The sequence below is a fragment of the Asticcacaulis sp. SL142 genome, assembly GCF_026625745.1.
In the GTDB taxonomy this organism is placed as follows: Bacteria; Pseudomonadota; Alphaproteobacteria; order Caulobacterales; family Caulobacteraceae; genus Asticcacaulis.
The window spans coordinates 3,146,328-3,250,000 of sequence record NZ_CP113061.1 but is presented as its reverse complement, the minus strand read 5'-3'; the positions used below and the strand labels follow the sequence as shown (position 1 = coordinate 3,250,000).

Sequence of the window (103,673 nt, the reverse complement as noted above, 5' to 3'; positions counted from 1 at the left end):
GCTACCAGACGCAATTCATGCAAACCGAAATTGGCCATAACGCGCGCGACCGCCCCGATATTGTCGGCCAGTTGCGGTCGATCGAGGATCACACACGGCGGGGTCAGGTTAGGGTCGCGCTCAGGCGCCGGACGTTTGTCTTTCATGAGGGGGCTTCCAAAAGGCGATCGCAGTCTTGGTGACAAGACGCGACGAACAAGGCGCGCTTATAGGGCAAGCGTTTATTGTAAAAAAGCCCCAACCGTTCTGGCTAACATCTATAAGTCTCCTGCGGTGCGAACGAACTTAATCGCATCCAGTCCTGAATAGAGGCCGCCAGAGCATCATCACCGGACAACGTACATCTCGCCCCGCTTGATAGACTCTGACATGGGCGCAAAGCCCATGTATATGCGGGTCAAGGTTTTCAATTCGCTCTCGACAAACAGATCGACCTCAAACCCCGGATCCGTGACACACAGATCAACCTCACAGCCCGGTCTGGCGATCAGCCAGTAATTGCGGTGTTCAGGCTTTTGTTCGGGAAAGATAAACTGCACCACAGAGCGGCGATCCGGAAAGCGACGCAAATCGATCTTGCGCCGGACGTTCCACATCAAAAGCCGACTATCGAGTTTTTGCAGAGTAACGGCGGAATCTATATTTTCATGGGCCCACTGCCCAAGGGCATGGACGATCGGCTCAAGTTTACGCGCCATGTCCGTAGGTATGTAATTGACCTGCCCGGTCGTGACATCGTGATGACGCGCGATAAGCCCGCTGCCCTGCATGTCCTTCAGTCTTCGCGACAACAGTGTCGGCACATACCGGGCACGCCGCGCCCGATATCGTTAAAGCGCGTAGACCCCGACCACATTTCACACAGGATAAGCAAGGTCCAGCGCGGCTCAAGCAACTCGCAGGCCTTAGCTACGGGACAGAACTGGTTGTAACCCGCCTCAGACATGGCGCGCCCTCTTGCTGTGAATTCACTAAGCTTAGCACGAAACCCTGATCGCCTTCGCTATAGTTTCTACACTGGCCCGCATCGCGCGGTTGTCTCCATCTGTGTGCGCGTCACTAATCCTGACGCTCTGAACACAACGCATGCAACACAAAGGAAACTGCCATGCCCCTCGTTACTATAGACGTCATCAAGGACGTTTTTACCCCGGCACAAAAGCAGGCCATGATTACTGAGGTTACCAACGCCATGATCCGCGTCGAAGGCGAAGCCCTGCGCGGCGTTACCTGGGTCAAGATTAATGAAATCAATAGCGGCGACTGGGCCATCGGCGGCCAGCCCCTGACGGCCAGAGATGTGCAAAAGCTGGCCGAGGCCTAGGACTTCCCGGCGGGCGGTCGTTAGACGGATATCACTCAAGCGGCGACCGCCCCAACGTGCTTCGCCTTCCGATAGTGAAGTCAAAACTTGATTATTGGCCCACCGCATGATACTCAAGCTTAAACTTCACTTTTAGAAAGAGAGATCACCATGCCCGTAACTCATGCGTCTTTCGCTATCGACAAGACCTACCCTCACCCTTTGGCGAAAGTTTTTGCGGCCTTTGCCGAACCGTCCTTGCGGGCGAAGTGGCAGAGCCCCGAGGGCGTGGCACGTCCTGGCGACCATATCGCGTTTGAGTTTAAGGTCGGCGGCAAGGAGAGCGCCCGCTGGGTGATGGGTGACAACACGCCGTTTCCGGGTGCGGTCATATCATCCGAAGGCATCTTTCTGGATATAGTGGATCAGCAGCGTATCGTCTGCGCGTCTAATATGATGATGAATGGCACGCCGTTTTCCGGCTCTCTGCTCAGTTTTGAATTTACCGAAGAGGATGGCGGCACGCGCCTGACCTGCACCCATCAGGGGGCGTTCTTTGAAAATTCGGACGGGCCTGAGATGCGCAAAGACGGCTGGGAGAAACTGCTTATGAGTCTGGCCGCGTTTTTGGCCAAAGCACCGGATAGCTCCCATTGACGCCTGAGCGTGTGTTTCAGGCGCTGGGGGATGCCACCCGCCGCGACATAATGGAGCGTTTGACCGATACAGCACTATCTGTATCGGCGCTGGCGGCGCATTATGACATGACGCTCACGGCAGTCGGCCAGCATCTGGCAATCCTGGAGGCTGCCGGTCTTATAAAAACCGAAAAGATCGGTCGCGTCCGATCGTGCACAATCGATCCGGCCGGCCTTGAAGTGCTGGAGCAGTGGGCCCGCGCCCGCCGCCCCCTATGGCAAAGGCGGCTGGATAGGTTAGGGGATATGCTGGATGCTGACGACACCTGATACAGGTTGTCGAATCCCCCTTTCATCCCCACCCTCTTTTCGTCTATAGGGAAACCTCCATCGCTGCGGGAACGGCCCTGTGCGCCCTCCTGCGAAGCGCCGGTCTATTTTAAGGAAACCTCATGGCTAAGATCAAAGTTGCAAATCCGGTCGTCGATATTGACGGCGATGAAATGACCCGCATCATCTGGCAGTGGATCAAGGACAAGCTGATCCACCCCTATCTCGACATCGACCTGCAATATTACGATCTGGGCATGGAAAACCGTGATGCCACTGACGATCAGGTCACCATTGACGCAGCCAATGCCATTGCGGCCTGCGGCGTCGGCGTCAAGTGCGCCACCATCACCCCTGATGAAGCGCGCGTGAAGGAATTTAACCTCAAGAAGATGTGGAAGTCGCCAAACGGCACCATCCGCAACATCCTGGGCGGCGTTGTGTTCCGTGAGCCGATCATCTGCAAGAACGTGCCGCGCCTCGTCCCCGGCTGGACTCAGCCGATCGTCGTGGGTCGTCACGCCTTTGGTGACCAGTATAAGGCGACGGACTTCCTCGTCCCCGGTCCCGGCAAGCTGACCATGAAGTTCGAAGGCGACGACGGCAAGGTGCAGGAATACGAAGTCTTCAAATTCCCCGGCGCCGGTGTCGCTATGGGCATGTATAACCTTGATGAGTCGATCCGTGACTTTGCCCGTGCGTCGTTTGAATACGGCATTTCGCGCAACTATCCGGTATACCTGTCGACCAAGAACACCATCCTCAAGGCCTATGACGGCCGGTTCAAGGACATCTTCCAAGAGATTTTCGACGCTGAATATGCCGCAAAGTTCAAGGAACTGGGTCTGACCTATGAGCACCGTCTGATCGACGACATGGTCGCATCAGCCTTGAAGTGGTCGGGCGGGTTCGTCTGGGCCTGTAAGAACTATGACGGCGACGTTCAGTCCGATACGGTCGCGCAAGGGTACGGCTCGCTTGGCCTAATGACCTCGGCTCTGGTCACTCCGGATGGCAAGATCATGGAAGCCGAAGCCGCTCACGGCACGGTGACCCGTCACTTCCGTCAGCATCAAAAGGGCGAAGCGACCTCGACCAACTCAATGGCCTCGATCTTTGCCTGGACCCAGGGCCTGTCGCACCGCGCCAAGCTGGATGGTAACGAAGAACTGGCCAAGTTTGCGGCGACCCTGGAAAAAGTCTGCGTCGATACGGTTGAAGCCGGCTTCATGACCAAGGATCTGGCCCTGCTGGTCGGTGATAAGCAAGGCTGGCTGACGACTGAGGGTTTCCTCGACAAGATCAGCGAGAACCTCAGCAAGGCACTGGCTTAGCCCTCATGGGGGAAATGACTTTCCCCCATGTACCCCCTTTCTCCTCCCTAGCTCGGCTGGGGAGGGGGACCACGAAGTGGTGGAGGGGTGCAGCACCAATCAAAAGGCCGTCCGCATCACGGGCGGCCTTTTTAGTTGGCCGTGCTTGACAAGGCTGTCATGGCCGGATTGAGTGCGGCATCATAATAAGACGGGGAAAGCGCATGAAACGATTCTTCCTAGGACTCGTATTTCTAACCGCGACCAGCGTAGCAGCACAAAACCCCGAGACGCCTTCAATCCCACTTACCGTCACCAATATCGGCGTGCCCTGCCCCGACTGCAAAGAGGGCGAACGCGTTCCCATACACAGCGTTGCCCGCGCACTTCATCGAACATATCAATGGCCCGGTGCCTATTGGGAAGCCAATATTAAGGGCACCTCTTTCGACCTGATCCTCAACGGTAAGACCAATATTTTTAGCGTCTATGTTGACGGCAAAAAGGTAGATACCCAGTCAAAACCAATTTACACAACCTTCCACTACAGCAGGCTCAGCGAGGGACCTCATCATATCCGCGTCGAAGCACAGACCGAATCGCAAGGTAGTAGCTTTATGGGGGTAAGTAGAATTTTGGTTCGCGACACAGACTCGGTTCTCCCCGCCCCGGCACCCCGCGCGCGGCAGATCGAATATATCTGCGATTCCGATATGGTCGGTTACGCCAATACCTCAACCAAGCGCGAGTGCACCAAGGCCGAAGTGTTTGAGACCACCGACAGCCATAAGGCCTATCCCGCGCAGGTGGCTCACAAATACAATGCCGATTTTCAGCTTAACGCCTATTCCGGCATTGGCATTGTGAGCAATTATGACGGCTCAGAGCCTGACCGGCCCATGCCGGTGCTTTATGCGCGCGTGCTGTTCGATGATCCGACACCCTATGACCGCAAGGGCTGGGCGCCGCAAGTGATTGTGATCGCGCTTGGTGGCAATGATTTTTCAACGCCACTAAAACCCGGCGAAAAATGGAAAGATGTGGCCGCGTTACGCGCCGACTGGGAAGCGACCTTCCTGACATTTCTGGCTGACATCCGGGCCCAGAATCCGAAAGCGTTCATTCTCATAGGGCTTCAGGACGGATTTAATGAGGATTATTTCGCCGCCTCCAAATCCGTTCTTACCGCCTATAAGGCCACTGGTGATACCAAGATTGACGCCGTCGTTTACCCAAAACTTGAATCGACCGCCTGCGACTGGCACCCGTCATTGAACGACCACAAAACCATGGCCGATATTGTGGCGAGCTTTATCGATCAACGCCCCAATATCTGGCAGGGGAAATAACATGAAATTAGCCTTAGTTTTTGCCACAACCATTTCATGTGCACTTTCAGCGAATGCAGTTGCCGAAACCCGCCTGCCTCATCATACCGGCGGGCGTATAGAAACCTCGGCTCAACAGGCAGGCGAAGCACATCAATGGCCAGGTATATATTTTGAGACCGCGACTAACGGCCGATCGGTCACACTCAAATTCGATGACAAGATAAACATCTACAAGCTCTATCTGAACGGTCAACTGTTCAGAGTAATTGTGCGTCCGGGACGCGCCAATTTCCGCTTCGATCACGAAGGTAATGATCATGGTGATCGTTATAGGCTGGAAAAAATTACAGAGTCTCAAAGCGATACCGGTAAATTTCTGGGCTTTTTCTCTAACGCCTCGGATGACGCTATTCCGCCCCCCGCTCGCGCGCGGCAGATCGAGTTTATCGGCGACAGCTTCACCGTCGGTTATGGCAATACCTCGCCTAAGCGTGAGTGCACCACCGACGAAGTCTGGGCGACGACTGATACGTCTCAGGCGTTCGGGCCGCTGACCGCCAAGGCGTATAATGCCGATTACCAGATCAATGCTTTTTCCGGTCGCGGTGTGGTGCGCAATTATGATGGGATTAAAGGCGATACCCTGCCCGTTTTGCACAACTACACCCTGTTTGACGGCAAGACCGAATACAAAGCCGAAAACTGGCAACCGCAGATCATCGTCATCGGTCTGGGCACCAATGATTTTTCAACCGCGCTCAAGCCCGATGAGAAATGGAAAACCCGCGAAGACCTGCGCACTGATTACCGCAACACCTATGTGACGTTCGTCAAAACCTTGCGCGCTAAAAACCCCAAGGCGCAGTTTATCCTGATGGCCTCAGACCAATCGGGCGGCGAAATCCGCGATCAGGTCTTACAGGTCGAAAAAACTCTGAAATCGCAGGGTGAAACCCAGGTCGATACGATCATATTCACCGGGCTTGATTACGCAGGCTGCCACGCCCACCCGTCCGTGGCCGATGACGTGATCCTCAAGGGCCTGCTGACGGACTATATCGACGCCCGCCCCGCCCTATGGCAGAGCCGGTGACGACACGGATTTTTTGCCGCAAAAGCTAAGCACAATGTAGCCGATCACGCCAGACAGGATCGAGCCCATCAGCACGCCGATCTTGACCGCATCCTGTGCTTCTGGATGGGTCGGGAAGGCCAGCAAGCCGATAAACAGGCTCATGGTAAAGCCGATCCCGCACAGCAGCGACAGGCCGTAGATTTGCGGCCAGCTTGTGTCCTTGGGCATGGGCGCGACACCGGTTTTGATAGCCAAAAACGCCGCCGCAAACACCCCAACCTGCTTACCCAAAAACAGCCCGGCGGCGACACCTAGCGGAATGGGCAGCAGCAGCGCCTCCCATGAAAACCCCGCCAGCGACACCCCGGCATTGGCAAAGCCAAAGATCGGCACGATCAGGAACGCCACCGGTTTATGCAGGGCATGCTCAAGACGCACCAGTGGCGAATGGTGGTCGTCATGCTCGCCTTTGTGAGTGTGCAGCGGGATAAACAGCGCCGTCGCCACCCCGGCAAGCGTCGCATGAACGCCGGACTTATAGACAAACCACCACAGCACCGCGCCGACAGCCAGATAAAGCCATAGCGACTTGACCTTAAAGCGGTTCATCAGAAACAGCAGGACCAACAATCCGGCAGCCGCCCCCAACATCTGAAGGTTCAAATCGGCGGTATAGAAAATAGCGATAATAATGACGGCCGCCAGATCATCAATGATCGCCAGCGCCGTCAGGAAAATCTTGAGTGCCACCGGCACGCGCGATCCCAAAAGCGCCAGAACACCCAGCGCAAAGGCGATGTCGGTAGCGGTAGGTATCGCCCAGCCGCGTAAACTTTCCGGTGTCCCGGCATTGATACCGACATAGATGAGCGCAGGCACGGCGACCCCGCCAATGGCGGCAAGCCCCGGTAAGGCCCGGCGCGACCAGGTCGATAATTCTCCGGTCAGAACCTCGCGCTTGATCTCAAGGCCAACCATCAGGAAGAAGATCGCCATCAGCGCGTCATTGATCCAGTGCTGAAGGCTCAAACCCGCCACATAGACATGTAGCAGGTGGAAATAATCCTCGGACAGCGGGGAGTTGGCCACCACCATCGCTGCCACGGCGGCGGCCATAAGGATCAACCCGCCTGCGGCTTCGCTTTTGAGAAATGAGGTGGTCATCGTGAGGGTTTTACGGATCATGGCGGGCCTTTTATGGTCTCAACATTGACGGATTATCATAAGGGTATTTGCCGTCAGGTCACCCTTTTTCGGACCATATCGTTCGCTTATTTGTGACTGATGACATCGCACTGACACCTTATGGATGGGAGCCCATAATTATCGGAAATCCATAAGGAGAGACGAAATGGCCCCTCATGATCCAAACCACATCGACACCGATGAACCCGGAAAGCCACCGGTCAGAGGGTTTCCGTGGGTGATTATCACAGCGGTGGCTTTGGTGGTCGGCCTGCTGATTGCCTTCGCAGCAATTAATCCGTCAAGCTCCACCAATAATGCTGCCGATGCCGTTTATCAGGACAACCACGAAGGTTCGATTTCTGATCCGGCGTCAACTCAGGCCGTGGGTGTAAATTAAACCGACTTTCTCCCGCTTGAAAACCAAGCTATGTTTCGCGGATGAATTCAAAGCGGAACATTCTTATTGTCGGCGGCGGCACCGCCGGATGGCTGGCGGCGGCTTACCTTGCCAAATTTTTTGATATTGGTGATCAGCAGCAACTCAATATCACCCTGCTGGAATCGTCTGACATCGGCATTATCGGCGTCGGGGAAGGCACGTTCCCGACCATTCGCAATACCTTGAAATTTCTGGGCATCGACGAAGCCCAGTTCATGCGCCAGACCTCAGCGACGTTTAAACAAGGCATCCGCTTTGCCGATTGGGTCAAGACGCCGCACAACGGCCAGCACGAGCATTATTTCCATCCGTTCGAGGCGCCGTTCTATACCGAAGGGGCGGGCCTTCTGCCCTACTGGCTGTTGCAGGATGAGGCGACCCGTCTGCCGTTTGCGCAGGCCGTGACCTTTCAGAAGCGCGTGGCCGAGGCCCAGCGCGCGCCTAAACGCCCTCACGAAGGTGATTTCACCGGGCCGCTCAATTACGCTTACCACTTTGATTCAGTGAAACTGGCCCATGTGCTGGCCGAACGGGCCAAGGCCCTGGGCGTGCGTCACCTAAGCGGCACCCTCAAGGGCGTTGAGCTTGATGACACCGGTGCGATTGACCGGATTATGACCCATGAGCACGGGTCGCTTACCGCCGATCTTTATATCGACTGTACCGGTTTTCACGCCGAACTGATCGGCAAGGCATTGGACGCGCCGTTCCACAGCGTGCGCCAATATCTATTCACCAATCGCTCCGTCACCTGCAAAATCCCTTATGATAAACCCGATGCGCCGATAGAAAGCTACACGGTTTCGACCGCACATGAGGCGGGCTGGACCTGGGATATCGGCCTCGATGGGATGCGCGGGATCGGCTATGTCTATTCCAGCGACCACGCCACGGATGCTGACGCCGAAGCCACTTTGCGCCGTTACATCGGCCCCAAACCCTATGAATTACAAACCCGCGTTATCCCGTTTGAGCCGGGCTATCGCACCACTCAGTGGGTTAAGAACTGCGTGGCGGTCGGCCTGTCGGGCGGGTTTATGGAGCCGCTGGAATCGACCGGCGTGGTGATGATCGAAGTGGCCATCAGCATGATTGCGGAGTTGTTCCCGCACAATGGCCCGATTGATGCCCCGGCGGCGCGTTTTAATGAGTTGATGGTCAAGCGCTATGACAACATCATCAACTTCCTGAAGCTGCACTATGCCTTAAGCCAGCGCGAGGAGCCGTTCTGGCGCGATAATACCGATCCTGCGTCCGTGCCGGAACGACTGCGCGAATTGCTTGAGCAATGGCGCTATCGCCCGCCGAACCGCTTTGATTTCCTGCTCGATCTGGAATCGTTCGCGTTCTTTAACTACCAGTACATTCTCTATGGCATGGGCTTTAAGACTGATCTGTCGGGAGGGCGGTCCAACTTCCCCAATGCGGCCGAAACCGAACGCATCTTTGCCCGCATCACTTCGTACGGGGAGCGCGCCACCAAAGACCTGCCCGCGCACCGCACCCTGATCCGTCAAATCTATGATCAGGGCTTTAGCGAAAAAGCCCCGGTAATGGCCTGACCACCGTCAGGAGTTTGTCGACTCAGTCACCTTGGCGGGCTTTGCGCGCTGTCAGCCTGCGCCGATTTGAATATCAATGAGCGCATTTTTTCCAGCTTTGGCGTGACCAAGGGTATCGACAACATGGTGCTGCCGACCGCCATCAAAAGCGTCGCTGTGAAGGCTTCATTGGTAATCACGCCTTTATCCAGCAGGATATTGACGAAGATGATCATGATCAGGGCCTTGGTCTGCAACAGCCAGCCGATGATTGAAGCCTCGCCCTTTTGCCAGCCCAGCATCTTTCCGGCAATCTGAACCCCAGCCAGTTTGCCCGCCACCGACGCCACCAGCAGGACCCCAGCCACGGCAAAGACCGCAAATCCGCCGACTTCCCAATTGGTTCTCAGGCCCGTCGACAGAAAGAAAACCGGCATGATGGCCAGCAGGATGTGGTTGCGGAACAAATCCATCTGCTTTTGGTCGAACATATCCGAATCGAGCACGGCCCCGGCCAGGAACGCCCCCACCATGAAGTGCAGACCGCTCCAGTCAGCGGCAAAACCATTGGCAGCCAGCCAGATCAGGCCGATATACCACCGGTCACGCTCCGGCACCTTGCGCATCAGCTTACGGATCAACCACGCCGCGGCCATAAAGCCAACCAGATACATGGCTTGGCGTCCGACGCGATCCCAGTCCAGCAGAATCAGCGCCAGAACGCCCCAGATCGCAATGTCATCAAGGCTGGCATAACGCAAAATTCGCTGCCCCAAGGCCTCACGCAGGATGCCGAGCTTTTCCATAAACAGCACCAGAATAGGCAGGGCCGTCACTGCGCACGCCATGCCGATGCCGAGCACAAATTGCCAGGTCGTGCCCTTGGGCCCGATCCATCCGGCGGTGCCGCTGACCATGATAATCCCAACCGCGGCCACGCAGCCAAAGATCAGTGGCGTGCCCAGGGCCAGCCCCGCGGTGACGCTGGTTTCCGAGCGGTATTGCCACGCTTTTTTCAGATCGAGTTCAATCCCGGCGATCCACACAAAGATCATCACCGCCCACCACGCAATGCCATTGAGTGCGGTAATGACCTGCGGATTGAACACGAAAGTGTAATAGTCCGGGAACACCGCCCCCAGCACACCCGGCCCCAACAGTATGCCGCCGATAATCTGCACCACCACCAGCGGCGCGTAATATTCCGTCTTGAAACAGCGCCATATCAGATAGGGCACGGTTAAAATAATCAGCATGGCGATGAGAAAAATCTCAACCGTCCCCATAGTGTGCCCCGTCGTCGGCATGCCCCAGGCTCCCTTTACTAAATAATTTTTTATCGAGCTCTGCGGCTCTGCCCGTAAATGAGGCTGAAACTTTCACCGGGGTCAAATCCTAATTTGACGCTTTTTGCGCTTCATACCATTTTGTTTTCGTTGAGCAAATTTCTGTTGCCAATTCAACACTACGTAGTAACATTACTACATGACAACGCCGTCAATATACCTATGTAGCTACGGATTTTACACCTGATGGCCACCCTCACCAGCCGCGAATTCAATCAGGATGTCGGCCGCGCCAAGCGCGAAGCCCGACTTGAGCCGGTCTATATTACCGACCGCGGGCGGCCGACTCACGTCCTGATGAGCTTTGAGGCCTTTCGCCACATGACCGGTAAGACCGAAACCATCGTCGATCTGCTGGCCATGCCGGAGGCCGCAACCCCGACCACGGCTGAGGATTCGGGCGCTGACTGGGATAAGGCCGGATCGTCCGGCCTTAAGTTCTGATGTACCTGCTCGATACCCACATCATTCTGGAGCTACGCAAGGCAAAATCCGGTCAGACCGATAAGGGCCTGACCACCTGGGCCGGTAGTGTGGCGCGCCAGAACCTGTTTATGTCGGCGCTCAGCCTGATTGAGCTTGAAACCCACGTCACCCAGCTTACCACCCGCGATAAACTGGCCGGTGCGGCCCTGCGCGGCTGGCTGGATCATCAGGTGATGACGGCCTTTGATGGCCATATCCTGTCGGTTGATGCGGCGGTCGCCAAAAAGCGCGCACACTTAGCCATCAGCGACAGCCGTGATGCGCTGATGGCCGCGACGGCATCCGTGCACGGGCTGGTTCTGGTGACCCGCAATGCCGCCGCCTATAAGGCCAGCCGTATCAAGACCTTCAATCCGTGGGGCTTTACCCCCGAAATTGCCGCCGAAGACAGCGCAGACTGGCGCCAGATGGCCAAAACCGGCCCGATGTGGTTCCGGAACCTGTTCCTGCGGTTTTAGCCCTCACCCTCAGACGGGTAAACGCCCGCCAGAACTTCATCGAAATGGGCGCGCACCAGACCGTTGCAGCCGCAGGCCAGAGCCTTAAGGTCATCAAACTCATTGATCATCAAACGCCCGCGTAATGTCCTGAGGGTGCCGCGCCGTTTCATTGTGGCGACGACCCTTCCGACATAACTGCGGCCAACGCCCAACATCCCGGCCAGTTGCTCCTGCGTCAACGGCAGGACGTGATCACCCGTCCGGTCAATGGCGGCGCACAGCCATTTGGCGGTACGCTGTTCGATGGAATGGGTGGCGTTGCAGGCCACGCCTTGAAACACCTGCGCCAGCAGGCAATCGGCATAGCGTGCAAAGAAATGCCTGAGCTTAACCGACTCTAACTTAGCTGCCTCCAGCAAACCGGCATCGATGCGCAACATGGGGCCGGGAAACTGCACCACCGCCCGCGCATAGGCGGGCAGACGCCCCTGACTGACGATACCGCCGACCGCCCCTTCGCGGCCAATCAGCGCCGTTTCCACCCCGCGCGCATCCTCAAGCAGCACCAGAAATGACACCAGCGTAGGCCCGCACGGAAACCAGGCATATTTGACGGTATCGCCCGCTTCGACCAGCACAGTCCCCGCATCGACATAGACCCGTTCCAGATGTGGCTCCAGCAGCGCCAGATCGGCAGGACGCAGGGCGTTCAACAGGTTGCTGACGTGCGTGTCTTCATTGATGCCGTTCTCTGTCGGTGATCGCCTGATCATAGTTCCCCATCTATACCGCTTAAGGCTCTGTGTGCACTTGTGCGCATACAACACCCCAAAACCATGTATTATCGGGCTGCAAATTTTCGATTATGAAGTCATATCCGAACCGTATCGGTTGCTGATTTTGCGCAGCATATACCTACCTGCCTGCGCCTTTATGATCCTTCACCACCCCATCCGGAGACGCCGTAAATGCCGTTCACGCAACGGGACGAACTGACTGATGCGGAACTGGATGCGGCGCTGCAATCATGTGAGCACGAACCGATCCATATCCCCGGCTCCATTCAGCCCTACGGCCTGTTGTTCGCCGTCAACCCGCACAATCGCACCATTGTTCAGGTCAGCGAAAATACGGGCAAGGTTCTGGGCATTGAGGCCAAAGCCTTACTGGGGACGTCGCTTGATGAGGTTTTGGGAACGGCTAAGGTCGACTACCTGATGGAGGTCGCGCGCGACGGCGATTTGCAGCCCATGCGCTCAGGCATTGTTACGCTTAATGACCGCGACTTTGATGCCATATCCCACTATAGCGGCCCCAATCTGATCGTTGAGCTGGAGTTTCGGCAGACAGAGACCGCCCTGGCCGACCGCGCTTTCCACGATGAAATGCGCCAGTTTTCGATCGGTATCCGCGCCCCGCGCACGCTGGCCGAGTTGTTTGATTATGTCACCGGCTGCGTACGCCGCATCACCGGCTTTGACCGCGTCAAGCTGTATCAGTTCGATGACGCCTGGAACGGTCAGGTGGTCTCAGAGGCGCGCGCTGAGTTTATGCCCAGCTATCTCGGCCTGCGCTTTCCGGCCTCCGACATTCCGCCGCAGGCCCGCAGGCTTTATATGAAAAGCTTTATCCGTCAGATCTCGGATATTTCTTATGCCCCGGTGCCGCTGACACCGCCACTCAATCCGCAGACGGGGGAATCGCTCGACATGTCGATGTGCATGTTACGCAGCGTATCGCCCATCCATGTGCAGTATCTGGCCAATATGGGCGTTAAGGCGTCTATGTCGATTTCGATCTTTCAGAACGGCCGGTTCTGGGGCCTGATTGCCTGCCACCACAATTCGCCGCATCATGTGCCCTACACGGTGCGGCTGGTGTCGGAAATCATGGGCCACATCTTTTCGGCTCACCTGTCGTCCATGACCGAAGTCGCTGATCTGGCGGCCCGCGAACGGCGCAAGACGATCCTTGAGCGTATTTCAACGGCTCTGCTCGGCAATCATGAGCTGTCTGAGCTGATCGGCCGCCAGCATCTGGATATCATGGACGCACTGAGCGCCGACGGCCTGACCATCTGGCGGCGCGACCGCTGCGACAGCTATGGCAATATGCCGCCCAAAGCCGCCACCGCGCAACTGGTGAACTGGCTGGACAGCCACAGCCCTGCGTCGATCTTCAAGACCCGCGCTATCGATAGTTTCTTTTCCGATGGCAATGCCCTGCACGAGTGGAGGGGCGGTGTGATGGCTGCCCCGATCACCATGGGGCGCGGTGAATACATCATCTGGCGGCGCGACCCTCAGATCGAAAAAGTCACCTGGGCCGGAAAGCCGGAAAAGACCGTCCATGAAACCCGCGCCGGTCACCGCCTTTTGCCGCGCAGTTCGTTCGAGACGTGGAAGGAAGAGGTGCGCAACAACGCCATCGACTGGTCTTTGGACGACATCGAAATGGCCCACGCCATCATCGGCATACTGGCGCAAAATGCCCGGCTCAATGCCGACCGGGCCAATGCGGCCAAGTCCGAGTTTCTGGCCCATATGAGCCATGAACTGAGAACCCCGCTCAATGCCATCATCGGCATCGCCGCCATCCTTGAGCGCCAGAGCCTGAACGACAAGCAAAAGCAACTGGTCTCGACGCTCGGCATCAGTTCCGACGCCTTATTGAGCATCATCAACAATTCGCTCGACCTGTCCAAGATTGAGGCCAATGAACTGACGCTGGAGACGCGCGCCACCGACCTGCGCCGCGAACTGAACGACGTTGTGACCATGCTGACGCCGCGCGCACTTGAAAAGCACGTCGCCTTAAGGGCACACATTGCCGATGATGTGCCTGACTATTTCCTGAGCGATCCGGTGCGCCTACGGCAAGTTCTGACCAACCTGATCGGCAATGCCGTCAAATATACCGATGCCGGCCAGATCAACATTTCGGTTGAGACCAGCCGCGATGAAACAGGCGAATGGTTACAGGTGAGCGTCGTCGATACCGGCATTGGTATGTCCGAAGATCAGGTGGCGCGCATCTTCAACCCCTATGCTCAGGCCGATGAGACCATCACCCGCCGGTTTGGCGGCACCGGCCTTGGCCTGACCATCACCAAGAAACTGATCGAACTGATGCAGGGCACCATTGAGGTCGACAGCACGGCGGGTCTGGGCTCAACCTTTACCGTGCGTTTGCCGCTGATCAGCCATACCGCTACGGCCCATCCCCCCAAGATCAGCCCGCCGACCGTGCGACCGCCGAAGGCCCCCATCGTTATGCCGAGCCGCAGGAATATCCTGCTGGTTGAGGACTATGAGGCCAATGTGCTGGTGGCACGTACCCTGCTCGAAAATCTGGGCTATGACATCGACATCGCCAAGGACGGCGAAGCGGCCATCTCCGCCTTTAAACGCAGCCGCTACGATCTGATCCTGATGGATATCAACTTGCCCCGGCTGGATGGCTATGGCGCCACTCAGGCCATCCGCCAGATCGAAGCCGAGAGCGTGAAGGTGAAAACATCCGGGCAAGGGACGCGCATCATTGGCATGACGGCCCATGCGCTGGGGGATGCCGCGCAAAAGTGCTATGACATGGGCATGGACGGCTATATCGCCAAACCGTTCAGCCTTGATGATTTCGAGCAGATCGTGGCGAAATTTATCCCTTAAGGGCCCTTTGTTCATTGACCAGCGCCAGCAGACCCGCTGCCGCATGGGCATCGTTCAGTGCCCGGTGATGGCCGATCAACTCAATGCCAAATTCCCGCGAAAGGGGTGCCAGACCATAGGCTGACAGGCCGGGATAATGCTTGCGCATCGACGCAACGGTACACAGCTTTGGGTATTTGAATCCGCGACCGAGGCGCCGGTATTCCGCGGAGATAAAGCCGTAGTCGAAATTGACATTGTGGGCGACAAAGATTGCCCCCTCCATAAACGCCGCAAATGCATCGGCCACCTGATCAAAGGTCGGCGCGTCACGCACCATGTCATGGGTAATGCCGGTCAGTTCAGTGATAAAGGCGGGTATCGGCCGCTTAGGATTGATCAGGCTTTGCCAGACATCAATCACCTCACCACCGCGCACCTTGACCGCGCCGATCTCGGTCACCCGGTCATAAATGCTACGCCCGCCGGTCGTTTCGACATCGACCACCACATAGGTTTGCTGCGGATCAACACGGTAGCTAAGGCGCACAATTTCAACATCAAAACCGGCTGATTTCAAAAGATTCAGACGCGCCAACTGGTTGCGCCGGATCTGATCACCCTCGGCCTTGACCTCGACAAAGAGCACGTCGCACTCACGCATCAGCACCAGATCAGGAAAGCCATCGCGCAAGCCGTAATAGTTGTGCGCGAAGGCCTCAAGCACCGTGGCTATGGCGCACGGATTGGCGGCGGCCACAAAAGCCTCAATCACCTCATCCCGAAGCGTGTCCGCCGCCTCATCTGGCACGGCAGACGGTTTCAAAATCGCGGCGATGTTTCCGTTTCTGATCGCCGCAATCTTTGTCGCCACGGCATCGGCATAGTCGATATGAAACCGACCGTCGCGCAGGCATTTCGGCACCGGATCAAAATCATTGCACACCGGTGCGGTGCTCAGTTCGTCATGAAACACCCGCCAGAACAGCGCTGGCCACAGGCCATTTTCGACATGATAGCCGCGCCAACCTTCGGCGCTCAGCGCCTGTATCGCCCCCGCCTCCGGGTAACCACGATATAGATCATCGACCACCACTGTCCGGGCTGAGCGCAGCAATTCGGTCAGGACACCCGTGCGTCGCCCGCCAAATTTGCGGCTATAAAAATCGTCGGCAAAGATATAGGCTTCGTCATGGGCCGGATTGGCCATGATATCATCCAGCAGCGCCTTGACCTCATCGACAGCCCCTTGCGCATACAGCAGCCGGATGCGCCGTTCCTGACTGTCGAACGCTTGTGATCGGCCATAGAAGTCAAGCGCCCGACCATAATCTTTGCGCGCCTCAAACCCCTGCCCCAGCCGGTGCAGGAGGAGATCGCGCAAACCCTGACTGTGATCGCTCAGGGCCGCCGGAAACGCCTCGATCTGCGCCGCCAAAGGATGCGGATCGATGACCTTAGCCTTGAGCTCGCTTAAGCGCTGACGGTAGAAATAACCGGCCCGCGCATCGTCAACACTATCGAACCGTGCGGCATGCGTCTCGCGCGCCTTAACCGACAAAATGCCCAGATCGCGCAGGGTAAAATCGATCAGATTGTCATTAAGCTTGCCAAAATAGAGATAGAGCAAAAACCCGACCCGCTCGCGAAAGTGCGGCACAAAACCGGTGCCTATATCCGCCGCATCAATAAAATCGTCATAACTCAAAAGATCATGGACATAGGCGACCATATCGCCCTTCGACCAGGTGGTGCGCATATCGGGCAGGCCCGCCGCCTTGGCCACCCGCACCAGATCAGGCTTGGTCATCCCTTCAAGGCAGGCGCGGTAATCGCCACATTCCAGCCCGCGCACAAAGCCGTGGCGGGTGAGTTGATCCATAGCGGCGGCGATATCACCGATTTCCGGATAGTTGAGGTCACGCATCCGGAAAATCGCCGTCTTGCGATTGACCATCCGGATATAAAGACATTGCGCCGGTTCACCCAGTTGCTCAAAGCGCGCCATAAATTCGCGCTCATCCAAGCCCAGCCCGTCGCCGTATAAACCGGTGACAAACGCCATCATCTCCCGGAAATGGGTGTGGTAGTAGGTCGGCGGTAAAAGGGCTTGCACAGGTCTCATGATCGGGATAACCGTTCTATATATGTTCTACATACATAATGCAAATGTGGATGTTTGATGGTGAATTTGCGTATCCGGCTTTATGACGGCGCTTTGGTCGAAGCGCAGGGCCTACGCGGCCCGCTGACCGCGGTTCAATGCCCGAACAATCCGACGCATTTTGAGATTTCAGGCTTTCTCTACGATGCCAGCGGGCGCGCCGCTCTGCCCAGAACGCGGGTGCCCAAAATCCTTATGGTCTATTCCACAGGCTGCCAGCTTTTGAAAACCGCCTGATAAATAAAGCCTCTTTATTATCAAGGGCACCAAACCACATTGCCCGTTTATCAGGTCACCGCCAGTCTCGGTAATATGAGGGTGGGCCGGTTTCAAACAGCAGTTGGTAAGCGCTCATGTCCGATCAAACACCGCCGTCCACCCATAACGCCCCCCAAAACTGCCCGCGCGAGTATCAGGATGACTATATCGGCCAGCAATCCCCTAAGCTGGGCGCGCCCCTGATCATTGCGCTAATGATCGCCGGCATTATTGGTGCGGCCTATGCCGTCATGTATTTTGGTTAAACACTCGCCACATTAAGCAGCTTTGACAGCTTGGCTTTCAATTCCTGCGGATTGAACGGCTTTGAGATGTAATCATCCATCCCGGCTTCCAGGCATTTTTCCTTATCACCGTGCAGAGCATGGGCGGTCATGGCGATGATCGGGGTGTGCTCACGACGGTCCTCGGCCTGACGCAACCGGATGCGGCGCGTGGCTTCAAACCCGTCGATATCAGGCATCTGAACGTCCATGAGGATAACATCGTAACGCCCGTCCTGCCATTTGCGCACGGCTTCTTCACCATTGAGCGCCGTGTCGTAGCGATAACCGAGCGTCTCCAGCAGGGTCGTCGCCACCAGCGTATTGGGCGCATAGTCTTCGACCAGCAAAATCCGCGCCTGCCCGCCGTCAGGCACGTCATCGGCAATCTCTGGAGGCGTGAGAACTGCCGTGGTTCCGGCCAGGGCTTTAAGCGGAATCTCCACAATAAACTCCGCGCCCTGATCGGTGTCACTGATGACCCAGATGCGCCCGTCCATCGCCTCACACAGTTTACGGCTGATGGCCAGACCCAGCCCCGTACCGCCGAACTTACGGGTGATCGACGAATCGGCCTGAGTGAACTTATCGAAGATATGCTCGGCCTTATCGCGCGGAATACCTACGCCGGTATCTTTCACACCAATGCGGACATTGACCAAGCCGTCAGGCCGCACGGTGCCTCCGGCGCTGATGCGAATTTCGCCCTGCGCGGTGAACTTGACGGCATTGGACAACAGGTTGGTCACCACCTGACGGATACGCAGGCCATCGGCATAAAAGCGCATATCCGGGTCGAAGGCATAGTCGAGCCCCTGCTCAAGTCCCTTTTCCTGCGCCTTGACCGAGATGATGCTTAAGCTGTCTTCCAGCACCTGTTTTAGATCGCACGGGCCGTAGTCCAGCTCGACCTTATCGGCCTCCAGCTTGGCAAAATCGAGCACATCATTGATCAGATCCATCAGCGCTTCGGCGCTGTCTTTCATGGTCAGCAGGTATTTCTCATGCTTTTCGGGCTGAGTGCGGTAATGCAGCATGATGTTGGTAAGCCCCACAATCGCGTTCAAAGGCGTGCGGATTTCGTGGGACATATTGGCCAGGAATTCCGACTTGGCACGGTTCGCACTTTCGGCCTGTTCGCGCGCCATCACCGAATCCTGAATGTCGGTACAGGTGCCGTACCAGATGCGCACCTGACCGTCGTCATCACGCACACTGACGCCGCGCGTCTTGAACCAGCGATAGGCCCCGTCGAACCGGCGCAGGCGGTATTCTATATCATAGGCCGCCCGCCCCGCCACCGCATCGGCCCAGTGCTGCACGGTGCGATCGCGATCATCGGGGTGCAGAACCTCAACCCAGCCCTGCCCCATAAGGCGCTCCAAAGGCACCCCGGTATAGGACTGCCAGTGCCGGTTCATATAGGCGACCCCTCCGTTAGCCGACGTCGCCCACACCAGTTGCGGCATGGCCTCGGTCAGGCCACGCCAGCGCTCCTCGCTTTCGCGCAAAGCCGCCTCGGCATGTTTGCGTTCCGTGATTTCCTGAAAATAGATTGAAATGCCGCCTTCTTCGACCGGAAAGGCGCGCACGGCAAACCACTTTTGCCAGGGCGCATAAAAGTTTTCAAAGGAGACACTGACCCGCCCGGTCATCACCTTGCGCAGGTTGCGCTCAAGCTCAGTCCCCCGCGCGTCCGGGAATACATCATCCCAATAATGCTGGCCAATGCGGGCGTCAGGATCAATGCCCTGCGCCGATAAGGCCTCACGCGCCGCTGCGTTCATATAGGTAAAGCGCCAGTCCGCCCCCAGCACCTGCACCCCGTCATCAAGGCTTTCGAGCACGCGTGTCACCCGCGCCTCGCCCTCCTGACGCAGGGCCGCCATCTGGAGCTGTGAGCGCACCCGCGCCAGCAGTTCGCGCGCACTGAACGGTTTGGTCAGATATTCATCGACCCCGGCCTCAAGCCCTTCGACCCGTGCTTCTTCGCCCGCCCGCGCCGACAGCATGACCACCGGGATTTTGTGGGTGGCCTCAAAAGTGCGCAATCGCGCAAGCAAGCCAAACCCATCAAGGCGCGGCATCATCACATCGGTCAGCACCAGATCGGGCGCCTTACGCAGGATCGCCGCCCACGCCGCTTCGCCATCGGCCACGGCCTCGACTTCATAATGGGCCGACAACAGGCGCTGCACATAGTCGCGCATATCGGCATTGTCGTCGGCCAGAACGATACGGGCCCCGGCGGTCGCGTGATCATGATCCGCCGCTTCAGTCGGCAGCAGGGTTGAGGCCCCGTGCGACGGCGGCGACAAGGCGGGCACATCCCCCGGCAACCAGCGCAGGGCTTCCTCGACATAGGCCTCGGCTCCGATGGCAGCGACCGATCGTCCGCCGCGGTCATCACGCACCTGCGCCTGCGGCAGGTGATCGCGGCCGAGCGGCAGGATCACGCGAAAGGCGCTACCCACACCCAGTTCGCTGTCGACCTCAACCCGCCCACCATGCAGGGCCACCAGTTCCTGCACCAGCGACAGGCCGATGCCGCTGCCTTCATAGGTACGGCCCCCCGTCCCGGCGACACGGTGAAAGCGCTTGAACACATTCGGCAGTTCCTGCGGGCAGATACCGACGCCGGTATCGGCAACCGTCAGTTCCGCCTGATGATCCGTGTGTCTCAGGCTGACCGTCACCTCGCCCTTCAGGGTATATTTGAACGCGTTGGAAATCAGGTTCAGCACGACCTTTTCCCACATGTCGCGGTCAATATAGGCCGGTTCCGGCAAGGTCTCGCACGCAATGCGGAAGGTCAGGTCTGCCTTGTCCATGGCCGAACGGAAGGTCGAGGCAAGGTCCGCCGTAAACGCTCCCAGATCGGTCGGCACAAAGGCGGCCTCGGCCCGTCCGGCTTCGATGCGGGCGAAATCAAGCAGGGTGTTGACCAGTTTCAGCAGCCTAAGCGCATTGCGATGGGCAACATCCAGACGGATTCGGTTATCGGGAATGGTCTGATGGTCAGCCAGGGCATCTTCGATCGGCCCCAAGAGCAAGGTTAGCGGCGTGCGAAACTCATGGCTGATATTGGAGAAAAATGCCGTCTTGGCGCGGTCAAGCTCAGCCAAAGCCTCTGCGCGCCGGGTTTCGGCCTCAAAGGCTGTGGCACTACTGATGCTGGCGCCAATCTGGCCGGTGACCAGTTGCAGAAAGCTCTGATAGGCCTCGTCATAAAGACGGTAGGGACTAAGCCCCACGACCAGCACCCCGGCCAGAGCCTCACCCGACAAAGTGACCGGCAACAGCACCGCGCGGGTGGGTGCCTCATCCCAGGCCCCGTTTGGAAGGTCAGCAAACTGCGCCGAAAGATCATCGACTAGTACCGCCGCACCTGTGCGACGCATCTGCTCGATGGGCCAGTTGTGCGGATCGGCAGCGGCGTGCTCATGATCCACACCGCACGCCATCTTAAGCTTGGGCGCGTCCCCCGTCAGGCAATAAAACAAGCTAAACGGCATATCATGGGCGTTTGAACACAAGGCCTTATCCGCCTGAGCAAACACGTCTTCGGCGGTGCGGCAATTGGCGGTTTTTGCGGCCAGATCGCGCAGCAACGCCAGTTGCCGCTCCCCGATCACGCGCTGAGTATCATCGGTATTGGCGCAGATAATGCCGCCCACGCCGCCATCATCATCGGGGATCGGGCTATAGGAAAAGGTGTAATAGGTCTCTTCCGGATAGCCATTGCGCTCCATGATCAGGAGTTGATCCTCGACGTAAATGCCTTCATCACCGGTCATGGCCTTGGCTAACAGAGGCTCGATGTCCCCTTTGATTTCGCGCCAGACTTCCGAGACCGGCTTGCCCAGCGCCCACGGATGCTTGCCGCCGATGATCGACTTATAGGCGTCATTATAGAAATAGGTCAGTTCCGGCCCCCAGCCGACCCAGATCGGCTGGCGCGAGGTCAGCATGATGCGGATGGCGGTCTTTAGGCTGCGCGGCCATAGCTCAGGCGGCCCGACCGGGGTCTTGTCCCAGTCATGCGTCCGCATCAGCCGCGCCAGTTCCCCCTCGCCTTTCAGGAAATCGGGTGCCGCCGATAACGAAACCTTACCGTCATGACGCCCCTGATCCATAGTCTTGTCCGTATTGGTCGCAAACTGCCGTCTACCGGCCCCATAGCCGATTGCGCCCATATTCATCAGAATATCATAAATAAGCGATGGGGCTTTAGGCCCCTGTATATGCGGCTGACATTAAGCTTATTTGCGCTTAATCCCGCGGCCCCAGGGCCTGAGACAGGTTTTGCAGGATACGTCGCAAAGCCGCCATATCGTCCGTCCCGATCAGGTCGCCGCAGTGATCCTCAAGCCTTTGACTAAGCTCGATCAGCGTCGCCCACACCGCCTGTCCGCGCGAGGTCAGCACTACCCGCTTGGCGCGGCCGTCATCGGGATCAGGCACAACCGTCACATATCCCAGGCTTTCGAGATCTCCCACCAGATAGGCCATGCTTTGCTTGGTGATCTGTGCGCGTTCTGCCAGATCAACGACGCGCGAGCCTTCGGGGCGGATATATCTCAGCAGGCTGGAATGAGCCGGGCGAATATCGGGAAAACCACGCGCCGCCAGCCCGCCGTAACCCTTAGTCTGCAAATATTCGTAAGGGCGGCGCAGCAGTGACCCAAGGGTCACCTGCGCATCGGGCAAGGGTACATTACTCATAATTCACGGCGTAGCATATTGACAGATAAACTGTCTATATATAAATGGACAGATTCTCTGTCTATTAAAAGGAAATTTACATGCCGCTCGATCTCAACGATCATCACTTTAAACCGCAAACCAAAGCTGCCTTCATGACCCGCGACCTGACCGAACAGAACCTTGCCATTGTCGATGCGCACATTAAGGGCGAAGGCCGCGATCCGGGTGCCGTCATGTCGCTCTATACGGACGATATCGTGCTCGACATGCCGACACGCGGCATCACCCTGCACGGCAAGGCCGCGATCGAGGCCAATTACCGACGCATGTTCGGGGCGATGGAACTGATATCCATGACCCCGATTGAGCGCTTCGCCACCTTTGACCGCGTGATCGATGACTGCGTCGCCCGTTTCAAGCTGGTGCGCGAAGGCTTCGAGGCGGCCCCCTATCCCATCGGTTCCACAATCGACCTGCGTCTGTTGCATGTATTCCATATGAAAGACGGCAAGATCGCCCGCGAAACCGTCTTCGAAGGCTGGACACGGATAGATTAGGGGGACGCGCTATGATTGCGTCGTGGTTTTTACGCAGTGCTATTATTTTCGGCCTTATAGGCATGAGCATGGGCATCGTCATGGGGATCAGCCATGATCACACCCTGTCGCCGGTACATGCCCATATCAATCTGATCGGCTGGGTCGGGTTGTTTCTGGCCGGACTGTTTTACGGCAGTCACCCAGCGGCCACGGGCAAGCTGGCCAAGGCCCATTTCTATGTAGCGGTCATCGGGCTTATCATCATGGCGCCTGGCATCGCTGGCTCGATATTGGGCCTGCCGTGGGGCGCACCTCTGGCCGGAATCGGCTCGATCATTACCCTGATCGGGTTCATCCTGTTTGCCATCGGCGTCTTTCGTCATAGCGGTGCCAGAATAACCACAGCTTGACCTTTGCAATCCGCATGGGCCATCCTCCGGCCAAACATAACCGGAGGATCGCACATGTGGCGCGCAACACTTATCTCAGCCGTTTTACTGGTATCAGGCTCAGCACTGGCTGAGACCAAGCCGGAGGCACCAATCAAGGTGCTGATCGTCACCGGTGGCTGCTGCCACAACTACCCTGAACAGCGTGAAATCTTAGAGGACGGTCTGAAAGCCCGCCTCAATGTGACCGTCAGCCACCTTTATTACGATCCAAAACCGGGCGAACAGGCGACCCGTCCGAAACTGCCGATCTATGATAATCCGAACTATGGCGATGGTTTTGATGTCATTGTGCATAATGAATGTGCCGCCGATGAAAGCGACCCAAAGATTATCGACACGGTTTTGGCCCCGCACCAAAAGGGCATACCCGGCGTCAATCTGCACTGCGCCATGCACTCCTACCGCGCAGAGACTTTCCGTGAGCCGGTCACGGCGGGCGAGGCCCGTGCTAGGTGGTTTGAATATACCGGCATCCAATCGTCAGGCCACGGCCCGCAATCGCCGATTACCCTGACGGTGGCGAAAACCGCCCATCCGATCACTAAGGAGCTAAGTGGTTGGACGACCAGTAACGATGAACTTTACAACAACCTGACCACGTTCAAGGTCACGCCGCTGATCTATGGCATCCAGCCGGAGTCGCCAGAGGTTGCCGACCGCGACAAGACCTTTACCGTGGCCTGGACGCACACCTATGGCCCCAAGAATGTGCGGGTGTTTTCCACGACGCTCGCCCACAACGAAGCCAACATGCGCGAAGATGCCTATCTTGATCTGGTTGCAAACGGTGTCGCTTGGGCCAGCGGGCGCAAATAATAACTCGCAAAAAAAGCCCCGGCGAACCGGGGCTTTTTCTTTATCCTGCGTCTGATTTACGGACAGTTGCCGTCGCCTTCGACCGCCATCAACTTGACGGACGTATAGGTCAGGTCCAGCGCCTTTTCCGAAGATATCGCAAATGGCACACCGATCTGCTTCATGTCTGCGCCCGCATCGCGGAAACAACCGAGCTTGATCTTCAGCGTCTTGAACTGACCACCCGTCGGGGCCAGCGCCTTAGACACATCGACACGGCCCATGATGAACGGATCACGCCCGACACCGATGGTCACCGGCCCTTCAGCGGCCTTATCCATCTTATAGGTGATCGACAGCGCCAGTTCACCCGTCGTCTGACGGCTCAGATCAACCAGCGGCCCCTGGAACAATGCCGCCCCAAGGCCCTGACCGTTGAACACCAGACGGCGGCCGGCTTCCTGCGCGCCGGCATCGACGATGGTCTGGCTGGCAATACCGTTCGGGCTCTTGAAGGTGCCCTCGCCGTCTTTCGCGCCGCTCAGGTCAGCCAGATAGAATTTCCACGGCGCTCTGGTACGACCGGCGGTGAAATAGTTATCGACATTGACCACATCGGCATCGCTGAGGCCCGACACTTCGGACTGTTGGGCCAGATCGGCCTTGTCGGCATAGGTCAACCCAAAGCCATAGGCAAACAGCGGATCATAGCCGGTCATGCCGACATTGAGCGGTTGCTGCACGGCGGTTTTCGGCCATGAGAAGCTGAGCTTACCCTTGAAATCATGGCGCGCCTTGCCCGCCGCATCACCGATGATCAGGTCAGCGATCCCGCCGCCCTCGGTGCCGGGCAGCCACGCCGCCACAAAGGCGTTAGACGCGTTCAGTTCCGGGTTGACCCACATCGGACGGCCCGACAGGAATACGGTCACGACGGGAATCCCGGCCTTTTGCAGCTTTTTGATCAGCTCCAGATCCTTGGGCTCACCCGGCTGGTAATCAAGGTTCGGACGGTCGCCCTGAAATTCGGCATAGGGGTCTTCGCCGATGACGACGATGGCGACGTCCGGCTTTTTGCCCTTATAGGAACCATCAACCGACAGGGTCGCCTTGCCACCCGCCGCCGTCGCCGCGTCCTTGATGCCGCCAAAGATCGACTGGCCATGCGGGAAGTCGGCATTGGTGTTGCCGGTGCCCTGCCACGAAATCGTCCAGCCGCCCGATTGCTTACCGATATTGTCGGCCCCATCACCGGCCACCAGGATATTGGCCTTGCCCTTAATGGGCAGCAGCGAGCCATTGTTTTTCAGCAGCACCAGCGATTCACGCACCGCCTGACGCGCCACGGCGCGATGTTCGGGCTTAGATAGATTTTCCCACTTGCCGGTGATGGCGCGGTCTTTCGGCGCGCCAAATTCAAACAGGCCGCCCTTGATCTTGGCGCGCAGGATACGGCGCACGGCGTCATCCAGACGGGCCTGTGAAATCTCACCCGACTTGGCCTGAGCCAAGGTGTTCTCATAGATGCCCTTCCACGAATCCGGGGCCATGAACATGTCGATCCCGGCGTTAAACGCCTGCGGACATGAACTGTTGGTGCAGCCCGGCACCTGGCCTTGCGCGTTCCAGTCGGACACCACAAAGCCGTCAAAGCCCATCCGGCCCTTCAGCACGTCGGTCAGCAGGTATTTGCTGCCGGTCAGCTTTTCACCGTTCCAGCTTGAAAACGACGCCATGACCGACAACACACCGGCTTCGATCGACGGCGGATAACCGGCGTTGTGGATCTTGGCCAGTTCTTCCTCACTGATCACGGCATCGCCCTGATCCTTGCCGCCCAAGGTGCCGCCATCGCCCAGATAGTGCTTGGCCGACGACATGATGCGCCCCAGCTTAATGCCCTCATCGCCGCCCTTATCGCCTTGCAGGCCTTCAACGACCTTACCGGCATAGGCGGCAACATCTGCGGGGTTTTCAGAATAGGATTCATAAGCCCGGCCCCAGCGCTTATCGCGCGAAACGGCAACCGTCGGCGCAAACGTCCAGTCAACGCCGGCCAGCGCCATTTCATAGGCGGTGACTTCGGCGATCTTTTTCATCAGGTCGGGATTGCGGGTGGCGCCTAAGCCCACATTATGCGGGAAAATGATCGCACCCACGAGGTTTGAGTGACCATGCACCGCATCAATCCCGAACAGCAGCGGGATCTTGGCCTTGGACGGATATTCCAGCGATGAACGCCAATAGGCATCGGCCAGATCAAGCCATTCCTGCGGCGTAGCGCGCTCGTTGCCATTCGGCGACGACGATCCGCCCGCCAGAATGGAGCCGAGCGGATATGTTTTCAGGTCTTCGGGTTTGATCGAGGCGATATCGCCCTGAATGGTTTGGCCGACCTTTTCTTCGATCGTCATCTGCGCCATCAAAGCGTCGATTTTGGCTTCGACATCAGCATCGACCAGACCGGCATCCTTAAGCTCCGGCCACACCGGATTGACGGCCACAGGTGCCGGTGCCGGGGCAACTGCAGGGGCCGCCGCCATCGGGGCCGCATCGGTGTCCGCGCCGCTGAAGGTCGCGCAGGCGCTTAAGGCCGTGAGCATCAGTCCGGCCGTGCTTAGCTTCAGCCACGCCTTGAACGGCGACGATTTGGTGTGTGCAGATTTCATCTCAGCTTCCCATCTGGGCCCGATACCAATGATACGGGCGTTTTTTATACGTCATATCTTATGCAGGACCATGAGGAAACGCTTACGACATCTATTCAGCGCCCGTCTTTTTGACATGGGCGCCAAAATATCCGTCCCGTCACAACGCCAAAAGCCGTGGTGACGCCGCCTCTCCCTGTACGCGCGGACATCGCAACACATCAGACATGACCCTGATGATATTGCGGCCCATTACCTCTTTAATGACAGCGCTATCAGCCGCCGTCAAGGCTTAGAGCACTCGCAAATGCGAAGAACTATTATTTTGCACTGCAGCGTGATATTAAAAATTAAATATATAATTCAATATACTAAAAAATGTTCGCCGCAGCATTAGCGCGCCGATTTCGCGTCAGGGATGATTTTTGAAATATTTTTCAAAAATATATTTGACAGCGCTGTCAGATGGGCCTAATTCTGAAGCCTGTTGTTGCCGTGTAAGCGTGCCGTCTCCCGGCCCTTACGTACTGTGAGTTTAAAGCCGGACTTTGGTGAGGGTCTTTCCCTTTTTCACCTTCATCGTCTGGGTTCGGTTTTAAATACCTTCTGGAATTTGGCATTTTCGAAGGTAATGGCCTTTAGATCCCGGTGGCTTCTGTCACCGGGACTTTTTTTGTCCGGCCCACAACTTGACAGCCTTCATCAACCCTCACAAGTTGTCACCTTGAAACGATGCGCGCGGGGGAAGATTATGAAACATTGGATCGCGGCTCTTGGATTAGGCATCTTCCTGCTCGTAGCGCCTGTGAAGGCCGAAAATATCAGTGACAAGACACCTGCGGATATTGCCGCACACCTCGCCACAAACCCACCGACGGACCTCAACGAATATTACGACCTACGCCAACACGCCGGCGACGCGAAATTTGCGGCGGTGATCAGTGCGACCACAACTCATGCCTATAAGGTCGGAGGACTTGAAGGCGTTAAGTTTGTCTCAGGTTGCAAGCTTCCCCAATGGCACGCCCCGGTTCAGGCCGGTCTTCTACTGGCACAGACGGCCACAAGCGAGGCGGAATGGCAAAACTGGGTGAGTGAGGTCAAAGCCCGTCAAACGCAGTATCAAACCACATGGGCCGACCTGTCGGTCGGCAAAATCGCCCACCCTGATCTGGACGGCATTGCCGCCACACTCAAGGCCACCCACGAAGCACTACCACCAAGCACCAAAGAACTTGCCGTGCGGGCGGCCCGTGATCAGTTTGGACGCTATGGCACTATGTTGACAGACCAGGGGCTGTTGTGGGCCAGGGATGCGTCGCCCCCTGTCCTAGACTATATGAAAAGCTATATTTATGCCGAGCTATGCGCCACAGATATTTCCAATACCAATTGGCTAAAAGCCGAACTGGCTCAAAACGGCTGGTTTAAAATCTCAACTCACGGTCCGGGGGCGGACGGCAATGCCTGGCTTCTGGCGCAACATGCCGACCATGACCCGGCCTTTCAGAGAGACGTGCTGGCTCTGCTGGAGCCGCTGGTAGCCACCGGAGATACCCGCCCATCCAATTTCGCCATGCTATATGACCGTGTTGCCCTTAAGTACAACCGTCCTCAGCGCTACGGCAGTCAGGGCCGCTGCGTCGCGGCCGGGGTGTGGGAGCCGTTTGAGGTTGAGGATCCCGCCCACCTTGATGAGCGACGCGCACAGGTTGGCTTAGAACCGATATCTGAAAACCAGAAGAGGTTTATCTCTATCTGCACCGCTGATATGGCCGCCCTTCAAGGGCAGATAAAATAGCCTAAACCGGCCCGACCGAATTGCGCTTGATCAGTTCAAACGGCAGCAGGCGGTCGGTGTCGCGTTTAGTGCTATCCGCGTCTTCTAGCTCCGCCTTGGCCAGCAGGATATCGGCGGCGGCATAGGCGATATCTTCGACCGGCTGGCGGATCGTGGTCACATGCGGCCAGATCAGGATCGATCCCGGCGCATCGTCGAACCCGCAAATCGAGATATCTTCGGGGATGCGGATGCCCATTTGCTGAGCGACGCCCATAATGCCAAACGCCATATAGTCGTTGCTGGAGAAAATCGCCGTCGGACGCGGATTGCCCGCCTCAAAGAACGCCTTGCCCGCCTCAACACCGGATTCGTAGGAGAAAAAGCCCTGCTTTACCCAATCGGGCCTGGGGGTGATTCCGGCCTCGCTCAGCGCCTTTGTGAAGCCCTGATAGCGTAAATGCGTGCCGCCATGTTCGGGGTGGCCGAGCACAAAACCTATATCGCGGTGGCCCATGGCGATCAGATGCTGGGTCATTTCATAGGTGGCGCGGGCCTCATCCATGCGCACAATCGGCGAGCGTCCGGGATTGAGGAACGGTGAAATCCGCACATAGGGCACGCCCGCGGCCTCAACCGCATGCAGCACCACCGCCATGTCACATAAGGGCGGCGTCAGGATCACGCCATCAAGGCGAATGGTCGCCAGAAGCCCGGCTATATTGCGCTCAAGGTCAGGCGAATGGGCATCCTGCGGCTCGATCAGCAGGTGATAGCTGTTTTCACGGCAGCGCCGGATCGCCCCGTTTTGCACGGCATTGATATAGCTGGGGTTGGGGTTATCGTAGAAAATGCCGATCAAAAAACTGCGCGCCCCCGCCAGTGACCGCGCCAGAAGATTGGGCCGGTAATGCAGCAGATTGGCGGCTTCCTGCACCTTGGCGCGGGTCTCACCACGGACATTGGGCTCATTATTCATGACCCGTGAGACGGTCTTGATCGACACCCCCGCCAGACGCGCCACGTCATTTATCGTGGATACCGTGCCGCTCGCCGGTAAATTCACACCGAGTTTAAGCTCCGCTGACGCCTTGATGTCCACCAATTAAGTCCCTCTCGCGTCCGTATCCGGATCAGCCCGCGAACGCATTGCGGGCCTGCCGTTTTGATTATTATACGATTTTAGGACTTCAAATTGTCTTAAGCGCGTGATTTGTCAATCAGCGATCAGCATATGACTGCTTTTTTGACAGCGCTGGCAGGGCATTCCCGCCAGCGCTGTGATGACTTAGGCCTTTGAAAAGGCTGCCACAGCCTCAGCCGTAAGGCGCGTGATTTCGGCCCAATTGCCGTCCTGCATGGCCTTGGCGGGGGCGACCCACGATCCGCCGACGCACAGGACGTTATCGAGTGCTAAGAAATCAGCGGCATTTTTGGCATCAATCCCGCCAGTCGGGCAGAACTTGACCTGCGGCAGCGGCCCGCCAATACCTTTCAGCATCGGGATGCCCCCGGCAGGTACGGCCGGGAAGAATTTCAGGTGGGTAAAGTTCCACTCCAGCGCCTGCATGACCTCTGAGGCCGTCTGCACACCCGGCAGCAGGGGTAATGAATCCTGCTTGGCCAGTTCCTTGGTCAGGCCGGGAGAGACCAGAAACTTGGCCCCGGCCTTGGCGGCTTTTTCGGCGTCGTTTGGTGTCAGAACCGTACCGGCACCCACAATGGCATCGGGACGTTCTTTGGCGATGAGCTTAATCGCATCCAGCGCACAATCGGTACGCAGGGTGATTTCCAGCACCGTGATCCCACCGGCGATCAGCGCATCCGCCAGCGGCAGGGCCTGATCAAGGCTGGGGATGACCATGACCGGCAGGACCGGCCCTGTGGTCATGAACTTCGGGACGTTGGCGTGGGTGCCAGGATATTTGCTCATCGGGGGATTTCCTTTTTCGTTTTAAGATTGCCGCTTAAGCGACATTTTTTATAGACCTATTCAGCCCGTGATCTCAGCGTCCGTCAAGGCATGGGCTGACCCCAGCAAGGCCGCGCACGGGTGGGTGATGATATGACTGGGGATACCGGCGACCAGATCGGCCAGAGGCGCCTTGGCCTCCATGCGCGCGCGGAAGCGGCCTTCGTCGATGAACCGGAGCAGGCGCGGCGCGATGCCACCCGCGATAAACATACCCGCCGTCGCCCCATGACAGAGCGCCAGATCGCCACACACCGAGGCCAGAATATCCAGAAACGCCTCAACCGTGTAGCGGCAGCCTTGGGCATCAGGCCCTTCAATATTGGTGATCTGTGCGGGGGTCAGCTCCAGCGCCTTTTCACCGCGCACATAGGATACGGCCTGATAGAGATTGACCAGACCGGGGCCTGACAACAGATTCTCGATCGTCACCCGACCCAGTTTTTTGCGCAAAAAGCGGTGAATATCGGCCTCAAAATCATTGACCGGCGCCCACGACGCATGGCCGCTTTCGGTCGACAGACAATAAGGCCCATATGCCCCACCGACCAGAACCGACGCGCCAAAACCTGTGCCAGCGCCCATAACGGCATGGACATCGCCAAAGCCTTTCGCGACCGGCCCCAGCGTTTTGATATCGTCGCCGTCCATATAGGGCAGCGCATAGGCCAAGGCCGCATAGTCGTTGATCAGGCGCGATTTTTTAGCGCCCGATGACTTGGCCAGTTCACTTTCCGTCACCAGCCAGTCGAGGTTGGTAAACTTGATCTGCCCGTTCTTGACCGGCCCGGCCACCGCCAACACGGCATAATCCAATTCTGGACGGCCCCCTAAATCCCGGAAATAATCCGCGATAACGGCATAGATATTGGGATAGCCGTGCGTCTCGAACGACTTGAAATCACGCAGCTTCGTCTTGCCGTGATCGCGCTCAGCAATGGCAAAACGCGCATTGGTGCCGCCGATATCACCGACTAAACCACGAAAGGTAACGGACGCCGCAGACGACGTTGTGGGGGACTCAAAATGGGCTGTCATCTAACCTTACCAGAAGACCGCGCCGCCCTCATCCGCAGCGCCTACGACGCGCCGGAACGGGGCGAACAGCTCGCGTCCAAGACCATCCATTTCGGTCTCTTTCACAGCCGGTTCGCGGGCCAAGAATGACGCTTCATTACCTATGAAGCTTAAGGTCCCATTTTCGCAATCTACCCGCAACACATCTCCTGACCGCAGTTTTGAAATCGGTCCGCCATCTTTGGCTTCTGGAGTGAGATGAATCGCTGAGGCTACCTTACCTGATGCACCCGACATCCGTCCATCGCTAACCAGCGCGACCTTACGGCCCTGATCCAGCAAGCTTGACAAAGATGGCGTGAGCGAATGCAACTCAGGCATACCATTGGCCTTTGGCCCCTGGAATCTGACGACGCAAATAAAATCCCCATCGGGGATGTTACCGGCCTTAAAAGCCGCCAGGAAATCATCCTGATCGTCGAAAACCGCGCAAGGCGCTTCGATAAACTGATGCTCCGGCTTGACGGCGGAAATCTTGGAGACGGCAATACCGAGATTGCCCTTCATTTCGCGCAGGCCACCCTCGATGCAGAACGGATTGGCAATCGGCCGCAGCACGGCTTCGTCGCCGGAGGCTTCCGGGTAAGTCGCGCCAGATGACCTGGCCGTTTTGCAAAATCGGCTCACGGCAATAGTCGGCCAGCCCCTCACCCCAGATGGTCTGAACATCAGCGTGCAGCAAACCCACACTCAGCAATTCTCGCATCACAAAGCCAACGCCGCCTGCCGCATGGAAGTGGTTGGTGTCGGCCGAACCATTGGGATAGACCCGCGCCAGCAGCGGCACGATGCGGGAAATGTCGTTCAAATCTTCGGGCGTCAGAATGATACCTGCGGCCCGCGCCATAGCGGGCAAATGCAGGGCGTGATTGGTCGATCCGCCGGTGGCCATCAGGCCGACAACGCCGTTGACAAACGCCTTGACGGTCAGCACATCAGCCAGACACGCCGGCTGCTTACCATTGGCGGCGGTCAGGGCCGCACGTTCGACGGCGGCGGCGGTCAAGGCCTCACGAAGTTCGGTATGCGGATGGATAAAGGCCGAGCCTGGCACATGCAGACCCATCATTTCCATCAGCATCTGATTGGAATTGGCGGTGCCGTAAAACGTACAGGTGCCGACCCCGTGGTATGATGCCATCTCCGCCGCCAGCAGGGCATCGCGGCCGACTTCGCCACGGGCATACTGTGTGCGAATCTTGGCTTTTTCAGGGTTAGGCAGCCCTGAACTCATCGGTCCTGCGGGCACGAAAATCACCGGCAGATGGGCAAACGACAGCGCCCCGATCACCAGACCCGGCACGATCTTATCGCACACGCCCAGCATCAGGGCGGCGTCAAACGCATCATGGCTGAGGGCAATCGCTGCCGACATGGCAATGACGTCCCGCGAAAACAACGACAGCTCCATACCGCCGCGGCCTTGGGTGACGCCATCGCACATGGCGGGCACACCACCGGCGACCTGAGATGTGGCGCCGACTTTGCGGGCGGCTTTCAGGATCTTTTCGGGGTAGTTGTGGTATGGCTGATGGGCCGACAACATATCGTTATAGGCGGTGACCACGCCGATATTGGGCACAGTATCGAGTGCTGCCTGCAGCTTATCGTTCTCGGTCGAGGCGGCGACGACGTGGGCATAGTTGGCGCAACTCAGCTTTTTACGGCGCGGCTCGGTCGTCTTATAGCGCTCGGTGCGGGCCTCGAACTTGGCGCGCAAATCTCTGGAGCGATCCGTGATGCGTTGCGTAATGGCGTCGAGCGCAGGATTGAGGGTCATGGTCATGTACTCTTAGGCCGCCCAAACGACATCTACCGGCACAGGCGACTGCGCGATGAAAGCACCGATGGGGGACGTATAGGGATCATCAGATAAAATAGCGCTGCGTAAAACCTCAAGCTTTTCAGCGCCGGTAATCAGCAGCAGGATGCGCTTGGAGCGATTGAGCGCAGGCACGGTCAGGGTGATGCGCGGTAGTTTTGGTTCAGCCTCTGTACCGGATGGGGCGACCGGCAGAACCAAAGCCGTCGTGTTATAGATCTCGGCATTAATAGCATGACCGGGGAAGATCGAGGCATAGTGCGCATCCGCCCCCATGCCGAGCAAGGTCAGATCAAAGATCGCCTCATCGTCAGCCGTTTCGATACTTCGCAAAACGGCTTCAGCCTTTTTCGCGCACTCCCCCGCATCATCCAGATCCTGAATCAAGGTCACGAAATTAAGCCCCGCCTCGATCGCCGGGGTCAGTGCCGTGGCCATCATCAGGGTGTTTGATGAGGCATTATCCAGCGGCACAAACCGTTCATCGACCTGCGTGATTGTGATCTTGGACCAGTCGAGATTAAGCCCGCTCAAACCCTCATAGACCGCCTTGGGCGTCGATCCGCCCGCACCTGTGATCAAGGCATGGCCCTTAGATGCGACTTCGGATTCTAAGGTAACTGCTATTTGGTCAATTACATGCGTCACGGCCTCATCGACGCTTGCGAAAACGTGAACGGGTAAATCGCCGTTTAAGCCAGGCAGATTAATAATTTTATCGCGGACAAGTTCAGTCATTCCAGCTACGCCCATCGCGATCAAGCAGGGTATAGGCCGACACCGGCCCGTAGGAGCCCGCCGGATAGGACTGGGGACGCGGGTAAACCTTGGCCCAGCCGTCTTCAATGCCATCAACCCACGCCCAGGCGGCTTCGACCTCATCGCGGCGCACAAAGGCGGCATTGTTGCCATTGAGCGCATCCAGAATCAGCCGCTCATAGGCGATACGGCGGCGCGGGGCTTTTGTGCCGTTGGAATCGAACGCGTTGGTCAGCGACAGCGACAGGGCCAGAGGCTGTAGATCCATTCCGCCCGCCGCCGACAGACCCGGCGCTTTGTTCATGACGGTCAGCGAAATATCTTCTTCCGGCTGAAGGCGGATCACCAGACGGTTGGCCAGAACCGCCCCCCCAAAGATAGAGTGCGGGACGGCCTTGAACTGCACCACAATCTCAGTAGCGCGGCTCGGCAAATGCTTGCCGGTGCGCAGGTAAAACGGCGTGCCTGCCCAGCGCCAGTTGGCGATTTCGGCTTTCAGCGCGACATAGGTTTCGGTGCCGGACGGAGAGCCCTTCTCGGCCTCATAACCTGCTACCGGCTTGCCCTCAGCAAAGCCCGCGCCGTACTGGCCGCGCGCGGTATGGGTCAGGACATTGTGCTCATTGATCGGCTTCAGGCTTTTGAGAACCTTGACCTTTTCGTCACGCAAAGCATCGGCATTAATGCCCGACGGCGGCTCCATCGCCAGCAGACACAACAGCTGCAACAGGTGGTTTTGCAGCATGTCGCGCAGGGCGCCGTATTCATCGTAATAGCCCAGACGCTCACCGACGCCGACGGTTTCGGCGACCGTAATCTGAACATGATCAACCGACTGCGCATTCCACAGCGGCTCAAACACCGTATTGGCAAAGCGCAGCGCAATCAGGTTCTGCACCGTTTCCTTGCCCAGATAGTGGTCGATGCGGAAGACGCGTGCTTCGTCAAAGGCAACCGCCACCGAGTCATTGATGACCTTGGATGAGGCCAGATCACGCCCGAGCGGCTTTTCGATAATGACGCGGTTAGGTTTGGCGTTCAGGCCGGCCTTCAGCAGGTGTTCGCAGATCGGCTTGAACAGCGACGGCGACACCGACAGGAAGAACACGATATCGAGATTATCCGTAGCCCCCAGTTCAGCCTTGAGCTTGGGGCCCCATTCGGCATCACCGACATCAAGCGACAGATGGCTGATGCGGGCGGCAAATTTGTCAATCGTACCGTCTTCGAGGTCAGCGCCTGCGCGCTTGGTCACCGCGGCCTTGACGCGCTCAACAAATTCATCGCGGCCCACGGCTTCGCGCGCCACCGATACCAGCCGCACATCATCCGCCAGAAAGCCGTCCTGATCGAGCATGGCCAACGACGGCCACAACATGCGCAGTGCCAGATCGCCGGTGCCGCCCACCAGAACAAACACGCGCTGGCGTACCGATGGTGAAGATAATCCGTTCAGAGACATAAAGCTTATCGTTCCTGGGCCGAAGACAACGGCCCCTTCTTGAGTGAGAGCCTGCTGGTGCGGTTGATCCTGCGTGCCAAATCGACCAAAGTCGATGACAGCGCTGTCATACAGGCTATTCCCAACAGGGTCAAGTCGCAGACTGACCGCATCGGTGGATTATGCCGCATTCATACATCCATAAAACCAAAAACTTCGTGAACACAATTGGTTATGTCGCACGATTTTTTCTACATGACCGTCAATTGTCCGCACCCGGACGGAGTTAACCTGTGTTCCTGAGCGCGCTGGCCGTGCCGTTGACGGTCAGTTGCAGGGCCAGTTTGACCAGCTTATGCTGATTGCCGTGACGGCGCTGGGTCATCAGTTCGACCTGCATCCGGTTGAGCGTATCGAGCACCGGCTTTGAGCGCTCAATTGAGCCACGCAGGTGCTCATGGGTCGACAGCAGGGTCTTGGCACCGCGGATACGCAGGATCAAAGCAATCGTGTCATCGAACTCGAACCTGATCTTATCAAAGATGCGCTGGGCCTCGACCTTATCGCGCGCCAGATGATCGACATAAAGCCCGGCGATTTCCATGTCGGCCTTGGCCAGCGCCATTTCCATATTGGCCAGGAAGACATCAAAGAAATCCCAGGTCTGAACCATGTCGGACAGGACCGAATCCTCAACGCCGGTATCGCGCACCGCTGCCGCAAAACCGTACCAACCGGGCAGGACAAAGCGCGACTGCGACCACGAAAACACCCACGGAATGGCCCGCAGGTCTTCGATCTGACCGCTGGTGGTCCGCGACGCCGGACGCGAGCCGATCTTAAGGTCAGTGATCTCCGAAATCGGCGTCACATTGCGGAAGAAGGCCAGAAAATGCTCATCCTCATAGACCAGATCGCGGTAGGCCTTGAATGAGGCGGCGCAGATTTTGTCCATCACCGGCCCGAACTTCGCTTCGGCTTTCGCTTCCTTGGTGTCCTTATCGACCTTGGGTTTTACAGACGCGAGGAACACCGCCGCCGCAAAGCTGTCGAGCGTCTTGCCTGCCGTCGTGGCATTGCCGAACTTACGGGCGATCATTTCACCCTGCTCCGTCACCTTAATGTGGCCGCCGACCGTGCCCGCAGGCTGAGCCAGAATAGCGCCAAACGCCGGTCCTCCCCCGCGTCCGACCGATCCGCCACGACCATGGAACAGTCTTAAGCCCACGCCGTAATGCTCACAGACCGCTTTGATGGCCGAGGACGCTTTATGCAGCGACCAGCGCGACGCCGTATAGCCGCCGTCTTTGTTGGAATCCGAATAGCCGAGCATGACTTCCTGAACCGCCGGACGCCCCAAAAGCGAGCGCATGGCGGGCAGGCCTAACCAGCGCTTCATGATGTCGGGGGCGGCCTCAAGGTCGCCGATGGTTTCAAACAGGGGAGCCACCTTGATCATGGTGTGCGGCTGCGGCCCGCCGTAAACGAGGCCTGCCTGTTTCAACAGCACCAGCGGCTCAAGAATATCCGACACCGACTTACCCATCGAAATCACATAGGCGCCGATGGCCGATGGGCCGTAGGTCTTGATAACCTCAGCCGCCGCATCGATAATCTTAAGCTCTCTGCGCGTCTCAGCCGAATATTTGGCAAACGGCCAGCGCAGCAGACGGTCATTGGTCAGTTCCGCCACCAACGCCGACACCCGCTCATTTTCCGACAGGGACATATAGTCAAGCAGTTCCGACGACTGGGCGAACAGTTCCGCCACCACCCGCTCATGGACCGATGAGTTCTGACGGAGATCAAGCGCCATCAGGTGAAAGCCGCAGGAACGCGCGATCTGGATCGTCGCCTTGAGCGTGCGCCCGATCAGGCGCTTGCCGCCATTGGCGATCAGGCTGTCGCGGATGACCTTAAGGTCGCGCACAAATTCATCAACCGTCTCATAGGGGGTGGCAATTTCCTGCGGCACATAGCCGGAGCCCAAACCGCGCTGCTCCCCGATAATGACCTGAGCGGTCTTGGCCAGACGGGCCTTCACATAGGACAGAGCACGCCGGTAGGGTTCATCGACGCGGTGGACATTGGTGTCGGACGATTTGCGCGACAACTCCATCAGGTCGTCGGACACCTTGGTCAGTTCTTCGGAGACGGTCAGTTCGGTATCAAGCTTGTTGATCTGATCGAAATAAAACCGGAAAATGGTGCGGGCCTGCTCGCGGAAGGCATAGCGCAGGGTCGTCTCATCGACATGGGGGTGGCCGTCGCGGTCGCCACCGATCCATGAGCCGAGTTTCAAAATCTTCGGCAGGGTCTCATCCAGCGCGATATCGCGGTCCCACTGGGTATAGAGATTAACCAGCGCGGGCAGGATGGAACGGCGCACCACGCCCAGTGAATTTTCAATCTCATCAAAGACCGTGATCCGCTCCGGCCGGTGCAGGCGCGTATTCCACAAAAGGGCGATGGCGCGGTAGAGGTCTTCTTCGATGGCGCGGCGCTCAAGTGCCGAATTGCAGCTTTCATAACGCGACAAAAGCTGAGTAATTTCATATTCGCGCTCAACAACACTGGCGCGGCGCATTTCGGTCGGATGGGCCGTAAAGACCGGAGAGGCATGGATGTTTTGCAGGGTCTTTTCGATCCGTTCCTGATCGATGCCGTCTTTGCGGGCCGAGGCGACCGCATTGGCAAGGCTGATGGTCTGAACCGAACCGTCCGACGCCTCAAACGTATCCTCGCGGCCCAGATTGGCCACGTCTTCGGAGATGACGCTGAGTGTCGACAAACAGGTCAGGACGCGCGCCGCATGGGCAGCGTCCGATTCTGAAAAGCCCGACAGATCGAACGCGCTCGATTTGAGGACATTAAGCTTGGACAGCACCTCGCCGCGGCCAAAATCGGTAATGGCTTCGTTCAGAAACCCTTCCAGCATGGCGGTGTTTTGTTTGACGTGGTCGATGACGGGATCGGTCATGGTCTGCCCCTGCACAAAAAAACAGGCCCGTTAAGACATAGTGCGCCGTAAGGATTGCGCCGGTGTTCTTCTGTGGGAGCGAGAACTTATAGGGCGCAAAATGGCAGCAGATATGGTTATTCAGGCGGAATTTACCCTCTTCACGGTCACTATTAGCGCCAAATTTGTGCGTCGCAAGGTAACAATCGGCAACATTGCGCCAACAATCCGTGAGCTAAAAAATTTACTAAACAAACTCAGTAGGTTGGAAAATATCCCGTTTGAAAAAATTTTATCCTAATTTTTGCGTTAGCGCTAACATTTTTACCGCACCGGCGAACGGGTTACGATTGCAACAATTTATCCGGCAATTTCAGCGGGTTATAGTCTGACAATTGATGTCAGAACCTCCCCTGTTGGGGGGGAGGAGGGAGGCCCGAACTTCCGGGCCGGAAGGTGGGGTAATCCGAACACCTGCAATTTACCCCCTCTTTGCGAACATCCAAGATGTCCGCAAAGCTCCCCCTACAACAGGGGGAATTCTTTCGTTACCTTGTCGCTTCCGGCTTAAAAAACAGCGCTGCCTGAAACGACTGGCCGATGCGGTAAGCTTTTTCGCGCAGGATCTCTGCCCGCAGTGCGTCAAACCGTTCGCCCGTCGTTACCACCCACAATTCCAGCCAACGCTCGAACATGGCCGGGTTAAGATCGAGCGGAAAATGCTTGGCCATCGGCCGGCCTTTGTAGGCCGGAATATCGGGATGGGCGCCATTGGTGATGGTCATCCAAAATAGCGTCAGATTGTCGAAATGCTCCGGCCAGTCATGAACTGCCCCTTCAAACACCGGCCCGATCAGATCATCCACCCGCACCCGGCCATAGAAATCTTCGACCAGCCCGCGGACCTCATCCATTTTGAACAACAGCTCTTTAGACGTTTCTTGATAGGTTTCTGGCATCTTAACACCCGTTAAACATAAGCCGACACCAAATCCTAAGTCTTGCCGGTTAACCTTGGTTATTTAGGCCCGTCTGCGCCCGATTGCCATGCGGCAATTGGTCATGCAGCTTCGGGTATGGTCTGCAAACCAGAGGTAACTATGGCCAAGGCGATTTTCCACCGCCGTCAGCGTGTGTGGGTGGAGCCGGTCGGCACCTGGGCTTTGATCGATAAGGTCAATCCCATTTGGGCCAAGGGCTTTGATGAACCCATCCGCGTCACCTATGACTGCGGACTTGGCCGTGAGTTTCGCGGCGAAGAACTGAAATCCGAAAGCGACGTTGAGCAGGCCCGCGATATCGGCCAGTGGCGGTTGATGCGCGCCCGCAACAAATGGCACTCTGCCGAAGAATCCGGCCATCACCCCTTCCCCGGTACCTATCCGGTGGTGGTCACCGATCCCAATGACTGGGGCGGCTGGCGCGTGCCGGGGGCGGAATATGACCGCGATCCGGCCCTGATCGAGATGCAGGCCCGACTGATCACGCTGTCGCCCAAGCTTCTGAAGCTGGTCAAGGATTTGGTGACCTATGTGCGTCAGGAAACCGAAGACCTGCCCGAAGAGGTGATGGAACTGGCCAAACGTGCCGAAAATCTGCGCCATCTGGTCGAAACCGAAGCGCCCGAAGCTGGCGTGCAAAAGGTTCAGCCCGCCGATCCGGCCGCGAGGTAATTTAAATCACAGGTTGGACGCTTCCAACCAATCGACCGCCTCATCGAAGCTTTCAAAGCCCCGGAATATCTCATCCGGAAACAGAGGGGTGATGGTCGACACCCGCGCCAGATCAAGCGCTGATTTCGACACTATCGCTGTGCGCCCTTTGTGAATCACGTCGCGGGTCAGAAACTGCCAGCGCTTGGCCAGATGTTCAATGTCTTCAAACTCAATGAATCCGGTAAAATCGCGCAGGTCAATCAGCCGCCGCCACGCCCAGGGCCGGTCAAGCTTGCGCGCCGCACTAAATATCTGATCGACCAGATTAGCGCTTTTCATATTGCCGATGATGCGCACAATGACCAGCCTGCGCTTCGGGTCGAGGCGAACCCGAAACCGGTAGCGTGTTGACGCAGGACGACGTGAAAACTGAGACATTTTTTGGTTTTACCGATGACACCGGTTTCATAGCGCCCCTGCGTCAACTTGGGAATAAGGCATAGGGCTACCCGCCAACATTCCATAAAATTATCCCAAGATTTCTGATCTTTACGCCCAAAAGGCGAAATTTTCCCGTGAATTTTCGCCAGACTTAGTACCTGATGTGGCGGTAATTTGAATTGCCTTGGGCGCTCAGGTTTGAAACAGTAGAATCACAGTTTTTAATCACTACTTGAGTCTCAGCCATGCGCACTGAAATCGCCCGCCCCATCCGCCTCAGCGACTATAAGGCACCGGCTTACCGCGTCAGCGCGACACATCTGACCTTTAAACTTGATCCGACCGCGACCCGCGTCACCGCTCGTTTAAGTGTTGAGCGTATCGGAGACGGGCCCTTAGTGCTGCTGGGGGAGCGATTGAAACTGATCGCGATTAAGCTGGACGGGACCGACCTCACACCCGATGCCTACGAGATCACGCCCGAGACCCTGACCATCCACGACGTCCCGGCGCAGTTCGTGTTGGAAACCGAGGTTGAGATCAACCCGCAGGACAATAAAACGCTGGAGGGCCTCTATATGTCCTCTGGCCGCTACTGCACCCAGTGCGAGGCCGAAGGCTTCCGTAAAATCACCTATTTCCCCGATCGTCCGGATGTGTTGTCGAAATACACAGTCCGCGTCGAAGCCCCAAAGGCCGGATTTCCGCACCTGTTGTCCAACGGTAACCTGATCGAACAGGGCGACGTTGGTGATGATCGCCACTACGCTATCTGGGAAGACCCGTTCAATAAACCGTCCTATCTGTTCGCGCTGGTCGCTGGCGAACTGGACGTGCTCGAAGATAAGTTCGTGACCATGTCAGGCCGCACAGTCGATCTGAAAATCTATGTCGATACCGGCATGAGCGCGCGCGCGGCCTATGCCATGGATGCCCTGAAACGATCAATGACATGGGATGAGCAGGCTTATGGGCGCGAATATGACCTTGACCTGTTCATGATCGTGGCTGTGCGCGATTTCAATTTCGGTGCCATGGAAAACAAGGGGTTGAACATCTTCAACGCCTCCCTGCTGCTGGCTGACCCGACCACCGCCACCGATGCCGACTATGAGCGGATCGAAAGCGTTGTCGCCCACGAATATTTCCATAACTGGTCGGGCAACCGCGTCACCTGCCGCGACTGGTTCCAGCTTTGTCTCAAGGAAGGCCTGACCGTCTATCGCGATCAGGGCTTCTCCGCCGATGAGCGCGGCCACGCCGTCCAGCGCATCAAGGACGTCAAGGCTCTGCGCGCCCGTCAGTTCCCGGAAGATGCAGGCCCGCTTGCCCATCCAGTGCGCCCATCGTCATATCTTAAGATCGACAATTTCTACACCGCCACCATCTATGAAAAGGGTGCGGAAATCGTCGGCATGTTGAAAACCGTGGTCGGCCCGAAAGTGTACCGCGCGGCCCTTGACCACTATTTCACCACCCATGACGGTACGGCGGCGACGCTGGAGGACTTTCTCAAAAGCTTTGAGGCGGTCACCGGCGATGATTTTTCCCCTTGGATGAACTGGTACACTCAGGCCGGTACGCCACGTCTTAAAGTCACGCAGACCTATGACGCCGTGGCGAAAACCCTGACCTTGAACCTTAGCCAATCGACGGCCCCAACCCCGTCGCAACCGACCAAGGCGGCGGTGCCGATCCCGGTGCGTTTAGGGATTTTAAGCGAAGACGGCACCCCGCAAAGCTGCGGGTTTGAGGGGCATAGCCAGACCGAAATCACCTATGTTTTGAACGAGGCAAGCACCGCGATTACCCTGACCGATGTGGCCGACGCCCCGGTTTTGTCAGCCCTTCGCCATTTTTCGGCGCCGGTGATCCTTGAGATCGAAGAGCCGCAATCCCATGCCTATGCCCGCTTCCGCGGCGATATGGACCCGTTCAACCGTTGGGAAGCGGCGCAGAAACTCGCGCGCGATTTGATCCTGACCGACGGCGACGTGGCACCTTACGCCGACGCGTTGAAAGCCACCCTGCTCGACGACACGCTGGAACCCGCGTTCAAGGCCCTGATCATGACCTTACCCACCGAGCAAGGTCTGACCCAAGACATGACGCCGGTCGGTCCTGCCGCCATCCACACCCGCCGCAAAGCCGTCAAGGCTGAGCTGTCGGCCACGCTCTATCCGACTTTGCGGGAATTGTATGACGCCATCCAACCACCCGAAACCTTTTCGCCCGATGCGGCCAGTGCGGGCGGACGGGCCCTGCGCAACGCCCTGCTTGATCTGATGATGGCCGGATATGCCACCGCCGATGTGGCCCGCCAATCGGAACTGTCACAACTCGCCAGCGCCCACTATGCCCGCGCGGACAATATGACCGATATGGTCGCCGCCCTGACGGCATTGATGTCCGTCCACGGTGAGCCTTATGAGACTGCCCTCGATGGCTTTTATGCCCGCTTCAAGGACGAACCGCTGGTGATCGACAAATGGTTTGCGCTTCAGGCCGCCTGCCCGCACCCGGAAACCCTGTCACGCATAGACCGCCTAAGCCGCCATCCGGATTTTGATCCAAAGGTGCCTAACCGCTGGCGGGCGCTGGTGCAAAATCTGGCCTCTAACAATCCGGCGGTGTTCCACGGCGTGTTTGCGCCCGACAGCTATGGCTACGGCTTTGTGGTCGATCAGATCCTGACGGTCGACGAATTCAACCCGATGACAGCGGCCCGGCTGGTGGAATCCTTAAGCGGCTATAAACGCTATGCCTCGCCTTGGCGTGAGGCAATGAAGACAGCGCTTGAGACCATCATGACAGCCCCCAAACTGTCAAAAAATGTCGCCGAACTGACCGCCAAGGCGCTGAACCAAAAATAGCTGCGGGATCAGACATCTGCGACAAAATGACTATCGTAATTTAATGCACCTAAACTCAGCCTTAAACATAATATGTTATGTCTTAGGGTCACAAATAGAAAGTTTAGGCGTAACCAGAGGGACGTGTCTTGGGCCTTGAGCGCGTAAGATTCCTGATTGTCGATGACAACAGTCACATGATCGGCATTGTCAAAACCATCCTGCGTGGTTTTGGTGCCGTGCATGTGTTTGAGGCCAAAGACGCCACCGATGCCTTTTTCCGGTTAAAACACGACGCCATTGATATCTGTGTGGTTGACTACCAGATGGACGTGCTCGACGGCGTTGAGTTTGTGCAAATGGTGCGCAATTCGTCCGACAGCCCCAACCGCTATGTGCCGATCATCATGCTGACCGCCCATTCGGAACGCTCCCGCGTCACCAATGCCCGCGATGCCGGCGTCAATGAGTTTTGCGCCAAGCCTGTGACCGCCACCGAACTGCACCGTAAGATCGCGGCCATCGTCAATAACCCGCGCCCGTTCATCAAGACCTCAAGCTATTTCGGTCCGGACCGCAGACGCCGCAAAGACCCGCAATATAAGGGCCCGGAGCGTCGCCAGACGATTACCGTAGGCGATGACGTGACCTAACCGCGCCCCGCGATCTAACCGCCTTCAGCCATGCTTTGGTCAGAACGCGCGGGTTGATTTGCTACGACAGGCAATCTTGTTTTAGGCGTTTGCCTCTTGCGTCCGAGACTTCAACAGCCTCCCTGTCGCCTAAAAAGGGGATATAGATTTGAGGGTGGTCTGGCGTGAAAATTGGGTAATGTGGCTTGCTTAATACAGGTCAATATGATTCACCGATTTATCGATTTTGCATACTCAGGACCATCAAATGGCTCTTATAGGCGATTTTTTCATTATCCCTCCCGAGCAATGGTTATTCTCTACGCATGGTGATGTAATTGACGCTAAGCGCAGAGCACAGCTTATCTTTGACAACACAGGTTCTTATGAGACGGCCGCTCAGCAGATAGAGGAATTTGTTCGGCAATGGGCTTTGAAACGGCTTATTGAAGCCTATAAATATCCCAAGGCTTGGCTGGGTGAACGGCTGATAATTGAAGAGCCTGTCAAAATGGGCGCAACTGAAAAAGAAGCCGATATTTCTATAAGAAATATAAATCGACGGACGTTTCTTTACATAGAAGTGAAGAAATTGGGCGTGAGCGAAGGCGAGTTTGCCGAGGCTGAACGGCAGCTTGAAACCTATCTCGCCTCCACTCATACGGCAACCATTGGCCTGGTGACTGATGGCAGACGAACGAAGGCTATTCGAAAGAAAATCGATCCCAACGATTTCGAATACATCCCCGATTTACCTTCCTACGGGGCGGATGTGGCTTCAAGAGTTCAGTTGGTCAGGGAGACACCGGATATTGAGAAAAAGCGATCAACGGGATTGCGTTCAATTTCTGCAGACTATGAACGGATGCTTTATGATTGCCACAGCACAATTCGCGACGTGGATGGCCTCCATGCCGATGAAGCACTGGATGAAATTTGCAAAGTTTTATACGCGAAAATATTTGATGAGCGGCAGATTACCAAGCAAGCGGTTGGGACACCGTTTAAGTTTCAAACGTTTGGAGCCAGCAACGCATCTGAAGTGGCATCTAACATCCGCACCTTGTATGAAGATGCCAAAAACACTGACGTGGAAATATACTCAAAACGTATCCCCGGATATGAGCGGTCGCGCGGGGTGTTTAAGCAACCCATTCGACTAAGCGATGTTGCATTGTACCGTGTCGTCGAGAAACTACAGGAATTCTCACTGATCGATAGCTCAGAGGATATAAAAGGTCGCGCATTTCAGAAAATATTAGGCAGTGCCATACGGGCGGGTATGGGTCAGTATTTTACCCCAGACCCTATTGTTGAATTAGCGGTCGAAATTATCAACCCAAAGGCTGATGACCTTATTTTGGATCCATTTTGCGGCTCAGGCCATTTTCTAACAAAGGCTCTTCAGCATGTCGTTAGGGAACAAGGCGATACGCTTCCGGCGCATGCTCTACACGAATTCAAATTTTTTCATCTTCATGGGATCGAAAAGTCCGACCGCATGGTCCGCATTGCGATGACTGATATGATGCTACATGATGATGGGCATACAAACATTCGTAATCAGGACGCACTGCTTAGTTTTGAAAATTACCCAGATATCATCTCGTTAAACCATCAGCATAAAGAAGATGGTGCTGATGATCTGAATCCTGCTGTTTTTGACATTATCCTAACCAATCCACCTTTTGGGAGCATCATGAGACAGGAGGTCATGGGGATGATCGGCCGTTTTCATCTCGGCCACAAGAAGAAATCCCTCCCTCTGGAAGTGATTGGTTTAGAGCGCAGCCTGCAATTTTTAAAGCCCGGCGGCAGGCTTGCGATTGTGCTTCCCGAGCACCTGATGAAAGGTAAAAATGCTGCCTTTGTGCGCGAATGGCTGCAACAGGTTGCGCATGTGAAGGCTATCTTCTTTTTTCCAGAGGAAGCCTTCACGCCATATGGCGCTATGATAAAAACGTGCCTTTGCGTTCTGCAGAAATTCAAGCCAGGTGATACTCTAACACCTGAAGCGCCAACTTTCCTGTGTGAAGTTGAGAATCTTGGTTACGAGGCAACCGGAAAAGCCAAGGCTGGAACAGAGATTCCCTTAGCGATTGAAGCCTTTAAAAAAGACGTGAGGTGGAATTGAAAACTTTGATACGAACGCAAAACCACTTTAAATCTGCCGGACGTTGGGACATTGACTTTCATCTCCCCCCTGTTGAAATAAAACGGTTTGATAAAAAACTCATAAAAAAAGTTGACGACGTAGCCTTTGTCGCCAATGAGAAGCGTGATCCGACGGCCCATCCTGAAGACACTTTCAAGTATGTTGATATTGCCAGTATTGATATTAGTACTGGGGAAATTGTTACCCCCCAAGACCTATCCGGGGAAGAGGCGCCGTCTCGCGCACGTAAGGTAATTCGCGCCTTTGATGTACTGATATCCACTTGCCGTCCTACTCGTGGTGCCATCAGCGTTGTACCCATTGAGTTGCATAATCAGATTGCATCGACCGCCTTTACGGTTTTGCGGGCAAAGCCAGGCGTTAACCCCTATTATCTGCACTATGCCATTAGACTTGCCAGTACACTGGAGCAGTTTCGTAAATGGAGCACAGGTTCAAGCTATCCAGCCATTCTTGATGCTGACGTGTTGAAAAGCCGGATTCCCGTTCCAGATTTGGATGAACAGGAAGAGATTGCTGCGCAAATTATGAGCGCTTTTATGGTGCGTAGCCAAGCCATCAAGGACGCAAATACTAACTGGTTTGAAAAACTGAATTCCATTACGCATGCGCTTGGGACAGATTCACAAATATCAATCCAAAACAAGCCCTTATCTATGCGGGCAAATACATCGCTGAATTTTATAGAGACCACTTTAAATGATTTACCACCTCTCATGTTTGACCCTCCCGGTCGTAGAGGTCGCGGGCGAACAGATGACAAAGGTTTTGATTTCGTTGTCGAGGCCGCCTGAACGATTTAATATATCTGAAAATACGTAGCATTACGTAATGAGCGTTTGCAACGCAAGCACCATCCATCCACAGGCCCCCAAGCCTGTGGTTACATCCATCAACCTAAACTTAAGACTCTCGACATAGGATTAACGAACCGTTTACCTTGTTTGTTAACCTCGAATCACATCAGGACGCCGTGTCTATGTCGCGCCACAACGCCCTGTCTTCTGACCAGAGGACAAAACGGGTGTCGTCAGTCAAAAAGCCGAAATCGCCGCCGGACACGCGCAGCGCGGCTTTCCATGCCCAATCCCCCCCCGATGTTAAACCCGCCCAGGCAGCCTTTGCGCCGGTCTCGCCGCGCCTGCCGCTATGGATGCGGGTGTCAACGCTGGCGCTGATTTTGGGGGCCATGCTGACCATGGCCGCCTCGACACTTCAGGTCACCAATTCACTCTCCACCGAAAAAGACGCCGACGGTGAGAAACTGCTGCTCAATGCCCGCCTGAGCGCCAGCCGCTCCGAGGGTCGGCTCGATACCGCCCGCACGGCCATGGAAGCGACGCTGACACAGATCAGCACGGCCCCATCCGAGCCGTTAAGCGCGGTTGAGGCGGGCCTTAAACTGTCACGCGGGACGCTGCTGTCCGTGGCCATAGTCGGCCCTGATGGCAAAGTCATGGCTCACACCGGTCAGGATGAGCCCGACCTGATCCGTGACGCCGCCACCCGCAGCGACAAGAGCCTGGAGGTGCTGACGGCCTCATCCCGGCTGGCGCCCGCGCCGCGATCCTATGTGGTGATAAGCTCCGGCCCCGGCCGCCCCAAGGTGGTCGGCCGGTTGAGTGAGACCTTAGACACCACCAATGCCGCCGTGACGCTGCAGGCCCTGATCAATGCCCGCGGCACGATCGTGCAATCGACCGATGCCCGCCTGAATGGTCAGGACGTGCAGAAAGCTTTGGCGGTATCGCCCGAACAGTTGCGCCAGCGTGCCGACAATGGCGACCTGATTCAGGGGGCACGTACCGACGGCGGCTTTGTTAAGCTGGCGGCCGTGCGCGACGGTGAAACCGGCCTGATCACCGTCTATGGTCAGCCGACCGAGCCGTTCTATTCGCCGCAGTCCAGCCTGCTGAAAGGGCTGACCCTGATCGGAGCGCCGCTGCTGATCGGGCTGCTGTTCGGGGCGTTGCTGGTGCTGCAAGACCGGCGCAAGCGGCAGGAAGCCCAGGGCTATCAGAGCAATGAAACCCGCTACCGGCTGGCGGTCGATGCGGCGCGCTGCGGTATATGGGATTGGGATCTGGATGTGGGTGCAATCACCATGTCGGACGTCATGGCCCAGAAACTGGGCCTGAGCGGCATTAGCCATGCCTCCACGCAGGATATTTTATCGCGCATTGCCGCCGAACAGCGCGGGGATGTTACCCGCGCCCTCTATGAGGCCCGCCGGTCAGGCAAGTTGGCGGTCGCCTTTCGCGTGCCGATGGACAGCGGCAATATCCTGTGGCTGGAACTGCGCGGTCAGGAACTGGGCGAACGCGACGCCAACGGCTTTACACGCCTGAGCGGGGTCATGCTCGACGTCAGCGAGCAGCGCGTCGCGCAAGGGCGCGCGCAGCGGGCAGAGTCGCGGTTGCTGGATGCGATTTCATCCGTTTCGGACGCCTTTGTGCTGTGGGACCGGCGCCAACGGCTGGCCATGTGGAACGCGACCTTTGCCGAGACCTTTAGTATTGATGCGCGCTTCCTTAAGGTTGGCACGGCCCGCGACCTGATAGAGCAGGTGATGGACATCGCTATCCGCCGCAAGCAGACCGTGGCCGATGGCTCGGCGATTGAGGCCGAGTTGAACAACGGCCATTGGGTGCAGATTACCGAGAATCGCACCGCCGAAGGGGGCCGGGTCATGACGGCGGTTGATATCACGGTCGTCAAAAATCAGGAAGAAATGAGCCGCCGGTCCGAAGAACAGCTTCAGGGGCTGGTCGAAAAGCTGGAGCAGAGCCGTAAGATTCAAGCCGATCTGGCCAAAAACTATGAGCATGAGAAAATCCGGGCGGAGAGCGCCAACCACGCCAAGTCAGAGTTCCTGGCTAATATGAGCCATGAACTGCGCACGCCGCTTAACGCCATCAATGGCTTTTCCGAGATCATGTCGCAGGAAATGTTCGGCCCGATCGGCCATCCGCGCTATAAGGAATATGCGGGCGATATCCTCAATTCCGGGCAACACCTGCTGGCGCTGATCAACGATATTCTCGATATGTCGAAGATCGAAGCCGGCAAGCTGGATATGAATTTTGAAGCCGTCGCCATTGATGATGTGGTCGAGGACACCTTGCGGCTGGTGCGTCAGCGGGCTGAAAAATCGGGTCTGAAGGTCAAGGTTCATCTGCCGTCATCCCTGCCGGACATTGAGGCCGACTACCGCGCCTTGAAACAGATTTTGCTTAATTTGCTGACCAATGCCATCAAGTTCACCCCCCAGGGCGGCAGCGTGACGGTGAGTGCGGTGGCGACCGATAACAGTGTGCACCTTAAGGTCATTGACAGCGGCATTGGCATCTCTGCGCGGGATATGCAGCGCCTCGCCCGCCCGTTCGAGCAGATCGAGAACCAGATGTCCAAAACCCGCGAAGGCACAGGCCTTGGGCTGGCGCTCACTAAGTCACTGATTGAGATGCACAATGGCCGCATGGAATTTGATTCCGAAGTGGGCAAGGGCACGGTCGTCAGCGTGATCGTCCCCATCCGCCAGCCGGTTCCGTCGGATGGCTCTGAGCGGTCATCAGCGGCGTAAACTACCGCCTCTTCATGCAGACATGAAGAGGTACGGCAATCTGTTGAAACACTCGCCAAAACGGCAATGCTGCGGTAGCATAGGCTATGAAAACCTTTCACGATGCATGGCAGAAATTTCACCCTGACAGCCTGCCGATGGGCCATCTGGTCAGAGAATCCGAAAACGACAACTGGCTGCGCTTCCATTCCCTGCCGGAATCAAAACGCTACGCGGACACAGAGGCTGAAATGGCGATCATTCTCGAACGTCAAAACATAATCGCGTCAGAAGTGTTGGGAAGCCGTGCTTGCTGGATCGCCAGTTCGCTGCACATACTTGAGGATGATGCAAAAGATGATGAACACTGGGTGCCAGAAACCCGACGGCGAAATCACAATAATCTGTGTGAAAAATATCAGATGAGCCATTCATTCTATTTTCGCGATCCTGATCCAGATGTCGAAATTGACAATGACCTGTTCACAGCACTGACAGCTTGGCAGGCTAGAGAGTTTGATGAGGTTCTTCGCGATATAGCCGGGGATATGCTTACTGATACATTATGGATGTCGGCGGATACGGGTGCGATATTTGCACCTTACGATGGTGGTGTGGATTTGATCCTGCCGGATGTATCTGAGATTGCGCGTTTACGCACCAAGTACAGCGATTGGCTCTCTAGCCATCCTAGTGGTTATTAAAACTTACCCCTCCCCAGTTTACGGGGGAGCCGGGCGGCCGGTGCCGGGGACCGCACGAAATCGCTGAAAGCGATGAGATGTGGTGGTGGGGGCAAAAATTTGCGCCCCCCTCCGTCGCGAACACGCTCGCGCCGCCGCCCCACGCAAGCGTAGGGAGGAGAGTTAAGACTTCCCGGCTTCACCGCTGGCGGAGGCCGCAGCCTTGGCGGCGTCTTCGCGGGCCTTTTTCTCGGCCATCTGGGCCTTGAACAACAGGCGGCGCAACTTGAACGACGACTTAATAAAGCGGTCGGCGACAATGGCGCGCTCAGCGGGCGGCAGGGCGGCGGCCTGATCCACCAGAGTCTGCTCGATCCGCACCTTGCCCTTGATCTCCAGATCGCGGGCCTGCGCCAAAAGCGTCATGATCCTTGGCCCATCATAGGGCTCGGTCTTGGCCACTTCGGCGGCCTGTTTGCGCAGTTCCCACGCCGCTTCCATATCGGCTTCGCTGGCCAAAGCCGAGGCCCGCACGGCGGCAATCAACTTCTGGCCATTGGCGGCCGACATGCCCTCGGTCGCTTCGGTAAGGGCTGTCACCGGCTCCGGCCCCTTGGGGCGGAAATGCTTATAGCCCCAATAGGCCCCACCCGCGCTCAACGCAAAGACGTTAAGCGCCAGCGATATGCCCAAAGCCCACTTCAATTTGGAATTACCGGATGCCACGATATCAGTTCTCCAGATCGACAATGCTGGTCTGCACCAGAACGTCCTGAACGCGTTGGTCGACAATGCTGTGCAGGCTTAAGCTCAGGCCAAAAATAATCCCCGCCGCACAGGCCGCCGCCAATGACGCGCCGGTCATCCAAACAAAGGGTGATTTCAAAGTGCTGCGCGGGGTAAACGGCAAAACCGCGGCCCCTTGCGGCATCATCAGGCCCAGCGTTTGCCAGTGCAAGGCCTCAGACGCCTGCGGTGCCTTAAGGAAGCCCAATAAGCTGTCAACCTCTTGCGCTTCACGCATCATCTGGTTGGCCTTCTGCGGCGACTTGCGGCAGAACTCTAACGCGGCAGCGCGCTCATAGGCCGGCCAGCGCTCGGGATTGGCCCCGTAGGCGCTGACGATAGCTTTGAAACGCTGTGAACCTATGGTCTTGATCAACATGCCTGCACTCCTTGCCTTACGCGCTACGCTTAATGAGACGGGCGGGTGTATCCGCCACCTCAGGTTTCAGCACCGTTTTCAGGTGCCGCCGCCCGCGCGCCAAAAGGCTTTCCAGGGCATCCACACTGATGTTCATCAGCGTGGCCGCCTCAATATTCGATAATTCCTGATAGTAACACAAAACGATCGCCAGACGCTGCCGCTCCGGCAAAGTATCCAGCGCACTGGCCACCTGATCGGCGGTCTGCTTTTGCTCAAGCTGAGCGGAAGGCCCGGCCCGGCCATCGTCCATCTCAAGGTCATCAGACGACACGGTATCTTTGCGGCGGCGCAGGCGGTCGTAGCACAGATTGAGCGCCACCTTGTGCATCCACGTATCCAGCCGCGCCTTACCCGGCACCCAACTTCCGGCCTGCTTCCACACCCGGATCAGGGTTTCCTGCGCCACATCTTCGGCTTCGGTTGCGTCCCCCAGCATCCGCTTGGCCAAAGACAACATACGCGGCAGCTTTTTGGACACCAGCAGTTGCGTCGCGCCGATATCGCCGCGGCTGATTTTCGCCATCAGAACTTCGTCGGCATCAGCACTCATGCGCGCGTGTCTCTTATCCCCTCTGGCGTCCTCACAGACTTTGCCCCCATAGCCGTCCGCGACCACCGCGCCCGTAAGATATCGTACCTCACAGGTCATGCGCAACCTGCCCGCCGAAAGGGTTAAGAGTCAAGTGCCCACGCCGGATTAGCGCCGCCTGTGCGGTCGCCGCATCACCCTTTTCGTGTTTTATAAGGTATCGCACCATGACCTTACCGAAAAACCATCACCGCTGACCCTCTGCGAAGCCAGATTACAAAAGTTTAACGTAGGCGTTCAGATTTTCCGTCGAAAGCTCTTGCAAGGGGGCAAGCCCCCTCGACCCGTGAGTGGGTGTCGGTTGACACGACCGCGCCCCCTCCCCGTCTATGCAGATTACGATCTAATGCCGTTTTCTCTTATACTCCCCCGGTGTACCGGGGGAGGTGGCGCGCCAAAGGCGTGACGGAGGGGGCCCTTAACGGCTCAGACGCTCCAATGCCAGCAAACGTATCCCGTCCGCAACAGCTTCAACATCCCTGAATACATCCGCCGCCGGAACACGGTAAGTCATGATGCCTTGTTGCATAAACCACAGCAGTGTTCAGGCGGGGTCAGGTTGCGGCGTAAAGTCCTTGCCAACCCGTATTGGGTTGCGCCTTTTACCCCTCCGTCTGCTTGCTACGCGCGCAGCCACCTCCCCACTACGTAGGGAGGAGAAGATGGGCACCTAATCTCCTCCCCATTCTATGGGGAGGTGGCCCGCAGGGCCGGAGGGGTATATTTCACTCAATCGGATCCCCCCACCGTCTTCGAGACCTGCGGTCTCAAATCCACCCGCTCCGGCGGCTCGGTCCCCCGGCACGCCGGGGGAGTATTATTTAGCGGTATTTCCTTGAACTACGCCACATCATGAACATCAGAATAGTGGAAGCCAAGGCCCAAAATGGACTGAAAGCGCCTATATAAAGCCATACCGATTTATAGATTTGTCCCGGAAGAAAATAAATCCACTTCCAGACACCAATTGCGGCAAAGCCCCACCACCAAGCCCAGCGCCACCCAAACCGTTGCCACCCATCGGCCACGAATGAGCAACACCCATAAGGCAATCGCACAAGTGACATAAATTGCTGTAGCCGATGCCCAATGCAGTGCATTCCCAACCAACGGCGTATACCTGCCAGCATAAATCTGCGGCAAAGTATAAATCCAGCCCATTGCGACCAGCAAACACAACCAAAGGCGATATTTCATTTTATCCCCCCATCCCCGCCCCCAACCTGTTGGGGGCGGATAGCCTAAACCCCATCCGGGTCGATAATGGTCTCAAACGCCTGACGGGCGCGTTTGCGGATATCGCGCAGCTTTTTCTCCAGCGTATCCAGCCTGCGGGTATGGATGGCGCGGGCCAGTTTGCCCTGAAAGGCTTCGGGCTCCTTAGTCGGGTCGTGGTCTTCCTCCAGCGACACCCGCATCAATTGCGCCAATGACTGCTGCACCCGCCACGCCGTGGCCAGACACTCCAGATCATCGGCAGACGCCAATCCAGTCCGCGAAAACGCCTGAAGCGCCGCCAAGGTCCCGACCCGCAGCGGCCCGCCTGATGCGGCGTGGACAAGCTGAAGATACTGGGCCACAAACTCGGCATCGACCTGCCCGCCGACGCTCAGCTTAAAGTCCCAGAAGCTTTTGGCTGGCCGCTCTTTCTCCATCAAGGCACGCATATCCAGAACATCCTGAGCCGTCTTTGCCGTATCGCGGTGACTCCGCAGAATGGTCTCGACCTTAAGCTTCACAAGATCAGCGAAATCAGCCGAGGACGCCCACACCACGCGCGCACGGGTCAGGGCCTGAAACTCCCAGGTATCGGCGCCTTTGGTGTAGTAGTTCTCAAGCGCCGCCAACGACACCGCCACCGGCCCCTTGGCTCCGGTCGGCCGCAGTTTCATGTCGATTTCGTACAATAGCCCTTCGTGGGTCGGGGCCGACAGGGCTGAGATCAGCCGTTGGGTGAAGCGCGCGAAAAAGCTTTCCGCCGCCCAACCCTTAATCGTTGACACCTCCGACGGATCGTCGGGCAGATAGACCGTCATCAGGTCAAGATCGGAGCGCGCCGTCATTTCCTGCGACCCCAGCTTGCCCAGCGCCACCACCGCCACCTGCCCACCAAGTTGCCCGCCCTGACGCACCACATCGGCAAGGCTCAACGGTGCCAGATGCAGGATGCAGGCATCGGCCAGCCGCGCATAGGCCGCCCCCGCCGCTTCGGTCGTCAGGCGCGCATTGATGATCTGCATCCCGATGCGGAACTGCTGCTCACGTCCTACACGTCTGAGGGCGTTCATGACCGATTCCAGATCAGCGGGCACCCGATCGACTTCGTCCTGCACAATCGCGTCCAGTTCTTCGCCCAGCGGATCAAAGAAACCAGCATCCAGCATGGCGTCAAACACGGTCGGGTAGCGCGCCAACAGCTTAGCCAGACGCGGCGAAAAGCCCATGATTTCGACCACCATCTTAAACAGGCGATGGTTGGCCAGAAACAGCGACTGAATCTGCACACCGGCGGTCAGGCCTGAGAAAAAGGCCGCAAAACGGGTGAAGGCAATCGACGGCGTGCCGGTCTCATTCAGCGCCTCAAGCAGGCGCGGCACCAAGCGGGTGAACAGTTCACGCCCGCGCTCAGTCCGCGTCGCAGGGATGCGGCCATGATGCCATGACCGGATGGTCGCCGCCACCCCGTGCGGATCGTCAAAGCCCATGCGTTCAAGGGTTTTTAGGGTTTCCGGGTCGTCCTCAACGCCGGTAAAGACCAGCGACCCAAACGATGACGACAGGTTCTCACCGTCCGAAAACAGCTCACCATAGTGACTATTGACTGTGCGCAGGGTACGCGACACCGCCAGATCAAACCGGCTCAGGTTGGAAAATCCGGCCATAACCCCGACTTTAAGCCGGTCGGTATCATTTTCCGGCAGGTTGTGGGTCTGCTCGTCATTGAGCATCTGGACGCGGTGTTCCCAGTCGCGCAGGCGACCATAACACTGCTTGAGCTCCTTGGAGACCGCCGGGGCAAGATGACCGGCCTTGCGCAGAGCATCGAGCGCATCAACCGTCCGCCGTGACCGCAGGGATGGATCACGTCCGCCGAGAATAAGCTGCTGGGTCTGGGCAAAAAACTCGATCTCGCGAATACCGCCCGCCCCCAGTTTCAGGTTCGCCCCCGCCGCATAGAGCCGCTCATCGGCCTTGTGGACATGGATCTGGCGTTTGATCGACTGGACGTCGGCAATGGCGGGGTAATCCAGACTGCGCCGCCAGATGAACGGCGACAGGCTTTGCATGAACTCCTTGGCCTCGACCATGTCACCAGCGCAGGCGCGCGCCTTGATGAAGGCCGCCCGCTCCCAGTTCTGGCCGACGGTTTCATAGTAATTCAGGGCAAACGGCACCGACACCACGGTCGGGGTCGAGGACGGATCAGGCCGTAGGCGCAGATCGACCCGAAAGACATAACCATCCGCCGTCCGGTCGCTCAGGATATTGGAGACCCGTCGGGCGATCCGGTCGGTCAGGCCTTGCGGCTCGACCCCATCGGCCAGCGGCAGGCGCTCCATCTCACAGAAAAAGGTGATGTCGATGTCGGACGAATAGTTAAGCTCCCCAGCCCCGTGCTTACCCATGGCCAGCACAAACAGGCCAGGCAGGATGCCGCGCTCATCATCGGCGGGGGTGGGCACCAACCGCTTTTTATCGCGTTCTTCGCGCACCGCCACGGCCAGAGCGGCCTGGGTCACCGCATCAGCAAAACGGGTAAGTGCTGCGGTCACATGATCCAGCTTCCAGACATCGCCCAGATCGGCCAATGCGGTCAAAAGATGGGTGTCGGCCTTGAGCTGGCGCAAGGTGCGCTTGGCAGCATCGGCATCGACGAGCTCCGCCGACAGGGCTTGCGCGGTTATGGCTTCGGTGGCCTGCAAAATGGTTTTCAGGCGCGCTTCGGGGGCGGCGGACAGGGTCTCATAAAGCCGCTGAGGGCTGCGCCGCATCAGGCCGGACAGGTAAGGTGACGCCGACACAATCGGCTCAAGCGCCGGACGGGCCGTCTCCAGCAGATCGGTCCAGTCTTCGATCTGAGCCGCTTCCGTCAGGGTTTCTAACGTGAAACCGGCAGCGGCATCATCCAGCACCGGCCCGCACGGCTGCATCAGATCGGCCAGAGGCGAAAACAACAGGTCGGTCATTAGTTTACTCTATCCGTTCGTACGTATCGTTATGTACCCAACGACAGTCATATCAACGGATAGGGCGATTTTCCCCGCAGGTCAAAAAAAACCGCTGCTCGTGGGGTTTAAGAGCGCCTGCTGATAACGAGGATTGATACTTCTGACATAAAGAGCCCCCACCTTCCGGTCTGATAAATCAGACCTCCCTCCTCCCCGGCACATTTAAGTGCGCTACCGCTTCGCTGCTTGAGCGCAATTGGGGAGGTATGAAATTGAGCCCTTTTACCTCCCCGGCGTGCCGGGGAGGGGGACCGCACGAGCCGAAAGGCGAGATGTGGTGGTGGGGGCCTCTTAAATATCACTCAGGACCTCAAACATGTCCGGCGGGTACAGATAATCTTCATCGAAATCATCCCAAACAACGATCCAGTTTTCTCCGTCTTGAGAATAATCTACGATTTCAGCCTTATATATTTTGCCAACCGTCAGGTTTGTCAGAGGCTTTTCAGTCTTAAACCCCTCCCCTGTTATGTAGGGCATATTCGAGATACATCTGACGGTTATCATGCGATACCACTCACCCTTGCGTCGGCGGCAGCACCAGCGCCGTCCGAAGCCCCGGCCCCTGATCGTTAAACTTACCCGGCCCCTCATCAATCACCAGACGGCCCTTGTGGGCCTCAGCCACAGCCGCCACCATCGACAGCCCCAAGCCCACACCGGGCAGCGACCGGCTCTGTTCCAGCCGCACAAAGCGCTCAACAATCCGGCCCCGATCGGCTGACGGCACCCCCATGCCGGTGTCAGTGATCGAGAACTCGATCTCCCCGCGTGAGGTCTTGCGCAGCCGGAAAGTGATCCCGCCCACCGCTGTATATTTGATAGCGTTATCGAGCAGGTTAGCCAGAGACTGCGCCAGAAAATCGCGGTTACCCATCACCCAGACATTGGGCTCAATTTCGACATCGAACTCAAGGCCCTTATCGGCCGCCGACAGTTCATAAAGCTCGGCCATGTCGGTCGCCAGCGCCGTGGCATCAAACAGTTTCGGATCAGGCGCCTGCCCCGCCGCCTGCAGGCGTGAAATGGCAAACACAGTCTGGAACGTCCTCAGCAACTGGTCGGTCTCGGTCAGGGCCCGCGACAAGGCATCCTCGGCCTTGGAGGGATCTTTTTCGACATCATATAACGACAGTTCGAGGTTAGACCTCAACCGCGACAAGGGCGTGCGCAGATCATGGGCGATGGCGTCACCGGCATATTTCAGGCTGCCGACATTCTTTTCGACGCGGTCAAGCACCTGATTGACCTGAGCCGCCAAAGCATCGAACTCATCGCCCGAATGACGCAGCGGCACCCGCACCTTAAGATCACCCTGCTCGGCGCTTCTGAGCACGCTCATCAGCCCCTGAACCGAGCGCGACACCTCCTGATTGATGATCATGCCGGCAAACAGGCCCATAAACACCACCAGAATCGCGCCGCCCCACAAGGCCGTAAAGCCTTTGTCAAAGCCTTCGTCCGCCCACGACATATCCATGGCCACAAACAGGTAGCGATCCGGGTCGATGCGCAGTCCTTGCCCGCGATAGCGGTATTTGCGCATGGAACCGTCATTATTATAACTGCGGAAATTGATGACAAAATCGCTGCGGCCCGGGGCTTCGCCTAATATCCGGCCTTCGATCTGAGGCATATCGACCTGCGCGCGGATGCGGCTTAACACTTCGGTCGACATCTCAAGTGAGGCGCGTTTGTTTTGCGCGACCATTTCGCCGTTGGAATTATAGATGCCCTTGATGAAGAACCACTCAGTGATGTCGTCCTGACGCAGGCGGGCCTTGACCTCGGCCTCCCCCCGTTCGCGGTAAAGCTGTTGCAGGCTATCAAGGCGGGCGGAAACCTGCGCGTCCGTCACCGCCCGGTTTTCCGCCGACGTCGCCACATAGACATAGGCAAAGATCAGCACCGCCACGAACGAGTAGACGGTGATGAACACCAGGGTCAGCCGGAACGGCGTCTGCTTGAAATAGGTCGGCCGAAACAGCCCCCCTGCCCAGGTCAGGAATGACCCGAGGGCATTGAGCGGTTTGAAGGGTTTGGGTGTAAGAGGTTTAGGTTGGGGCATCACGCCTTCAACTGATAGCCTTCGCCGCGCACCGTGTGCAGCATCGGCTTATCGAAACCCTTATCCAGCTTGGATCTGAGGCGCGAAATATGGACATCAATGACATTGGTTTGCGGGTCGAAATGATAGGCCCAGACCTTCTCCAGCAACATGGTGCGGGTCACATTCTGACCGACATGGCGCATCAGGAATTCCAGCAACTGAAACTCGCGCGGTTGCAGGTCAATCAGTGTCCCCGCCCGCCTGACCTGACGGTTGATCAGGTTCATCTCCAGTTCCCCGACCTTAAGCACCGTTTCGACCGGGTCTTTATCCTTGCGGCGCGCCAGAGCCTCAACGCGGGCCAGCAGTTCAACCAGAGCATAGGGCTTGACCAGATAATCATCGGCCCCGGCTTTCAGGCCATAGACGCGGTTTTCGAGATCACCGAGCGCGCTTAAAAACAGCACCGGCACGTCGATACCTTCGGAACGCGCGATCTCCAGCATCGATACCCCGTCCAGCCCCGGCATCATGCGGTCAAGCACCACCACATCAAAGGCGGCATCACCACGCAGCGCAGCCAGCCCCGCCTCCCCATCATGGGTGACCGTGGCCGTCATGCCCGCCTCTTTCAGCCCCCGCTGAAGGCTTAAGGCCGCTTCGGTGTCATCTTCGACGATCAGAACGTGGGTCATTGAGGGTATCCAAAAATAATCAGCCCCCTGAAGCTAAAGCGCATTCCAAAAAGTGTGAAGCGGTTTTTGGAAACAAATGCGCGGCCAGAAGAAAATTAGACCAGCCTCAGATTTGAGACTGGTCTAATACTTTCAGGGGGCTGATTACAAATGAAATAACCGTAATAGACCCTCCTCCCCCCGCAAGCGCAGGGAGGAGGTAGACGGCCTGACTACTTCAAACTGAGCGGCACCGGCACATTGATACCTTCGGAATTGATCAGCAACAGCACGCTGGGACGTCCGGCCTTTTTCAGGATATCAATCACACGGGTGAGGTCAGCCGCCGTCGTTACCGGCTGATTATCCGCCCGCACGATGACCATTCCGGGCTTTATGCCTTTCTTGGCCGCATCCGAATCCGGTGCCACCGAGGTGATGACCAGACCGGTGATCCCGTCTTCGATGCCATAGCTCTTGCGCGTTTCCGGCGAGACCGGCTTGAGGCTGAGGCCCAGAGCCCCCGGCGCATTGGCGGGCGCGTCAGGCGAAGATTGATCCGCACCACCGGGCAGACCCTTGTTCAGTTCTTCATCGGTAGGGCGCAGGGCAGCCGTGATGGTCAGCTTCACCGGCTTGCCGGAGCGCACCACATCCAGAGTGACCTTATCGCCAACGCGCACCGCCCCGACCCGGCGGGTCAGGTCGGTGTTGGACTTGATCTTTTCACCATTGACGGCCCGCACGATATCGCCCGGCTGAACCCCGGCCTTTTCAGATGGTCCGCCCTTGGTGACGTCACTGATGTAAGCACCGTCCATATCGGTGATGCCGAGGCTTTCGGCCACTTCGTCCGTAATCGGACGGACACTGACGCCGATATAGCCGCGCTCTATCTTGCCACCCTTGATCAGCTTTTGGGTGATCGAATGGGCAATCTCAGCCGGAATGGCAAAGCCCACCCCAGCAGACGCGCCCGATGGCGTAATGATGGCGGTGTTGACGCCGATCACGCGGCCATAGAGGTCAAAGGTCGGACCGCCGGAGTTACCGCGGTTGATCGGCGCATCGATTTGCAGGTAATCGACATATTGCTCACCGATGTCACGACCATAGGCCGAGACGATACCGGCGGTGGCGGTGCCCGAAAATCCGAACGGGTTGCCGACCGCGATCACCCAGTCACCGACGCGTGGCTTGGTTTCCAGCTCAAAATTCACAAACGGAAAGTTCTTGCCCTCGACCTTAAGCACCGCAAGGTCTGTGTTCGGATCGCGGCCAATGACAGTGGCCTTCAGCTTTTGATCATTGGTCAGCTTGACCATGATTTCGTCGGCTTCGGCGATGACGTGGTTGTTGGTGACAATATAGCCGTCACCGGAAATGAAGAAGCCGGAGCCTGCGCCGCGCACCTCTTGTTCAGGGGCTTCCTGACCGGGCTGAGTCTGGCCGGGGAAGTTGAAACCGGGGATCATCGGCATGCCTTGCGGTACCTTGACCTTGCCCTTGGTCTCGATAGATACGACTGCCGGTGATACGCGATCAATGATGTCGGCAAACGACATCGGAGCACCCGCAGGCGGCTTAACCGGTGTCAGGTCTTGGGTCTTGATCAGACGGGCGCCGTCATAACCACCCGTGAGGTTATCGAGGTTGGCAATCCCCGTCATGGCACCGGCGGCCACCGTGGCGCCCAGCGCCAGACCGACAATACCGCCGACCAGGCTGGTCTTGTTCTTCAGAAGCGACTTCAAATCGAGTTTCCCCATCATAGTTACCTTTGCGGTTCAAAGCGTAAATCGCCGAACCCTTAAATTGGATCAAGTGACATATGGCGATTGTGAACCGCGCTTACGAGGTTTTTCAAGTCTATTTGTCAGGAAGCCATATAAACTTAAGCGTGAGGCAAAATCGTGACGGCGCTTAAGGTTTATTAATCAGGTCGTCGAGGGCTTTTTGCTCCTGCTCATCCAGAGAATAAATCTTTGTTTTTATTTTAGTTTTGGCCATAACCGCCAGAGTGGATGCGCCCGCAAGCACCAAGGCCAGCGGCAAAAGCCACAAAATCAGATTGCCTGCCGAAAACCTGGGCCGAAAAAGAACATAATCACCGTAGCGGGCGGTTAGCTCCTCACGGATATCTTTATCAGTCTTACCGGACAGGATTTCAGTGCGGATTTCCCGGCGCATGTCGGCGGCGATATCGGCCTGCGAGTCGCCAATCGCCTCATTCTGACAGACCACGCAGCGCACCTCACCGTAAAGCGCCCGCGCCCGCTGATCCTGACGCGGATCGAGCATGATCTCGGAGGAGGTCACGGCGGTCGCCATCTGCGACAGGCCAAGGACGGCAATGGCCAATGCGGTCAGTAGTTTCCTCATGATGCCTCCTGTTTCAGCGCCTTCGATGAGGTCGCCACCCCCAGACGCAAACGGCGGTCGAGCAGCGACAATATCCCGCCCAGCGCCATCAGCAGCGGCCCGACAAAAATCAGCCGCACCCACGGATTATAGAGCGCCCTGACCTGCCACTGCGGCTGACCGGCAGCATCGAGGCTCGATTCTCCCAGCACGAAATAGAGGTCATTGAGCGGGGTGAAGCAGATCGCCACCTCGCTCATGGTCTGGCGCGACGCCGGATAGAACCGTCGTTCGGGCGCGGCATCACACACCGGCTGACCGCCTAAGCGCCGCACGGTCAGGTTCGCGGCTTCGGCAAGGTAATTTGGGCCATCATAGCGGCGGATACCGTCAAATATCACCTCATAATTACCGACCGCGAGGTTCTTGCCCGCGCTCAAGGACGCTGCGGTGCTCAGGCGGGCATGGCCTTCGAAGGTCGCCCCCAGCACAAATACCCCAAGACCGACATGGGCCAGAATCATGCCGTGGGTGCCTAAAGCTAACCCCATAAACCGACGGCGGCTCTCCGTCATCGTCCCCCTGAACAGCCCCACCCGATCGGCCAGCATTTTGAACGAGCCGAAAATGAGCCAAAAGCCGAGCAACAGTCCAAGGATAAACACAACCCTACCGCCGACATCTATGCCCTTGACGCCCAGCGTGGCCACAACCGCACAGACCACGCTCACCCCAAACGCCGCCGCCAGCCGTTGCACCACGCCCTTAAGATCGGCCCGCTTCCACGACAGCAGCATGGCCAGCGGCGCCAGCAACAGGGCAGCACCCATGATCGGCCCGTAGGTCAGCAAATAATAGGGTTCACCGACCGAAATGGTCTTTCCCGTCGTGGCCTCCATCAGCAGCGGATAAAGCGTGCCCAGACACACCGATGACAGGGCCGCAAATAGCAGCAGATTATTGACCACCAGCGCCGATTCCCGGCTGACCGGCGCAAACACACCCGATGAACCAAGTGCACGCGACCGCAGCGCATAGAGCGTAAACCCGAAACCCGCCGTCACAAACAGGATGATCAGCAGCAAAATCCCGCGCTGCGGATCGACCGCAAAGGCGTGCACGGAGGTGAGCACCCCTGAGCGCACCAGAAACGCCCCCATCATCGAAAAGGTAAAGGCCAGCAGGGCCAGAAACACCGTCCAGGCCTTAAGCGCATCGCGCTTTTCCATGACGATGGCGGCGTGCAAAAGTGCTGTCCCAGCCAGCCACGGCATCAGTGAGGCGTTCTCGACCGGGTCCCAGAACCACCACCCGCCCCAGCCCAATTCATAATAGGCCCAGAATGACCCCAGCGTGATCCCGACGGTCAGGAAACTCCACGCCAGCAGCGTCCACGGCCGCACATAGCGCGCCCACGCCCGGTCGATCCGGCCTTCGATCAGGGCCGCAACGGCGAATGAGAACACCACCGAAAACCCGACATAGCCGAGGTACAGCAGCGGCGGGTGAAACGCCAACGCCGGGTCCTGAAGCATGGGATTAAGCGACTTACCCTCAAACGGCGCCGGAAAGACCCGCGCCAGAGGGTTGGAGCTAAACAGGGTAAAGCCGGTGAACATGGCCCCAAGCAACCCTTGCACCGACAGCACCTTATGTTTCAGGCTGTCGGGCAAACCTGCACCCAATAGGGTAACCATCGCGCTGAAAGTCAACAAAATCAGGCACCACAGCAGCATCGAACCTTCGTGACTGCCCCATGCCCCGGAGATTTTATAGAGCAGCGGCTTTGAGGTGTGGGAATTGGCGGCGACATTGGCGACCGAAAAATCAGAGACCAGAAAAGCGTATAGCAACGCCGCAAACGACAGGGCCATCGCCACCGCCGCCGACAGGCTCAGGCCCTCAGACAGCCTCGCAAACCCGGCGAAAAATTTCAGTTTGGAGGCTGGCACCACCAGCGCCTGCGCCACCGACAGAACAAACGCCAGGCCTAAACAAAACGTCCCCAGTTCAGCGATCATAGAGGTGCGGCCTTTGCACTGGCCTCAGAATTTGGCCGCCATTCGCCCTGTTCTTTCAGCGCCTTGGTCACTTCCTTGGGCATATAGGTTTCGTCATGTTTGGCCAGCACGGTCGACGCCTTAAACGCCTTGGCCTGCGTCAACTTCCCTTCACACACCACGCCCTGACCTTCGCGGAACAGATCGGGCAGATCGCCTTGATAGGTGACGGTCATGGCATCAAGATTGTCCATGATCTCAAACGTCACCGAACCGTCGGGGTTTTTCACCACCGATCCGGGGGCCACAAGCCCGCCCAGACGCATATTGGTATTGAGCGGCGCACCCGCCGCCACCGCCTGCCCCGGCGTGTAGAAATAGACCACGGAATCGCGCAGAGCATAGAGCGTCAACCCCACCGCCGCGGCCAGAATCGGTGCCACCCATAAAAACAGCGTCAAACGCCGCCGCGCCTTGATTGATTTTGGCCAGAAACCCATACGCTCACCCACCTTCACGACCGACCGGGGCCTTGGCTTTGTCTAAAATAGCCGCCACCTGATCGGGATTGTTACTATACTGAGCACGAATGGCCGCAACCGTCTCAGCCTCCGTCACCTGATCTTTCAGCACCCGGTGCGCCCGCAACAACCGCGCCCAGCCATCGGGATCATCGGGCTCAGTTTTCAGCCGCGCGGTAAGGCTATCGACCATGCCTTTAATCTGCGCGTTGACCTGATCTTGCGCGGTGCGAGCCTCCTCAAGCGAAGTGAGGTCAGCCGCGATCGTTTCCCGACGCGGATCACCGGCGGGCAGTTGGCTCAGCACCTTATCAAAAGCCAGTTTGGCCTCATCGAACCGGCCGTCATCGCGCAGAATTTTCGCCGTATAATAAAGCCCTGAAATATCATTCGGATCACGTTTAAGGGCCTCGGCAAAGGCCTTGCGCGCACTGTCATCGGCCACGCCATCCGCCGCCAGCACCAGCGCTTCGCCAAAATCAGACCAACCTTCGGCCCGCTTTGGATCGAGCCTGACCGACATTTCCAGTGACCGCGCCCCGTCGAAATAGTCACCGGCCATGACCTGATGACGGCCCAGTTGCTGCCAGTAGCCGGAGTCATTTTTGTGATCGTCAGCGCGGGCTTTCAACACCTCGGCCATCGGCTTGGGCGGCAGGACATCGGGATTGGTCTGCGCCATTTGCGTCCAGGCCTCAAGCCGCTGCGCATAGGGCTGATCGGGATAGCCGGGCATCCCCACGACCACATAAAGACCAAAACTTAAGCCCGCCACCAGCGCCGCCCCCGCCATGACCACGACCGGCTTTAACGGTGCTGTCGCCTCACCATGATCGCGCGCGGCCTTAAGCAAAGCGCGCCCGGCCTCGGCTTTTTCCTCAAGCGCCAGATCAGCCTCGATCTGACCGCGCGCTAACCGGAGATCCACATCGTCCACAAAGCGGGCATAGAGCGCCTTTTCACGGGTAAGGTCTGACACCGGCGGGCGCCCTTTCAGCCACAGCCCGGCGACCGCAAACACAGTTGCGCTCACAGCCGCCGCGATAACTGAAAACAGGATCATGCCCGTGAATTGCCCATCAATTTCGTCCAAAATCAGACACAGATTTTGGGCTTAACACAATTTACGGAATTTCAGGCAAGCGATTTTGATGGGTTCAATATATCCGAAGATGCGACACGACGTCGCGCCAGTGAGGCCCGGTCTTCGCCGCTTAAGGCCTCAATCAGGTCGATCACCCCTTCAAACCGGGTCATGAGCGCCTCGGCATCACCGCCCGCCCCATGATTGGCGATCTCGATCAGATCATCCATATAGGTATCAAGCGCCCCCTCGAGCGCCTGCACCGTGCGCCCGTGCAGGGCCGCATAGCCGCCCGCACCGGACGAATATTTGATGTCCCACACAAATTTCAGCATGGCCTGGGCATTGCGTGTCGCCAGGTCATCCATAGGCGTGCGGATATCGGGATAGTCCTTGCGTACCCGCCCCGCGACCTTTTCGGCCGTCATGGGCAGGGCCTCAGTCATGATGTTGGCCGCGGCCTTGAGCCTGTCTTCGGCCAGTTCGGCAATGACCTTATGGATGGCCGCCACACGCTTGCCCCACGGTCCGTCCCGCGCCAGTTCGATATAGTGCTCAAGGCCCGACAACGCATTGAGGCAATGGCCGATATCTCCGCCGGCCTCGGCCATGAAGCTCAGGTCTTTCGACGTCTGGTTCAACAGGCGTTTGAGCGTATCGGTGCGCTGTTCGGCCAGCAGCAGGATGCGCTCCCCGAAATCGGCCAGCTCGGACTCAGCCAGAAAGCGGTCATTGGGCCGGTCGGCCACCGTTGCAATAATCTTGATGATCATCGCGCCGTCATCAAGATTGGCAAAGATCGCCTCAATAAAGCGCACCCCGGCATCTTCCGAAAACGCGCAGGCGTCCTTATACCACAGTCTCAGCGTCGCGGCCTTTTCGGCATCGATCCGCCCCATCCAGTCAGGCAGGCGGGCCAGAAACTGCCGCAGTAGCCGGTGCAGATCAAGGTAATGGGCAAATTCCGTAACTTCGCGCAGATCAGCCTCATCGTGGCCTTTGGGTGCCACGGCCAGCGGTGCTTCACGCAGTATCCGCGCCCCCGCGGTCACCAGCCGGAAAAACACCACCGGCGCCGGATCATCATCGCGCAGACTGCGGATCGCCACAACCGCGTCACCGCACAGTTGCGGCTCTTCGGACCGTAGCTGCCGCCACAGATTATCCAGCAACCACTTCGGAAACACCTCGGCATCCAGTCCGTCTTCGCGCGCCTGAAACAGCGGCAGATAAGGCGCAAAGACCACATCGCGGGCGTGACGGGCTTCCAGTTCGATCAGCAGAATTTCGCGCACCTGACGCATCTTGGCATCGCGCGACAGAGCCAATGCCTTGTCCAGCGTGCGCAAAGCCCCCACAGGCATGGTTTTCACCAGGCCTTTGACCAAAGCCAGCTTCTGGGGCGGGATATCGGGCATAGTGGGACGGTACTCAGACTAAGATTTCGCACCAACTATGGCCTGCACAGGGTTAACAGTCGTATAATCAAGGGCCGAGCCCCCTTGACCCGGAACTGGGCGCGAGTTGAAGCGACAGTTCTAAAGCTTATTTTGCCTTTTGGCTATACTTATGCTAAGTAACTACATCTGGTTCGGAGGTGATAGTGATGTCAAAAAAAGGTCAACATGTTGTACCAAATGGCAGTGGCTGGAATGTTCAGAAAGCCGGTTCAACCCGCGCTACCAGCGTACATAAAACGCAAGCTGATGCTATTGTAGCGGCAACCAAAATCGCTCAAAATCAAAAGACTGAGCTTTATATTCACGGGCGCGACGGTCGCATCCGCGAACGTAACTCCTACGGCAACGACCCCCATCCGCCTAAAGGATAACTATGCCGCTACCGTTCGAACGGTCTGTCTTCATCAACTGTCCGTTCGATGACGATTTTGCACCACTACTCCAAGCTATTGCCTTTTGTATAACAGACTTAGGCCTCTTCCCGCGCATTGCCGATGAAAATCCGGATAATGCGGCAAATCGTTTAGACAGAATTATGGAACTTATTCGTGGTTCAAAATTTGGCATCCACGATTTAAGTCGATGTAAATCAAAAGCAGAAAATGAATATGCACGCTTAAACATGCCATTTGAGCTTGGCATTGATCATGGTTGCTGTCGTTTTGGCGAAGAGCCTCTTTCGACTAAAGCGATCCTAATACTTGAAACTGACCGTTATGATTATCAAAAAGGCTTGTCTGATATATCAGGTTGGGACATCCGCTCACATGGAGCGGATCATATAAAAGCCGTCCGCCATGTGCGCGACTGGCTTATAAGACAGGCTGGTGCAGAACCTGTTGGAGCGTCACGTATACTTGGTGACTATGCTACTTTTCAGGAATGGTACTGGGAACGTGAACTCGCTCGCGGGGCATCGGACGATGACATCAAAGCCTATCCCACTGTTCAAATGATCGAAGCCATGCGCGAATGGGTCGATCTCGGTCGCCCAGTCTAGTCTAAACTCGTGCGCCCGGCAGTTTCAGCGTCACCCTAAGCCCGCCAATGGTGGCGCGGTCGAACATCAGTTCGCCGCCGTAAGCCCGCACCAGTTCATCGACAATACTCAACCCCAGACCCGACCCCGGTGCGCTTTCATCCAGCCGCGCCCCGCGTTTCAGCACTTCGTCATAGCGTTCCTCCGGCATGCCGGGGCCGTCGTCCTCAACCGTGACCGTCATAAACAGCGCCCCTGCCTCAGCCTGCGCCGTCACGCGGATATTCTTGCGGCACCAGATGCAGGCATTTTCAATCAGGTTGCCGATAATCTCCTGAAAATCCTGCTTTTCGCCGCGAAACGCCAGATCCTCCGGCGCGCGCCAGTCAATGACCACATCTTTGTCGCGGAAGACCTGCTCCAGAGTGACGGCCAGTTCATCCAGCACCGGTTCAATGGGCGTGCGCTCCCCCATGGTCTGCGATCTTGCTGCCGCCCGCGCCCGTCTGAGGTGGTGATCGACCTGACCGCGCATGGTCTCGGTCTGACGGCGCACAATATCGGGCAGGTTTTCATCCGCGTCCTGAGCCGACGTCAGCAGCACCGACAGCGGCGTTTTGAGCGCGTGGGCCAGATTGCCGACATGGGTACGCTGGCGCTCCAGCACCTCTTGGTTTGTATCCAAAAAGCCGTTGATCTGATTAGCTACCGGCATGATTTCGGTCGGGTAACGGCCATCGAGGCGCACCTTACGCCCCTCGCGCAAATCATGGATTTCGCCGGTTAGTTTAAACAGAGGCCGCAAGCCGATCCGCACCTGAAGCCAGATCGCCGCCAGCGACCCCAGCGCTAGAATGATCATGGCGATGGCGATCAAAAACCCGAACCGGCGCACCCCGGCATCCATCATTGTGCGGTCTTCGGCCGCCACAAACACAAAGGCTCGCCCCTTGATCAGGGTATAGATGGCCGCGGCCCTGAGCGGCTCCGCTTGCGGCCCCGTCACATCATAAAAGGACGCCACGCCCGGAGTCGCGCGAATATCAGCCAACACACTGGCGGGCACAGGCACATCATCATTCCACAAGGATCGTGAGCGTGACTGAACCGTCACCTCACCGTTTGCGCCCACTTCGCTGACCTGCCAGTACAGGCCGGAATAGACGCGCTGGGTACGGGTATCGAAAAAGCTCGGTGGGACGATCTTACCGTCCATATCGAGGTCGGTATCGGAATAGAGATTGTCGGCCAGTTGCCCGACATTTTGCTGAAAGCGCTCAAGCTGGGCCTGATGGAAAAAGCCGGTCAGGGTCACTGAGGTCACCACCAGCGCCAGAATAAACCACACGCTGGCCAGCCGGATCAGGTGCCCGACCAGAGAGCCAGGTTGCGACGTTCTATCCGCCCAAAACACCTTGCGCTTCAGCCATAACCAGCCGTTATTGCTCACAGGTCCGCGACCTCATCGGCCAGCGGTTTCAACCGGTAACCCAAACCGCGCACGGTCTCGATCCGGTCGGTGCCGATCTTTTTGCGCAGGCGGCCCATAAACACTTCGATGGTGTTTGAATCGCGGTCGAAATCCTGATCATAGAGGTGCTCGACCAGTTCGGTGCGCGAAATCACCCGGTTTTGGTGCATCATCAGATAGTGCAAAAGCCGATATTCTAATGACGTCAGCCGCAGCGGCTCGCCGTTAACCGATGCCCGCGCCGCCCTTGGGTCCAGCCTAACCCCACCGCACACCAGCAGCGGTTGAGCATGACCGGCGGCGCGACGCACCAAAGCCCGCAAGCGCGCCAGCAGTTCTTCGGTATGGAACGGCTTGGTCAGATAATCGTCAGCGCCGGCATCAAAGCCCGATACCTTATCCGACCAGGCGCCGCGCGCCGTCAGGATCAAAACCGGCGTGGTCTTGCCGTCACGGCGCCATTTTTCCAGCACCGACACACCATCAATCTTGGGCAAACCCAGATCCAGGATCACGCAGTCATAGGGTTCGGTATCACCCAGAAAGTGGGCTTCTTCGCCGTCCGGGGCATGATCGACCACATAGCCCGCGTCCTGCAATGAGGTCTTAAGCTGACGTGACAGGTCGGGATCGTCTTCGGCCAGAAGTATGCGCATCTATCGTTCACCCACTATACGGCCGGAATTGGTATCGACCAGAAAATCCACGCGGCCCCGCTCCGTCGCCACGCGCACCCAGAATATGGCACCCTTTTCAGGCCCGGCATCCAGCACACGCCCGCGAGACTGCGCGATGGCGATGGCGATGGCGCGATTAAGGCGATCATCGCGGCGCGGTTCGCTATCTTTATTGTCGCGGCGTGGCTCGTCACGGGGACGCTCCCGGTCCCGACGATCCGAGTTCTGAGCCAGCAGCATCGGCGCACTCACGCTGACATCCAGCCGCAAAGCCTGCGCCTGCCCTGCTGAGGGCAAGCTCATCGCCAAAAGCGCACAGAAAATGGTAATTGCCTGTTTCATAGCGTCATTGATACCCCCGAACACCTGAACCTTAGCTGAACGGGACGAGCATAAAAGCGTTATCTGCTAATATAAAGGTTTGAGTTCTCATTTATCAGCCTACCGCCCCCTCTCCCCGCAGGCGGGGAGAGGGTTGGGGTGAGGGGCTTACTTACGTTTAAACGCCGTCACCGACGGCACATAGCCGCCGTCCTTGCGCCAGTCTTCGCAGAATTTAATCAGTTCATCATCCATGTCATCCGGCAGGGCCACGACGATATGGGCAAACAGGTCGCCGCGATTTCCGGTTTTACTGTCGATCCCGCCCCGGCCTTTCAGGCGCAGCACGCCCCCGGAATTGGTGCCCTTGGCCAGGGTCACATTGACCGGCCCGTCAGGCGTATTGGCCTGCACCTTCCCCCCCAGCACCGCATCGGGGATAGAGACAAACAGGTCCATGTGGAGGTCAGAGCCCTCCATACGAAAGATCGGATGCGGATTGACGCGGATTTCCACCAGCGCATCGCCGGACGGCCCGCGCCCGGTCGGTGAGGGCGCCCCCTGCCCTTTCAGGCGTAGCGTCGCGCCATCCTTGGTGCCCTTAGGAATATTGACATCAACCGTGCGGCCATCGGAAAACAGCACGCGGCGGGTATTGCCGATGATGGTGTCCATCAGATCGACATCGAGTTTGACCTTCAGATCAGCGCCCTTGGTGGGGGCTGCCTGACCACCGCCAAACCCGCCGAAACCACCGCCTGCGCTACCGCGACTGCCACCGCCGAACATGTCAAAGATATCGTTCAGGTCCACGCCGTCAAATGAGCCGCGCGCCCCGCCAAAGCCGCCGCCCTGACCGTAAGCGCCCGCAGCGCCGCCGGTTCCCGGCCCGGCGCGGCGATAGATTTCGCGGCCATCGGCATCGATCTCCCCGCGGTCAAATTTCTTGCGCTTTTCCGGGTCTTTCAGGAAATCAAACGCCCCGCTGACGCGCTTAAAGCGCTCCTCGGCGACCTTATTGCCAGGGTTGCGGTCAGGGTGCAGTTCCTTGGCCAGCTTGCGAAACGCCTTCTGGATATCATCGGCACTGGCGTCACGTTTGACGCCCAATTCAGAATAAGGATCTGTGGCCACACCGCCTCCGGATACTGGAACTATATATCAGGGGCTGTGCTAGGCGCTTTACCTCACAAGGTCAACTTGAGCGGCAAACCCCATCCATAGATTTGTGATTTTTGCGCGATGTCAAGACGGCTATCCGCGTCAAATCCGCTTGGATAATCGGCTTCGCGCCACGCTGGCGTATAGGTGAATTTTTCCGCCGACACCTCAATCTCGCGCCGCAAATCATCACCCTGATAAAAACGCAGACGGTATATTTCGACCTCTTCACACAGGGGCGGCTCACCTTCCCAGCCGTCACCGCCAAAGCGCGCACAGCGATGCCAGGTGATGCGCAGATCATCCCCCGACCGGCGTACCCGACCATGCACCGGCGTGCGTGGCCGCAAAGACAGCCCCTGCCATGTCGCCGTGATATCAACCGCACCCAAAGCGGCCCCGCCAAAGCCGATCGCCCCCGCCCGCCACAGACGCGGCAGACCGACCTCGTCAACACTCATATCAGCGCGGGTAATTTCATCGGGCAGGGTGATGACCTCAGCACCGTTCGCAATCCCCGCGCTTAGGGCACCCAGCGTCCCAAACTGCCCGCGCATCAGCCCGCTCTGGCGATAGGTGCGCGCCGACAGCAAAGTGGCCGTGCGGTACTGGATGATCTCCCATTCGCCGTTCATCGCCCTGACACACAAACGATTACGACCGGCCAGAAGCTCAGACTCCGATACGCTAACCGGCGCATCGCCCTCAAGATAGACATCGAGATGCGCATCCTCATGCAGACAATAGGCACGCTGCGGCAACAATGGCATCAGCGTGTACCCCACCCCGCCGGTCACCTGCACCCGCCCGCGCAGACGCAAACTACCGGTATCCGCGCCCGCATATATATCCGCGCCCTGCCACGGTGCGGCGGACGGGATCAGCACCGGCGTCGCCCTGTCCTCAGCGCTGAATGGCGGCAGATCGAGCATACGCAGGCCCGTCATAATCGGCTGAGTGATCGCCACACCCGTCGCCCCATCGGGTTCGGCATCCGGCCATGTTCGTGTAACTGGTGCTGGCACCAGCGTCGCGGTCAGCTGTTCGCCCGCCTCGATGGCGGTGATGCGGTAGGTACGCGTATCGCCTTCCAACATCAGACCATCCCCAATCTCCAGCCGCAGCAAATCGAGCGGATCGATATCCAGTGTCACCGTATGGCGCACGCGCTGCATGGCCGACAAAAGGTAGGCCGCATGATCCGCCGCCTGACCGGCCGTCAGTGATAACGGCAGATCGATGCTCACCCGATCAGCACCCGCAATCTCATCATGGCGCATCGTCACCGCCTGAAGCTGATAGTCGCGGTCCAGGTCATAGGCCCGCAGTGTCAAAAGCCCCGGCACCTCGATCAGATCACGCCGCGCCATGACGGGGTTACGATCCGCATAAGCCAGTTCGTCGCGCAGCATATTGCGGTCTAAGCCATGCCGCGACGACAGCAGCGCCACACCGCCGCCGCGTTCAGCGATCTCCAGCCCGAGGTATGAAAGCACCGGTGAAAAAGCCTCAAAAGCCGACATCGGCTGCTCGATCACATAGCCGTCGATGGTGCCCTCAACCTCGGTCAGATCAAGGTCGGTGACACCGGCCTGCTGCGCAATATCAGCGATCAGATTGCGGACCTCACCTGACCCGACGCGGCCATTGAGCCAGTGGCCGGTGCTCCAGTTACCGGCATCGCCCCATAAATCCGATTTCTGCGGAAAGTACGGATAAGGCCTGGCATCCCAGCACCAAACCTCCATGCCGCTGATCATCCGCCCACCATAAACCGGACTGACCGGATTGTTGGCGGCCTCGCCATAGTATGATGCCAGCGCCATCAGATAGGCCCGCTGAGCGCGGTCGTCCCGCGCCCCGGTCGAGAACGGCGGCACATGGCTTTCGGAGCTTTTGGGGTCGAGAAACAGGTTGGGCGCATTAGGCCCCTTATCAATCGCGCCGCAGCCGTATTCGATAAAGCGGATGGGTTTCGATTGCGCCACCCATGCCGTCGGGGTCACGGACCGCGCGCCGCCAATGCGGTCATGGTGCACGTTCGACCACCAGTTCAGTATATCCTTGGGTCGGTAAATCCACGGCTCGCCATAGGCCCCGTCGGTGATCGGTGTTCGCGTCTGTATCGTCCGATCCGCGTCCGAAGCGTAGTACCAGTCAAAGCCCTCACCGCCCCGCACACGGCTTTGGAGATAGGCCTGATCATAAATATCTGCCGCCTCACCCGCATCCATATGCGCGCCGTCCCTCCAGTCGGTCAGGGGCGCGTACCAGTCGATACCGACGAAATCGATATTATCATCCGCCCACAGAGGATCGAGATGAAAGACCGCATCACCACCCGCCTGTTGACCGAAATATTCGCTCCAGTCGGCACCGTAAGATATCTGCGCGTCCGCCCCCATAAGGCTGCGCACCTCTGCCGCCAGGGCCCGCAAATGCCCCACCGCCGGATAGGCACCCGCCCCATCCCGCAGGGTCGTCACCCCGCGCATTTCCGAGCCCAGCACAATGGCGTCAACCCCACCGGCCTGAACGCCAAGTTCTGCCACATGGCGCACAAAGCGCTTAAAACCCCACGTACGATTAAAAAAATCATCGACCTGCGCCGTCACGGCGGCGGTGCCATCTTCAACCGACGCGATCCGCCCGCGCCACGGAAACGCCGCCTGCCGCGCCCCACCATAGGGATCAGGCAAATCGTTGTCGGCGGGCACATCCATCAGGATAAACGGGATCAGCGTGACCTCATAGCCTTCGGCTTTCAGGGCCTCAATCGCCGCCACCACCGTCTGATCCGAAGGGGTGCCGCCGTAAACCGGCCGGTCATCAATCGTGCTGATCAGATAGGCGTCCGCGCGCGATACTCCGCTCACGGACCATGTCAGCGGCGTGGTAACTTTCACCGCCTGCTCGACGCCGGGTCGGATCTGACATTCCCCCACGCGCAGGTCATCACCGAACCAGCTTATGACCAGATTGACCCGTTTGACGTTCGGTAGATGCGCTTTCAATTGCGCCAGCGACACCAAAAAATCGCTGCGGCCATTCTGCGTGTTTTGCGTTTCAAAACGCGCGCCGGTCAGCCCCTCACGCACGGCATTGGGTTGCGTCGCATAGATAAATTCCCCCGCCCCTGGGATCAGGCACACCCCGTCAATCAGGCTTTCCAGATCGTCATGATCACCCTTTGGACGACGGAAAACCTCGACCGAAATATTGGGCGGACGATTGCCAAATTCGGTCAGAACCAAATCCTCAAACACCAGATAGGCCAGCCCGCGATAGGCCGGGGCATGGCCTTCAATAGCCTCAATCGCGGCATCCGGCATTTGCTCATCGTCACCCAGATACAGGCGGTATACGTACTTCGACTGATCCAGCAATTGCCCGTCGGCCCAGATGCGCCCGATACCGTCAATCGGCCCTTCGCTTAAAGCCACCGCCATCGATAGGCTATAGGTAAAGCTCTCGGTCTTAGGCGATGATTTGCTGGCGCGGGTGGTGGTACGGTTCTCTTTCAAGCCCGCCGCCCAGATGACCGTGGCCGCCACACGCGCGCGACCAAACACCTGCTTTACCGGCTCGCCCTGGGCGCTGGCGTTCAGGCGCACCCCGCTCAGGCGCGCCCCCACCGTGCGCGTAGGGCTCAGCGAATTGACGATGGTTTTGTCAATAGCGGAGCCTAACTGTGCGCCGATAAATCCGCCGACCGGGCCGCCCAGATAGGTGCCGACCGTGCTTAAAATAACCTGTGCCATACAACCCCTAGATCAAGAAAAAGACCTGGGGTCTCAGACCCCAGACCCCAAAACTGGAAACCGAAACGCCACCACCGCCAGTTTTTGCCAGAACGGCCTGAGCCACGAAGCCACCACCGCATGACCCCAATAGGCATGGATGATCTGCGCCCGCGGATCGCCAAAATCGTGCAGCAAAATCGCAGCATGTTTGGCCACCGCGCCCGACTTCATGCGAAACACCAGTACATCGCCCGCGTGGGCTTCCGTCAAAGGTACCGGCGAAAAATGTTGTGCTAAACCCTCAATCAGGATTTCACACCCGCCGACCTCGGCCCAGTCAGGGCTATAGGCCGGCAGGGCCATAGGCTCATCGCCATAAAGCTCCCGCCACACCCCGCGGATCAGCCCCACACAGTCGCAACCAACCCCTTTGAGACTGGCCTGATGCTGATAGGGCGTGCCGATCCATGTGCGGGCGATTTTAGTTGCGCTAACACCGTCGGACGGCCCCGTACGTTCCTTGAGCGCGGTCACCGCCCTGAACCCTGACGCCGCGATGCCCCATTCAGCGCATCGCCCACGCGCGGGTAAAGCGTCAGAAAATCCTCACCCGGCAGGTCAGGAAAGCCTCTGAAATTGTGCGTATTCGCGTAAACCTCGCGGCAGGTGCGGTAGCGCTTATCGCACACGCCCGAAGGCGCGCTCAGACCGCAGCGGGCATCGCCCAGCGCCGCATCACACAGGTGCGTAAACCGCCGCCCAATCACACGGTTAAGCTTGGCCGCGGGGCCTTCGACATGGGCTACGAACGATGCCCCCTCACCGATACCGTCGCGCGCCTCAATCCGCCCCAATGTCCCCGACGACATCAGCACAAACTGATCCGGTGCAGTCCAGTCGATCACATATTCGCGGATCTCCGCCTCATCATAAAGTCCGGCCTCGATATCCGCAGGTGTGATGCGACCATCACTTAAAATACCCGACACGGCGCCGGAGCCCTCAGTTCCCAATGCCTGTTCCACCGCCCCTTTGGTCAGGCCCGTCGCCGCCACACAGAGCGCGCCCTGAAAGGTGATGTCAGTGTCATGATCGGTGAAGCCAAGTTCCACGCCATCGCGCCGCGCGATCAGCCAGATATGGCACAGCTTCGCCACCCCGGCTTCAAGCGCCGAGGTCATCGATACGGGTAAGTTGCGCATGGATTATCCCCTGACCTCAATCAACGCCACGGCCGCGACACGACCGGCCTCAAAGCTTTCCAGCGTCATTTCGATACGATCGGAATTAAATCGTACCGGCACATCAAATTCAAAACCGGTCGAAATGACGGCACCCGTGACCGGCGCGGTTGCGAACACCACCTGCCCCGTGGCGTAATCGACCGTGACTGTGGCCTCTACGCCGTTCACCGCCACTGTCACTGTGCCGTCTACCGGCTTGGTAATGGGGCGCAAAACCGCGCTGTATGCCTTGGTCAGTTGGAAGCTGGTGCGCACACCATCGCCAGTGCCTATGACCTGATCAGTGCGTGACGGTGCCGCATTAAGCGCCCCGCTTTTGAAGTCGGCAAAGTCCTTGAACCGGAAGCCATACAGCCGACCTTCGCGCGCCTCATAGAAACTGAGCAGTTCCGCCGCGTCGGTCAGCGAGCGCACGCCCGCCCCGATCAGATAGTGCCTGCGCCCTTGCGCCCATGGGCTGATGCGCCGCTCATGACCAGACGCCAGGGACGTAATGTCCGTCTTGCGTTCAATCGACACCCCCGACCCAAAGGCCAGTCGCGCTGGGAACCGGATATCGTGAAAATTCATGCCCTTAATCCCAATCTGGCGGCGCGATTAAGCGCGCTGGCGATCTGGGCCTCTGAGCGGATCAGCCCCTCACCGCCGCCGCTGACATTGAGCGTGATATTGACCTGCTGGCCGCCCGCACTGGTCTCAATTGACCCGGACGTGGCCGGTCGAAACAGTTCCGGTCCGCGCTCGCCCACAAGGTAAGCGCCGCCACGCGTCACCGGCCCGCCATCAGCACGCGCCCCCGAAAAGACGCTGCCGATACCAGACAGCACATCGCCTAAACCGCCACCCGAAGTCCGCGCCGCCGCATTGACCGCATTGATGACCGCAGAGGCCAGCTCGGCCATGGAAATCTTGCCATCCGACGCCGCTCGACCCAGCGACCGCGCCAGAGATTCCCCGGCTTTTGAAAATGCCTGATCAATCGCATCGGCACTTTCCTGCGCGGGGCCTTCCAGCCCTTTCAGCGCCACAGCGGCGGCATTGACCTGCTGCGTAAAATTATCGAAACCGTTCACTTCTTATCATCCGGAAATAATGACATCAGGGTGCGCAGATCATCGCGCGGCAGGTTTGGTGAGGCGGGCGGCGTAATCAGGGCCAGCCATTCGTTTAGCGACAGCGCCCAAAAATCCGCAGGCTTTAGCCCAATCTCAACAACCGCCTGCCGCAGACGCTGTTCCCAGCCAACATTCATCGCAAGGCTCCGAATGCGGCCACAACGGCACCGAGCGCTTCCTGAAAGCCGATATCGAGCGCGGTTATGTCTTCAAGACTGAGCGCCGTCAGCACCACCGACAGATCCCCAGCGCTCAGAGTTTTCAACCGCCCCGCCAGCGCTTCCAGCCCCGTCACCCCGAAATGATGCTCCAGTGTGGCCAGCGCTCTAAGCGTCACGCATAGCCGCACCGATTGGCCACCCAAAGCGGCCATAACCTCGCCGCGCCCTGGATTGAAAGGGGGGTTAAAGAGCGACAAAACTGATCTCCCCCGCCGACGCAAGCGTCATAGCAAAGGTCGCTTCACCATCATGATCACCGGCGTAATCCAGCGACGCGATCAAAAACGCCCCCTCGAACCGGCCGAAATCCGGCACAATCAGTTGCCAGGTCTTTTGGCTTTGCGCGAAAAATGCCTCGCGCATCAAAGCATCTGACGCGGCATCACGAAACACGCCCGAACCCGACACCGATAGAGCCTTGACGCCCGCGCCGGCCAGCAGTTCACGCCATCCGCCAGCACTCTCAGAGTCGGTCACATCGACTGTGCGGGCATTGAGCGAAATGGTGCGTGCCCGCAATCCGGCGACCGTCACAAACGCTTCGCCATCCGCTATTTTCAGCAACATATCGCGGCCTTTTTGCAGGGCCATGTAGTTGTCCTTTCTTCCAATTATACCCCTCCGTCTGTTCACTGCGTTCACATCCACCTCCCCATGGAATGGGGAGGAGATGCAGCCCCACCTCCTCCCTACGCAGTGGGGAGGTGGCGGCAAGCTTAGCGAAGCCGACGGAGGGGTACCTTTTTTAAATAGCCTCCGTCACCACCCGCACCCGAACCACGCCGTAAATTGTGCGCTGATCGGTGCCGCGAAACACGTCGACATAACTGACCCGCAGGTTCGCCAGCCGGTTGCCCTCTAAGGTCAACTGCGCACTGTCGAGAATGACCCGCAGTTCCGCCGCCACCGCCTTGGCTTCTTCGGTGCCGTAAAAGCGCGACACGCAAGATAGCGTCACGATCTGCTCGGTAATCTCATCGCCGCCGCCCGCCACAGGACGAGCCTCAACCCGATCAAGGGTGACGTAAGGATGGATGATCTCTTCGGGCAGTTCGTCATAGACGCGGACGACATTGCCAAGCCAGAGTTTCAAACTATCCTGGCTGCGCAGGTGGGTAATCAGCGCCTGTTGCAGCGCATTGAGCGGGTTCATGATCAAAGGGTTCTTTCGATGCGAAGGCGAAAATTCTGATCCGCCCCCTCATCGATTGAACGAATGATCCAATAGGCGCCCTTGAGATGAAGCTCATCGTTTGGCGCCATACCGGCCCGTGTGCGTACGATGAAGGTGGCGGCCTGAACAACATAACCGCGCCCATCAGTGCCGGTGACAAAGGCGGGAACATCCGGCTGAAAATCGCCCCAGATCGTGCCGGTGAGTGTGCGGGTTTTCAGCCGCCCGCCTTGCGCCGTCTCGGTTGAGCTGACGCTATAACACCGCGCCGGGGTTTGCAGATCGCGCGCCTTGAGCGGGGATAGAGTCATAGCCGCACCTGACGATAAGCGGCGATCCACGGCTCAACAGATTCGAGCGACATCTCTCCCCGCGACTGATACCCCTCGGCCACCAGATTAAGCACGGCCAGCCGCAGAGGGGCCGGTGACGCCTCATCGAGTGTAAGCCCCAGCGCCGCGTTGAGGCGAGCACTTGCCGCCGCAATCAGGGTGACAATCAGCGCGTCCTCTTCATCGTGAGAGACACGCAGGAACAGCTTCGCCTCTATGAGCGAAACAGGATCGGACATGGTGAAAATCCTCGGTAAGGTTGTGACGGATAACAGAAGAAAGAGTCCCCACCACCACATCTCATCGCTGCGCGATTTCGTGCGGTCCCCCTCCCCAGTAAACTGGGGAGGTATGACAAAAAGTGCTCAATCTCATACCTCCCCGGCGTGCCGGGGAGGGGGGCCGCGCCCGTTTACGGGCGGGGTGGTGGGGGTTCTTACTATCTTAGCTCACCGCAAATTTGAGCACTTTAATCGCATCAAAATTCTGCACCCCGCCACCGACGCGCTTGGTCGTATAGAAAAGCACATAGGGCTTGGCCGAATAGGGATCACGCAGAACCGACAACCCCGCCCGATCCACAATCAGATAGCCCTTGGCGAAATCACCAAACGCAATCGACAGCGAATTGGCGGCAATATCCGGCACGGTCTCGATCTCCTGCACCGGATAGCCGAGCAGCAGCGGCAATTGTCCCGCTTGCGTCGCCGGATGCCAGATGTAATTACCGTCGGCGTCCTTGAACTTGCGGATGCGGGCGGCGGTGCGGCGGTTCATCACAAAGTGCGCATTGCTGCGGTACTGCGATTTCGGCGCATAGATCAAATCGATCAGCGCATCGACCGGCGAAGACGCGGCAAACGCGCCCCCAGCGCCCGACGCGATATGGCCGATCTGGCCCCAGGTCGCCGACGCATCGGCGGCTGTGGTGTAGTTCAGGAACCCTTTGGGTTTATTGACGCCGTCGCCGTTGACGAACGCCGCCGTTTCTTGTGCGGCAAAGCTGTCCTCAATCTCAGACGCCAGCCACTCATCAAGGTTGATAAAGGCGTCATCCAGCAACGCCTGCGTGGCCGCCGGGGCCGCATAAAGTTCCGCCGCCGGAAACTCCAAAAGGTTCAGGGTTGACGGATCGGTCTCCGGACGGGCGGCGGTTTCGGTCACCCAGTTGGCGACGACGCCGACAGTCGAGATCGGTTTTTTGAACGTCGCCGCCCCTACCGTGCGTACCGTGGCCAATGATCGCATGGGCGACACCTGGGCCAGACGACGTTCAATGAAACGCTCGGTCTCAACCGGCGCCATAGCGCCCGAACCGGAGGCGGTCGACAGACCCGCCTTAAGCTCCAGCGTCACACGACCGGATTTCAGATAGCCATCCCAGGCCGATTTGGCCTCGGTAACCGCGGCTTCGCGCCCATCGCCCGCCTCAACGGCCGGACGGGATTTGAGACTGAGCAGCCGGTTCAGTCGCGCCTCAGCGGCTTGCAGACCGCCTTCGATGCGCTCAAGTTTGTCGTCGATCAGCCCGTCGGCGCGCTTGGTCTCGATGGCGGATAGCCGCGCATCATTGGTGGCCTTGAACGCTTCGAACGCGCTCAACACTTCGTGCAACGCTGCCCGCACTTCGGGCGAGGCCGTGGCCTGTTTAACTTCTTTCATTCATGTCTCCTTGAAAAAATCTCCTCCCTACGCAGTGGGGAGGTGGATTCGAACTTAGTGAGCAGACGGAGGGGTACTCTTTGCCCCCGTTTACGGGGGAGCCGCGCGGCCACTGCCGGGGACCAACAAGCGAAGCGCTGATTGGGAATGGGTCGGAGGACGTTTGCCCCCTCCGTCACGGCCCGCCAAAAGGCGGCCGCGCCACCTCCCCCGCTTCGCAAGGGAGGAGGAAAATCACGCCGCTTCCCGCACCCGCATCAGGCGCGCACTCGGCAGCATCGGAAAGGTCACAAACGACACTTCCCATAGTTCAACCTCGGTCAGGACGCGCAACCGCCGCGTCTCATCCGGTCTCGATTTCAATGTGCGAAAGCCGATGGAGAGGCCGTCCAGCGCCCCAGCCCGGATCAGGCTTTGCACCAGGCGCGCCTCCGGCGTCAGGTCAAACACCCGCCCGCGCACAAACAATCCGGTGGCGTCCTCATTGACCTCATCCCAGACACCTACCGGCGTGGCGGAGCCATGCTGATAAAGCATCTTCACGCCCTCAGACCCAGTGCGGGTCAGTGACGCCTTAAACGCCCCCGGCACGACCACATCGTCATTCAGATCGCGCTCAAAGAACTTTGACGCATAACCCTCAATGATCATAGTTACTCCGATCCAGCTTGGTTTCGATCCGCTCCAGCGAGGCCCGCGTCGCCAAAGACTGTTCCTCCAGCCGCGCCAGTCGTTCAGTTAATCCCGCCTGTTGTTCCAGCCGTTTCTCGCTCGCCTCAATCCGTGCCGACATCCGCCCGACCCACAGCAACACAAACGCCGTATGGACAATGACCGTGATCACGACCGTGACTGGCACGCCGAACACCTCAGTCATGGCCGTAATCTCTCGATTCATTGGCCTCACGCTTGACATCCGCCAACCCCGCCAGTTGTCGCCGCTCGGCCTCACTTAAGAAACTCGCTGCCTCCAGCCGCGCCCACAAAGCATCGCGTTCCGCCGTCAAGGCAGGCAGACCCTCAAGGTCGCAGACGATGCGCGCACCGCCAAATTTCGGCTCAAGCCACGCACTCAGCGAGCGCGTGGTTTTCTCGACCAGCGGCAAAATCGTGTGCCGCCAGAACGCGCCATTGGCCTCGCGATAGTTGGCGTAGGAATTATCGCCCGGTATCCCCAGCAACTGCGCAGGCACTCCGAACGACAGCGCAATATCGCGCGCCGCCGCATGCTTGCCGTCGATAAAATCCATATCCGCCGGCGTCAGCGACATCGGCTTCCAGTCGAGCCCGCCTTCCAGCAGCAGCGGACGGCCGGCATTATTGACACCCGCATGGGCCTCGGCCAGTTCGGCTTTCAGACGCGCAAACTGATCTTCGGTCAAGCGCTCAGAGCCTTTGGTGCCGTAAACCAGCGCCCCCGAAGGCCGCGCCGAATTATCGAGCAGCGCCTTATTCCAGGCGCCCGACGCATTGTGCACATCAATCGAAAATGCCGCGGCCTCCAGCGGCGAAAACCCGTACCAGTCATCGAGCGGATGATAGAGCTTAAGGTGCAGCACCTTCAGCCAGCCCGCCTCATCGCGGCCAATAGCGATCTTCTGGCCGCCGACACTATATTGGTACGCTTCCGGCCAGCCTTTGGCATTGGGGACGACCTGCATCCGGTCGGGCCGCAGGTTCCACAGCTCAAACGGGGCACTATCTATAACGGCGGCCTCGACATAGGCATTGCCCGCGGTTTGCAGCGATCCGTAAATCGCCTCACGCAGATCAGCCCCACCCTGCTCGCCATTCGGCCGTTCAATCAGGTGGCACAACGGATGATCGGTCACCCGCTTGCCGTCATGCTCAACCCGTAACGGCACGGAGGCGGCGGCTTCAATAATCATCCTCACACATCTGTACGCCACGGCATTTTTCATGAAGCCTTCGGACGCCAGCGACGCATAATCGCGCGGTGTCCACTGGGCCTTGCCCATCTGCGACACCGCAATCAGGCTGCGCGCTTCGCTTTGTTTGGTCTCCACCCGTCCGAACAGGCGGTTTAAAAATTTTGACATAGTCTCTCTTTCTCCTCCCTACGAAGTGGGGAGGTGGATGCGAGTAAAACGAGCAGACGGAGGGGTATTCCCGCCATTTTACCCCTCCATCATCTTCGCTATGCTTGATGATCCCCCTCCCCATTTCATGGGGCGGAGAAACGGTTCAGGCGATTACAACCGGCTCAACCTTGGCTCGGCCCGTCCGGTGATCAGCAGCGCCGTCAAAGCCCACACCAGCGCATCGGCCCGGTCTGGTGACTTTCCGCACTCACCCCGTCCTAACGCCATCATCTCTTCCTCCAGCTTAAGGAAGCGGCCCGCCCCGCAGTGCGTCACCCGCCCCTGCTCATAAAGGGCGGCTACCGGCTCGGCGCGGGCGCGTTTTCCGACCCGCGCATGGACAATCTCAATCGCCACATCGCAGCCCGCCGTCGCCAACAGGGTGCGCACCATATCGCCGCCCTGATTGCCTTCGGCCACCACCCGGTCAGCGCCATGTTTGGCCACCATCTCAACCACCTGATTGGCCCAGCCCAGAGGCGAAGGTTTTTCAACCGTCGCATCCTGGAGCACATAACCACGCCCGTCTCTGCGGCCCGCAACCACGATCCCGCAGGCATCGCCGTGGTCGCTGACCGGCGGATCAACCGCCACCACCACGCTGTCAAACTGAGGCGGTTGAGCGCCGTAACAACGCGCAATATCCTCGTCCCGCCACAGGGCATGATCATCGCTATCGACAATCGCCCCTTCCAGTTCCTGCGCCGCCAGCCGGGTGCCACCGTAGATGGCCAGCAGGCCCGACAGAAAATCCTCGGACAGTCCGGCCTTATTCTCAGCCGTGGCCGAGCGCGCCACTTCGACACCTGCCTCCGCCATCAAGGCCTTCAGCGCCCGGATCGGCTTGGGCGTGGTCGTGACACATAATCGCGGCCCGTCACCCAGACGTAACCCCATCCGCAGCATGGCCAGCGTGTCTTCCGGTTGACGCCACGCGCAAAACTCATCGGCCCAGGCATGATGGAACTGCGGCCCGCGCAACCGTTCCGGCTCCTCTGCCGAAAAGGTGTAGGCGATGGCGCCATTGGGCCATTTCACCCGCCGCCGTGACGGCTCATAAACGGGGCGCATATCGTCCGCCGCGATGGCCATCAGGCCAGACGGCCCTTCGATCATTACTTCGCGCACATCGTGCAGGGTCGGCCCAATCAGGGCTAGCCGCGCGCGTTTGGTCGCACAGGCCGACAGCCATTCGGCCCCGGCCCGCGTCTTGCCCGCCCCGCGCCCGCCTAAGAACAGCCAGGTTTTCCAGTCGCTATTAGGTGCCAGTTGCACGGGACGGGCCCAGAAAGCCCAGGTCTTATGGAGGTGTTTGAACTGCTCTATCGTCAGGCTGTTCAGCCACGCCTGCCTCTCCGGCGGCGTCAGCAAGGCGATCGAGTTTGCGTTCAAAGAAGCTGCGCCAGTCGGCAAGGGTATTGCCGCCATCGGGTCCGTTTTCTGGCCCGTTATCTGAGTCATAGTCTGGGTCATTCATATCCGCGTCTCCGCATGACGCTTCGGTGCGCGTGGCCAGATCGTGGATTTCCGCCACAGTCTTGGTCACGGTCAAAAGCGCCTTGGCGTGTTTTTCGACATCGGCCGGTTCCGTGGGGCGTTTAAGCTTTTCGGCATATCGCACCATTTCATCGGCCAGATTCATTAGCCGGTTGATGTGGTCGCGCTTAAGCGTCTTGATTCCTTTGGGAGGGAGGGCCGGTGTCGTTTCCATGCACCGAATATGACACACCCCCAAACGCCGGGGATTGGGACGGGGATAGCTTTAGAACGCCCCCTGTTGCAGGGAGAGCTTTTATTTGATCAATTTGATCAAATAAAAGAGGGGGGGTAAACCTTACCGCCCGAACGACCTCAGACGTCCCAAAGCCACCACCAAAATCCCCTCTACGGCTTCATCAGGATCAGCCAAAACATCCCTCGCGGATATCCTGTAACCTCAAGCCCCTTCTCTCTTAGCCATTGATCGCGTTGAATATCCCGTTCAGGCCGGTCACCAACATCATGCGCCATACCGTCGATTTCAATAACGAGCCGGGCTTTGGAACAGTAAAAATCCGCCACACAAGGGCCAATTGGATATTGCCTGCGAAACACAGGCTTTCCAGCCTGACGACGTTTCAGGCGCGTCCAGATCAGCATCTCCGGCAAGGACATGTCTGCGCGTAATGTCTTGGCAAATGAGCGTGTATCATCTGTCATTTTACCCCCTCTTCTATTTGATCAGTTTGATCAAATAGAAGCTCCCCCTGCAACAGGTGGAGTTCTTGATAGCGATCATGAATTGCGGTAAACGCGTAATATGAAGGCACCTTACCTCATTGTCAGACGAACCCCTTACGAAGAGCCATACCATACGCATCTGTATTTCTGCGCATCGAACGGCGTGTTTACGGCTGCGGTAGACATGTATTGCAAGGTTGATGATTTGGCAGATATAGGCGCGGCCCTAAAAGCTTTTCCCGCTAAGCTACCTGACGAATATTTTTATGAATACGGTTCTCTAAAACCGGACGATGAAATGTATCGCTATTTTCGATTACGCTTTTACACTCTCGATCATGCGGGCCATTGCGCGATGCAGTTTACCGCCAACCTCAGAGATGACGAGCCCTATGAAGGGGTCAGCACATTTTCGTTTAAGGCCGATCCAGCCGCAATAAATCGACTTGGCCAGCTTTTTGAAACCTTTCACAAATTACAACATCTAGAGCTTCAATGGTCGCCCGATGGAGGCAGGCTTTTCGATCATGCCCAAGGCAGTTTTAATCTGCCATAGCAACTGCTGCCCCCTACCCCTTCGGGTCCCAGTCCGAGCGATCTTCGGCCCATTCCATCGCCATGAAATCAATCGCGTCCTCGATATCGGCAAAGGCGGTTTCCGACACCGTCTGGCCGCGGATAGACACGCCCGCCTTATGGGTGCTGTCGGGGTCACCGGTGATCAGCGGATGCCAGCGCGGCAGGTTCTTGCCCTCATGCAGCCGCCGATAGGCGCACGATTTCGGCATCCATTCCAGCGCCTCAATATTGTGCGGCGTCAGCTTGATGCAGTCGGGCACATACTTTTTACGGTTCGGATAGTCGGTGCAGGTACAACTATCGGGATTAAACAGCTTGCAGTGCACCCGCGTAGGGATCACCTCGCCGGTGTCTTCATCCTCGAACCGCACCAGACAGCATAGGCCACAGCCATCGCACAGGCTTTCCCACTCCGTGCGGTTCATCTCCGACAGGGTCTTGGTTTCCCAGAAAGGTTTGGCAGCGGCGGTCATGGCCGCCTTATCCGCCCGCATCGCGTCAAAATCAAGCCCTTGCCGTTTGCGGTGCGGGATAGTACAGGCTGGCCATGGCCAAAACACCCAGCACCAAAGCCCCTCTGCTCGCCCTCAAAGACATCCGCCTGATGGATGGCTCCCACCCGTTATTTGACGGGGTTGATATCGCGCTGGAGCGCAATGTCCGCGCCTGTCTGGTCGGTAAAAACGGCGCGGGCAAATCGACGCTCATGCGCCTGATGGCCGGGCTGATCGACACCGATTCCGGCGAGCGCATCGTCATGAACGGCATGAAATACGCCTTCGTGCTTCAGGAACCTGAGCCGGTCGGTGAGACCCTCCTGGACTGGCTGACCTCGGCCGGCGCGGAGCATTATACCGCCGAAGCCGAACTGTACGCCTTTGGCCTTGACCCGCAAAAACAGACGGCAGGCCTGTCCGGTGGCGAAAAGCGCCGCGCCGCTCTGGCCAAGGCCTTTGCCGAAGAGCCCGACCTGATCTTCCTCGATGAGCCGACCAACCACCTTGATATTTTTGCGATTGAAACCCTCGAAGACCGTATCCGTAGCTTTAGGGGCGCGGTTCTGGTCGTCAGCCACGACCGTACCTTCCTGGAGCGCGTCACTCAGCGCTGTTACTGGCTCTATAACCGTAAAGTCCGTCAGCTTGATGCCGGCTATTCGTCGTTTGAGGCCTGGTCCGATCAGGTCATGAAGGACGACGAAGAATCCCTCAATCGCCTGCAAAAAGCGATCGAGCGCGAAACCAAGACCTTTTATTCCTCGATCACCGCCCGCCGCACCCGCAACGAAGGCCGCGCCGCCCGCCTTAACGCCATGCGCGCCGATGCCTCCGCGCGCCTGCTGCAACGCTCCAAGACCATGGAAATGTCGATCGATTCCGGCGGCACGTCCGGTAAGCTGGTCGCCGAACTCAAAGGGGTGTCAAAATCGTTTGGCGATAAGGTGCTGCTCAATGATTTCTCGACCCGCATCATGCGCGGCGACCGTCTGGCGATCGTCGGCCCCAATGGCGCGGGTAAGTCCACCCTGATCAAGCTGCTGCTGGGTCAGGAACCGGCCAACAGCGGCGAAATCAAACTTGGCACCGCGTTAGAGGTCGCCTATCTCGATCAGGGCCGCGACGCGCTGAAAGGCGATGAAACCCTGTGGGACATGCTGGCCAATTCCGGCAGCGATCAGATTCTGGTGCAGGGTCAGCCCAAGCACGTCGCCGCCTACGCCAAGGATTTCCTGTTCCGCGACAATCAGTTACGTCAGCCGGTCAAGTCCCTGTCGGGGGGTGAGCGCAACCGCCTGCAACTGGCGCGCGCGCTTGCAAAATCGACCAATCTGCTGGTGCTCGATGAGCCGACCAACGATCTCGATATGGACACGCTTGACCTGCTTGAGGACATGCTGGCCGACTTTGACGGCACGCTGATCCTGGTGTCCCACGACCGGGATTTTATCGACCGGCTGGCGACCTCGACCTTAGCGCTCAACGGGCGTGGCGGAGCGGTTGAAACCCCCGGCGGCTGGCAGGATTTCCTGCGTCAGAACCCCGATTTTTTCAGCGAGATCAGCTCAAAATCGCGCGAAAAAACTACGGGTAAGACCTTTACGCCCTCGCCATCCGCGGCCCCTGCTGCCCCCAAAACCGCCGCCAAAAAACTGAGCTATAAGGACCAGAAGCGCCTTGAGGACTTAACCGCCCTGATGCCGAAATGGGAAGCGGAAATCAAAGCGCTAGAAGCGGTTTTGGCCGACCCTGAGCTCTATGCCAAAAACCCGAAAAAGTTCGACGCCACTATGGTCACGCTCGACCGCCTGAAATCTGACCTTGAGGCCGGTGAAATGGAATGGCTGGGGCTGGAGGAAATGCGCGAAGCGTTGAAGGGGTAATCCTACCGTTTGCCCCCCTCCGTCAGGACGCTCCGCGCCTGCCACCTCCCCAACGTGTTGGGGAGCCGGGCGGCCGGTGCCGGGGACCGAACGAGCCGAAGGCGAGATGCGGTGGTGAGGGCTAACACCGTGCGGGTATGCGCCTAATCCTGGAGCAATACCTATAAACCTCACTTTTGGTTAGGCGGATATTAAACTTGACGGCGTAGGGTCATCGCGTTGCAACCTGTTTTTTGTGATCGCGATGTGATGGTAAAGACTCTGTTTCGTCTGAGTATGTGCGGGATTTTGGTGAGTGTGCTGCCTGTGGCCGCCGCGCCTGACCCCATGCTTAACTGGCCCGGAAAACCATCAGATACGGCCCCAAAAGCCGGACAGTATGGTGTACCGCCGTCCCCATATGGCCCATATGGCGAAGTCGGTGGCTTTTTCAAAAAAGACCTGAACTGGGCCGGAAAATCACAAAGCCAAACGGCTCCAAAAGCCCAGCCCGCAGCCCCGCAAAACATAACCCCTGTGGCCCCGGTTGCCGCACGCACTGAGCGCCCCGCGCCCTATGTGCCGGAACCGGCAACAGCCTATATCTACCGTCCGCGCAGCGTCGCCGTCGCGCCTCAAGCCGCACCCGTAATGACTGTGGCGTCTGTTAACGCCCCGGCCTTGCCCGCACCCCAGCCACGCCTGACGCCAGAGGCTCTGCGCGAACTGGAAGCCGCCGGGGCGGTGCGTCATGCATCTGCGCCCGCACCCAAACCGGCCACCGCAAAACCCATAGCAAAGCCGGTTCCGCCGCCGGTGACCATGGCACCGATCCCCAACCCTAAGCCGGCCACCTTAAAGCCTGCGCCGGTTCAGGCCGTTGCCGCAAAGCCTGTCGAGCCCGCAAAGCCTGAAACGAAAATGGCCCTCACGCCTTCGCCATCTGCGGCCGAACAGACCCTGACGGTCGCGCCCGATCCTGACGCCTACCACATTCCGCCCACCAGCAAATATTACCGTGGCCCGGCGGTTGCGGCGAGCGAAACCGACAGCGCCACCACCGATCCAAAGCGCGCGTTATTATTCGCTGCACCGCGACTATGGTCTGGTGCCCGACAGTCTGTCCAATACGTCTGCGGCGGGCGATAATCTGCCCGTTGCTGAAACTGCCGAACCAAAACCGTAAAAACTACCGCGTTCCGAAATAGAATATTTCAATCACATGGTCTGCACATGTCATCTGCCTTATTATCTCTGATCGACCTCGCCAAGGAGCCGTCGAGCGGCAAACGCCGTGAGCTCCTGCGCGAAGTCACCAACCTGTTTCTGGCCCACCCTGACGCCATTTCCGACGCGGAAATGCAGCTTTATGACACGGTCATGAGCCAGTTGACCGAGGAGATGGAGGCCGTAGTCCGCGCCGAAATCGCCCATAAAATGTCAGGCGCGTCCTCGGCCCCCCAAGGGCTGCTGCGCCAGTTGATGGTCGATCATATCGATGTGGCCGAGCCGATCCTGATGCGCTCAAACGCTTTGTCCGAGACCGATCTTTTGCACGTCGTCACTACTCAGGGGCAGGAGCACTTGCGCGCCGTGTCGCGCCGGGAAACCGTCACTGAAAACATCTCCGGCGTCATTGTCCGCAGAGGTGACGACACAACTTTGAACGTGCTTTTGAAAAACGAAGGCGCGCGCCTGTCGCGGGAATCGAACGAAGCGGTCGTAGCCCGCGCTCAGGCCAACCCAGACCTACATGCCGCCGTCATTGGCCGGACCGACCTGCCGACCGATCTGATGAATGAGATGTATTTCGTGGTTGAGGCCCGCCTGCGTGAGCGTATCCTCGAAGAAAATGCCAAGCTCGATCCGGCGCTTCTGGATGAAGCCATGAGCAAGGGCCGCAACAGCGTCGCAATTGCCCACGGCTCATACCCCGCCGACTATGAGGCCATTTCGGCTGAGATCGAGGCCCTGCGTAAGAATGAAAAACTGACCCCGCCGCTGCTGGCGCGTTATATGCGTGATCCGAATCCGACCTGGTTCCTGGTCGCCCTGTCGCAATTGGCTGATCTTGATTTCCTGACCGCCAAGCATCTGGTGGAAAAGCGCGAGATCGACGCCTTGGCGATCGCCTGTAAGGCTGCCGATCTGGAAAAATCGCTGTTCCTTACCTACGCCATGATCATGCTCAACCACCAGGAAAACGCCATGGCCAAGGCCCAGGAATATGGTCGTTTATATGCCGAACTGCCGCGCGAAACGGCCCTGCGCACCATCCGCTTCTGGCGTTTGCGCCGAGCGGAAGGGCATGCTGCTTAACTCAGTCAAAAGTTGCCCTTCGGGTACTTTTGACTGGTTTTGGCTATCTGATACGAACCATTTTGTAGAAGAAATATATTGCCGCAGCTATGGCTAAAAAGAACCCCGCGACCTCGACCATGCTGCCCATAGACTGAGACAAAAGCCCTTCGCGTTGCGTATATCTAAGGGCAATGCCGCCTGCGAAAAGCACGAACAGTACGGCTGCCATCGCAATAGCCAAAGTGCGCAAAATAAATAGCATTGAACGCTTCATACTACCCCCTAAATATATCCCGTCATATTATGAACTACACTATTCCCCCTTTGCCTCAAACGACAGGTTTTTGTCAAAAAACGGCAGGACATGGTTCTGGAAGCGATCAGCCACGCCGCTGACGTGATCGCCGTCATAAAGCTGATAGCTGTTCTGAATGCCATAGTCGCTTAAGATTTTGTGCAGGGCCTCGGTATCGGTTTTCAGCCCGTCACGGTCCCCGACATCAAGGGCAATCGCCTTATATTGACGCAAATTAGGCACATATTGATGCACCATTGCATTGGGTGCATTGGCCGCCCAGCGCGCCAGCACATCCGGCTGCACCACGCCATCTTTGGTCGGCAGATCAGCATAAAACGGCGCGGCCTTGGGGTTAGGTGACCAGGCCGAAGCGACCGCCAGTGTCGCCCGCTCCATGAACCCCAGCGTCTTTGACTCGTCCGGGGATTTCAAGGCCTCAAGCTTGGCCGCGGTCTCTGGTGGCGGGGCCCCGCGCGCCGACATGCAGCAAGGACTCATAGCATAAAGGGCACCAAACACCTCCGGGTGCTTCATGCCGATGCGCATGGTGCCGTAACCGCCCATCGAATGGCCCGCCAGCCCCCGGCTCTCACGTTTGGCAATCGTGCGGTAGTGGTTGTCGATATAGGCGACCACATCATGGGCAATAAAGCCTTCCCAATCGCCGGTCGTGACCGAGTTGGAATACATCGAGCCATTATGCACGGTCTGCGAACTGGGCAGGACGACGATCATATCCTTCACCCCCGCCGCAAAGGCCGCCTCGATCGTGGCCGGTGATTTGATCTCGCGCGTCCAGATCTCGTTATTGATCGAATAACCGTGCAAAGCATAGATGACCGGATAGCGTTTTTGCGGGTTGGCGGCATAGTCCGGCGGCAGGTAGACAATCACGCTGCGATCCGCCGAATTGCCTTCCAGATTGCCCTCCAGCGATTTACCATGAACCGTATTTTTTTCTACGGTCACCGGTTTAGCATAGGCGGCGGGCGCACACATTATGGCCGCCACCACCATCAGGTGAGCAAAAATCTTCATCAGCGTTCTTCCCGGTTTTATAAGCGTTATGTGACCGCCATTTACTCAGACTATTGCACATCTGTCAAAGCCCGCCATAATGGGAAAAACACCGACAGGGATACCAAAAATGCTGAAGATCACGCCGCTCATTCTGGCCAGCCTTATGCTCGCCGGTGTTGCCACCGCACAGCCCCGCGCACCGGGATCAAACCCGCTGATTACCGATATCTTCACCGCCGATCCGGCCCCGCTGGTGGTGGGCGATACGGTCTATCTCTACACCGGCCACGACGAAGCCCGCGGGAAAGAGATGTTCACCATGAAGGACTGGCGCGTCTTTTCGTCCAAAGACCTTCTAACCTGGACCGCCCACGGCCCGATCATGAATGCCACCGATTTCAAGTGGGCCGCAAAAGACGCCTGGGCCGCTCAGACCATTGAGAAAAACGGTAAGTTCTATTTCTACGCGGCGGTTGAGCACGACAAAACCCAGCCCGGCAAAGCCATCGGCGTGGCCGTATCCGACAGCCCTACCGGCCCGTTTGTCGATGCGCGCGGCACGGCATTGATCACTAACCAGATGACCCCGCAGGGCCCGCACACCTGGGACGATATCGACCCGACCGTGTTCATTGATGACGACGGCACAGCCTGGCTGATCTGGGGCAATTTCAACTGCTATTACGCCAAGCTGAAACCCAATATGATCGAGCTGGACGGCCCGATCAAGCAGTTCGACCTGCCCCATTTCGAGGAAGGCCCGTGGATCACCAAGCGCGGCGATATCTATTACCTGACCTATGCCTCACGCGATAAGTCGAAAGATAAGGACGAGACTATATCCTACGCCACCGCCCCGTCGATCACCGGCCCGTGGACGTATCAAGGCGTGCTGACCGGTTCCGGCAAAAACAGCTTTACCATCCATCCGGGCATTATCACGTTTAAGGGTAAGGACTATTTCTTTTACCATGATGCGTCGCTTACCATCGGTGATCAGACCGGCGCGATCGGCAGGCGCGCCGTGCGGGCCGAGCATCTGTACTACAACCCCGATGGCACTATGCAGCCGGTCGAGCAAACCGAGGCGGGTTTATCAGCGCCGCGCAAACCCTAGGCCGGACTATCCTCAGAGTTTAGAAATAATCGCACACACTTTTTTGTGCATACACATTCATAGTTTGTGATCACATCGCCATTGTGACCGTGGGTAATTTTAGGTATATATTAACTAGGTTTAAAGGGATTGGGGCACCCGCAGGTCTCCTCAGCCAAGGTCTCACCGGGGGTTCGAGACGGACGGCATTAAGGAAATCTCCCGCCACAACTACCCTTTGCTTATTGGATTAATCGCCGCAAGGACTGTTAGATGCTCAGCATCAATGACATTTCAGAAGCTTATGGAACGCAGTTCGCGGCGTCCTCGACCCTGTACGCGTCGGTTATCGACGTGTCTGAACATAACCTGCCGGCTAAGTACGCCATGATGTCGTACCGCGCCGGAACTTTACGGCCCGCCCACCGGAATCTTCCCGGCGGCGGCGACCCGCAAGGCCCGCAGGCTTAACCGCCGGACGTTGAAGCTTATCCCTTCGACGTTCGGTCTTCAGACCGGAGTCGGAGGAAAGCAAATGGCTGGACATCCCCAGATCCGCACCAGATACATCACGGCCGTCGGTAGTGGCCTCGTCACCACGGCGCAACGCATAGCGCGCGACGATAACCCGCACATTGTCGCTGTAAGTGACTTTTATCAGCTCAAAGACATCGATATCAAAGCACCCGATCTCAACACCCTGCGTCAATTGATCGAAGGCGAAGACTGGGACAGGTTCGAGGCGACCCACCTTGTCCCCTCGCGCCAGCCAGACGCCTGGTTCGACGGCCTGAAAATGGACGGGGCCAGCCTTGATGATATCATCGCCCGGATGTCGCCCTATAAACTCAGGATGCAGCGGCTCAAGGCGCTGGGGCGGAGCCTCGGTTATGATGCAAGCCCTAAGTCCGCCCGCAATGACGACCATCCGCCGAACGAAGCGCCGCCAGACCCGTTTGGCGACCGCATCGCCCATAACCGGATCTTAGGCTGGGCGCTGGGTACGACCAAAAACTATCAGGTCTATCTGAGGCGTAAGACGGCGGGCCTGCGTCAGGCCAAGGCCCGAATCCATGCCATCTGGGTCATCAGCGCGGTCCTCAGCCTTATGGCCATAGGCCTGGTCAATCTGTGCAGCCACCTGTGGAAGCCCGCCCATTTATGGCTGCCACTGCTGGCCATAGCGGGGGCTCTGCTCTTTATCGGCACCTTTACCGGCCTGATGATCCACACCACCTGTAAGGAGGTCCTGCGGCAGCAGACCGAACTTAAAAATACGGTCACCGGCACCATCCGCGAACTGCACCTTAAGATGGACGCGTTTCTTAAGGCCCGCAAAGCCGATATGGAAAAGCTGTATAAGGCCTGCATCGACGAGTGCGAGCACGCCCGCGACGATAGCTGGGCGGAACAGACGCCCGCGCACTGGCCGCTGCGGCGCAAGCGCTGGGCCGAAGTGGCTGAATATATCAACCACCGCCGCCGGGTCGAGGACAGCTATGTCGATACGGTCAGCGAATTCATACCCATCGCCTATGCCGGCCTGACCGCCAAGGCGATCTATAAGGCGCACTTCATCCGCTTCTGGCTGAGACGCGACGCCATCGGCCACGGTATTCAGGCGGGCGGGGGTCTTCTGATCCTCAGTGCGACGATCTTGTCCTTACTGGCCGCCTCAGATGATCTGACCCGCGTACTGATGCCGCTGATGGTCGCGACCTTGCTCACCCTGACCTTTATCTACGCGACCCTGAAAACGCGCCAACTGGAGGGCCTGGTGCGGACACCCGAAGGTACTGACATCATGATGAGCAACCTGAGTACGGTCACACCGGACGATGATCCGAACCCCACCAGCCCACTGCCGGAACATCTGCGCCTCGACGCCATCCGTCAGATGCGTGATGACGACCGGCGGCGTTAGGCGGCCTTCAACGTCCGCGCAAATAAGGCCATGGTCCGCTCCCACGCCAACTTAGCCGCGTCAGGCTTAAAACGCGGGGTGGTTTCGTTATTAAAGCCATGTTCGGCGTTTTCATAGGTATAGGCCGCGTAGCGCACTCCGGCGACCTTAAGCGCGGTTTCATAGTCCGGCCACGTCGCATTGACGCGCGTGTCGTTGCCGCCCATGTGGACCAGCAGTTCGGCCTTGATCTTAGGCACATCAGCCAGCGGCGCGGGCGATCCGTAAAACGGCACGGCAGCTTTGAGCGTGGGGATGCGTGTGGCCAAAAGATTGGCAATCGCCCCGCCGTAGCAGAACCCGACCACCCCGACATTACTATTACTGCCCGACATCGTGCGGGCATAGACTGCGGCGGCGACAAAGTCGTTGCGGGTTTTGGGCTGATCCAGTTTCTGGAACAGGGCGCGGGCGTCGTCTTCATTGCCGGGATAACCGCCCAGCGTGGTCAGGGCGTCGGGCGCCAGCGCGATATAGCCGTCGAGCGCTACCCGGCGCGCAATGTCTTCGATGTGCGGGTTAAGCCCGCGGTTTTCGTGGACGACCACCACAACCGGCAGCTTGGTTTTCACCGAAGCAGGTTTGACGAGGTAAGCCTTGATCGTGCCATTGCCGTCAGGCGAGGGGATATCGACGCGGGTGGTGGTCAGGCGGCTGTCATCGGCGGCGGTTTGGGCGCGGGCAAAGTCGGGCGCCAGGGCGGAAAGTGTGGCGATCGCACCTGCGGCACCGGCGGTATATTTCGCGGCACTTTCTAAAAAGCCGCGCCGGCTGATAACGCCGTGCACATACTGGTCAAAAAGCTGGAGCACTTCGCGCTTAAACGGCGGCGTGGCATCATCGGTCATTCCGGCCTCTCCTGTGTGTTTGCCGGTGAGGTTACGGGGTTTTGACGGGCATGGCTATGGGGATTTTACGCGTTAAATATCTGCCTTATCGTCGCCACCGGCAGAAACAGACGCAGCGGCTGAGATGGCAAGGGCTGAAAGCCATAGCCCTGATATAGCGCCAGTCGTTTGGCCACCCGTTCAGGATCGCCGCAATCCAAAACATCCAGAATAACTACGGCAAGGCCCAGATGTTCTGAGGCTTTCAGGATGCGCACCAAGGCATCCGCCAGCAGGTCGCCGCCGTAACCGCCCCCGGAAAATCTGACATCGCGCCCGATCATCGAGATATAGGCGGCGGGGATGCGGCCATGACCAGGCCGGGTGCGCGCAAAGGGTTTCGGCAGATCCTGATAATCGACGGCATGGGCATTGAGGGCATAAAAGCCGATCACCGTACCCTCGGGATCCGTCATGACGAAAACCCGCAGATTGTCGGCCTTCGACAGCTTGCTGGCGGTCTTTTTGAAAAAGTTATCCACCGCCTCAACACCACACGAAAAAGCCGCCCGATCATGTGTTTGGGGATCGAGCGGCGCGATGACGTAGTTCGGCCTATCCGGTTTTGGCATTACTCAGAGATGACCGTATCTTTGTGGCGCTGGAATGCGGCTTTCAGCGCTTCGGTCGGGGCCGCCGGATTATCAAGCGCCGCAAAAAACAGCTCGTGGTCGGCGGGTGCTAACAGCGTGCGTTCATGGGCGGCAATGGTGGCCAGAGCCGACTGGTAGGCGGCGCTTAAGGTAAAGGCGGAATCGTCAACGCCAGATAAGGCCGCCGCCCGCTGAATGGCTTTTTTGATCCGCGCTTTGGTGCGGAAATTCATCCGCTCACTGTTCGGCTCATCGATTTCAGTAGTCGCATCATTGAAAGCTAACATCTGCCGCCTCCTTTGGCGCATTGATTAGCCAAATTTGTACGTCAAAATGGCGTACGAGTCAAGATGTGGGTTGCTAAGTTAAATATCTGACTCGACTAGCTATCAATTTCTTCTGCCCGTTTACGGGCGAGGAAATCGCCACGCTCCCTAATGGATGGGCTGCGGTCTGATTGAAGACGAGTAATGGTATCGAAGATTTCTGGAAACCTGACCCGACATTCGATGAGCGCATCTGCGGCGATACGTCTAACCGCAGGGGATTTATCACACAGTCCTTCAAGGATCAGAGTGTTTTTGTCGTATTGCACCTTGAGGTCGCGCTGCGCGTAGCGTGTAATTCTTCTGTAAATGTGAAAGCGCTTATCGATCCATTGTCTGTCAAAGCCTATCGGCCAGCTTGCGAAGCCATCTAATAGGGCTTTCAAGGCGGTAGCCCTTACGCTAGGGGCTATTGCGCCTCGTGCCAGACCATGCAGATAGGTGTCAAAACCATCGCTGCGTAAAATAAATCTTAGCTCAGTCCCAAGAGGTCCTGTTGTGGCGCGTGAATATCTTTCAGCCCATAGCGCCATAACATCTGTTCGATCGAAGAGGCTGTCGATAATCGATGCATCCTCTTGCTTCCACCTGCCCCAATACTTCCAACGCGAAATCAAATAGGGGGCTGCACCCACCACCACCTCTGGAGCAACCTTGGGGAAAATCTGTTTCGCGCAATATTGCGCCGTCACACGTACCGGCTGAACCCAGTCATTAAGTCTGTAGGCAATAGCGGCGAGGAAAAAAGGAGATTGCGGGGCCGTGTTGAAGCTGTGAAGGGCAGCTTCACGCACATAGCCATCGCGATGGAACAGATAAATATGAGCCAGTTTAGGCGTCTTTTTGAGTAAGGCTAAGGCTGAAATATCTGGCTGAAAAAGACTTAAAAGTGAGGTATTTGTGTGAGGTTGTCGGTGAAGCTTTGCAAGGTAGGCGATTGAGCTGTCAACCGCAGTTATTGCCTGCGCAGGCAGCGTGTCCAAATCTTTAATAAGGGCATCCAGTTGGGCCTCGACAACACGGCCTTTCGATAACGCCTTTCCGAAATCTATCAGAGCGGCTTGAATATTCAGGGGTAATACTGGGTTTCTGTTAGGCATGTTTACTCTGATTTGAATGGCTACTTTGTGGGGTATTAGGGTGGTAAAACCCCTACCCCCGCCCCAAGCCCGTGGCGGTCCAATAGAGGCCGCCCAGCAGGTGACTGAGATACTGCGGGTCGCGGTACATCTCGACATTATGCCCCAGCGTCGTCACAAACACGCGCGCGCCTTCATAGCTGTGATACCAGGCGATCGGGTGATCCTTACCCATGCCTTTGACGACCTGACCGGGCCAGATCTTGGTCGGATCATAGCTGGTCTCATCGACATTCAGCACCGGCGTAATCTTCACATTATGCGGGTTGGTGGTGGTGTAGAACTCATCGCTCCAGATCCAGCGCTCCGGCAATCCAAAGGTCGCCGGAAAGGTCTTATCGACCACCGTCACCACGCCGGTTTGCAGCATGGGATGGACACCCACAGTACGCCCAACCAGCTTTTCATACCACGGCCAGCTATCCGCCGGTAGGGCAATGGCAGCGCGGTGCACGACCATGACATGGCCGCCGGCGCGCACATAGGCGTCGAACTTCGCCCGATGATCGACCGATAAATCCTCGGTCGGGGTGTTGAGCAACATAATGGCCGCATAGGGCTTAAGGTCCTGATCCAAGCCGTAAGCATTGTGGCTCCACACCATCTCAAAATTATGGAGTTTGGCCATCCGCTCAAGGCTTTCGCGCGCGACGGGGACATACTCGTAATGGTATTTGCTAGGCATACCGATCACCAGCACCTTGAACTGCGTGTCTGCCCACGCCGCTTTTGGCGCCATGATCGCCGCCGCCATGCCTGATATAATCGCCCTGCGCTGCATGTTTTTATCCCTCGGTTTATTGTTACCCTATAGGATAACAACCACCGCCCCCGCGCAATGCCGCTATTTCATCCGTTGTATCGGAACGGCGATGATTTCACCGTATGTCTTTACGGCGGCTTGAACGTCATCGCGCTGGACAACCCGTTTATAGTAACCATTTAACGCCAGATCATAGGTCGTACTGGCCGGAGCGTCCTGATATCCCTGAAGGCTCATAAGTGTTGCGTTGCGGGTCTTCGGATCTTTGATATGTGATATGATAAGCTCGGCCAGCCTATCCGCATCCTGCGCACAGACCAGCGCGACGGATGCGGGCAAATAGGCGGCAGAGACATTTTCCGGTTCCAGCATCCGATTGAGGGGCGCCTTAATCTTATCCGTCTCCCCAAGTTGAGCGCTGGCGCAGATAAACATAGCCTCACTGGCCATCTTACCGTAGATGTGCGCGGATTTGGTATCGGTGCGGCTAACAACTTTGAGCGCCTCTGCGGGACGTGACTGGCTGAGGTAGAAACCGCTCAGATTGATCATGCTGCCTATAGAATCTGTACCATTTTCTTTTGCAAACTGAGACGCTTTGATAAACGCCTTTTCGGCATCATCGTATCGGCCCAATTGACGCAACAATTGAGCGCGAGTATCCAGCGCCCAGTCATAGCTGTCTTTGAGGTCATCAAAGGGGGGCTTATCTTTCGGTGCGGCTTCAATCTTTGTCAGTTCTGTATCAAGGATAGCCAGGGCTGCCGCTGTGCGGTTCTGTTCCATTAAGGCGTTGACCAGCCGCAATATATCGCCGAGGTTACGGGGATTAGCCTTGATCGTCGCACGATCTTCGTCGAGTTCGTGTTCGAGTGCTGTTTCAATGTCTGCGGCGATTACCGTACGCAGAGACTGGTAGCGTTTATCCACTCTCAACATGATAAGATGTTGCGGCGTTGTAAATGCGTTGGCGATGGCTTTGGCCTTGTCGGTCTGGCCATCGCTGACATAAATTTCCAGCAATTCAAACCATAGATCCTCGGCACTGTCGTGGCCTCGAGATATAATAGGGATGGTATGTAAGGCTTCGAGCAAACTTTTATGCGCGGTTTTATCATTCAATGACCGGCTCGTATAGATGAGGCCGAACACCAAAGACGGGTTGGACTTGAGCACTGCGTCCGGAAACTGTCTGGCCAGTTGGGTGTAAGATTCAACGGCCTCAGCCTGATTATCTGTCAGCATGGCCAGACCGGAACGCATCATCCAGTATCCGGCGGTCATGGGTGTCCCTTTCAGGGCCCCGGCCTTATCAAGGGAGGCCTTTGCGTCAGTATAGGCGGCGAGATCATACTGGTAGGCCGCCAGTTGGATATAGAGGTCGCGTCTGATATCTACGAACAGCCCCGCAAAATCCGGGTGCGCGGTTATCTCTTTGAGTGTTGCGACCACCCCTACGGTGTCATCGGCTTTGGCATATTTCGACATTTGCAGGAACAGGCGCGTCATTTCCAATGTCGGGCCAGATGATTCAGGGTGCGGTTTTGCCGGTGTGTCCGCCTGAGTTTGAGTTTGTGTCTGAGGCGGATGGACCTGCACTGCCTGAGCGGTATGAAACGGCGCAAAAGCGCTCCCAATGACAGCCGCCGCCGTCAAGACCGAAAGATTTCGCTGCATAGAAAACGCCCCCATAGTTTGCGGTATGATTATGTGAGCACGCGCCGTTTGTCACGCGCTGTATTTAAATCCCCCTAAGCCTGACCAGATGGCTTTCGGCGGTGGTGGCGAGGCTGTGCAGGCCGTGCTCAAGGAAGATTTCCTTGGCGGCATCAAGGGCGTAGGCCGCCTGCGCGCGCTCCAGCATAAAGCCAGTGATGTCGCCACGCGTCACATAAAGCTTGCCCAGATTGGTCTGAAGGATCGCCCAGTCAATGGGGTCTTCGAGCGGGCGTGTGGCCCGCAGCTGCTCCTTAAACGCCCGTTCGGCATCATCCAGCGCCTTAAGGTCGCCGGTGGCTTCGGCACGTTGCGCCAGACACGACGCCCGCAGGCTCATCAGCCGCGCTCGTATCCCCAGGCCCTTTTGCAAAGGCCGCTTGAGCGCCAGATCATAGACGGCCAGCGCCTTGTCAAAAATGTAGTCAGCGCCGGTCAGGGTCGCCAGCACCTCTAAGCCCCGCGACAGGGCCATCTTATGGCACACCCAATCGAGCGGGCTGTGCTCATAGACCATCAGTTCGTCTTCGGCACTGAGTAACGCGATGCCAATGGATACCGCTTCGGCATTGCCTTCGATCTGGCTCTGATGAATGTGGGCTTCGGCCAGACGGGTAACGATGGCGGCAAAGGTGACGGGCTCATAGGCCGGATCAAGGCGGGCGCGCACGGCCTCAAGATCCTTGATGACCGCACCCAACAGGCTGGAATCCTGACGGTCGATACCGACCGCCATCAAAAGGTCGGCGCGCTCCAGACGCGCCTGTGCGGCCCAGATTTTGTCACGGTTGGTCTTGGTCAGGCGGACCTGTTTGTCGAACTTTTCCACGGCACGGTCGATATGGGCCATGGCACCCAATGCGGCATCCAGTTCGCCCACCCCTTCGCGCAGGGCCAGACGCGCACCCAGCATCCCTTCAACCAGCGACAGGCGCGCATTAAGCACCGGATCGGCGGGGCTGATGCCCGCCATAGCGACGCGCCCTTCGGCCAGCAGGCCTTCGGCGGAGGTAAGAAGTTCTGCGGTCTCAAACAGGTCAGCACCGGTCAGGCAGGTCAGGGCCTGCTCCAGCACGGCCTGCACGGCCTGGGCGATGGTCTTGGCGTCTTTGCCGGCGGACTCAGCGGCGGCGGCGGCTTTGCGCATGGCCAGCGGGTCGCCGGTGCGGCGGGCATATTCGCGCCAGATAACCGCGGATTCGATGTGGGGATCAAAGCGGTTCTTGGTCGAGACGCGGCCGGCCTCTATGTCAAGGCTGCGACCCTGAGAGATCAGCAACTCAAGATTCAGCAACTCGTACAAGCTGGAGTCCGATTCAAACCGTCCCTGATTGCCGAAAATACGTCTTAACTCGCGACCAAATTCAAACATCGATATCCCCGCAGGCCGTCAGGACACGGATTACGTCTCATAAGGGGACGCCGTGCCAAGCCTCACGCCGGGAATTGCAAACCCCGCGCCGGATTAGCGGCCTGCGCCATAATCCTTGGCCATTTGCCGGTAGATGTCGAGCAGATTGTTGGCGTCATAGCGCCCACCTACGGTTCGCGCGCGGGCCGGAGCTGGTGCGGACGGTGTAGACCCGGGGGCTTCGGCGGCATTGAGGCCCTGGGATATCAGGTTGGGGCGTGGGCCTTCGCCAGCGTTGTGGCCGAACCGGTCAAACACGGCCTCCTGATGGCGGGTCGGCTCCCAGATATAGGCGCCCCAGCCGTTTGGGTGGGCATGGACGATATCGTTGACATAACGCTTACGGCTGGAATATTCGGCCACGAAAAACCCGTGGTCGGGGTAGCGTTTGGCGTATTCGGCAAAGGTGCGTTCCCAGTCGCCTTCAGCCGCCTGCTGGTAGCACGAAAAGCCGGTGGCATCGAAGCGCACACCGCGACTGATCAGGTTATCCATCCAATTCTGCACGATCGGCCAGTGGCGGCCCAGATGGTTGTGCACGGCAGTTTTAGCGTCAGGCGCCGCATCATAACAGGCCGCTAATCCGGCCTTGAGGAACTGCGCGAACACATCAAATCCGCCCGCGTTCTCGACCTTCATATGGTTGCCGTCGGTGATCGGATTGCCGGTCGGAATAGTCAGCGGCACCCGCCCCTGCGGCCACAGCGTCCCAAAGGTCGTCTCATTGCCGATCAGTATCAGGTCGGGCGATACGCCCGCCTTAGCCATAGCCAACAGACTGTCGTGGGTGTGGCGATAGACGGCGTCGATCAGGCCTTTGGTGTCCAGTCCCGCCCAGGCCGCGGGGACGTTCTGATGCTCAGGGTCGGCCCAGGTATCGCTGTAGTGAAAGGTCAGGGAATAGTGCAACCCTGCAGCCTTGATGCGCTTGGCAAAGGCGATGGTTTGATCGATGCCGCACCATTTTTTGTCAGGATGGCGCTTGGAATAGCCATTTTCGGGGTTCACAAACAGTCGCAGTTTGATGGCGTTGAAACCGGCGGATTTCAGGATCTCCAGCGGGTCTTTTTGGACGCCATCCGCGAAATAAATCGCCCCTTCGGCTTCGTCCTGCGGTATCCACGACACGTCCGCCCCGATCAGGAACGGCCACGGGCGTTTGGTGGTGGCCGCGTACGTGGGCAAGGCGCTGAGGGTCGACAGCCCTGCGCCCAAGCCCAAAGCGCGCGTCATCTGGCGGCGGTTGATGCCTCTGTTGCCCATGCGATCCTCCTGAGATCAAATGTGATTATTTTTGATCAATGGTGACGCGTTTGACGACACTTGGCAAGAGGGCGATTTAATGCTTCGGGGTTTGAAGTTTGGCGGGATTACTGATACTGCGGCACCATGCAAACAGAATCTTTAAATTACGAAATCAAGTTTTACCCGCGCGGTCCGAAAAATACCGAGTGGAAAATATGGCCTACCGGCGGCGGCGTGGCCGCAGCCACCGGCGTTGCGGGCAGCTTTACCCTGGCCGAACGCGATGCCAAAAAAGCGCTCGAACGCCTGACCGGCAAGGGCGTTTAGACGCCTTTACCTAACAAACACAAAAGCCTCCGAAGTCACCTTCGGAGGCTTTTCTTATGGAGTAACCGAACCGGTTAAGAGTTCAGGTTGGCCGGGGTATTACCGCGCTCGATGGTCAGGGCAATCAGCTTGTCCCAGGCCAGCAGCGAGATCAGGTGCGCATAGATATGGGTCAGGGCACCATTGTCACGCAGAGCCACCAGCTTATCGGCGGGCAGCGCATTGAGCTTTTCTTCGTCGACGCCGAAATATTCAGCGATCTTTTGCGGCTCGCCCGGTGTGCCATCCGGATTTTGCGGACGGTAAACGGTTTCGCGC

100 protein-coding genes and 1 pseudogene (2 of these 101 cut by a window edge) are annotated in these 103,673 nt (G+C 57.8%); 35 read left to right on the top strand and 66 right to left on the bottom strand.

What is annotated here, in order from left to right; genetic code table 11:
• The 3 genes from OVA03_RS14860 to OVA03_RS14850 all read right to left on the bottom strand — a co-directional run.
• Positions 1-146: the beginning of an RNA methyltransferase gene (locus OVA03_RS14860; protein ID WP_267525821.1), read on the bottom strand. The gene continues 643 nt to the left of window position 1, outside the view; 146 of the gene's 789 nt are visible here — the first part of the coding sequence; the start codon lies at positions 144-146; its stop codon lies beyond the left edge, outside the window.
• Positions 147-326: 180 nt separating this feature from the next.
• Positions 327-791, bottom strand: a complete 465-nt coding sequence (locus OVA03_RS14855) for a winged helix-turn-helix transcriptional regulator (protein WP_267525820.1) — start codon at positions 789-791, stop codon at positions 327-329.
• The gene (locus OVA03_RS14850; RefSeq protein ID WP_267525819.1) at positions 776-946 is read right to left on the bottom strand and encodes a winged helix-turn-helix transcriptional regulator; all 171 of its coding nucleotides are present in this window, start codon (positions 944-946) and stop codon (positions 776-778) included. The genes OVA03_RS14855 and OVA03_RS14850 overlap by 16 nt, the downstream gene beginning before the upstream one ends.
• A 162-nt stretch (positions 947-1,108) precedes the next feature.
• Between OVA03_RS14850 and OVA03_RS14845 the strand changes: the two genes are divergently transcribed.
• The 6 genes from OVA03_RS14845 to OVA03_RS14820 all read left to right on the top strand — a co-directional run bounded on the left by OVA03_RS14845 (position 1,109) and on the right by OVA03_RS14820 (position 6,008).
• Positions 1,109-1,324 carry a tautomerase family protein gene (locus OVA03_RS14845; protein WP_267525818.1) on the top strand — a complete coding sequence of 72 codons (216 nt, stop codon included), beginning with the start codon at positions 1,109-1,111 and terminating at the stop codon, positions 1,322-1,324.
• 150 nt (positions 1,325-1,474) lie between these two features.
• Positions 1,475-1,960, top strand: coding sequence for an SRPBCC domain-containing protein (locus OVA03_RS14840; RefSeq protein WP_267525817.1), 486 nt, complete (start codon positions 1,475-1,477; stop codon positions 1,958-1,960).
• Positions 1,957-2,271, top strand: a complete 315-nt coding sequence (locus tag OVA03_RS14835) for an ArsR/SmtB family transcription factor (RefSeq protein ID WP_267525816.1) — start codon at positions 1,957-1,959, stop codon at positions 2,269-2,271. Before OVA03_RS14840 ends, OVA03_RS14835 begins: the two co-directional genes overlap by 4 nt.
• A gap of 122 nt (positions 2,272-2,393) precedes the next feature.
• A complete protein-coding gene (locus OVA03_RS14830) occupies positions 2,394-3,605 on the top strand; it encodes an NADP-dependent isocitrate dehydrogenase (RefSeq protein ID WP_267525815.1) in 1,212 nt (403 codons plus the stop codon).
• A 203-nt stretch (positions 3,606-3,808) separates the two neighbouring features.
• Positions 3,809-4,933, top strand: a complete 1,125-nt coding sequence (locus OVA03_RS14825) for an SGNH/GDSL hydrolase family protein (protein ID WP_267525814.1) — start codon at positions 3,809-3,811, stop codon at positions 4,931-4,933.
• A 1-nt stretch (position 4,934) separates the two neighbouring features.
• Positions 4,935-6,008: an SGNH/GDSL hydrolase family protein gene (locus tag OVA03_RS14820; RefSeq protein ID WP_267525813.1), complete on the top strand. Its 1,074-nt coding sequence runs from the start codon at positions 4,935-4,937 to the stop codon at positions 6,006-6,008.
• Here OVA03_RS14820 and nhaA read toward each other — a convergent pair.
• Positions 5,991-7,175 (bottom strand): Na+/H+ antiporter NhaA, encoded by a 1,185-nt coding sequence (gene nhaA, locus OVA03_RS14815; RefSeq protein ID WP_267525812.1) that lies wholly within the window; start codon positions 7,173-7,175, stop codon positions 5,991-5,993. The two genes, OVA03_RS14820 and nhaA, sit on opposite strands and share 18 nt — an antisense overlap.
• A gap of 166 nt (positions 7,176-7,341) precedes the next feature.
• Here nhaA and OVA03_RS14810 point away from each other — a divergent pair, with 166 nt between their 5' ends.
• Positions 7,342-7,575 carry a hypothetical protein gene (locus tag OVA03_RS14810; RefSeq protein ID WP_267525811.1) on the top strand — a complete coding sequence of 78 codons (234 nt, stop codon included), beginning with the start codon at positions 7,342-7,344 and terminating at the stop codon, positions 7,573-7,575.
• 41 nt (positions 7,576-7,616) lie between these two features.
• Positions 7,617-9,179 (top strand): tryptophan halogenase family protein, encoded by a 1,563-nt coding sequence (locus tag OVA03_RS14805; protein WP_267525810.1) that lies wholly within the window; start codon positions 7,617-7,619, stop codon positions 9,177-9,179.
• A gap of 26 nt (positions 9,180-9,205) precedes the next feature.
• Here the strand turns inward: OVA03_RS14805 and OVA03_RS14800 are convergent, their stop codons facing one another.
• Entirely contained in the window at positions 9,206-10,465 is a 1,260-nt protein-coding gene (locus tag OVA03_RS14800; RefSeq protein WP_267525809.1) for a cation:proton antiporter, read from the bottom strand.
• 225 nt (positions 10,466-10,690) lie between these two features.
• Between OVA03_RS14800 and OVA03_RS14795 the strand changes: the two genes are divergently transcribed.
• Complete coding sequence (locus OVA03_RS14795) at positions 10,691-10,948, top strand: type II toxin-antitoxin system Phd/YefM family antitoxin (RefSeq protein ID WP_267525808.1); 258 nt, start codon at positions 10,691-10,693, stop codon at positions 10,946-10,948.
• Entirely contained in the window at positions 10,948-11,448 is a 501-nt protein-coding gene (locus tag OVA03_RS14790) for a PIN domain-containing protein (RefSeq protein WP_267525807.1), read from the top strand. The genes OVA03_RS14795 and OVA03_RS14790 overlap by 1 nt, the downstream gene beginning before the upstream one ends.
• Here the strand turns inward: OVA03_RS14790 and OVA03_RS14785 are convergent.
• Positions 11,445-12,203: a Crp/Fnr family transcriptional regulator gene (locus tag OVA03_RS14785; RefSeq protein WP_267525806.1), complete on the bottom strand. Its 759-nt coding sequence runs from the start codon at positions 12,201-12,203 to the stop codon at positions 11,445-11,447. The two genes, OVA03_RS14790 and OVA03_RS14785, sit on opposite strands and share 4 nt — an antisense overlap.
• 195 nt (positions 12,204-12,398) lie before the next feature.
• Between OVA03_RS14785 and OVA03_RS14780 the strand changes: the two genes are divergently transcribed.
• The gene (locus tag OVA03_RS14780) at positions 12,399-15,098 is read left to right on the top strand and encodes an ATP-binding protein (protein WP_267525805.1); all 2,700 of its coding nucleotides are present in this window, start codon (positions 12,399-12,401) and stop codon (positions 15,096-15,098) included.
• Here the strand turns inward: OVA03_RS14780 and OVA03_RS14775 are convergent.
• Complete coding sequence (locus tag OVA03_RS14775; RefSeq protein ID WP_267525804.1) at positions 15,088-17,202, bottom strand: exonuclease domain-containing protein; 2,115 nt, start codon at positions 17,200-17,202, stop codon at positions 15,088-15,090. The genes OVA03_RS14780 and OVA03_RS14775 overlap by 11 nt on opposite strands.
• Before the next feature lie 57 nt (positions 17,203-17,259).
• Between OVA03_RS14775 and OVA03_RS14770 the strand changes: the two genes are divergently transcribed.
• On the top strand, positions 17,260-17,478 hold the full coding sequence (locus OVA03_RS14770) for a hypothetical protein (protein ID WP_267525803.1): 219 nt from the start codon (positions 17,260-17,262) through the stop codon (positions 17,476-17,478).
• A 116-nt stretch (positions 17,479-17,594) separates the two neighbouring features.
• Entirely contained in the window at positions 17,595-17,765 is a 171-nt protein-coding gene (locus tag OVA03_RS14765) for a hypothetical protein (protein WP_267525802.1), read from the top strand.
• Here the strand turns inward: OVA03_RS14765 and OVA03_RS14760 are convergent.
• Together OVA03_RS14760 and OVA03_RS14755 are read right to left on the bottom strand one after the other, a co-directional pair.
• Positions 17,762-21,985: a response regulator gene (locus tag OVA03_RS14760; protein WP_267525801.1), complete on the bottom strand. Its 4,224-nt coding sequence runs from the start codon at positions 21,983-21,985 to the stop codon at positions 17,762-17,764. The two genes, OVA03_RS14765 and OVA03_RS14760, sit on opposite strands and share 4 nt — an antisense overlap.
• Positions 21,986-22,055: 70 nt before the next feature.
• On the bottom strand, positions 22,056-22,508 hold the full coding sequence (locus OVA03_RS14755) for a MarR family winged helix-turn-helix transcriptional regulator (RefSeq protein WP_267525800.1): 453 nt from the start codon (positions 22,506-22,508) through the stop codon (positions 22,056-22,058).
• An 80-nt stretch (positions 22,509-22,588) separates the two neighbouring features.
• Between OVA03_RS14755 and OVA03_RS14750 the strand changes: the two genes are divergently transcribed.
• The 3 genes from OVA03_RS14750 to OVA03_RS14740 are packed head-to-tail and all read left to right on the top strand — an operon-like array spanning position 22,589 to position 24,297.
• Entirely contained in the window at positions 22,589-23,047 is a 459-nt protein-coding gene (locus OVA03_RS14750; RefSeq protein ID WP_267525799.1) for a nuclear transport factor 2 family protein, read from the top strand.
• An 11-nt stretch (positions 23,048-23,058) separates the two neighbouring features.
• The gene (locus OVA03_RS14745) at positions 23,059-23,439 is read left to right on the top strand and encodes a hypothetical protein (RefSeq protein WP_267525798.1); all 381 of its coding nucleotides are present in this window, start codon (positions 23,059-23,061) and stop codon (positions 23,437-23,439) included.
• Between the two features lie 54 nt (positions 23,440-23,493).
• Positions 23,494-24,297: a ThuA domain-containing protein gene (locus OVA03_RS14740; RefSeq protein ID WP_267525797.1), complete on the top strand. Its 804-nt coding sequence runs from the start codon at positions 23,494-23,496 to the stop codon at positions 24,295-24,297.
• A gap of 56 nt (positions 24,298-24,353) precedes the next feature.
• Here the strand turns inward: OVA03_RS14740 and OVA03_RS14735 are convergent, their stop codons facing one another.
• Positions 24,354-26,945, bottom strand: coding sequence for a glycoside hydrolase family 3 protein (locus OVA03_RS14735; RefSeq protein ID WP_267525796.1), 2,592 nt, complete (start codon positions 26,943-26,945; stop codon positions 24,354-24,356).
• A 730-nt stretch (positions 26,946-27,675) separates the two neighbouring features.
• Between OVA03_RS14735 and OVA03_RS14730 the strand changes: the two genes are divergently transcribed.
• Positions 27,676-28,725, top strand: a complete 1,050-nt coding sequence (locus tag OVA03_RS14730) for a DUF6624 domain-containing protein (protein ID WP_267525795.1) — start codon at positions 27,676-27,678, stop codon at positions 28,723-28,725.
• Position 28,726: 1 nt separating this feature from the next.
• Here the strand turns inward: OVA03_RS14730 and OVA03_RS14725 are convergent, their stop codons facing one another.
• From OVA03_RS14725 to ppc, 7 genes and pseudogenes are all read right to left on the bottom strand, one after another.
• A complete protein-coding gene (locus tag OVA03_RS14725; protein ID WP_267527737.1) occupies positions 28,727-29,800 on the bottom strand; it encodes a LacI family DNA-binding transcriptional regulator in 1,074 nt (357 codons plus the stop codon).
• Between the two features lie 192 nt (positions 29,801-29,992).
• The gene (locus OVA03_RS14720; protein ID WP_267525794.1) at positions 29,993-30,637 is read right to left on the bottom strand and encodes a bifunctional 4-hydroxy-2-oxoglutarate aldolase/2-dehydro-3-deoxy-phosphogluconate aldolase; all 645 of its coding nucleotides are present in this window, start codon (positions 30,635-30,637) and stop codon (positions 29,993-29,995) included.
• 60 nt (positions 30,638-30,697) lie between these two features.
• A complete protein-coding gene (locus OVA03_RS14715) occupies positions 30,698-31,714 on the bottom strand; it encodes a glucokinase (protein ID WP_267525793.1) in 1,017 nt (338 codons plus the stop codon).
• Between the two features lie 6 nt (positions 31,715-31,720).
• A pseudogene (gene edd, locus OVA03_RS14710) lies at positions 31,721-33,533 on the bottom strand (phosphogluconate dehydratase).
• A 12-nt stretch (positions 33,534-33,545) separates the two neighbouring features.
• Positions 33,546-34,313 carry a 6-phosphogluconolactonase gene (pgl, locus tag OVA03_RS14705; RefSeq protein ID WP_267525792.1) on the bottom strand — a complete coding sequence of 256 codons (768 nt, stop codon included), beginning with the start codon at positions 34,311-34,313 and terminating at the stop codon, positions 33,546-33,548.
• Positions 34,306-35,796, bottom strand: a complete 1,491-nt coding sequence (gene zwf, locus OVA03_RS14700; RefSeq protein ID WP_267525791.1) for a glucose-6-phosphate dehydrogenase — start codon at positions 35,794-35,796, stop codon at positions 34,306-34,308. The genes pgl and zwf overlap by 8 nt, the downstream gene beginning before the upstream one ends.
• Before the next feature lie 265 nt (positions 35,797-36,061).
• Complete coding sequence (ppc, locus tag OVA03_RS14695; RefSeq protein ID WP_267525790.1) at positions 36,062-38,755, bottom strand: phosphoenolpyruvate carboxylase; 2,694 nt, start codon at positions 38,753-38,755, stop codon at positions 36,062-36,064.
• 100 nt (positions 38,756-38,855) lie between these two features.
• Here ppc and OVA03_RS14690 point away from each other — a divergent pair, with 100 nt between their 5' ends.
• Positions 38,856-39,035, top strand: a complete 180-nt coding sequence (locus tag OVA03_RS14690; protein ID WP_267525789.1) for a hypothetical protein — start codon at positions 38,856-38,858, stop codon at positions 39,033-39,035.
• Between the two features lie 247 nt (positions 39,036-39,282).
• Here OVA03_RS14690 and OVA03_RS14685 read toward each other — a convergent pair whose 3' ends face one another.
• Positions 39,283-39,693 carry a group III truncated hemoglobin gene (locus tag OVA03_RS14685; RefSeq protein ID WP_267525788.1) on the bottom strand — a complete coding sequence of 137 codons (411 nt, stop codon included), beginning with the start codon at positions 39,691-39,693 and terminating at the stop codon, positions 39,283-39,285.
• 141 nt (positions 39,694-39,834) lie between these two features.
• Here OVA03_RS14685 and OVA03_RS14680 point away from each other — a divergent pair, with 141 nt between their 5' ends.
• A complete protein-coding gene (locus tag OVA03_RS14680; protein WP_267525787.1) occupies positions 39,835-40,407 on the top strand; it encodes a hypothetical protein in 573 nt (190 codons plus the stop codon).
• Positions 40,408-40,413: 6 nt separating this feature from the next.
• Here the strand turns inward: OVA03_RS14680 and OVA03_RS14675 are convergent, their stop codons facing one another.
• Positions 40,414-40,827: a hypothetical protein gene (locus OVA03_RS14675; RefSeq protein ID WP_267525786.1), complete on the bottom strand. Its 414-nt coding sequence runs from the start codon at positions 40,825-40,827 to the stop codon at positions 40,414-40,416.
• 248 nt (positions 40,828-41,075) lie between these two features.
• Here OVA03_RS14675 and pepN point away from each other — a divergent pair, with 248 nt between their 5' ends.
• From pepN to OVA03_RS14645, 6 genes are all read left to right on the top strand, one after another.
• Positions 41,076-43,703, top strand: a complete 2,628-nt coding sequence (gene pepN / locus OVA03_RS14670) for an aminopeptidase N (protein WP_267525785.1) — start codon at positions 41,076-41,078, stop codon at positions 43,701-43,703.
• A gap of 128 nt (positions 43,704-43,831) precedes the next feature.
• Positions 43,832-44,335 carry a response regulator gene (locus OVA03_RS14665; RefSeq protein WP_267525784.1) on the top strand — a complete coding sequence of 168 codons (504 nt, stop codon included), beginning with the start codon at positions 43,832-43,834 and terminating at the stop codon, positions 44,333-44,335.
• Positions 44,336-44,582: 247 nt separating this feature from the next.
• Positions 44,583-46,448, top strand: a complete 1,866-nt coding sequence (locus OVA03_RS14660) for a restriction endonuclease subunit M (protein ID WP_267525783.1) — start codon at positions 44,583-44,585, stop codon at positions 46,446-46,448.
• Positions 46,439-47,284: a restriction endonuclease subunit S gene (locus OVA03_RS14655; RefSeq protein ID WP_267525782.1), complete on the top strand. Its 846-nt coding sequence runs from the start codon at positions 46,439-46,441 to the stop codon at positions 47,282-47,284. The genes OVA03_RS14660 and OVA03_RS14655 overlap by 10 nt, the downstream gene beginning before the upstream one ends.
• A gap of 185 nt (positions 47,285-47,469) precedes the next feature.
• Positions 47,470-50,073 (top strand): PAS domain-containing sensor histidine kinase, encoded by a 2,604-nt coding sequence (locus OVA03_RS14650; protein ID WP_267525781.1) that lies wholly within the window; start codon positions 47,470-47,472, stop codon positions 50,071-50,073.
• A gap of 86 nt (positions 50,074-50,159) precedes the next feature.
• Entirely contained in the window at positions 50,160-50,756 is a 597-nt protein-coding gene (locus tag OVA03_RS14645; protein WP_267525780.1) for a DUF3885 domain-containing protein, read from the top strand.
• Between the two features lie 162 nt (positions 50,757-50,918).
• Here the strand turns inward: OVA03_RS14645 and OVA03_RS14640 are convergent, their stop codons facing one another.
• The 13 genes from OVA03_RS14640 to OVA03_RS14580 form a co-directional block, all read right to left on the bottom strand.
• A complete protein-coding gene (locus tag OVA03_RS14640) occupies positions 50,919-51,461 on the bottom strand; it encodes a periplasmic heavy metal sensor (protein WP_267525779.1) in 543 nt (180 codons plus the stop codon).
• A gap of 4 nt (positions 51,462-51,465) precedes the next feature.
• Positions 51,466-51,900, bottom strand: coding sequence for a hypothetical protein (locus tag OVA03_RS14635; protein ID WP_267525778.1), 435 nt, complete (start codon positions 51,898-51,900; stop codon positions 51,466-51,468).
• A gap of 16 nt (positions 51,901-51,916) precedes the next feature.
• Positions 51,917-52,591, bottom strand: coding sequence for an RNA polymerase sigma factor (locus tag OVA03_RS14630; protein WP_267525777.1), 675 nt, complete (start codon positions 52,589-52,591; stop codon positions 51,917-51,919).
• An 861-nt stretch (positions 52,592-53,452) separates the two neighbouring features.
• Positions 53,453-53,728 (bottom strand): hypothetical protein, encoded by a 276-nt coding sequence (locus OVA03_RS14625; RefSeq protein WP_267525776.1) that lies wholly within the window; start codon positions 53,726-53,728, stop codon positions 53,453-53,455.
• 44 nt (positions 53,729-53,772) lie between these two features.
• The gene (locus OVA03_RS14620; protein WP_267525775.1) at positions 53,773-56,718 is read right to left on the bottom strand and encodes a bifunctional [glutamine synthetase] adenylyltransferase/[glutamine synthetase]-adenylyl-L-tyrosine phosphorylase; all 2,946 of its coding nucleotides are present in this window, start codon (positions 56,716-56,718) and stop codon (positions 53,773-53,775) included.
• Positions 56,719-57,277: 559 nt separating this feature from the next.
• Complete coding sequence (locus tag OVA03_RS14615; RefSeq protein ID WP_267525774.1) at positions 57,278-58,828, bottom strand: sensor histidine kinase; 1,551 nt, start codon at positions 58,826-58,828, stop codon at positions 57,278-57,280.
• Positions 58,828-59,505, bottom strand: a complete 678-nt coding sequence (locus tag OVA03_RS14610) for a response regulator transcription factor (RefSeq protein WP_267525773.1) — start codon at positions 59,503-59,505, stop codon at positions 58,828-58,830. The genes OVA03_RS14615 and OVA03_RS14610 overlap by 1 nt, the downstream gene beginning before the upstream one ends.
• 212 nt (positions 59,506-59,717) lie before the next feature.
• On the bottom strand, positions 59,718-61,238 hold the full coding sequence (locus OVA03_RS14605) for a Do family serine endopeptidase (protein WP_324291009.1): 1,521 nt from the start codon (positions 61,236-61,238) through the stop codon (positions 59,718-59,720).
• Between the two features lie 169 nt (positions 61,239-61,407).
• Positions 61,408-61,866, bottom strand: coding sequence for a cytochrome c-type biogenesis protein (locus OVA03_RS14600; protein WP_267525772.1), 459 nt, complete (start codon positions 61,864-61,866; stop codon positions 61,408-61,410).
• Positions 61,863-63,866, bottom strand: coding sequence for a heme lyase CcmF/NrfE family subunit (locus OVA03_RS14595; protein ID WP_267525771.1), 2,004 nt, complete (start codon positions 63,864-63,866; stop codon positions 61,863-61,865). The genes OVA03_RS14600 and OVA03_RS14595 overlap by 4 nt, the downstream gene beginning before the upstream one ends.
• Positions 63,863-64,345 (bottom strand): cytochrome c maturation protein CcmE, encoded by a 483-nt coding sequence (ccmE, locus tag OVA03_RS14590; RefSeq protein ID WP_267525770.1) that lies wholly within the window; start codon positions 64,343-64,345, stop codon positions 63,863-63,865. The genes OVA03_RS14595 and ccmE overlap by 4 nt, the downstream gene beginning before the upstream one ends.
• A gap of 4 nt (positions 64,346-64,349) precedes the next feature.
• The gene (ccmI, locus tag OVA03_RS14585; protein ID WP_267525769.1) at positions 64,350-65,429 is read right to left on the bottom strand and encodes a c-type cytochrome biogenesis protein CcmI; all 1,080 of its coding nucleotides are present in this window, start codon (positions 65,427-65,429) and stop codon (positions 64,350-64,352) included.
• A 71-nt stretch (positions 65,430-65,500) separates the two neighbouring features.
• Complete coding sequence (locus OVA03_RS14580; RefSeq protein WP_267525768.1) at positions 65,501-66,868, bottom strand: hypothetical protein; 1,368 nt, start codon at positions 66,866-66,868, stop codon at positions 65,501-65,503.
• A gap of 188 nt (positions 66,869-67,056) precedes the next feature.
• On the opposite strand from OVA03_RS14580, the gene OVA03_RS14575 reads away from it, so the two are divergent.
• Both OVA03_RS14575 and OVA03_RS14570 read left to right on the top strand, forming a co-directional pair.
• The gene (locus OVA03_RS14575; protein WP_267525767.1) at positions 67,057-67,281 is read left to right on the top strand and encodes a DUF2188 domain-containing protein; all 225 of its coding nucleotides are present in this window, start codon (positions 67,057-67,059) and stop codon (positions 67,279-67,281) included.
• A gap of 2 nt (positions 67,282-67,283) precedes the next feature.
• On the top strand, positions 67,284-67,910 hold the full coding sequence (locus OVA03_RS14570) for a hypothetical protein (protein ID WP_267525766.1): 627 nt from the start codon (positions 67,284-67,286) through the stop codon (positions 67,908-67,910).
• Between the two features lies 1 nt (position 67,911).
• On the opposite strand, the gene OVA03_RS14565 is transcribed toward OVA03_RS14570, so the two are convergent.
• From OVA03_RS14565 to OVA03_RS14460, 22 genes are all read right to left on the bottom strand, one after another.
• Positions 67,912-69,339 carry an ATP-binding protein gene (locus tag OVA03_RS14565; RefSeq protein ID WP_324291008.1) on the bottom strand — a complete coding sequence of 476 codons (1,428 nt, stop codon included), beginning with the start codon at positions 69,337-69,339 and terminating at the stop codon, positions 67,912-67,914.
• Positions 69,336-70,016, bottom strand: a complete 681-nt coding sequence (locus tag OVA03_RS14560) for a response regulator transcription factor (protein WP_267525765.1) — start codon at positions 70,014-70,016, stop codon at positions 69,336-69,338. The genes OVA03_RS14565 and OVA03_RS14560 overlap by 4 nt, the downstream gene beginning before the upstream one ends.
• A complete protein-coding gene (locus OVA03_RS14555) occupies positions 70,017-70,379 on the bottom strand; it encodes a PepSY domain-containing protein (protein WP_267525764.1) in 363 nt (120 codons plus the stop codon).
• Positions 70,380-70,526: 147 nt separating this feature from the next.
• The gene (locus OVA03_RS14550) at positions 70,527-71,492 is read right to left on the bottom strand and encodes a DnaJ C-terminal domain-containing protein (protein ID WP_267525763.1); all 966 of its coding nucleotides are present in this window, start codon (positions 71,490-71,492) and stop codon (positions 70,527-70,529) included.
• A gap of 53 nt (positions 71,493-71,545) precedes the next feature.
• Positions 71,546-75,280: a baseplate multidomain protein megatron gene (locus OVA03_RS14545; RefSeq protein WP_267525762.1), complete on the bottom strand. Its 3,735-nt coding sequence runs from the start codon at positions 75,278-75,280 to the stop codon at positions 71,546-71,548.
• Between the two features lie 33 nt (positions 75,281-75,313).
• A complete protein-coding gene (locus OVA03_RS14540; RefSeq protein WP_267525761.1) occupies positions 75,314-75,796 on the bottom strand; it encodes an NlpC/P60 family protein in 483 nt (160 codons plus the stop codon).
• Complete coding sequence (locus OVA03_RS14535; RefSeq protein ID WP_267525760.1) at positions 75,793-76,464, bottom strand: DUF2163 domain-containing protein; 672 nt, start codon at positions 76,462-76,464, stop codon at positions 75,793-75,795. Before OVA03_RS14535 ends, OVA03_RS14540 begins: the two co-directional genes overlap by 4 nt.
• A gap of 3 nt (positions 76,465-76,467) precedes the next feature.
• On the bottom strand, positions 76,468-77,076 hold the full coding sequence (locus OVA03_RS14530; RefSeq protein ID WP_267525759.1) for a DUF2460 domain-containing protein: 609 nt from the start codon (positions 77,074-77,076) through the stop codon (positions 76,468-76,470).
• Positions 77,073-77,579: a phage tail tape measure protein gene (locus OVA03_RS14525; protein WP_267525758.1), complete on the bottom strand. Its 507-nt coding sequence runs from the start codon at positions 77,577-77,579 to the stop codon at positions 77,073-77,075. The genes OVA03_RS14530 and OVA03_RS14525 overlap by 4 nt, the downstream gene beginning before the upstream one ends.
• The gene (locus OVA03_RS14520; RefSeq protein ID WP_267525757.1) at positions 77,576-77,758 is read right to left on the bottom strand and encodes a phage tail assembly chaperone; all 183 of its coding nucleotides are present in this window, start codon (positions 77,756-77,758) and stop codon (positions 77,576-77,578) included. Before OVA03_RS14520 ends, OVA03_RS14525 begins: the two co-directional genes overlap by 4 nt.
• Positions 77,755-77,994: a gene transfer agent family protein gene (locus tag OVA03_RS14515; protein WP_267525756.1), complete on the bottom strand. Its 240-nt coding sequence runs from the start codon at positions 77,992-77,994 to the stop codon at positions 77,755-77,757. The genes OVA03_RS14520 and OVA03_RS14515 overlap by 4 nt, the downstream gene beginning before the upstream one ends.
• A gap of 31 nt (positions 77,995-78,025) precedes the next feature.
• On the bottom strand, positions 78,026-78,433 hold the full coding sequence (locus OVA03_RS14510) for a phage major tail protein, TP901-1 family (RefSeq protein ID WP_267525755.1): 408 nt from the start codon (positions 78,431-78,433) through the stop codon (positions 78,026-78,028).
• 154 nt (positions 78,434-78,587) lie between these two features.
• Entirely contained in the window at positions 78,588-78,995 is a 408-nt protein-coding gene (locus OVA03_RS14505; protein ID WP_267525754.1) for a DUF3168 domain-containing protein, read from the bottom strand.
• Positions 78,996-78,997: 2 nt separating this feature from the next.
• Positions 78,998-79,327, bottom strand: a complete 330-nt coding sequence (locus tag OVA03_RS14500; RefSeq protein ID WP_267525753.1) for a hypothetical protein — start codon at positions 79,325-79,327, stop codon at positions 78,998-79,000.
• Entirely contained in the window at positions 79,324-79,587 is a 264-nt protein-coding gene (locus OVA03_RS14495; protein ID WP_267525752.1) for a head-tail connector protein, read from the bottom strand. Before OVA03_RS14495 ends, OVA03_RS14500 begins: the two co-directional genes overlap by 4 nt.
• Positions 79,588-79,792: 205 nt before the next feature.
• Entirely contained in the window at positions 79,793-81,010 is a 1,218-nt protein-coding gene (locus OVA03_RS14490) for a phage major capsid protein (RefSeq protein WP_267525751.1), read from the bottom strand.
• 234 nt (positions 81,011-81,244) lie between these two features.
• Entirely contained in the window at positions 81,245-81,661 is a 417-nt protein-coding gene (locus tag OVA03_RS14485) for an HK97 family phage prohead protease (protein ID WP_267525750.1), read from the bottom strand.
• Positions 81,651-81,887, bottom strand: a complete 237-nt coding sequence (locus OVA03_RS14480; RefSeq protein WP_267525749.1) for a hypothetical protein — start codon at positions 81,885-81,887, stop codon at positions 81,651-81,653. The genes OVA03_RS14485 and OVA03_RS14480 overlap by 11 nt, the downstream gene beginning before the upstream one ends.
• The gene (locus OVA03_RS14475) at positions 81,880-83,070 is read right to left on the bottom strand and encodes a phage portal protein (protein WP_267525748.1); all 1,191 of its coding nucleotides are present in this window, start codon (positions 83,068-83,070) and stop codon (positions 81,880-81,882) included. The genes OVA03_RS14480 and OVA03_RS14475 overlap by 8 nt, the downstream gene beginning before the upstream one ends.
• 153 nt (positions 83,071-83,223) lie before the next feature.
• The gene (locus OVA03_RS14470) at positions 83,224-84,504 is read right to left on the bottom strand and encodes a DNA-packaging protein (protein WP_267525747.1); all 1,281 of its coding nucleotides are present in this window, start codon (positions 84,502-84,504) and stop codon (positions 83,224-83,226) included.
• Entirely contained in the window at positions 84,413-84,823 is a 411-nt protein-coding gene (locus OVA03_RS14465) for a hypothetical protein (RefSeq protein ID WP_267525746.1), read from the bottom strand. The genes OVA03_RS14470 and OVA03_RS14465 overlap by 92 nt, the downstream gene beginning before the upstream one ends.
• A gap of 173 nt (positions 84,824-84,996) precedes the next feature.
• Positions 84,997-85,311, bottom strand: a complete 315-nt coding sequence (locus OVA03_RS14460; protein ID WP_267525745.1) for an endonuclease domain-containing protein — start codon at positions 85,309-85,311, stop codon at positions 84,997-84,999.
• 100 nt (positions 85,312-85,411) lie between these two features.
• On the opposite strand from OVA03_RS14460, the gene OVA03_RS14455 reads away from it, so the two are divergent.
• Complete coding sequence (locus OVA03_RS14455; protein WP_267525744.1) at positions 85,412-85,888, top strand: hypothetical protein; 477 nt, start codon at positions 85,412-85,414, stop codon at positions 85,886-85,888.
• 13 nt (positions 85,889-85,901) lie between these two features.
• Here OVA03_RS14455 and OVA03_RS14450 read toward each other — a convergent pair whose 3' ends face one another.
• Positions 85,902-86,384, bottom strand: coding sequence for a YcgN family cysteine cluster protein (locus OVA03_RS14450; RefSeq protein ID WP_267527734.1), 483 nt, complete (start codon positions 86,382-86,384; stop codon positions 85,902-85,904).
• Between the two features lie 74 nt (positions 86,385-86,458).
• Here OVA03_RS14450 and OVA03_RS14445 point away from each other — a divergent pair, with 74 nt between their 5' ends.
• The 3 genes from OVA03_RS14445 (at position 86,459) to OVA03_RS14435 (ending at position 90,589) form a co-directional block, all read left to right on the top strand.
• On the top strand, positions 86,459-88,291 hold the full coding sequence (locus OVA03_RS14445) for an ABC-F family ATP-binding cassette domain-containing protein (RefSeq protein WP_267525743.1): 1,833 nt from the start codon (positions 86,459-86,461) through the stop codon (positions 88,289-88,291).
• A 291-nt stretch (positions 88,292-88,582) separates the two neighbouring features.
• The gene (locus tag OVA03_RS14440; protein WP_267525742.1) at positions 88,583-89,419 is read left to right on the top strand and encodes a hypothetical protein; all 837 of its coding nucleotides are present in this window, start codon (positions 88,583-88,585) and stop codon (positions 89,417-89,419) included.
• An 84-nt stretch (positions 89,420-89,503) separates the two neighbouring features.
• Positions 89,504-90,589: a DUF2336 domain-containing protein gene (locus OVA03_RS14435; RefSeq protein ID WP_267525741.1), complete on the top strand. Its 1,086-nt coding sequence runs from the start codon at positions 89,504-89,506 to the stop codon at positions 90,587-90,589.
• Between the two features lie 43 nt (positions 90,590-90,632).
• Here OVA03_RS14435 and OVA03_RS14430 read toward each other — a convergent pair whose 3' ends face one another.
• Together OVA03_RS14430 and OVA03_RS14425 are read right to left on the bottom strand one after the other, a co-directional pair.
• Complete coding sequence (locus tag OVA03_RS14430) at positions 90,633-90,845, bottom strand: hypothetical protein (RefSeq protein ID WP_267525740.1); 213 nt, start codon at positions 90,843-90,845, stop codon at positions 90,633-90,635.
• A gap of 39 nt (positions 90,846-90,884) precedes the next feature.
• Positions 90,885-91,907 (bottom strand): alpha/beta hydrolase, encoded by a 1,023-nt coding sequence (locus OVA03_RS14425; RefSeq protein WP_267525739.1) that lies wholly within the window; start codon positions 91,905-91,907, stop codon positions 90,885-90,887.
• A 109-nt stretch (positions 91,908-92,016) separates the two neighbouring features.
• Here OVA03_RS14425 and OVA03_RS14420 point away from each other — a divergent pair, with 109 nt between their 5' ends.
• The 3 genes from OVA03_RS14420 (at position 92,017) to OVA03_RS14410 (ending at position 94,909) form a co-directional block, all read left to right on the top strand.
• Positions 92,017-93,006: a glycoside hydrolase family 43 protein gene (locus OVA03_RS14420; RefSeq protein ID WP_267525738.1), complete on the top strand. Its 990-nt coding sequence runs from the start codon at positions 92,017-92,019 to the stop codon at positions 93,004-93,006.
• Between the two features lie 252 nt (positions 93,007-93,258).
• On the top strand, positions 93,259-93,456 hold the full coding sequence (locus OVA03_RS14415; protein ID WP_267525737.1) for a hypothetical protein: 198 nt from the start codon (positions 93,259-93,261) through the stop codon (positions 93,454-93,456).
• A 64-nt stretch (positions 93,457-93,520) separates the two neighbouring features.
• Positions 93,521-94,909, top strand: coding sequence for a hypothetical protein (locus OVA03_RS14410; RefSeq protein ID WP_267525736.1), 1,389 nt, complete (start codon positions 93,521-93,523; stop codon positions 94,907-94,909).
• Here OVA03_RS14410 and OVA03_RS14405 read toward each other — a convergent pair.
• The 8 genes from OVA03_RS14405 to OVA03_RS14370 form a co-directional block, all read right to left on the bottom strand.
• On the bottom strand, positions 94,906-95,796 hold the full coding sequence (locus OVA03_RS14405) for a dienelactone hydrolase family protein (protein ID WP_267525735.1): 891 nt from the start codon (positions 95,794-95,796) through the stop codon (positions 94,906-94,908). The genes OVA03_RS14410 and OVA03_RS14405 overlap by 4 nt on opposite strands.
• Positions 95,797-95,861: 65 nt before the next feature.
• Positions 95,862-96,407, bottom strand: coding sequence for a GNAT family N-acetyltransferase (locus tag OVA03_RS14400; RefSeq protein ID WP_267525734.1), 546 nt, complete (start codon positions 96,405-96,407; stop codon positions 95,862-95,864).
• On the bottom strand, positions 96,407-96,715 hold the full coding sequence (locus OVA03_RS14395) for a DUF1778 domain-containing protein (protein WP_267525733.1): 309 nt from the start codon (positions 96,713-96,715) through the stop codon (positions 96,407-96,409). Before OVA03_RS14395 ends, OVA03_RS14400 begins: the two co-directional genes overlap by 1 nt.
• Before the next feature lie 95 nt (positions 96,716-96,810).
• A complete protein-coding gene (locus tag OVA03_RS14390; RefSeq protein WP_267525732.1) occupies positions 96,811-97,854 on the bottom strand; it encodes a hypothetical protein in 1,044 nt (347 codons plus the stop codon).
• Between the two features lie 52 nt (positions 97,855-97,906).
• Positions 97,907-98,674: a ThuA domain-containing protein gene (locus OVA03_RS14385; protein WP_267525731.1), complete on the bottom strand. Its 768-nt coding sequence runs from the start codon at positions 98,672-98,674 to the stop codon at positions 97,907-97,909.
• Between the two features lie 63 nt (positions 98,675-98,737).
• On the bottom strand, positions 98,738-100,333 hold the full coding sequence (locus tag OVA03_RS14380) for a tetratricopeptide repeat protein (protein ID WP_267525730.1): 1,596 nt from the start codon (positions 100,331-100,333) through the stop codon (positions 98,738-98,740).
• A 64-nt stretch (positions 100,334-100,397) separates the two neighbouring features.
• Positions 100,398-101,744: a hypothetical protein gene (locus tag OVA03_RS14375; protein ID WP_267525729.1), complete on the bottom strand. Its 1,347-nt coding sequence runs from the start codon at positions 101,742-101,744 to the stop codon at positions 100,398-100,400.
• Between the two features lie 93 nt (positions 101,745-101,837).
• Positions 101,838-103,046, bottom strand: coding sequence for a glycosyl hydrolase 53 family protein (locus tag OVA03_RS14370; RefSeq protein WP_267525728.1), 1,209 nt, complete (start codon positions 103,044-103,046; stop codon positions 101,838-101,840).
• Positions 103,047-103,172: 126 nt separating this feature from the next.
• On the opposite strand from OVA03_RS14370, the gene OVA03_RS14365 reads away from it, so the two are divergent.
• On the top strand, positions 103,173-103,355 hold the full coding sequence (locus tag OVA03_RS14365; RefSeq protein WP_267525727.1) for a hypothetical protein: 183 nt from the start codon (positions 103,173-103,175) through the stop codon (positions 103,353-103,355).
• Between the two features lie 74 nt (positions 103,356-103,429).
• Here OVA03_RS14365 and OVA03_RS14360 read toward each other — a convergent pair whose 3' ends face one another.
• A protein-coding gene (locus OVA03_RS14360; RefSeq protein WP_267525726.1) for a SapC family protein crosses the window boundary here: on the bottom strand, positions 103,430-103,673 show its 3' end. The gene runs 548 nt beyond the window's last position; the window shows 244 of its 792 coding nt (coding positions 549-792); its start codon lies beyond the right edge, outside the window; it ends in the stop codon at positions 103,430-103,432.

Excerpts from the sequence above, each read along its gene's own strand:
- OVA03_RS14850 (WP_267525819.1), bottom strand. The coding sequence starts at position 946 with ATGTCTGAGGCGGGTTACAACCAGTTCTGTCCCGTAGCTAAGGCCTGC.
- OVA03_RS14845 (WP_267525818.1), top strand. The coding sequence starts at position 1,109 with ATGCCCCTCGTTACTATAGACGTCATCAAGGACGTTTTTACCCCGGCA.
- OVA03_RS14840 (WP_267525817.1), top strand. The coding sequence starts at position 1,475 with ATGCCCGTAACTCATGCGTCTTTCGCTATCGACAAGACCTACCCTCAC.
- OVA03_RS14830 (WP_267525815.1), top strand. The coding sequence starts at position 2,394 with ATGGCTAAGATCAAAGTTGCAAATCCGGTCGTCGATATTGACGGCGAT.
- OVA03_RS14825 (WP_267525814.1), top strand. The coding sequence starts at position 3,809 with ATGAAACGATTCTTCCTAGGACTCGTATTTCTAACCGCGACCAGCGTA.
- OVA03_RS14820 (WP_267525813.1), top strand. The coding sequence starts at position 4,935 with ATGAAATTAGCCTTAGTTTTTGCCACAACCATTTCATGTGCACTTTCA.
- nhaA (WP_267525812.1), bottom strand. The coding sequence starts at position 7,175 with ATGATCCGTAAAACCCTCACGATGACCACCTCATTTCTCAAAAGCGAA.
- OVA03_RS14810 (WP_267525811.1), top strand. The coding sequence starts at position 7,342 with ATGGCCCCTCATGATCCAAACCACATCGACACCGATGAACCCGGAAAG.
- OVA03_RS14805 (WP_267525810.1), top strand. The coding sequence starts at position 7,617 with ATGAATTCAAAGCGGAACATTCTTATTGTCGGCGGCGGCACCGCCGGA.
- OVA03_RS14800 (WP_267525809.1), bottom strand. The coding sequence starts at position 10,465 with ATGCCGACGACGGGGCACACTATGGGGACGGTTGAGATTTTTCTCATC.
- OVA03_RS14795 (WP_267525808.1), top strand. The coding sequence starts at position 10,691 with ATGGCCACCCTCACCAGCCGCGAATTCAATCAGGATGTCGGCCGCGCC.
- OVA03_RS14790 (WP_267525807.1), top strand. The coding sequence starts at position 10,948 with ATGTACCTGCTCGATACCCACATCATTCTGGAGCTACGCAAGGCAAAA.
- OVA03_RS14785 (WP_267525806.1), bottom strand. The coding sequence starts at position 12,203 with ATGATCAGGCGATCACCGACAGAGAACGGCATCAATGAAGACACGCAC.
- OVA03_RS14780 (WP_267525805.1), top strand. The coding sequence starts at position 12,399 with ATGCCGTTCACGCAACGGGACGAACTGACTGATGCGGAACTGGATGCG.
- OVA03_RS14775 (WP_267525804.1), bottom strand. The coding sequence starts at position 17,202 with ATGAGACCTGTGCAAGCCCTTTTACCGCCGACCTACTACCACACCCAT.
- OVA03_RS14770 (WP_267525803.1), top strand. The coding sequence starts at position 17,260 with ATGGTGAATTTGCGTATCCGGCTTTATGACGGCGCTTTGGTCGAAGCG.
- OVA03_RS14765 (WP_267525802.1), top strand. The coding sequence starts at position 17,595 with ATGTCCGATCAAACACCGCCGTCCACCCATAACGCCCCCCAAAACTGC.
- OVA03_RS14760 (WP_267525801.1), bottom strand. The coding sequence starts at position 21,985 with ATGAATATGGGCGCAATCGGCTATGGGGCCGGTAGACGGCAGTTTGCG.
- OVA03_RS14755 (WP_267525800.1), bottom strand. The coding sequence starts at position 22,508 with ATGAGTAATGTACCCTTGCCCGATGCGCAGGTGACCCTTGGGTCACTG.
- OVA03_RS14750 (WP_267525799.1), top strand. The coding sequence starts at position 22,589 with ATGCCGCTCGATCTCAACGATCATCACTTTAAACCGCAAACCAAAGCT.
- OVA03_RS14745 (WP_267525798.1), top strand. The coding sequence starts at position 23,059 with ATGATTGCGTCGTGGTTTTTACGCAGTGCTATTATTTTCGGCCTTATA.
- OVA03_RS14740 (WP_267525797.1), top strand. The coding sequence starts at position 23,494 with ATGTGGCGCGCAACACTTATCTCAGCCGTTTTACTGGTATCAGGCTCA.
- OVA03_RS14735 (WP_267525796.1), bottom strand. The coding sequence starts at position 26,945 with ATGAAATCTGCACACACCAAATCGTCGCCGTTCAAGGCGTGGCTGAAG.
- OVA03_RS14730 (WP_267525795.1), top strand. The coding sequence starts at position 27,676 with ATGAAACATTGGATCGCGGCTCTTGGATTAGGCATCTTCCTGCTCGTA.
- OVA03_RS14720 (WP_267525794.1), bottom strand. The coding sequence starts at position 30,637 with ATGAGCAAATATCCTGGCACCCACGCCAACGTCCCGAAGTTCATGACC.
- OVA03_RS14715 (WP_267525793.1), bottom strand. The coding sequence starts at position 31,714 with ATGACAGCCCATTTTGAGTCCCCCACAACGTCGTCTGCGGCGTCCGTT.
- pgl (WP_267525792.1), bottom strand. The coding sequence starts at position 34,313 with ATGACTGAACTTGTCCGCGATAAAATTATTAATCTGCCTGGCTTAAAC.
- zwf (WP_267525791.1), bottom strand. The coding sequence starts at position 35,796 with ATGTCTCTGAACGGATTATCTTCACCATCGGTACGCCAGCGCGTGTTT.
- ppc (WP_267525790.1), bottom strand. The coding sequence starts at position 38,755 with ATGACCGATCCCGTCATCGACCACGTCAAACAAAACACCGCCATGCTG.
- OVA03_RS14690 (WP_267525789.1), top strand. The coding sequence starts at position 38,856 with ATGGCAGCAGATATGGTTATTCAGGCGGAATTTACCCTCTTCACGGTC.
- OVA03_RS14685 (WP_267525788.1), bottom strand. The coding sequence starts at position 39,693 with ATGCCAGAAACCTATCAAGAAACGTCTAAAGAGCTGTTGTTCAAAATG.
- OVA03_RS14680 (WP_267525787.1), top strand. The coding sequence starts at position 39,835 with ATGGCCAAGGCGATTTTCCACCGCCGTCAGCGTGTGTGGGTGGAGCCG.
- OVA03_RS14675 (WP_267525786.1), bottom strand. The coding sequence starts at position 40,827 with ATGTCTCAGTTTTCACGTCGTCCTGCGTCAACACGCTACCGGTTTCGG.
- pepN (WP_267525785.1), top strand. The coding sequence starts at position 41,076 with ATGCGCACTGAAATCGCCCGCCCCATCCGCCTCAGCGACTATAAGGCA.
- OVA03_RS14660 (WP_267525783.1), top strand. The coding sequence starts at position 44,583 with ATGGCTCTTATAGGCGATTTTTTCATTATCCCTCCCGAGCAATGGTTA.
- OVA03_RS14650 (WP_267525781.1), top strand. The coding sequence starts at position 47,470 with ATGTCGCGCCACAACGCCCTGTCTTCTGACCAGAGGACAAAACGGGTG.
- OVA03_RS14645 (WP_267525780.1), top strand. The coding sequence starts at position 50,160 with ATGAAAACCTTTCACGATGCATGGCAGAAATTTCACCCTGACAGCCTG.
- OVA03_RS14635 (WP_267525778.1), bottom strand. The coding sequence starts at position 51,900 with ATGTTGATCAAGACCATAGGTTCACAGCGTTTCAAAGCTATCGTCAGC.
- OVA03_RS14630 (WP_267525777.1), bottom strand. The coding sequence starts at position 52,591 with ATGACCTGTGAGGTACGATATCTTACGGGCGCGGTGGTCGCGGACGGC.
- OVA03_RS14625 (WP_267525776.1), bottom strand. The coding sequence starts at position 53,728 with ATGAAATATCGCCTTTGGTTGTGTTTGCTGGTCGCAATGGGCTGGATT.
- OVA03_RS14620 (WP_267525775.1), bottom strand. The coding sequence starts at position 56,718 with ATGACCGACCTGTTGTTTTCGCCTCTGGCCGATCTGATGCAGCCGTGC.
- OVA03_RS14615 (WP_267525774.1), bottom strand. The coding sequence starts at position 58,828 with ATGCCCCAACCTAAACCTCTTACACCCAAACCCTTCAAACCGCTCAAT.
- OVA03_RS14610 (WP_267525773.1), bottom strand. The coding sequence starts at position 59,505 with ATGACCCACGTTCTGATCGTCGAAGATGACACCGAAGCGGCCTTAAGC.
- OVA03_RS14600 (WP_267525772.1), bottom strand. The coding sequence starts at position 61,866 with ATGAGGAAACTACTGACCGCATTGGCCATTGCCGTCCTTGGCCTGTCG.
- OVA03_RS14595 (WP_267525771.1), bottom strand. The coding sequence starts at position 63,866 with ATGATCGCTGAACTGGGGACGTTTTGTTTAGGCCTGGCGTTTGTTCTG.
- ccmE (WP_267525770.1), bottom strand. The coding sequence starts at position 64,345 with ATGGGTTTCTGGCCAAAATCAATCAAGGCGCGGCGGCGTTTGACGCTG.
- ccmI (WP_267525769.1), bottom strand. The coding sequence starts at position 65,429 with ATGATCCTGTTTTCAGTTATCGCGGCGGCTGTGAGCGCAACTGTGTTT.
- OVA03_RS14580 (WP_267525768.1), bottom strand. The coding sequence starts at position 66,868 with ATGCCCGATATCCCGCCCCAGAAGCTGGCTTTGGTCAAAGGCCTGGTG.
- OVA03_RS14575 (WP_267525767.1), top strand. The coding sequence starts at position 67,057 with ATGTCAAAAAAAGGTCAACATGTTGTACCAAATGGCAGTGGCTGGAAT.
- OVA03_RS14570 (WP_267525766.1), top strand. The coding sequence starts at position 67,284 with ATGCCGCTACCGTTCGAACGGTCTGTCTTCATCAACTGTCCGTTCGAT.
- OVA03_RS14560 (WP_267525765.1), bottom strand. The coding sequence starts at position 70,016 with ATGCGCATACTTCTGGCCGAAGACGATCCCGACCTGTCACGTCAGCTT.
- OVA03_RS14555 (WP_267525764.1), bottom strand. The coding sequence starts at position 70,379 with ATGAAACAGGCAATTACCATTTTCTGTGCGCTTTTGGCGATGAGCTTG.
- OVA03_RS14545 (WP_267525762.1), bottom strand. The coding sequence starts at position 75,280 with ATGGCACAGGTTATTTTAAGCACGGTCGGCACCTATCTGGGCGGCCCG.
- OVA03_RS14535 (WP_267525760.1), bottom strand. The coding sequence starts at position 76,464 with ATGCGCAACTTACCCGTATCGATGACCTCGGCGCTTGAAGCCGGGGTG.
- OVA03_RS14530 (WP_267525759.1), bottom strand. The coding sequence starts at position 77,076 with ATGAATTTTCACGATATCCGGTTCCCAGCGCGACTGGCCTTTGGGTCG.
- OVA03_RS14520 (WP_267525757.1), bottom strand. The coding sequence starts at position 77,758 with ATGAATGTTGGCTGGGAACAGCGTCTGCGGCAGGCGGTTGTTGAGATT.
- OVA03_RS14515 (WP_267525756.1), bottom strand. The coding sequence starts at position 77,994 with ATGGCCGCTTTGGGTGGCCAATCGGTGCGGCTATGCGTGACGCTTAGA.
- OVA03_RS14510 (WP_267525755.1), bottom strand. The coding sequence starts at position 78,433 with ATGGCCCTGCAAAAAGGCCGCGATATGTTGCTGAAAATAGCGGATGGC.
- OVA03_RS14505 (WP_267525754.1), bottom strand. The coding sequence starts at position 78,995 with ATGAACCCGCTCAATGCGCTGCAACAGGCGCTGATTACCCACCTGCGC.
- OVA03_RS14500 (WP_267525753.1), bottom strand. The coding sequence starts at position 79,327 with ATGACTCTATCCCCGCTCAAGGCGCGCGATCTGCAAACCCCGGCGCGG.
- OVA03_RS14495 (WP_267525752.1), bottom strand. The coding sequence starts at position 79,587 with ATGTCCGATCCTGTTTCGCTCATAGAGGCGAAGCTGTTCCTGCGTGTC.
- OVA03_RS14490 (WP_267525751.1), bottom strand. The coding sequence starts at position 81,010 with ATGAAAGAAGTTAAACAGGCCACGGCCTCGCCCGAAGTGCGGGCAGCG.
- OVA03_RS14485 (WP_267525750.1), bottom strand. The coding sequence starts at position 81,661 with ATGATCATTGAGGGTTATGCGTCAAAGTTCTTTGAGCGCGATCTGAAT.
- OVA03_RS14480 (WP_267525749.1), bottom strand. The coding sequence starts at position 81,887 with ATGACTGAGGTGTTCGGCGTGCCAGTCACGGTCGTGATCACGGTCATT.
- OVA03_RS14475 (WP_267525748.1), bottom strand. The coding sequence starts at position 83,070 with ATGTCAAAATTTTTAAACCGCCTGTTCGGACGGGTGGAGACCAAACAA.
- OVA03_RS14465 (WP_267525746.1), bottom strand. The coding sequence starts at position 84,823 with ATGGAAACGACACCGGCCCTCCCTCCCAAAGGAATCAAGACGCTTAAG.
- OVA03_RS14460 (WP_267525745.1), bottom strand. The coding sequence starts at position 85,311 with ATGACAGATGATACACGCTCATTTGCCAAGACATTACGCGCAGACATG.
- OVA03_RS14455 (WP_267525744.1), top strand. The coding sequence starts at position 85,412 with ATGAAGGCACCTTACCTCATTGTCAGACGAACCCCTTACGAAGAGCCA.
- OVA03_RS14450 (WP_267527734.1), bottom strand. The coding sequence starts at position 86,384 with ATGACCGCCGCTGCCAAACCTTTCTGGGAAACCAAGACCCTGTCGGAG.
- OVA03_RS14445 (WP_267525743.1), top strand. The coding sequence starts at position 86,459 with ATGGCCAAAACACCCAGCACCAAAGCCCCTCTGCTCGCCCTCAAAGAC.
- OVA03_RS14435 (WP_267525741.1), top strand. The coding sequence starts at position 89,504 with ATGTCATCTGCCTTATTATCTCTGATCGACCTCGCCAAGGAGCCGTCG.
- OVA03_RS14430 (WP_267525740.1), bottom strand. The coding sequence starts at position 90,845 with ATGAAGCGTTCAATGCTATTTATTTTGCGCACTTTGGCTATTGCGATG.
- OVA03_RS14425 (WP_267525739.1), bottom strand. The coding sequence starts at position 91,907 with ATGAAGATTTTTGCTCACCTGATGGTGGTGGCGGCCATAATGTGTGCG.
- OVA03_RS14420 (WP_267525738.1), top strand. The coding sequence starts at position 92,017 with ATGCTGAAGATCACGCCGCTCATTCTGGCCAGCCTTATGCTCGCCGGT.
- OVA03_RS14415 (WP_267525737.1), top strand. The coding sequence starts at position 93,259 with ATGCTCAGCATCAATGACATTTCAGAAGCTTATGGAACGCAGTTCGCG.
- OVA03_RS14410 (WP_267525736.1), top strand. The coding sequence starts at position 93,521 with ATGGCTGGACATCCCCAGATCCGCACCAGATACATCACGGCCGTCGGT.
- OVA03_RS14405 (WP_267525735.1), bottom strand. The coding sequence starts at position 95,796 with ATGACCGATGATGCCACGCCGCCGTTTAAGCGCGAAGTGCTCCAGCTT.
- OVA03_RS14400 (WP_267525734.1), bottom strand. The coding sequence starts at position 96,407 with ATGCCAAAACCGGATAGGCCGAACTACGTCATCGCGCCGCTCGATCCC.
- OVA03_RS14395 (WP_267525733.1), bottom strand. The coding sequence starts at position 96,715 with ATGTTAGCTTTCAATGATGCGACTACTGAAATCGATGAGCCGAACAGT.
- OVA03_RS14390 (WP_267525732.1), bottom strand. The coding sequence starts at position 97,854 with ATGCCTAACAGAAACCCAGTATTACCCCTGAATATTCAAGCCGCTCTG.
- OVA03_RS14385 (WP_267525731.1), bottom strand. The coding sequence starts at position 98,674 with ATGCAGCGCAGGGCGATTATATCAGGCATGGCGGCGGCGATCATGGCG.
- OVA03_RS14380 (WP_267525730.1), bottom strand. The coding sequence starts at position 100,333 with ATGCAGCGAAATCTTTCGGTCTTGACGGCGGCGGCTGTCATTGGGAGC.
- OVA03_RS14375 (WP_267525729.1), bottom strand. The coding sequence starts at position 101,744 with ATGTTTGAATTTGGTCGCGAGTTAAGACGTATTTTCGGCAATCAGGGA.
- OVA03_RS14370 (WP_267525728.1), bottom strand. The coding sequence starts at position 103,046 with ATGGGCAACAGAGGCATCAACCGCCGCCAGATGACGCGCGCTTTGGGC.
- OVA03_RS14365 (WP_267525727.1), top strand. The coding sequence starts at position 103,173 with ATGCAAACAGAATCTTTAAATTACGAAATCAAGTTTTACCCGCGCGGT.